The following is a 115,343-nucleotide window of genomic DNA, read 5'->3' on the forward strand; positions in this document are numbered from 1 at the left end:
GTCGTAGGCTCTTCAGTCGTAGTTGTGGTTGAAGTAGTCGTAGGCTCTTCAGTCGTAGTTGTGGTTGAAGTAGTCGTAGGCTCTTCAGTTGTAGTTGTGGTTGAAGTAGTCGTAGGCTCTTCAGTCGTAGTTGTGGTTGAAGTAGTCGTAGGCTCTTCAGTCGTAGTTGTGGTTGAAGTAGTCGTAGGCTCTTCAGTTGTAGTTGTGGTTGAAGTAGTCGTAGGCTCTTCAGTCGTTGTTGTAGTTGAAGTAGTCGTAGGCTCTTCAGTTGTAGTTGTGGTTGAAGTAGTCGTAGGCTCTTCAGTCGTTGTTGTAGTTGAAGTAGTCGTAGGCTCTTCAGTCGTTGTTGTAGTTGAAGTAGTTGTAGGCTCTTCAGTTGTTGTAGTAGTTGTAGTAGTTTCTTCCGTGGAAATTGGCTGCCATACGCGTACATAATCTACAAGCATATCTGAACGAGAACCATCACGGTAACTGTCGATATGTTGAGTAGCATCAGTGTAGTCACGGCCACCAGGCGTTCCGTCTTTTAGGAATGAACCACCAACCATATGACTTAGACGTAAAGTCATACCATTTTCAGGATCAGCTAATGGATTTGGGTCCTTAATGTCCTTCATTAGAACAGTTCCCTTAAGCTCTCCATCATAATAGAAGTTGACACTATCCTTAGTCTTTAAGACTCCGTATGTGTGGAAGTCAGACTGTGTATCTCCATTATTAGAAATTTGCCTTTGGGTTTGTTTGCTATTTCTAGCTCCCTCTGATTTAGGTGTATGGGTATTGGCTTGTAGAACGCTTGGATCATATCCTTTTGATTCAAAGACGTCGATTTCACCATTACCAGGCCATTCCTTGCGATTCGTACCAGTTAACCAGAAAGAGGACCATGATGATTCACTCATTGGTAATTTGATACGAGCTTCAGCATAGAAATCACCTTTAAAAGATGCTTTTACTTTACCTTTGTCATTAAAAGTATTAATGGCTCCAGATGTAAACGGTGCAGGGTATACTTCTACATTCCCGTCTTTGTCTTTTCTGGTATTTGTTCTTGGAATAGTTTCCATTTGTTTAGTAGCTGAGTTCCACCTTTGTCGTGTTGGTGAGTAAAGCGCTGTTAGATGCAGAACTCCATCGGACACTGAAACGTTTTCCGGATTATCAGTATTGTGCATTTGAGTTCTTGCAGCAGTGTCAAAACTTGAATAGGCATAGGCCCATTTTGATTGGTCAAGTGTTGTACCATTGAATTCATCGAACCATGTCAAGCTATAACTGTTAGGATCGATGTTGGGAGGAGTGATTGGTAGAGGTTTGTTTGTTGATTCATTACTTACGCTAGAATCAGCATTTACTGTACCAGATGAAGCTAAAAAACTAGTGCACAGAATTGTAGCTACTCCTAAAAAATTCAATCCTACACGAAACGATTTGTGTTTAGTAGGCATATTTGCCATGCGTAGTACTCCTATTTTATATTGTAGTTTTGAAGGATCTTTCAGATAAAAATCTGCAAAACAATTTTCAAAAATTGTTTTCTATATTACGTTACCGTTGTGTATATTTTTATGAAAAATATCTTATTTATATTATTGTAAAAATATATCACTACGTATTATCGAATACCCTCTCATTCTACCATAAAGAAATGTAATTTTCAATTATTTGTTTTTAAAATTTTAGGATAAGAATATGAATAATGCACTGAAACTTTCTTATCAATGCAACCATTCAAAGTTACGAATAGCCTCATCGCTTTGGACAACAAAAGAGGAGAGAAGCATTTTTGTCCTCTCCAGCTTGTCATTTTTCATCAACTCAATACAGTTGATAAAGAGCTGTATTTGATTGTCGTTATATTTTTTGTATTCATCTATTCTGTCTCCTGATGAAATTGTTGGTAAAAATCAACCTTGATCTGGATGAAATTTTCTAAGTCTCTTAACAACTGGAGCAAGGTGGCGCGTGTTTCAAATTCTTCACGGGCCTTGGGAAGAGGGCGTTCGCGAAAGATCGCCAAATACTGACTAATATCATCTAGAAGATCTTGGGCAGGATTTTCCTGACTTAACTGTTGGGCCGTCTTCTTAAAAAGTTGAGCAAGGATTATGCTTTCACTCATGACTAACAGACAACGGTTGACGTTCTCAGCCATATCCTGCAGGATATCATTTTGCCGCTTGCGCATTTCAAAGTAGTGAATATGGTAGTTGGTTTGGTGAAAGAGGTGGTTGGAATGGTCCAGATAAACTAGCTTCAAAGCGTCCTTTAGGATACTGTCCAATTCCTTGATCAAGCGAGCATCATTGCGACCATCCCCTTTACCAAGTAATTCCGCAAAACGACCAAGGATCTTTTTCAGTTGGTCTTCGACAACATCGTGGTAGTGATCGATTGCTCCCTGGTTAGAAGGCATATAGAGATTGGCCAGCAAGGCAAAGCTGGTCCCAATTAAAAAGAGAGCAAGTTCATTGAGCAAGAGTCCCCAGGAAGTAGACTGCTCAATTAAAAGATGGGTGACCAGCACCGTACTTGGCGTGATGCCGATCTGCCAGCCCAATAGAAAGGCACCAGGAACATAGAGAGCGATAAAGACTCCCAATGCCCAGAGGTTGAACCCTAAAAAGGAAAAGGCGAGACTTCCGATAGCAAGGGCCAGCAAGGTTGACATAAAGCGCTGGTAGGCCTGCTTGATGGTACTGCGACGCGTATCAGAGATACTCAAGATGGCAATAATGCCAGCTGAGATGGCATAGGTCAAGCCCAGAGCATAAGCAAGGGCAGCTGCTAAACAGGTGGCCAAGGTGAGCTTGATGGTTCGTTGAAAAAGAGGCATGGCTTCCTTTCTAGTTCGGTCTGTTCATTGAGATTGATTTGATTTCATTATATCATGAATTGGCCTCTTCCTCCTTTCTTGTGGTATACTAGTTCTATGGAAAATAACGATATCGTATACGGTGTCCACGCAGTCACCGAGGCTTTACAAGCCAATACAGGCAATAAATTATATATTCAAGAAGACCTCCGAGGAAAAAATGTCGACAAGATCAAGGCCTTAGCAGCTGAGAAAAAAGTGTCGATTTCTTGGACGCCAAAGAAAACCCTGCAGGAAATGACGGAAGGAGCTGTTCACCAAGGCTTTGTTCTCCGTGTGGCAGCCTTTGCTTACACAGACTTGGCAGCGATTCTGAAACAGACAGCCAAAGAAGAGAACCCTCTTTTATTGATTCTCGATGGCTTAACAGATCCGCACAATCTTGGATCTATCTTACGGACAGCTGATGCGACCAATGTCTCAGGAGTCATCATTCCTAAGCACCGGGCGGTTGGGGTAACCCCAGTGGTTTCTAAAACTTCTACCGGAGCAGTGGAACACATTCCCATTGCGCGTGTGACCAATCTTAGCCAAACCTTAGACAAGCTAAAAGAAGAAGGCTTCTGGATCTTTGGGACCGACATGAACGGCACGCCATCGCATCAGTGGAATACGGCTGGCAAGTTAGCCTTGATCATTGGCAATGAAGGAAAAGGGATCTCAGCCAATATCAAAAAACAAGTTGATGAGATGATCACCATTCCCATGAATGGCCATGTTCAAAGCCTCAATGCCAGTGTGGCAGCAGCCATTCTCATGTATGAGGTCTTTCGCAACCGACTATAACTATACTATAATAGTAGAAAGGCAATGATATGAAACGAAAAATCTTATTGGTTGACGGCTACAATATGATTGCCTTTTGGCAGGAGACCCGCCAACTCTTTCAAAAAAGTGAGCTCGATGCAGCCCGCAATATCCTCCTGCAAAAGCTGAGCCACTATGCTAGCTTTGAAGGGATTGAAGTCATCTGTGTCTTTGATGCCCAGTATATGCCAGGAGTGCGGCAGACCTATGAGGAGTTCAATGTTCAGGTGGTCTTTACCGGTGAAGATGAGACGGCAGATGACTACATCGAGCGCTTGGCGGCAGAGCTCAATACGCCTCTCCACCAAGTATCGGTAGCGACCAGTGACTTAAATGAGCAATGGACTGTCTTTGCTCAAGGAGCCCTTCGGGTATCTGCCAGAGAGTTAGAAAAACGGGTCGCAGTTGTCAAAGGGAATCTCAATCAGGCGCAGCGAGTGGTGAACGATCAAAAACCACCCATGCGACCGCTCGATCACGAAGTATTGCGACAATTACAAGAAATGATGGGAGACAAGTAATGACATTTGCTATTTTAACCGATTCGACCGCAGATTTAGATCAGAACTGGGCCAAGGAACACCAGGTGACCATTCTTGGATTGACCATTGAGTTAGATGGGACGGTTTACCAGACAGTAGGCCAAGGTCAATTGACCAGTCCTGAGCTTTTAGAAGCCATGAAAAATGGGGCCAAACCGACAACCAGTCAGGTCAATGTGGGCCAATTTCAGGAAACCTTTGAACAATTTGCCAAAGAAGGAAAAGCTCTGCTTTATGTGGCTTTTTCATCGGTCTTATCTGGGACCTACCAGAGTGCAGTCATGGCACGGGATCTGGTTTTAGAAGACTATCCAGAAGCCGTGATTGAGATTGTCGATCCGAAGGCGGCTGGGATTGGAGAGGGCTACCTGGTTATGCGATCAGTAGCTGCGCGTGATGCAGGCCGTTCATTAGCAGAAGCCAAGGAAGAAATCATGGACTTAGCGCCAAAACTGCGGACTTATTTCCTCGTCGATGACCTCTACCACCTCATGCGTGGAGGCCGTCTCTCAAAAAGTGCCGCGATCATGGGAAGTTTGGCCAGCATCAAACCCATTCTCTGGATTGATGCGGAAGGGAAATTGGTCCCAATTAGCAAGGTTCGGGGACGCAAAAAAGCTGTCCGGGAATTACTGGAGCTGATCAAAGCAGATATCGGTGAAGGTACAGCCTTGGTATCTTATACCAACGATCTAGAAGGAGCCGAAGTACTGAAGCAAGAAATGCTTGCGCTTGAAGGGATTGATGAAGTCCTTGTGATGCCCCTTGGACCGGTTATTTCAGCCCACGTCGGCCCTAATGCCTTGATCGGATTTGTCATTGGAAAAGAAAATCGTAAATAATTTTCTAAATCGGTTGACTTTTATCTTAGAATTTTGATACAATAGTAGGCGGTATTGTTTACCCCATTTGTAAGGCCCCGGAACCTTTCAAATAACTCGCGGACCGGAACATCCGCCCTGTAAACAAAAACGACATTCATATAGGAGAAATCATGAACAAAACTACATTCATGGCTAAACCAGGCCAAGTAGAACGCAAATGGTACGTTGTTGACGCAACTGATGTACCTCTTGGACGCCTTTCAGCAGTTGTTGCTAGCGTGCTTCGCGGAAAAAACAAACCAACATTCACACCTCACACTGATACAGGTGACTTCGTAATCGTTATCAATGCTGAAAAAGTTAAATTGACTGGTAAAAAAGCAACTGATAAGATCTACTACACTCACTCAAACCACCCAGGTGGATTGAAATCAATCTCTGCTGGTGAACTTCGTTCTAAAAATGCAGTACGTTTGATCGAAAAATCAGTTAAAGGTATGCTTCCACACAATACTCTTGGCCGCGCTCAAGGTATGAAATTGAAAGTATTCGTTGGAGCTGAGCACACTCACGCTGCACAACAACCAGAAGTTCTTGATATTTCAGGACTTATCTAAGGAAAGGAACAATAAAGTATGTCACAAGCACAATATGCAGGTACTGGACGTCGTAAAAACGCTGTTGCACGCGTTCGCCTTGTTCCAGGAACTGGTAAAATCACTGTTAACAAAAAAGATGTTGAAGAGTACATCCCACACGCTGACCTTCGTTTGGTCATCAACCAACCATTCGCAGTTACTTCAACTGCAGGTTCATACGACGTTTTCGTTAACGTTGTAGGTGGTGGTTACGCTGGTCAAGCAGGAGCAATCCGTCACGGTATCGCTCGTGCTCTTCTTCAAGTAGACCCAGACTTCCGCGATTCATTGAAACGCGCAGGACTTCTTACACGTGACTCACGTAAAGTTGAGCGTAAGAAACCAGGTCTTAAGAAAGCTCGTAAAGCATCACAATTCTCAAAACGTTAATCAACACGATTATATCAACGTTTACAGACATTCAAGAATTATTTCTTGGATGTCTTTTTTTGTTCAAAAAACTAAAGTTCACCCCAAAATTCACCCCATATTCACCCCATCAATTTTTTAAACTACGAAAAGCAATATCACCTACAGTCCGATTGACTTTATCTTTGATATTAACGTAAGTTTTTGTAATCTCTTTATCACTATGAGTAAGAGCTTCTGAGATGGCTTCAAGAGAAACACCTGCTTGTTTAGCAAGAGTAGCACCAGTATGTCTTAGTTTGTGTGGTGATGCTGGTGCTAATTCGGGATGTCTTCGTCTGACTGATTTCATCTTGATAAAACTTAAAATTTTTCTAATTATAACGAAGCATAGTCAAAAAGCTATGACCTCTATATTCACAAAAAAATCCAGACCAATACTAGTCCAGATTTCTTGTCTATTAAACATTCTTTTCAAAGAATGGAAGAACGGCTGTAACGGCTTTGTCAACGCAATTATTTAACTGTGAGAATCCGACGCACATAAATTTTAAATGGCGTCTCAGTCACATTTAAATTTATGAGACGCTTAGACGTTAGGCTTTCAATTTATCAAATTTTGATTTGATGTTTGCCTTGAACTCTTCAATTTTGGCCTTGCGCTCTGCTTTACGTTCAGCCTTCATTTGCGCACGCGCTTGGTTGTAGAGGTCTTCTTGGACTTGCAGAGCTGCTTCGATTTCGGCTACGACGGTTGCTACATCCCAACGCACGATTTGGGTGTCGTACTTGATGAAGTAAGCATCGATGACTGCTTCGTTGTTTTCTTGCACCAAGGCGACAACGGCTGTTTCGCCGTCGATCAATTTTTGAGACACAACGTCAATCAAGCCAGCTTCTGCCGTATCAACGGTATCACCAGCAGCCAAACCATAGAGGCTACCAATACCATAACCAAACAAGACGCCGATAGGACCACCCAAAAGCCCGATAACTGCACCGAGCAAGCCACCTTCTAGGGTTGCATCCGTCGTTGAATCTTCAAAGTCATAGCGTTCTTTTTCAACGATGTGACCGTTTTCATTTTTGACCAAGGCGATTTGAGCAACCTTGGTCGTCTGAGTTTGGCGGAAAGCCTTCAAATCCGCAAAGGACTGATAAGCTTCGCTTTCAGTGTTAAAGACTGAAACTACTAGGTTTTCCATAGTTAGTACCTCTTTTCTAAAAATTACATGTGCATTATAACACAGTTTCAATCACTTTTCAATCATTTTAGTGCGACATTTTAATTGATATGTCGCGTTTATCAGCGTCAAAGAACAGTTTCAGGCGCGGTATATCTTTGCCATATCCCAGCCCAGACACTCTGGCGACTCTGAGTGATTATCAAGAAAGGCGTCCAGCAACATCTTAAAGCCTCCCGTGCAAAAAGTAAATAAATAGTGTTTTTCCTGTATGCCTGTCACACGGCTAAAAGACCGCTTGACCAAATCTTCCAGAAAATTATAGCAGATATTATGTACCAGCTCTGTGTAGCGAGTCTGATGAGCGTGCCGAATCACATCGACACTTTTATAGAATCTGCCAACTGTTTCCTTATGGTCGAATCCTTGAAAGAAGTCGCTTTATTCGTCGGTCAAGACAATTAATTTGGCTGGTGCAACTGATTCGCCAAGCTATGAACAAGCAATTATTACCTTTTGAAAGCGAAAATGGCAATTATGAAGGTGAAGCTACTCAGGTCTTAGTTCTTCTATCCAATTACTATGCAGACAAATAACTATTTGATGAAAATACAGATGAATATGGAAATATCTTGATTTTAAAGGATTCATCCATCATTTCTAAATTATCGGCTATCCCAGATTTATTAAAAAGGGGATCTAGTAGGTAACAATAATATCGAATATATCAAAGTACGCAATATTAGGATTTCTTCAGAGGTTGAGTTAGAGTCAGATGTTGATGGGGATAAGTCGGATAATCTGCCAGTAGATATAAAAATACTAGAAAACAGGCTTGAAAAAGGCTCGTAAAGCTAGCCAGTTCTCTAAACGTTAATTCGTTGCTGGACAGCAGAATACAAACGAAAACACTTTGCATCTTGCAAGGTGTTTTTTTCTATGAGAACTGGCGGTGCGCAATTAGGATAGCTCTAGCGACTTTAGTCGCATAGAGATATGCTATGCACAGTTGCCCCAAGAAAACAAGCGAAGCGATGTTTGATTGGATGGCAACCACTGCACTCAAAGCGTTAATCAACACGATTATATCAACGTTTACAGACATTCAAGAATTATTTCTTGGATGTCTTTTTTTGTTCAAAAAACTAAAGTTCACCCCAAAATTCACCCCAAGTTCACACTATTACTTTTTGAGACTTCTAAAGGCTATTTCTCCTGCTGTTTGATTTACTGTTTCAGTAGTATTGACATAAGTCTTCGTTATTTGGATGTCACTATGAGTAAGTGCTTCTGAAATAGCATTTAATGATGTTCCAGCCTGTCTTGCCAGAGTTGCTCCGGTGTGTCTTAATTTGTGAGGAGATGCTGGAGGAAGTTCCGGATGTCTTCTTCGAATAGAATTCATTCGATGATTAAGATAATCAATATGAAGTGGAACGTTAATACCGTTTTTTCTATTGTTGTATGTGAAAACGAATTGCTTTTCATTCTGTCTGATTCCAAACAGCTTTAGTTGCTTTTTTTGTTCTATTTTCCAATCGGTCAGGATATTCATTAGTTCTTTAGGAGCTTTAAATAGAGTTTTTTTATTTCCTTTGGTTGATTTCAGATTCCCGAATTTGTCTAATGCTTGTTCAATGAGAATTTCATTTTTTTCAAAATTGATATGTTTCCATTGGAGAGCATAGGTTTCTGATTTTCTATCTGATAAAAAGAATGTCGTATAGAACAAAGCATAATCTTTTAATTCCATTCGATCATTTTTTAGATCTTCATCAAATGCTTGTAGCCATTGTTTAAGTTCCTCCTCATTTAATGCTAAGTCTTCAAACTTTTTACTTTCTTTGAGAGCTAGTTTTTTATTAGCTTTAATTCTACTGATTGTCTTTTTTACCTTATTGACTTGAATATATTCAAGCTCCTCTGCCCAGTCCAAGACAGAATTGACGTACCCTCTAATAGATTTAAAGTTGGCATAAGAATTTGATAATGGGGTAAGAAGTGACAAAACTAGTTGTTTGTTTTCATTGAGATGATCAATAGAATAATTACCTAGAACGGGAAGAATCTGCAAACGAAAGAGATTTTCTGTTTGAAAGATGGTTACTGCTGTAGGTGGTTTAATGGTAGCAGTGGCTTGCCCTGCTTTATAAGGTTCTAGCCAAATATCTTTATAAAAATCTTTGAATAGAATATCTCCTTTCCTTTGAGATAAAGTAGAAGACCTTCCTAAACGTGCATTTTCAATGTCAACAGCTAACTTTATTTCTGCTTCCTTTGCTTCTCTGCGAGTTTTGAATCTTTTTTCAAATCGTTTTCCAATCCCTAGCTTTCCTTGGACGTCGTCGGGTATATATACCCTAAGCCTATAGGATCCATTTTTTGTTTTTGAAATGCCCATTTTTGCCTCCTTATGCACTTATCTCTAGGCGAGTCATCCACTGATTGATACTTTCTTTGCTGAAACGAATGGACTTTCCGACTCGAATATACGGTAGGCCCATTGCAATCCAGATATCAAGAGTATTATGTGAAACTCCTAGATAATGGCACGTTTGTTTTTTGTTCAGAAATGGAGTGTCTAACCCCATATCTTCTTTGAAATGATGAATCTCATCTTTGATAAGAGTTGCAATCATTTTTTGAATTTCTTGTGTCTGTTCTTCTGGTAGTTGTACTAACATATATTGTTCTCCTTTCTAATGTCCAATAACATATGTAAATTGTTTGGCAGTTTCTGCGTCAAAAGTACGGTAACTAATAATTCCTAATCCCTTAACATTACATTCTGATACAAGAATTGAACCGTCTGATTTGACTTGCTCCACAAATGAAATGTGCCCGTATATTGGATCAGCTCCAGCTTGTCCAGGACTAAATGATAGAGCAGAGTGTTCTGTTGGTGTATGGGTTGTTGTGAAACCTGGCTTATTCATCCATTGTCCACCATTTCCCATAAATGGATCAAAGTTGACTCCGACTTGTTTTCCACGGTTGAAGACATACCAGGTACATTGTCCCCAAGGATAGGTGCTAGTGATATATCCTGTGGTATCAATAGCTGTTGTCAAACTATAGCCTACAGGTATATCATTTGAAGTGATGCCACCACCATCTCTAGTTTTTCCTGTAGTTTGTTCAGGAGCTTTTGGTGTTCCTCCATGTTCATCAATGAAGGCATCCAGTTTTTGCATGGTTTCTGCACGTCTTTTTCCTGATCCGGTGGTATCTGTGAAATAGACTCCACCATCAGTTGCTGGATTGAGTGTTCCATTCGCAAACTTCTTAGCCTTGTCATCTTGAATTTTAAAGGTTTGGTTTTTATTTCCAATGATGGTTTGTTGGGTTAGTCCGACAACAGCAACTTCATCATTAAAATTATTGGCATATTCTGGATTGGAGTCATAGGCCCCAAAACCAAACATATTGGCTCCAGGATTAGTGGCTACCCCAGCAGTTCCAAGGGAACTTTCATTCAGTGCGATCGCAACGATTCCACGGACATCAAGATTAGATTTAGCTTCCCATTCGAGGAGCTTCTTCCCATTAATTCGGTTCTTATCATAGGAGATTCCTAACGTATCTAAAAAGCCATCTAATTGCTCTGCTGTAATACCGAAGCGATGAACCAGTAGGTTGTGAGTATATGGATCTCCATCTGACCAGTGATCCGCATAAGTCACTCCATTTTTGGATTGGGAGGAGCCATTCGTTCCACCACCTCCGACAGCCCCCATAAGGATAATGATAATGAGGACTGGTAGAAAGAGAGGAATGAGACCAGCTAATAGAAACCATTTTAGTTTTTTCATCGAATCTCCTTTCTAATCAATGTCTTATATAAGCAGTGAACAAAACAGTCCCAAAACGCCATTTCGCATCTAAAACGACTGAATAGGACTTAGTCTGTAGGATGATTTGGTCTCTTTCTTGTTCTGAGACTGGAAATAAAAGAAGGAAATCGACTGAGCGTTTTCCTTCTTGGTAGGCTTGATAAAGAGTTTCTTCAAGAACTCTTAGAAAAGCAGTTCTTGAGCGTATCTTGGTATTCATATTATTCTCCTCTAAGTTGTCTTAAGCGTTCTGTTAATCGGTCTCTTCGTTCAATATTGGCTCTCAATTTATCATCTCGTGTCATGGTTTTTCTATAAGCACGAGTGAAGGCATTGGATCCTTGGGCTTTGTACATGGCTTGAGGATCTTTATATTCCTCTAATTTGTGCTCAATACTATTAATGCGGAGTTGTTTAAATGGAGAAATCCACTCTTCTTTAAGAGTTTGAAATTCCTCGTTTGAACTTGGTGTTGGTTCTACTGTGTTTGGGGATTCCATTGAAGGAGTTGGTGGTGTTTTTTCTTCAACTGGTTTAACCCCTTCTAGCGTTGGCTTTGTTTTCGGAATGTTTGGTTCTGGAGCATCTGGACTTATTGGAGTCTCAAGCGTTTCTGTTGGGAGCACTTCATCAGGTTGGTGCTCTGATTCTTTATTGGTAAAGAAAGAACCAACATTTTGGAAGTGACTCTTGGCATTCATCACCATTCCAGCTCCGAAACCAGCACCTGCTAAGGCAAAGTTCCCAAGGTGTTGAGCAGATGAAAAACTTCTCGATGGCACTTGTGAAGCCACCTCTCTGGTCTTTGTAACCCCTTTTTCAACTTTGTTTCCAATATCATTCGCAACCATTCGTGCTTTAGATCCAAGAATGAATTGAATCAATTCAGCTTTGTATTTCCATAGAAGGAAGTATACAAGTCCTTTTGATACAACTGAAATGAGTAGTTTAAAAACAAGGCCGAAGATAATCAAAGATGGAAGTGTTTTAAGGATGCCATCAAAACCTGTAATGACAATGTTTTCGATCATTTTTTCAATGTAGAAGACTAAAAGCGTTAATAGACTCGTGATAGCTGGGAAAAGCGACCCTCCAAACATGACTTTTAGAACTCCAAAAATCAAATCTTGCATTCTTGGTACAAAGGACATCAATAGCACAATTGGAAAGAGCAGGATCATCATCAGGACGAGTGTCTGAGCAATAACGTTTAACATCTGAATCAAGATAACGGGTATCGCTAATACAAAGGCTTCACAGATTTTGAAGATCACATAAAACATACGAGTAAAGATGAAATCTGGCATAGCGGAAACCCAACGGTTCTTTTCACCATCATCATTGGCTCCATTTCCTAGTTCATCTAGATATTTATTGCGATCTTTAGATTTAACTGCTTTAAAGTTTCCATTCTTATCGCCTGTTCCTAGTATCTTACTATCGTCAAAAGTTTCTTGTTTCCCATCTTGGCTATTCTTATATTTCCCATTTTCTTGTCCAGTATTGACGAAGACGTAGGCTTTATAAGAGGTTTCTGCAATATAGCTATCTGCCATGGAATCACCAATTTTAATGGATTTATTATTGCCATACTCTACCTTGATATTCGTGATGTTTTTAGTGACATCTTGAGAGACATGGTTAATGGTATCTAGTAGATACAGACCACCTGATGTTCCAGCGATTGTTCCAAAATAACCAAAGCCAAGGATGAGTACCAGAAAAACATGAAGTAGAGTTCTTGAAAAAGCTCCTTTCGAAAAGAAAAACTGGTAAAAGAGATAGAAAGCTAGGATTAGAAGCAACATTGAAACGAGTGATTGTTTTGCGACTCCGCCAGAACTTGAACCGATAAATCCTTTCCAGATATTCATCGCTCCATTAAATACATAGTTCTTATAATTGGAGTAAAGATCAATCTTTTCAAGAATTCGTATTAACAAAGAAAAGAAGCCCACCACTGCGTTTAGAATGAAAAAGAAGAAGTTGACGAAAAGCTCATTAATCAGAACCCAAGCCCCGTTAAAGAAAGCGAACCCAGTCGGCTCCATATAGGACTTGAGAGAGAAGATATCGACTCCCCTTAGTTTGTCAAAAGCTTCTTGCATGGATTCACCTCCTAACTAGCGTATTTGTTTTCAAGGCTTGATGATACCGTAGCTTTCATTGGTTTTAGAAGCATATCAATATCTTCAAAGATGTTGTGTACGGAAATCATATTGAGATTGCCATAGACGTCATAGTATAGGCATTGACCAGAGATCATATTATCAATCCATTCGAGATTGCTTTCAGTGACTTCGAGATTGACGTGTTTTAAGATATCTTCTCGTTCAGACTTTTCATAAAAAGCAAAGATGGTCCCGAATCCCGTTGTATCATCGTCATTTTCTGCATCATGTACAGATTGCGTAATCAGTGCCAAGGTATTGTTTTTGGAGCGTCCAATCCGACGCATATTTTTGATAACGGCTTTTCCTTCTGCAGACTTCATAAGGATCCATGCTTCGTCAAAGAACTCAATGGTATCTTCATGTTCGTTGCGTTCTCCAAAGTGAGTACAGAAAGCACCCAGCGCAAACATGAGGGTAATAGAGTTACGTTCATGATCCGAAATCTTTGTAGAATCATCCTTTGGTAGCTTGAGGTTATTGACCTCTAAGATAGTCACCCGTGATTCATAGTTAAGTCCTTGAGTGGTTCCATCTGAAAAGGCTAGTTCCAAGATAGAGTTTGTGACAATTGAAGTCAGATAACGACCAACCGAAGCAACTTCAGAGGAAGTAGAGCCTCTCAGCACTTTTAGTACGTGTTTAAAGCCGACTTTCTCACCAGCGCCTCGTTTTTCTACAATCGCATTAATAGCTTCTGTAATAGCTGTTTTCTGGTCCATTGTGACATCATCCACAGCTTGTAGTAGAAACTCGAGCATGTTTTTGGCGACCTCTACAGCTTGTTCTTTATCTAGAACAACAATAGGATCTAAGACTCCGTGGTTTGATGGAAGTGAGCTGTCCAGTGTTACAAAGTTAAAGTTCTCGATCTGTTTCTTGCGTTCAGGATAGAGACGTGCAAATTCAGGTGAATTAATCACTTCTTGATAGTGATTTCTAAGTTCACGTTTCGGGTCAATGTAGAGGGTTTTGACATCTTGTAAAGCTACACTAAAAAGGATGATCTGAGCAAGAAAGGATTTCCCTTGTCCCGTTTCCCCCGTCATGAGGATATGCGGGTTCTTGGTAATCTTTCCGGCAATATCTTCTTTATTTCCAACTGTCGCATTATAGAGGACAATGTTCTTTGAGGAATCAATAGCTTTATCGATATCGTCCCAACGGCCAGTCCAGTTATCTACTCGGCCGATATACCAACCGATACGGTTTCCAGAAGAAGTATTGGTGAAGGGCATGAGCTCTGAAAATCCACGAGCTGTGACCATATGTGTCCAGGTGCGAGTTTTCTTTTGGAGGTTTTCTCCATAGAGCAGAGCTTGAAAGAGATAAGGTCCGTCTTGAGAGGCTTCACTAATTTCCACTCCCATATCATCAAAGTAGTTCAAAACCACTTGTCGTCTTTGACGGAGTTGGTTCACACTAGAAGCAGAGACAATCAGATAGGCTCCATATTCGATGATATCTTCCTTGTTTCCGACTTTCTTCATTAAGTCCTTTAGAGAGATGGAGCCCATGATGATCTCGTCTTGTTGGACAGTATCAGTATTTTCTGCCTCTTCCATGATATTCCGATAACGGGTATTCGAACGTCCCATTCGTCCCTTGATCTTGTTGGTATCAATGAACTCTGCCTTGATTCTTAGTTCTACAGGAAAATTAAATCGTTGGATAAATTCGCCCAAATGAAAACCATTGAATTGAACAGGAAATTTACCAACTGGAAGAATAGTCACAAAAGAAGATCCATAAGGGCTTTCTAGCTTGAGGAAACCACCTTTTAGGACTTTGATCAAGGTGTCTGTGATATTGAATTGAGCACGATTAGCGAGCACCTCTTTCTTGTAGTGAGGAATATAGCGAAGGTACTGCATCCGCTGGTAGTAAAAGAGTTCTTCATTTGATAAACGTTTTGCCCGAAGGACAGAGAAGGCTTGAAAAATAGTGAATTCATCACTTTTATAGTCTTCATACCAAGTGGGACTTAACTCATATTCATAGCCAAGACCCTTTGCGATTTTTTCTGAAAACTCATTGAAGCTCTCATAGGCCAAGTCTTTGACGGTAGCTCCATGATTTTGTTTTCGTAAGGTCACTCCAACGACCCAATCAAACTGATAAGGGATTTCCATTTCATCTGTTAGACGATCCACTGTGTAAAGAAGCAATTCTTCTCCTAGTTCACGACTATCATCTGCTAGAGCATCTGAAAAGTCTCGCATTTTCTCTTCTAAAAGATAGTCTTTAGGGATCAGAGATATTTCAAAGAACTTGTTTTTCTGGAGCTTCTTCATCATTTGAGCAACAATGATTTTGTGTTTGCCCTTTTTTTCATCATCCGTAATTGTGATAGGAGTGTTGGGAATACGATAATAAGCAACGACTGTTTGATCTTTTTTGAGAGCTAGATTTTCATGTGTTTCCCTAATAGGATAGGTTAAAGTAATACTCATAGGTCCTCCTTTTCTATAGATTTGTTTTTTCAAAGACAATTTCTTCTACAGGCTCTATCCGATCTTCATGATAGATAGCTTTTTTGTTTAGCTTAAAATCCCAGAAGTAAATCAGGTAATCTCCGATAAAGACGTGCATCTTTTTACCGTGAGGCTCGTATTCAGTATAGAACTTGGCCAATTTGTAAGGGAGATACCAATAGAGCAAGAGAGAAATTGAGTGAGTAATTTTTGCGAGTGGCACAAAGATAAACCCTCCAAAGAGTAACATGGCCACAAAGACGATGATAAAGACAATGAAAAAGGACAACTGCATCGGTGTCGCAAAGTACCATAGTCGAGTGCCCTTTTTTGTCTTGATTTCTTGGATCCAATAAGGAGCATTTAGGCCCTTACTGTAATCATAAAGTCTTTCTTCATTCATGCTTAAAGTCCTGATTCAATACCGAAGAGTCGTAGGAACCAGCCGACTGCTTTGAGGATATCTTGTCCTTTGGCAATGGAAACAATAACGGCATAGAAACCAACGACAGAGAAAAGTTGAAGCCAGGAGCTGTTCCGCCAAGCCTTGATCGCTAAGAGCACGGCAATAGCTGTCAGGATCCAAATTCCATCGCCCTGGAGGAAGGTTCGTAGATTGTCTGTATTCATAAAGTTCTCCTATTCTTTATCATTTGCATAATTCAGTGGAATGGTGTGTTCTAGTTTTGTGACATAGTAGGTCTTTTCTTTTTCTGAGAGGGTAAAGGTGAAGTTTTCTGAATGAGTGGTCCCTCCGACCTCAAAGGTTGCTTGAACATAAGCGATTAGATTCTGACCATCTTTTTTTAGATAGGTATAATCAATTGTTTTGAAGGTGGTATTAGCTATAATATCCACATCCTTAGCAATCAAATTAAGGTTGTCTTGATTGGTAGTATAGTTGGTAAAGAAGACCTTGAGAAACTTTTCAACTTTCTTACGCTGACTATCTGAAAAGTGATCGTTAGCGGTTAATTGAAGCTGATCGTCTTCGCTAAAGTGTCCAGCTTGTGAGGATTCAATAGCAGAAAACCAAGGAAGGCCGGAGATATAGTATTTCCCATCTTTTTCATCAAATGGAATATTGAAACCTGTCACAATTTCTCTTTCTTCCGTGTTATTGTCCCGACGGATAGTTTCCTTGTATTTGATCTTATAGGTCGCAACCTTCCCTTCTACAGTCACTAACTGAGAATAGAGGAGTTCACTAGGATTTCGAACTTGACCTTGGGCTTTCACATCAGGAATGAAGTTGTAAAAGCTATTTAAGTATTCCACTTGAGCTTGTTGTTTATCCCCTTCTTGCGGAAGGGTGAAGTAAGCATAGACATAATCATTCAGGTAATATTGGAGTTTGTAGTCGTATTTTCTACTAGACTCCATTGGCTGTGCTTTTTGTTTTTTTGTTGCCTCAACTTGAGCTTGTAGTGCTCCTACCTTATTTGAGAGTGTGATAGCACGGACAGATCCCAAGAGGCCAACAAAAAGGAGGAAAGAAATTCCTCCTATGACTGCAATATTAACGGTCTTTTTATTGGTGACCTTTAGTTTTGGTGGGCCTCCTTTTTTCTCCACCTTTTTAAAGTGTGAGAGATATTCTTTTGCTTGAAGCAAGTAGCGTTTGGCTTTATCCATAGATCCTCCTTTAGAGACTAGCAAGTTCAATGAGCTTTGAGCCTTTTGCATAAAGGCGCTTATTGGCTTTTTCGATCTCGCCATTAATGTAATAGTAGCCTCGTAGCTCAGTTTGGAGTTGTTCGATCAAGTCAGGTTTTAGATCCTTGGCTTCTTCTTTTTTAAGGAGACTATTTAATTCTCCAGCCTTGGTCCAAGCCTCTCTATGATCTTTCTTTTTAAGTAATTCTCCCAGTTCATTCGTGACTTGAGAGACTTTTTTCTCAAAAATAGTTTTAGTAGCCATTTCAATTTCCTTTCTAAATTTTTCTTGATTGTCTTTGATGGTCTTTTGGATATAAGTAATGAGTGAGGGGCGCATTTTTTTATTTACGCTCAACACTTGACCATCTAGTGTGAAACAAGCATGTTCATAGTTGTAGAAACCTCTATTGTCTGGAAGCTCTTCTGTACATCTACCAGCACATTCGTAGTAGAAGTCCTTTCCTTTTCGTAAGAGAACGTACATATGCCAGAATTCTTGTTCTGGAAGAAGCAGAAAGTCTGCTTGATAAATCTTCTTCAGCATCTCAAGAAGCCTCAAGCAGATCATCGTAGCCTAGAGCTTGGTAGATAAAATCTGAATCAAACCAGAGCCAGTCATTGATTTGCCCTTCAGTTGGTGTATCACCAGAGAAGATATCCTCACAAATGACGGTTAGAGTATCCACTCCACCACGTTCACGGACAGTGTTCAAGGTGGTCAGTCCACCAGACCAAGCTTTAAAGTTTTCTAGTGAATTGATTTGAACTTTGTATTCCATATAGTTTTTCCTTTCTAGTGTTCATAGTGTTTATTAGCTTTGAGAAGTCGTAACATGGCTTTTCCACGATCAGTGATCTCTCCGCTATTCTGAATCATTTTCATGTATTCTGTTTGGAGGATCTTGTCTGCTTCAGTGACTAGGGCAAGGGAGTTCGCAACTTGATAGGTCAGCCAGCGAATCGTTCGCTCAATACTGTATGGTTGTGGGTTAGTTGAGAGCTTTAAGGGTTCGACACCCCCAAAGAGCCGTTGCCATTTTTCATCGGGTTTATAGGCTCCAAATCGAGTGAGACCATCATAGACTTGGATTTCTTTATTGATGATGCCTCTTGCGATTTCTCCGAGATCTACACCATTGATGTATTCCTCCACAATGCCTTGAGCTTTCTGATCTGAAAATCGCAATTCATAGCGATTCCAGATACCAAAAATCTCCAAGGATTCGTCCAAGGAGATGTTTTCCATTCGAGCTATTTCATAGCGCTTTTCATAAAAGTTGAAGTAGAGTTGACTTTGACGACTTCCAAAGTAAATGGATAAGCCGTGATTCGCTTCCATGTCTTCATTATCTGTGAACGATCCACCACCCGTGATATTCCATTTCTTGATCGTGTCTAGGACAATCTCTTTGGAATAGAGTTTATCAATCAATTTGGGAATTTGAATTTGTTCGTCCTCGTGACCGTAGCCCTTATAGAGTTCATCTAGAGCGATATCGAGTCGCTTCACCCGAACATCTTCATAGGAATAAAGGATATTTTGAAGAAAGATCTGCCAAGTGATTCCCTTGTCTTCTAGAAGTAATTCCAACTCACGGCATCCTTGACCGGATAGTTGAAGACAAGTTTGGTAGTCATTGGTCACAGACTTATCAAAGAAATCAAAAATCCAGATGTTTCCTCGTTGCCATAAGTGGGTATAGTTCATAAGGCGAGTTTCTTGGTCTGTAAATTCGCTTAGGTGACAGTGAAGAAAATTTTCACAGAAAGCATCTAAATCCTTTAATCTAGGAAAGGTCAATCGTAGATAGTCAATTTGAGCCCGAAGACTGTTTTTATCGCAATCTTGATAGTAACCAAGTTTTTCTTTAAGTTCTCTAAACTTATCAATCGTCAGTCCTCTTTCACCTGTTTCATAAGAGCGGTAGGTTCTTGTAGGTAGATCAACAGCTTGTGCAAATGCTTTTTGACTAAGTCCTGTTTGTTTTCTGAAATTCTTAATATGAAAAGGACTAATTTTGTCCATTCATCGCAACACCTCTTTCTAACGAAGTGACACACTTTTTGACGAAAGTGACACACTTCATAAAAATTGAAAACCCAACTCCCATAAGGAATGAGGAGGGGTGGACTTGGCGTTTTTGCCAAATGTAACCCCTATTAGAAAACGGGGTTTCTTGTCATCACGAGCCAGGAACGGCGGGCTTCGGTCTTCGCCTGACCTGCGGTCAGGCTTGCCCTTGCCCTTGTCCTAGCCCATGATGACTGACAATCGCTTCAATAGCTTTTGGATAAGACTTGCGTCCATCTTCCTCAAAGCGAGTGATTGTTTCAAGAAGTAACTTTTCTTGGAAAGGTTCAATGAGAATAGCGGAATCACTCCGTTCAAATGAGATCCCGTGCTCTTCCATATAAGGGATGATTTTTCGAAGAGTTTGCATCTTTAGATCGTGCTCATCCGCAAATTCCTTTAGTGTTCGCCTATCTAGTTCGTTTCCCAAAGTCTCCTCTTCCTCGATCGTTTGCATTGTTTCAATCGGTGGTTTATATTCTTCAAATACTGAGAACTCTTCTCCTTCAAATTCCATGATTGGGATTTTAGCGTATTCATCATAGAAGGAAAAGCCCTGGTCAAGTGGAATATAAGGCGAATAAAACTCACCAGCTAGATTCCCGCTTGAAGCAATATAACCACGACCGACTACTTTCACTCCATTAATTTCGTCCAGTTTTTTAAACTCTTTGGTTTTATTGGCATCCCCAAACATCATGTCATAGCCTGTTGATTCTAAATGACCGACGGAAAGACGCATCATGAAGTTGTCCCGAAGAGAAGTCTTGATATATTCCCCATCAGGCCGTTGCATGGCAAAGATTACATAGACTCCAGCTTGACGGCCCTCTAGAACGATTTGAGTTAGATATTCCATGAGTTCCGACTGTTGGCTATAGTTTCGATCAATCTTGGCCATGAGAGCGACCCATTCATCTACTAGAAGAAATTTAGGTTTTAAGTTGTAATGGGTGTAATAGGTCCCTGGTCTATAGTCTGGAAAAGATGTTAAGACTTCGTAGCGCTTTTTCATAAACTCTACATTTTCTCTAAAACAATTGATGATATCCTCTTTACTAGAATAGACTCGACCGTGGAAGACTGGAAGCTTCTTTAAAGAAGCCAAGTCTGAGTTTTTAGGATCGCAAATATCGATATAGCCGACTTTTAATAAGGCATAGATAATGGACATGAGAGTGACAGTTTTTCCTCCACCAGTTCCCCCACCAACAAGTAAGTGGGAGTCTTTGACATAGTCCCAGTAGACATCTTTCATAAGGCGGATCTTTGACCCTCTCACTTCAACTTGATCAATTGAAATGCGACTCTCAATCCGATTGATGGCGATTTTGTATTTTACAAATCGTTTATCAAAACTCTTGTCACGAAAATCTCCGTTAAACATGACTTCAAGAGTAGAACCAAGATTTAAAAATCGATCTTGAAATTTATTTCCTTCTAAGATGAAACTGACTTGAAGCTCATAGTGACTTTGTTTGAGGTAAACTTTTGGAAGAGCGATTTTCTCAACAATTCCTTTCTCTCGTTTGACTTTCTTGACCAGATATAAGTTATTCTCTAATAAGAAACGAGAGAGGATACGAAGACTATTGAGCTTTTGAAAGAAGAGGATCTTCTCATAACAGAGGTAATTGACCCCCAAAGAAAGAAGAACTGACAATAGAATTCCGGATCCAATGAAATATCCTTGAGGTAAGGGATGAACTTTCAATTCCTCTAGATGAAGGTAAGTATAATAACTAGTAGCTAACAAAAAAGGAAACCACCAGATAAACCATGTGATTCCCTTAATGTTTCGATGAAAGATTTGAACTCTTTTTCCTCGATAGGTAAAGAGTTTCATGAGTGATCACCTCCTAATTATCTTTCTTATTTTCTGTTTGTTTCACTTCCTTAGTTTCCTTAGCTGGAGTAGCTCCCGCTTTCTTTTTGATTTTTGAGGCGAAGAGTTTAAAGATATCCCGATTATTCACGTGAATATGGGCGACAACAATATCTTCTAATTCTACTTCTTCTCGGTATTTAATTCCCAGGTCTTCAATTTCAGACTCTGACATGTCTGCGATAGTGAAAAAGAGTGTTTCGTGCTGGACAGAAGAATGAATCCCTACAACGATGCCACGGATCTCGCCTGTATTGACTTGGACAAATGATCCGTCAGGATTTCGTTGCGATTGATCTACTTCAAAGATGACTTCAGGACCTTCAATGCCTCGGAAAGTCAGTTTTCCAAGGATTGCCGGGACATCCAGTCCCTCTGTGATGACACGATACGTCTTGTCAGCAATTTGTAGTTTTTCTCCGTAGTTTAATCCAATTTTAGCCATGTGATTTTCTCCTTTTATTTCTTATTTTTTAAGTACCAATTTTTCCGCAAAAACATTGCGGTAAGGTGCAACATTCTTACCATTTAAAATAGTGTCTGAGAAAAAGATTGGGTTAACCGCTTCTACTAGAGCATCTTCTGGAAAGACCGTTGTAGAGGCTGGTGTGATGACATGAAAGGCGCCGTGCTCTGCACTGTTTAGAATGTGACGTTGGTATTTTCCTTTTTTACCAAATACAGACTGAGGAGCTTTCCCCAATTTTTCATAATAAGCTTGACCAATAAATTCTGGTTTCATTTTTAGTGTTTCTGGAATCATAGGATTCTCCTTTCAAATTTTGAGTAAAAGAAAAAGAGTTAAGCTAGTTTCTTAACTCTTGAGTAATAGTGATTAAAAATTTTGCGTTTATACATGCGACTATAAAGATCGATATCTCCATAAGCAAATCCTGTTTCTTTTGCCTTAGAGACTAGATGATCTATATCTACCAGAGCTTGACTATATAGTTTAGCTAGTAGACTTTCTGAGCTATCAAACATAGCATAGGTAAATAAATAGTTTTCATAGAGTCGCTTACATTGTAGTGCGAAAAAAGTTTGTCATAGAGTTCTCCTTTATTGTAAAAGTAAAAAAGCTACTAAGTGAAAAAAGGAAAGAACTTAGTAGCTTGAGAGTAGGTCTACCTTATTAGATAGACAGCAGTAAAGAAAAGTTATTTGGTTGAAGGATCCCTCCTTCACGGTGGCAACGTTTAGCAAGGTGCTTTGCATCAATTACCATCGCTTTCCCAGCCAATCTCTTTAGGTAGTCATCATCATACCCAAGGGATTCTCTTACGCCCTTTGGCGAAGCCAGTTCACTTTACTATTCGGAAAAGTGCGAAAGTCCGAAATGCGTGGAAGCCCACAAGAATGGAGTCTTGTTTTCTATCTTCACTTCAACCATAATACGGACTTGACTTTTCTTATCAAAACATTTACAATAAAGGTACGAAGTTTATGTGTTGTTCTGATGATCAGTCCTCTGGTTGTCAGACGCACTTTTTATTTAATTGTCAATGATCGTGATTTAGCCTTGAAGATAAGGTTATTATTTTCAATTGCTATACAACTATTAGTTGTTGATTATATTATACAACCAATAGTTGTAAATGTCAACGGTTTTCTGCAGAAATTTAAAATTTTTTTTGAGGTCACATATGGAATTCGCAGAACGCTTGAAAACACTAAGAAAACAAGTAAAACTAACACAGGCTCAAATAGCTGAAAAACTAGATATTTCCCAACAAGCATATGCTTCATGGGAACGTGGAGTAAAAAAACCAACACAAGAAAATCTAGTTAAAATTGCACAGGTATTGAATGTCACAGTTGATTATTTAGTAGGGAACTCAGAAGAAAAATCAAATGATTTAGACAATATTGAATTGCTATTCCGTATGAACTCAAAGGGATTGACTGATGAAGAAAAGAAAACTTTCAAAAAAGAGTTGATTGAGTTTATGGAAGAACGCAAGAAAGCTTTTAGAAATTGAAATAATTGTTTAATAAGTGTTTAGAATAGTAAATTAATTGCACTTAAAAAATGATAAAAAATTTGTATTAGTATTTTGGCTTGTGTAACAAATAATATGTATAAAGGAAGTTGGCATCTGACATATTTTATATGTGGTGATTTGTAGGAGATTAGAGGATTATGAAGTCAGGGTGGATAAATATTGACTCATTTATTTCAGTTTTTGAAAATGAGGAGTTGTTGAAATCGTATTTAAAGGTTAATAGATTATCCAGTATTTCTGAGGAAGAACTTAAATGTTGTAACTCATTTTTTATGCAATTAAAACCGCTTCTAAGTTCAAAACAACTGTTTGCTTATTTATTGGATCAAACAGTTGAAGATGGCTTTAGAGAACAGTTTGATATTTTGCGATTTTCAAAGGATTCGATACTTAATGTTGAGCTAAAATCTCAATATCCTCAGGATGGTTTAAATGGAATTTATGATCAATTAGATAGACATACGTATTTGTTAAATACTTTAGGGAAAAATGTATTTGCATATTCATTTGTATTAAATACAAATGAACTGTTTAAAATAGATCAAGGAAAACTTGTCAAGGTAGATTTTAGAGAAGTAGCAAAGAATATAGAAGAGGAGTATATTGAAGAAAATAGTTTGAAGCTTATAGATGCATCTACTATTCTGATATCTCCCTACTCTGAGCCTGATAAATTCATAAAGTCAAGATATTTTTTAAATCACAGTCAGAAAGAAATTAGAAATTTAATATTAAGAAATAATAGAGGAAAGTTCAGTATTTCAGGTGGAGCTGGAACTGGAAAGTCTTTAGTTCTATTTGATTTAGCAAAAGAATTTAATAAAAACCAATCCATACTTTATATTTTTGTAGCTAGTATTAGAAACTCTTCTGAATTATCCGCTAAATATGGCTTCTTGTTTAAATCAATATCTGAGGTAAAAGAATGGAGTATTGATGATTATAATGAGTTTGATGTTATTTTAATTGATGAAGCACAGAGATTAACTAAAGATCAATATGATGTTTTTATTGATTCTACTGCAACTATCATTTTCTCTGTTGATAAAGAGCAAGTATTAAAAGATACTGAAAAGAGTGAGGATATTCAAGCCTTATTAGAAGCCGATCCAAATGTTGAAAACCATACACTAACAGACCGAGTACGAAGCGATAAGGCACTTTCAACTTTCATAAAAAAACTATTTGATTTGAAAGCAAGACGTCTTGAACCAATGGAATTCCCGAAAGTAAACGTAGTATACTTTACGGAATTAGAGGAGGCTCGTAAATTTATTAAAAATTGTGAAGAAGTAGAGAATTATTGCTGTATTGAGATTGCAGAGTATACTACTGTTGTTAGCAGAGTTAAGAAAAGAAAACAGATTTTATCAGATTCTGAAAATGGGTTCACTGTAATTGGTAGGGAATATGATAATGTTTTGATTCCGATAGATGAGCGAGTCTACTATAATGAAGATGCAAAATTAATAGCGGTGACCAATGAATATTATCCATATCTACAAATAAATAATTTATTTGAGGGAATTACGAGAGTAAAACAAAATCTACTATTTGTTGTAATTAATAATACAGGTATGTTTAAAACGATACAGGAAATTATTACATGGTATGATGATACAAAAAAATAATTGATCTTTGTGTGGGCAATTATCCACCTTTTTGTATTATAAATTCAATTTATTTGCTTTAGTTTTATACATTGTGACTTAAAGAAGCTACTGTTCGTTGGATAAATTGTATCCAAGAGTAAGTGAAATTACAAAACAGGTTCTTGATCTCTTCTTAAGTTGTATATTGTTTGTTGACAGATTCATAGAAAAATATACTAATAAGCAAGCTAGGTGAGCTAGTGTCAGTCAGATAATGATTGATAGTAGCTTGCAGTATTTTGTCACTCTTTTGGTCTTTCTATGTTAATCTCAATTTTTATTTCGATGATGAGTTTAGCTTTATCATGGATTAAATTAAAGGAGAAAAAACTATGAAAGAAACAATATTGTCAATGGTAGTTTCATGCGGCGCTGAGGTAGCTGACTGACTTTCTAGAGATAACAAAATAATGTATGAGTAGCCGCTTTGGGTTCGAATCCCAACAGCCTCATAATATTTCGTGGACAATCGTCCACTTTTTTTATATAATAAACTCAACCTAAATGGTTTAGTTTTTTTCAGACTATACTTAAGGAGGTATCATTCTTTGGATGAATTGTATTCAAGAGTAAGCGAAATCACAAAGCAAGTCCTTTATCCGTATATAAAAGAAGAAGAAATTTCAACCCTGAACTATCACTTTCGCTACTATTTTGACCATTGTATTGATATGAATCAGATTAAAGTCATCTCTCACCACTTTTCAAATCATAAAATTGAAGGGTTGACGGTTATTGATGAACTAGGAACGAGTTTCTCCTACGAACAAGATAATCCTGTAAGCAAGCGTCACTTTACCTTGTGTCATGAATTAGGACACTTTATCTTGAAACACGATGGTTCTTATTTTACAGAGTCAGTGGATAATCAGGAATCTATTCTAGAGCGAGAAGCTAATATATTTTCAGCTATCGTTCTCATGCCTGATATTGTTCTACTATCCAAGATTTACTACTCTTGTGATTCATTTCAAAAAGTCAAAGAAGATTTAGAGGTTTCAAAGCAAGCGCTTTATTTTCGATTGATTGATTTGTTGAGAGTTTACCAAGTGGATACTGAATCAGCCATCAAGCAGGCAGTAGATGAATACTTAGACGGTCAAAACGCTTCCCTTCACCATTACTTTCATCAACTGAAAGAAATATTGATTGAAGAATTCAATCAATATCAACCCTCGCTTATAGAACGGCTAAAAAAGAGATTGAAACGAACCAATTTTGTGACGAGTCAAGAACTACCAGAATTACTTGACCAGACTAGGTGGGACGAAATTAGAGCGGTAAAGAAATTCAAGGTGTGGCTTGTTTACAATAAGGGAAAATCTTTAGCCTACGTGTGGGATAGTGAAAAGTTATCTGAAACAGAAGCAAGGAGAAAGGCGAATTTAGAATTATTAGTCATGTGAGGTAAGTGATGTATCAACCAGAAAAACTAAAAACTCGTAGGAAAGAATTGAAATTAACACAAAAGGATATTGCGGATCGATTAGGTATTAGTTATCAAGCTTATTCCGCATGGGAGCGTGGAGTAAAACAACCATCTAAAGAAAAAGTAAAGCAGTTAGAGCAGATTCTAGATGTCCCAATAGGTTATTTTACAGAGTTTGAAATCGTCCGGCTATATAATACTCTATCAGATGAAGGGAAGGATCAAGCACTTAGTTATGTTAGAAACCTAGTTCAAAAAGAACAATGTAAGAATGTTATTTCAATATCAGAAAAACTATATGAATACCATGTTTACGAAAAAATGTCTGCAGGTATCGGTTCATCGGTTTATAACGATCAGAACTATGATACTGTTTATTTTGATGAAGAACTAGCTCATGACTTTGCTTCATGGGTATCTGGAGACTCGATGGAGCCCAAATATAAAAATGGCTCTGTGGCTCTCATTCGTGAGACAGGATTTGATTATGATGGAGAGATTTACGCTGTAGTCTGTAATAGCCAAACCTACATTAAACGAGTTTATCGTGAAGAACACGGTTTAAAGTTAGTTTCTATCAATCCAAAGTATAGAGATATTTTTCTTTCATATGATGAAGATCCGCGAATTGTGGGGATTGTCGTTGGAAACTTTATGCCAATTAAATAAATGATGTCATAACTCTACTTGAGTGTTTACACATAATTATTGACAGTATCATTTTGTGACGATGTGATATAATAAAGAGTACAAATAAGAAAGAAATACTATGACTTTAATACAAAAAATTATTGATAATACACAGCTATTTTTGGGTACAAAAACCAAAAAAGAGAGAAAAAGATTGGACAATTTTTTACAGATAGTCAAACAGCTCAATTTATGGCTAGCATGTTTTCATTTTCTAAAAATAGAATAAGGGTATTAGACCCCGGAGCTGGAACAGGAATTTTATCGGCTTTCCTTGAAGTCGCGAAGAAGAATGATGTTGAGTATATAGAACTAATTTTAGTGGAAAATAATAAAGATGTTTTGCCTATTTTAGAACAAAATATCAGAGTTTTTCAGGATTACTGTAAAGATATAGAGTTGAATGTTGAAATATTGGATGAGAATTTTATTACAGAACAATCTTTAGAATTTTCAATGAATACAATTACCAGATATGGACAGTTTGATTATATAATAAGCAATCCGCCGTATTTGAAAATTCCAAGACATTCCCCAGAAACTTTGGGCATGGAATCGATTATTTCAGGCGCACCCAATCTTTATTTCCTTTTTATGGCTCTAAGTGCTCATTGTCTTAAAAATAGCCTAGGTGAGATGGTGTTTATTGTTCCACGTTCTTGGACTTCAGGTGCTTATTTTAAAAAATTTAGAGAATTTATTTTTAATAATGTAATTCTAACTGATATTCATATATTTAATAGCAGAGACGAAGCTTTTTCCATTGAGAAAGTTTTGCAAGAAACAGTTATTGTGAAATTTGTTAAAATGCCTAAAAATAAGCAAATTGATATAAAAATTTCAACTTCTGAAAATAATAGTTTTCAAAATATCCAAAAATTATACGTGAATCATGAAATTATTATCAGAGGGGCAAATAAATATATCTTTATTCCAACAAGTAAAGAAGAAATTCATCTTCTAAAAAAACTGGATAGCTTCCAAGATACACTACCAACGCTGGGAATGAAATTGAAAACAGGATTAACAGTAGATTTTAAAAATAGAGAAAGACTAAGTGAAGAATCTACCGAGGAAACAATACCACTGATTTATTCCTCAAATATAGTTAATGGACGTGTAAAATTTCCAAACTTAAAGGAAACATTTCAATATCTTTTACCAACAAAGGGTATGATGCAGGAGAATAAGGACTATTTAATGTTAAAACGGTTTACTTCAAAAGAAGAATCCAAGCGATTACAACCGGCGATATACTTAAAGGATGATATTCATACAAATTATATTTCTACAGATAATAAATTGAATTTTATTGAGAATATTGATAAAACACATTTAGATAGGGATGTTGTATTTGGTTTATTTGTTATTTTTAATTCTAGTTATTATGACAATTATTATAGAATTTTAAATGGTTCTACGCAGGTTAATGCAACAGAAATTAATGATATGCCGATTCCGAATAAAAAACTGTTAAAGAAATTAGGAAGAAAATTGATGGATAGTGAAGATTTTTCTTCACAAAATAGCGATGAATTGCTAGAAAAAGAGGTTTTAGATTATGCCTAGTATTAAAAGCGCTCAAAAGATTTTAGAACTTATTGGGATGCCTGACAAACAATGTGCGGAGCTACCGGCTTTAACTTTGCTTGCTATGGCTGATATAGACGAACAAGCTACTTGGGATAGAAGTACAAATAATTGGATTCGGATTCATGATATTATTCAATTTGTAAATACTAATTATCGTAAAAATTATGCTGAAAATAGTAGAGAGACTTTTAGAAAACAAGCTATACAGCATTTTATGCAAGCGGGTATTATAGAGAACAATGATAAAGCCACTAATTCTCCAAATTTTAGATATAGAATAACCTCGGAATTTAAAGAATTAATCCAAAAATTTGATAGTGTTGAGTGGGAGTTTAAATTAAATGAATTTTCAAATTCTCACGAGACTTTGAAAAATAAATATGAATCTAAAAGAAATTTGACTAAAATTCCTATTACAATAAATTCAGAGGGGTTCGAATTTTCAACAGGTAAACACAATGAATTACAAAAAGCGATTATAGAGGAATTTGCACCTAGATTTGCTCAAAATACAGAGGTTATTTATGTAGGAGATACCACTAATAAATTTTTAGTATTAAATCAAGATAGATTCAAAGAATTAAAAATGGAGGTATTCGCTCATGATAAATTACCAGACGTTGTACTTTATGATAAAGATAAGAACTGGTTGTACTTTATAGAAGCTGTAACATCTGTTGGTGAAATTACTCCAAAGAGGATAATTGAAATAGAGGAAATAACTAAAGATTGTGATGCTGGAAATATTTACATAACAGCATTTCAAGATTTTAAAACTTATAAAAAGTTTGCGAATAGTATTGCTTGGGAAACAGAGGTTTGGTTAGCTGAGTCTCCGGAGCATATGATACATTTAAATGGTGACCGATTTATGGGACCAAGAGACTGAAAATAATTGAGGGTTAAGTTGTATAGTTATTTTGTTTCAAATTATGATAGAAATTTTTTATTGAAAATTAATGAGAATGAATTTCAAAATTTTAAGAAATACAATATCTTTTTAAATAAATATACTAATGTTTTTGATTGTTATCGAAATTATAAGAGGTCAGAAGAATTCATAAAAGAATACATTGAGAATATTGATGATTATGACACTAAATTAAATGATATATATCGAGATTGCAAGTTTTTATTTATGCAAAATATTATGTTTGGAAGGATATTTATTGACAATATTAAATCGTATTGTAAGCAAGAAAATCGCTTTGATTTGAAGAAAGAAGTTTTAAATTTTGAAAAATTAGATGAAATAAAAATGTTAAAATTATTGAGGGATTACGGTCAACATTTCTCCTTACCCTTTAGTAATTTATCAAGAAGCTATGATGTATTGCAAGAAAAAACAACAGCTATCAAACCCCTTATTTCAGTTTCAGAATTAAGAAAAAATGAGACTAGTAATAGGCAAAATAAAATATACCTCAAGAGCCTAAATGAGGGAGAAATTTCAATCGTGGATTATTTTGAAAAATGGTCTAAATCAGTAGATGAACTATTGTTGAAAGTGAAAGCTGATTTTTTACTTCTAACGGATTTAAATATTAAACAGTTTGTTTTATCTAAAATACTTTGTTTTATCGATATGGAGGATTATATACCAGTCGGATTAGCTAAAGCGGAGGGAGTTAATAATTTGACAGGAATGTATCAACAAATAGAATTTATTCCATTTGATGAATTGGTACTAGTTCATCTGTTCAAATTAGAATAATAAAAACGCAGGATTGGAAGTCCTGCGTTTTGGATTTCACAAATACTAGAAAAGAACGTTTTTAAAAAATTATGCTCAAAATACTTCTTCCCTATCCATAGGTGGATAGGTTTTTTCATTGTTCATTACACGTTCTAAACATTCAACACTAGATCTTAGATGGAACATTTCATGTTTTCTATATTTTTCATCTTGTGAATTCAATAGTTCGTTCAGGTGACGTCTAATATGCCAAATAGCTTTTCTGATGTTTGTTTCTTTTATATTATTCATGAATCCATTGTATAATAAAATACAATCCAATCTCTTTGATTAAACTAATTTGCATGAAATATAGACTATTCGGTTAAGAATAAGTTTAAAAGTTTTTTGAAGTAATCTATTCAGCACAAAAAAACACCTATTCGGTAAAATAGGTGTGAATGATGTTATTTATATCCATATTGTTTTAGAGCCTTTTTATACGCTTCGCTACCTTTAAGATAGTAGTCATGCTTAACTCCACTAATATCAACAGAAAAGACCCCATCTTTAAATGAATATTCTTCTGTCCGACTTGCAATATTTTGTCCAGTTAATTCGACCGTATTTTTTTGTTTGTTAATGGTAAAGCTATCGGCTTCTCCATGCTCAATGGAAGCATTATTTCCTTTAATAGTAAACGCTAACTCGTTTCTTTCACTTGAGATCCAATAATACTCACCATCAAAAGATTGGTAGTTGTTTTTAGAGCAAGCAATTAACGTAATTATTGATAATGAAAGTAGTAGTATACCTATTAATTTTCTCATAATCTGTGCCTCCTTCTATAATTTTAATTATACCAAAATAATATTACAAGAGTATGTCAGTGTCTGTTATAACGGAAAAATGAAGAAATGTCTATTATAACAGCAAATAATAAACTTTCGGGAAAATAAGTCTTTTTCGGAAACTTATTAAATGTTGGTGACTATACAAATAGATAAACGTATCCATAATTGCCTCTAAATACATGAAAAAAGCACTTTAGTTGATAGTAACAGAATATGTGTTATCAGCTAAAGTGCTTTGTTAAATTGCTATATGCTCAAAAATTTTTCTCTTGATTCATTTGAATCTTCCATTTTGAAAAGCTTTATAAAATCAAGATAGTCCGAATATCGTTCTTCTGGGATAAATGTTAACAATTCTTCTGTATCAGATTCAGATTGGTTTAGGCCCCATTCGTTCAGTATTCTAACGAATTTATCAGAAATACGAATATCACGTTCTCTAATTTCATCAAGTCCCCAATTGTTATTACTTTGACTTAACTCAAGTAAGATGCCAACTTTGGACTTCTTGTAGCTTTCTTTTTCTTAGCAAAGTATCCGTTACTTGCGATAATATTGACCTTCTTTTCAATGGGAATTTTATTACCAATATGTTCAACTAATTCTTTGACTTCAGAATCTGAATTTGTTGGGAAATAACTTGATTGCCATTTTTGGGGAAGGATATGCTCAATTTCCCATTTTTCTGGTAATAATTCCGATTGATGTTGATAAGCTATGATCTTTAAAATCATCCTAACTGTATTACGATGCGCAGTTTTAATTTTATCTGACAATTCTTTCTCATCGATTTGGCCAAAATTGAATTTGGGTTGTGCTGAGTTAATTATTTCTGCATTTAAATTCAAGATTCCAGTTTTAACGGCATTAATTGTAGGTGTTATGATGTATTTTGCCGATAGGACTGCTAATAATCTTTTTAAAAAATAAGAAAGTCATCTTCAAATGTATCTTTGTAATGATAGTGTAAGTAATAGATGACAACAGGATATTTCCAAAACTCATTAGGATAAGAGGTCAAAGTATCCAAAGTTTGTTTTATTTCAATATTTTCGGACCATTTTTCATTTTCTAGTGAGACTCTATTATTTATCACAATCCACAAATTTAAAATAGCATTTAAATTTTGCATTAAATCTTGTGAGTACAGTTTTTCGAAATTATTTTTTGCATAATATTTTCTAATACCAGGAGTGGTTGTCTTGCGATCGTTTTCATTTGCTCTCAAGTAAAACATATAGTAGTAAAACAACTTTTGAATACTTTCCCCAGCATTTGTAGCTTGTTCATCTAGTTCTTGCCAGAGTTCTATAAATTCCTTTTTTCATCTGAATTCAAGTGATTATAAATTTTTGCTTTAAAAATATCGGCATCTGATAATGCTAGTCCTCTATCGTTTAGAGTTGAAAAAATAGTTAGTGCTGTTTCTTGACTATCGGCTGTAATAGGAAGAAGAATAGCTTGATTTAATATATTACTGATGAAGTTATAAAAGGACAATGGATTATCTATGATATTCATTAACAAGTTGCTGGAGCAATCTATAATTTTTAGCATAGTTACTATTTGATTTTTCATCTGCTTTTCCAGAGACTAGTATATTAGCAAATTCTTGATTTCCTTCCTCTCCCATAACTCGGGAACTAATAAGGATTTCATTAAAGTTAACTACCCCTGTAGTTGGATTCTGTTTCCAAATTGTTGGTTCGATTTGACTTTTCAAGAAATTAGTCTCAGGACCGCCACTTTCTAATTTAGTATAAATAGCTCTCAACAGTAAAAACAGGCTTGTAATACGCTGTTGCCCATCGATTATTTCCTGCTCTTTATTATCATTTTCATATGAAACTATTGTGCCAAGAAAGTAAGTATTATTTTCATCTTCTGTTGTATTGAGTGTGTATTCAGTTAGATCATCGAATAAAACTTGGATTTGTTCGTCTGACCAAGCATATGGTCGTTGGTATTCAGGGATAATAAATCTTTTATTCTTTCCAGTCTCTAATAGTTGTTTGACGCTTCTTTTGTCAACATTTATTGATGTAGTCATAGAAGAAATTCCTTTGATTTGTTTATAATATAGCTAATTATATCAATTTTTTAGTTTTCTTTCTAAGAAATATCTATTTTTCGAAAATTAAAATACGGGTGATAATTCTGCCTGACGTATTATAAAGATGAATTTTGTATTTAAAGGAATCAATAACAGTTGACAACTCTAAGAAAAACGCTTACAATACTACTATGTTGCGACTTCTATTTTTGGCAACCTAAAGTTGCCCAGAAGGAGGAGATACCATGAAAATGGATAACAAAACAACCCTTGCTCTTATTGAGCTAGCAACAGTTGCCATCTTAGCTGTAAAAGATATTGTACTCAAGAAAATTGAGTGCAATAATCAAAGGCTGGAAGGCTAGCATACAGTTTTACTGTATGCTTTTTATTTAAAATTTATAGATAAGAATTGAGTAAAAATGGTTTTAGATAGATACCAAGATATTATAAAAGGGCATGCTGAAAATTTTAAAGAAATATTTGGGAGTAAATTTATTTACGGGAATTACAAAAGAAATGTAAAAGATAAATCTAGATATAGATCGGACTTTCCTCTATTTAATATTGCCTCTGATAATTTTTATATTTATCAGATATATGTAGAAGATCTTCAATCAAATATCCGAAACTATTTAATAAATCCTATTTTAGAGGAGTTGCTGAAAGAGTATGGTTATGATATAGAGCAATACAATCTTTCTCCTTTTCAATTTATTTTTAAAGGGAATGATACTAGAATTGGGGTTCGATATACAAAATTTTTATATGCTACTGAAGATGAAAAGGAATTGATAAAAAAATCGATAAAAGATTTTCAAGTAGATAAAGTAATTAATCTACATTTTTCAGATGATAAGGAATTTGGATTAAATAGGTATTGTGAGGCAGTAAATATTTGTGACTATTCTATAAAAATGTTTTTAGATGAGTTCATTAATGAAAATTTATATCAATACTTTTTTACTACTTTAACAACAGTAATAGATGAGATGCAAGAATTAATCGCTTTTGAGGTCATTCCTAGGTTGAATATGTCTAATCTAGCTAAAGCTAGACTCGAATTAAGAGAAAATTTGAGAGTGATGGATTTTCACGAATTAAGTTATGACCTCCAAAATAAATGTAACAATCTAGAAAAAAGTGATTTAGATATCATTTGCTCGAATATAGAGAAAGGTAAAGTTCAAGTATTATTAGGAAAAACAGATTTTGCTAAATCCTACCTAACTTCTGAATATTTGTATAAAGCAATAGTTGATAATAGTAACTTTGATTATACTTCTGTTGTAGCTGGGTATTTAAAAACAATTGAACAATTTCTTTACCGGCTTTTAGAATACCATATGGACATTGATGGAAGTGAAAAATGGATTAAAGTAACTAAATATATGGCTAAAGGAAAAGAAAGGAGACCAAATCCTAAATATCCAAATGATAGGAACAAGCAACAAATTTTGGTTAAATGGCATAATCTTGAATATATGGATACTAGTTTAGGTCCTCTAATTAATTACATAGATGAAAATGAAGATTGTTGCGAAATAAGCAAGGACGGAAAAACGATATTGACGGATCTCTTGAACGATTATAGAAAATCAGTTCGCAATGGGTATTTTCATAAACATAACCTAGAAGATATCGAAGAAGTGAGGCGTATTAGAAATAACACTTTATACCTACTTTGCTTTTTAATTGGAAGTTTAAAAGATTTTGACATCACCAAATTTGGTTATTTAGATTTTTCATTTAACGATTTCTATCATGCAGTTCCTAGATTCTCGATAAATATACCATTCTATATTCAAGAAACAAAAAATAGCCAACCGAAGCTAATGAAACAAGTTTTTGAACAAGAAGCTGAAAGGTATGATTTAGATGGTCTATTGGAGAATAATCTATATTTTGCTGAAGTGGTTGATCCTAAAAAGAAGTATAAATATATTGCTGATGTTCCTAAGAATGATTTGGTTATTTTCAATACTAATAATGTCCCTTATCGGGCAGAGTATATTAGAGGAAGTATAGACGATGGCCTTGACATTAAAGTTGAATTTTATAAACAAGAATAATTAGATAAGAAATAGATCATCTCATCATTCTTGATAAATAGTGCATTAACTTTATAGTGGTTGAATAATTTAATTAGATTTTTCTTATTTTTAAGAATACATACTTCAACACTTCCGTTCTATTTCGGAAAACACAATAAAAAGCTACTCTTTGTTAACTGCTATAGTTTCTCAAGAGTAGCTTTTCTGATTTGATGATATTTAGAATATAAAGTTTCTATTATTTAATTTTTTTATTAAATCCATTGACAACAAAAGGGATCAATGCACCAATTATAGTACCTGCAATAGAGACTTAGAGGATACAATTAATTTAGAAGCCTGAGAGATTTCATCAAAATCTAGATTTTTAGCTTCAGCTTTAGACAATACTTCTAATAACATTTCAGCACGCGTAGCTCTATCAGAGTCGGTTGACTTTAGTTTTTCAATTTCAAAATCAACTACTGTTCGTATTGCAATGTAATGTAGTTTGGTTAGTTTGCTATTTTTTGTTTCTAGATTACTAATAGTTTGTTTAGTGACACCAATAAGATTGCCTAAATCCTCACTTGTCCAATTTAAGATTTCTCTGATAGACTTTAAATTGTCTTGCAGTATTTGTCTTGTTTTCTCATTTGAGGGATATTTTTCTTTTTTCATTTTACGACACCTACAATTCTGTATTTACATTATAACAAAAATTTTCTCCATAAAAAAGTATTGTTTTAGTCAAAAATATAATTTTAATAAAAAATAATTGACAAAAGAAAAATAATGGACTATAATATCGGTATTCTTAAGAAAGTGAGGAATAAAGTTATGATTAGCTTATTAAAAATAAAGTGAGTCATATGTTTGTTCTAAATTCTGTGTCAGAAGCATGACCAGAAGTTTTTTAAGGTAGTGTATACCCTGCCGTTCTATTATAGGAGGAAAGTCAGAATGGATTTACAAGTAATGCTTAATATTGTGTTGATTTTTGGAATAATTTATTTCGTTGTTAGAAGATATATTATTGCCTCAAAATTTGCAGACTATATGATTAAGAATGGCGGGGAAGAAATTGAATTTATAAAAGAGAACAACTTGAGTTTCTCTGAATGTGTAAAATTGCTTAATAAAAAACATAAAATTGGGATAGTCAATGCATTTTCCGTTGTAAACTGTTTAAGAGAAAAGTAAGCTGATTCTTTAATTTCGTTAATAAAAATAGCCGAAGTAACAGTATTTACTATGGATCAGGCTGAGTCTGATAAATGTAGAAGCTTCATATACTTGTTTATTAAAAATAGGAGTTAATATTATGTCAAAATTATACGAATGTAGTGAGTGTGGTGAGTTGTTTACAAAGCATGAAATTGATTGGGAAGGTAGCGATGAAAGCTACGAGTCTTATTATTGTCATGACTGTTCCAGGTTTTTAGAACAATGTGGTATTGATGCAATGGATCCTGATGGTTTTGGCTATAATGAGTACGGAAACTGGGATTCGGAACGGTTAGGGTTGTAGATGAATAGTTCTTTAATATGTTCATGAAATAAAGTTCAAAGATACATTTGATGTAATTGATTTGTAGTTTATAGAAGTCTTCTGAAAAGTATTTTGCAGAGAATTAAATTCAGTTACTACTAATTAAGAGGAGGCTTATGATCGTACTGAAATTCCCTCATTCAATAAAGCTTATACAATTTTTTTGAAATACAAAGACAGTTGAAAACTATAAAATATTGATATTACGCTATTTTTAGTCTAACTGAAACCTATGCTTTCCAAACCAGGCTTGAAAAAAGCTCGTAAAGCATCACAATTTAGTAAACGTTAAAACTTATTTAAACTTATTGAAAGCATTTCGTATCAAAAATACGGGATGCTTTTTCTGTTCACCCCAAATTTTTGTAACTAGGTGATACTTGAAATTAATACAAATTTGGTTGTTTTTGATAAATCTAAGCAACACTAAATGATGAAGTGAAAGGGGATGAATCTTTGATAGTATTCATTTATTGTGAAATATGATATATTTATTAATTAGATGGATGAATACTTCTAGAGTTAAATATAGCATAATAGGGACAGACTTTTTGGTTTATTTTTGTTTGTAGTCGGATTATGAAAGAATATCCAATATTATGCGATAAGATAGAATGTTACAAAAAAGAAAGGGGATGCAATCCGATGAAGAAAGACAGATTAATTGTATTGACAGATGCTGTTCTAGCAATTATTATGACCATCTTGATTTTAGAGTTAGAAAAACCAACAACACCAAGTCTTGAAGCTTTTTGGGATTTACGGCAAAATTTCTTTGCTTGTTTTCTTTCCTTTTTCTGGTTGGGATCGTTATGGATGGCACTAAACACATTATGGGAAAAGGTTGAGAAAATTTCCTCAGAAATTATTTGGTGGAATTTGTTTCTACTCTTGGAGCGGCAGGAGTTCTCTTTGGAGAATTTCATGCCATCCAAGATACCAGTCTGAATGATGTGGTGGACCGGATCTATATAAATGTCAAGGATTTACCGTTTCAGTCCTTGGGAGCTTTAGCTAATATCCTGTCTGATGTTAAGAAGGGACTGATTCAAGACAGTCATATCTGGTCTTTCTTCCAGTCATTTTTCAAACAATATCAGTTGATAATCAGCTTAAATCAGATCTATCAGTTTGTCTATCTTTCTCTGATGGAGATCATGTCCTATCTTCACTTTGATTATTGGAAAAAACGGCTCGGTCAGGAGCTAGTATGAATAAGGAGAACAAATGAGACGTTTAAAAATGTTATGGCATATTATACAGGTTACGGGTTTTACTCGGTTTGCTCTGAGTTTTGTGACCTTTGTTTTTGGGTCAGGAGGCGTGCTTTTCCTAGTTGAACCTGCTATCACAAATTACGGAGACGGTCTTTGGTATGCTTTTGTGACTTCGACGACTGTCGGCTACGGGGATCTCCTAGCTGTGACCTTGATTGGAAGGATTACCAGTGTCTTCTTGACGATTTATGGGCTCATATTTTTTGGCTGTTTATCAGCTGTTATTATTAATTATTATACCGATTTAAATAAGGAAAGAGGAGAGGACAAATGACTGCCAATTATTCAACACGGGAATACCGTGAGAAATTATACGATGACCTTCATGTTCGATTGAGAGATACAGCGATTTTGATGTGTGCAATTTTTATTGCCTCTATCGGTCTAAATATGAATTAAACAGCTGTTATTATTGGAGCCATGTTAATTTCACCTCTCATGACACCGATTGTTGGACTGGGATTCGGTTTAGCTATTTTTGATACGCGTTTAATCAAGCAATCTCTAGAGGTTTTATTGACTCAAGTGTTGGTCAGTTTGCTTGTCTCGACTCTGTATTTCTGGATTTCTCCCTTGTCTTATGCAAGTAGCGAGTTGATCGCACGAACCTCTCCAACCATTTGGGATGTTCTCATTGCTATTGCTGGTGGGATTGCTGGTGTGATCGGTTCAAGGAAAAAGAAGCAAACAATATCGTGCCAGGAGTAGCCATTGCTACAGCTTTGATGCCGCCTATCTGTACTGCTGGCTATGGTTTAGCTAATGGGAATGTACGATTTTTATTGGGGGCTCTCTATCTTTTCTTGATCAACTGTGTCTTTATCATGCTAGCCAACATTGTTGGAACAAGAATTTTGATGAGAAAATCTCCTTTAACTTCATTTAAAGAGCTGAGCATTAAAATGAGAATTGGCTTGATTTCTTTGATTGTATTGTTGATTCTTCCAGCTAGCTATTCGGCAGTTACTCTGACAATAGAACAAGCGCGCAAAGAAGGGATCAAACAGTTTGTAGGAAAAGAGTTCGCCAATTATACGGTTATTAATCAAGTCTACAAGTCAAGTAACAATGAATTGGTCTTGACGGTTGTTGGAGATCCGATTTCAGAAGAAGAATTAGAAACACTCCACCAAAAACAAGCCTCTTACGGTATTCAATCTGTTCAATTGAAAGTGAATCAAGTTCAGAACTCGCCAACATTAGATAGTGAAGCGACCAAGGAATTTTATGAAAACATTGACAAGTATATTGATCAAAAACTCTCTGAAAAAGATTCACAAAACGATCTCGTAAAAGAAAATGAAGCAGACAAGGATTGAGGACAATGAACTGAATCGGTTTTTACGCCGTATTTTTCTTGTATCTTCCTCTTTCTTACTTATAGCAGGTTGTTTTTGCTTGAATAAGAAATAAATTAGAAGTTCTATCATCTAAGAAAAATGATGAAAAAAATCATTTAACTAATGGTGTGAACGTTTAGTGTTTATCAGCTCCATTCTCTGTAATTTTGGGGGTAAAATCCACACCATTTAGATAAAATTAGTTGAATTTGATTGGAAAAACGCTTTTATAAAAGCGGAGAAAAGTCTTGATATTACGCTGTTTTTAGTCCAACTGAAATTCATACTTTCCAAACCAGGTCTTAAGAAAGCTCGTAAAGCTTCACAATTTAGTAAACGTTAATCAACACGATTATATCAACGTTTACAGACATTCAAGAATTATTTCTTGGATGTCTTTTTTTGTTCAAAAAACTAAAGTTCACCCCAAAATTCACCCCATATTCACCCCATCAATTTTTTAAACTACGAAAAGCAATATCACCTACAGTCCGATTGACTTTATCTTTGATATTAACGTAAGTTTTTGTAATCTCTTTATCACTATGAGTAAGAGCTTCTGAGATGGCTTCAAGAGAAACACCTGCTTGTTTAGCAAGAGTAGCACCAGTATGTCTTAGTTTGTGTGGTGATGCTGGTGCTAATTCGGGATGTCTTCGTCTGACTGATTTCATCTTGATAAAACTTAAAATTTTTCTAATTATAACGAAGCATAGTCAAAAAGCTATGACCTCTATATTCACAAAAAAATCCAGACCAATACTAGTCCAGATTTCTTGTCTATTAAACATTCTTTTCAAAGAATGGAAGAACGGCTGTAACGGCTTTGTCAACGCAATTATTTAACTGTGAGAATCCGACGCACATAAATTTTAAATGGCGTCTCAGTCACATTTAAATTTATGAGACGCTTAGACGTTAGGCTTTCAATTTATCAAATTTTGATTTGATGTTTGCCTTGAACTCTTCAATTTTGGCCTTGCGCTCTGCTTTACGTTCAGCCTTCATTTGCGCACGCGCTTGGTTGTAGAGGTCTTCTTGGACTTGCAGAGTCGCTTCGATTTCGGCTACGACGGTTGCTACATCCCAACGCACGATTTGGGTGTCGTACTTGATGAAGTACAGCATCGATGACTGCTTCGTTGTTTTCTTGCACCAAGGCGACAACGGCTGTTTCGCCGTCGATCAATTTTTGAGACACAACGTCAATTGCCAGCTTCTGCCGTATCAACGGTATCACCAGCGCCCAAACCATAGAGGCTACCAATACCATAACCAAACAAGACGCCGATAGGACCACCCAAAGCCCGATAACTGCACCGAGCAAGCCACCTTCTAGGGTTGCATCCGTCGTTGAATCTTCAAAGTCATAGCGTTCTTTTTCAACGATGTGACCGTTTTCATTTTTGACCAAGGCGATTTGAGCAACCTTGGTCGTCTGAGTTTGGCGGAAAGCCTTCAAATCCGCAAAGGACTGATAAGCTTCGCTTTCAGTGTTAAAGACTGAAACTACTAGGTTTTCCATAGTTAGTACCTCTTTTCTAAAATTACATGTGCATTATAACACAGTTTCAATCACTTTTCAATCATTTTAGTGCGACATTTTAATTGATATGTCGCGTTTATCAGCGTCAAAGAACAGTTTCAGGCGGTATATCTTTGCCATATCCCAGCCCAGACACTCTGGCGACTCTGAGTGATTATCAAGAAAGGCGTCCAGCAACATCTTAAAGCCTCCCGTGCAAAAAGTAAATAAATAGTGTTTTTCCTGTATGCCTGTCACACGGCTAAAAGACCGCTTGACCAAATCTTCCAGAAAATTATAGCAGATATTATGTACCAGCTCTGTGTAGCGAGTCTGATGAGCGTGCCGAATCACATCGACACTTTTATAGAATCTGCCAACTGTTTCCTTATGGTCGAATCCTTGAAAGAAGTCGCTTTATTCGTCGGTCAAGACAATTAATTTGGCTGGTGCAACTGATTCGCCAAGCTATGAACAAGCAATTATTACCTTTTGAAAGCGAAAATGGCAATTATGAAGGTGAAGCTACTCAGGTCTTAGTTCTTCTATCCAATTACTATGCAGACAAATAACTATTTGATGAAAATACAGATGAATATGGAAATATCTTGATTTTAAAGGATTCATCCATCATTTCTAAATTATCGGCTATCCCAGATTTATTAAAAAGGGGATCTAGTAGGTAACAATAATATCGAATATATCAAAGTACGCAATATTAGGATTTCTTCAGAGGTTGAGTTAGAGTCAGATGTTGATGGGGATAAGTCGGATAATCTGCCAGTAGATATAAAAATACTAGAAAACAGGCTTGAAAAAGGCTCGTAAAGCTAGCCAGTTCTCTAAACGTTAATTCGTTGCTGGACAGCAGAATACAAACGAAAACACTTTGCATCTTGCAAGGTGTTTTTTTCTATGAGAACTGGCGGTGCGCAATTAGGATAGCTCTAGCGACTTTAGTCGCATAGAGATATGCTATGCACAGTTGCCCCAAGAAAACAAGCGAAGCGATGTTTGATTGGATGGCAACCACTGCACTCAAAGCGTTAATCAACACGATTATATCAACGTTTACAGACATTCAAGAATTATTTCTTGGATGTCTTTTTTTGTTCAAAAACTAAAGTTCACCCCAAAATTCACCCCAAGTTCACACTATTACTTTTTGAGACTTCTAAAGGCTATTTCTCCTGCTGTTTGATTTACTGTTTCAGTAGTATTGACATAAGTCTTCGTTATTTGGATGTCACTATGAGTAAGTGCTTCTGAAATAGCATTTAATGATGTTCCAGCCTGTCTTGCCAGAGTTGCTCCGGTGTGTCTTAATTTGTGAGGAGATGCTGGAGGAAGTTCCGGATGTCTTCTTCGAATAGAATTCATTCGATGATTAAGATAATCAATATGAAGTGGAACGTTAATACCGTTTTTTCTATTGTTGTATGTGAAAACGAATTGCTTTTCATTCTGTCTGATTCCAAACAGCTTTAGTTGCTTTTTTGTTCTATTTTCCAATCGGTCAGGATATTCATTAGTTCTTTAGGAGCTTTAAATAGAGTTTTTTTATTTCCTTTGGTTGATTTCAGATTCCCGAATTTGTCTAATGCTTGTTCAATGAGAATTTCATTTTTTTCAAAATTGATATGTTTCCATTGGAGAGCATAGGTTTCTGATTTTCTATCTGATAAAAAGAATGTCGTATAGAACAAAGCATAATCTTTTAATTCCATTCGATCATTTTTTAGATCTTCATCAAATGCTTGTAGCCATTGTTTAAGTTCCTCCTCATTTAATGCTAAGTCTTCAAACTTTTTACTTTCTTTGAGAGCTAGTTTTTTATTAGCTTTAATTCTACTGATTGTCTTTTTTACCTTATTGACTTGAATATATTCAAGCTCCTCTGCCCAGTCCAAGACAGAATTGACGTACCCTCTAATAGATTTAAAGTTGGCATAAGAATTTGATAATGGGGTAAGAAGTGACAAAACTAGTTGTTTGTTTTCATTGAGATGATCAATAGAATAATTACCTAGAACGGGAAGAATCTGCAAACGAAAGAGATTTTCTGTTTGAAAGATGGTTACTGCTGTAGGTGGTTTAATGGTAGCAGTGGCTTGCCCTGCTTTATAAGGTTCTAGCCAAATATCTTTATAAAAATCTTTGAATAGAATATCTCCTTTCCTTTGAGATAAAGTAGAAGACCTTCCTAAACGTGCATTTTCAATGTCAACAGCTAACTTTATTTCTGCTTCCTTTGCTTCTCTGCGAGTTTTGAATCTTTTTTCAAATCGTTTTCCAATCCCTAGCTTTCCTTGGACGTCGTCGGGTATATATACCCTAAGCCTATAGGATCCATTTTTTGTTTTTGAAATGCCCATTTTTGCCTCCTTATGCACTTATCTCTAGGCGAGTCATCCACTGATTGATACTTTCTTTGCTGAAACGAATGGACTTTCCGACTCGAATATACGGTAGGCCCATTGCAATCCAGATATCAAGAGTATTATGTGAAACTCCTAGATAATGGCACGTTTGTTTTTTGTTCAGAAATGGAGTGTCTAACCCCATATCTTCTTTGAAATGATGAATCTCATCTTTGATAAGAGTTGCAATCATTTTTTGAATTTCTTGTGTCTGTTCTTCTGGTAGTTGTACTAACATATATTGTTCTCCTTTCTAATGTCCAATAACATATGTAAATTGTTTGGCAGTTTCTGCGTCAAAAGTACGGTAACTAATAATTCCTAATCCCTTAACATTACATTCTGATACAAGAATTGAACCGTCTGATTTGACTTGCTCCACAAATGAAATGTGCCCGTATATTGGATCAGCTCCAGCTTGTCCAGGACTAAATGATAGAGCAGAGTGTTCTGTTGGTGTATGGGTTGTTGTGAAACCTGGCTTATTCATCCATTGTCCACCATTTCCCATAAATGGATCAAAGTTGACTCCGACTTGTTTTCCACGGTTGAAGACATACCAGGTACATTGTCCCCAAGGATAGGTGCTAGTGATATATCCTGTGGTATCAATAGCTGTTGTCAAACTATAGCCTACAGGTATATCATTTGAAGTGATGCCACCACCATCTCTAGTTTTTCCTGTAGTTTGTTCAGGAGCTTTTGGTGTTCCTCCATGTTCATCAATGAAGGCATCCAGTTTTTGCATGGTTTCTGCACGTCTTTTTCCTGATCCGGTGGTATCTGTGAAATAGACTCCACCATCAGTTGCTGGATTGAGTGTTCCATTCGCAAACTTCTTAGCCTTGTCATCTTGAATTTTAAAGGTTTGGTTTTTATTTCCAATGATGGTTTGTTGGGTTAGTCCGACAACAGCAACTTCATCATTAAAATTATTGGCATATTCTGGATTGGAGTCATAGGCCCCAAAACCAAACATATTGGCTCCAGGATTAGTGGCTACCCCAGCAGTTCCAAGGGAACTTTCATTCAGTGCGATCGCAACGATTCCACGGACATCAAGATTAGATTTAGCTTCCCATTCGAGGAGCTTCTTCCCATTAATTCGGTTCTTATCATAGGAGATTCCTAACGTATCTAAAAAGCCATCTAATTGCTCTGCTGTAATACCGAAGCGATGAACCAGTAGGTTGTGAGTATATGGATCTCCATCTGACCAGTGATCCGCATAAGTCACTCCATTTTTGGATTGGGAGGAGCCATTCGTTCCACCACCTCCGACAGCCCCCATAAGGATAATGATAATGAGGACTGGTAGAAAGAGAGGAATGAGACCAGCTAATAGAAACCATTTTAGTTTTTTCATCGAATCTCCTTTCTAATCAATGTCTTATATAAGCAGTGAACAAAACAGTCCCAAAACGCCATTTCGCATCTAAAACGACTGAATAGGACTTAGTCTGTAGGATGATTTGGTCTCTTTCTTGTTCTGAGACTGGAAATAAAAGAAGGAAATCGACTGAGCGTTTTCCTTCTTGGTAGGCTTGATAAAGAGTTTCTTCAAGAACTCTTAGAAAAGCAGTTCTTGAGCGTATCTTGGTATTCATATTATTCTCCTCTAAGTTGTCTTAAGCGTTCTGTTAATCGGTCTCTTCGTTCAATATTGGCTCTCAATTTATCATCTCGTGTCATGGTTTTTCTATAAGCACGAGTGAAGGCATTGGATCCTTGGGCTTTGTACATGGCTTGAGGATCTTTATATTCCTCTAATTTGTGCTCAATACTATTAATGCGGAGTTGTTTAAATGGAGAAATCCACTCTTCTTTAAGAGTTTGAAATTCCTCGTTTGAACTTGGTGTTGGTTCTACTGTGTTTGGGGATTCCATTGAAGGAGTTGGTGGTGTTTTTTCTTCAACTGGTTTAACCCCTTCTAGCGTTGGCTTTGTTTTCGGAATGTTTGGTTCTGGAGCATCTGGACTTATTGGAGTCTCAAGCGTTTCTGTTGGGAGCACTTCATCAGGTTGGTGCTCTGATTCTTTATTGGTAAAGAAAGAACCAACATTTTGGAAGTGACTCTTGGCATTCATCACCATTCCAGCTCCGAAACCAGCACCTGCTAAGGCAAAGTTCCCAAGGTGTTGAGCAGATGAAAAACTTCTCGATGGCACTTGTGAAGCCACCTCTCTGGTCTTTGTAACCCCTTTTTCAACTTTGTTTCCAATATCATTCGCAACCATTCGTGCTTTAGATCCAAGAATGAATTGAATCAATTCAGCTTTGTATTTCCATAGAAGGAAGTATACAAGTCCTTTTGATACAACTGAAATGAGTAGTTTAAAAACAAGGCCGAAGATAATCAAAGATGGAAGTGTTTTAAGGATGCCATCAAAACCTGTAATGACAATGTTTTCGATCATTTTTTCAATGTAGAAGACTAAAAGCGTTAATAGACTCGTGATAGCTGGGAAAAGCGACCCTCCAAACATGACTTTTAGAACTCCAAAAATCAAATCTTGCATTCTTGGTACAAAGGACATCAATAGCACAATTGGAAAGAGCAGGATCATCATCAGGACGAGTGTCTGAGCAATAACGTTTAACATCTGAATCAAGATAACGGGTATCGCTAATACAAAGGCTTCACAGATTTTGAAGATCACATAAAACATACGAGTAAAGATGAAATCTGGCATAGCGGAAACCCAACGGTTCTTTTCACCATCATCATTGGCTCCATTTCCTAGTTCATCTAGATATTTATTGCGATCTTTAGATTTAACTGCTTTAAAGTTTCCATTCTTATCGCCTGTTCCTAGTATCTTACTATCGTCAAAAGTTTCTTGTTTCCCATCTTGGCTATTCTTATATTTCCCATTTTCTTGTCCAGTATTGACGAAGACGTAGGCTTTATAAGAGGTTTCTGCAATATAGCTATCTGCCATGGAATCACCAATTTTAATGGATTTATTATTGCCATACTCTACCTTGATATTCGTGATGTTTTTAGTGACATCTTGAGAGACATGGTTAATGGTATCTAGTAGATACAGACCACCTGATGTTCCAGCGATTGTTCCAAAATAACCAAAGCCAAGGATGAGTACCAGAAAAACATGAAGTAGAGTTCTTGAAAAAGCTCCTTTCGAAAAGAAAAACTGGTAAAAGAGATAGAAAGCTAGGATTAGAAGCAACATTGAAACGAGTGATTGTTTTGCGACTCCGCCAGAACTTGAACCGATAAATCCTTTCCAGATATTCATCGCTCCATTAAATACATAGTTCTTATAATTGGAGTAAAGATCAATCTTTTCAAGAATTCGTATTAACAAAGAAAAGAAGCCCACCACTGCGTTTAGAATGAAAAAGAAGAAGTTGACGAAAAGCTCATTAATCAGAACCCAAGCCCCGTTAAAGAAAGCGAACCCAGTCGGCTCCATATAGGACTTGAGAGAGAAGATATCGACTCCCCTTAGTTTGTCAAAAGCTTCTTGCATGGATTCACCTCCTAACTAGCGTATTTGTTTTCAAGGCTTGATGATACCGTAGCTTTCATTGGTTTTAGAAGCATATCAATATCTTCAAAGATGTTGTGTACGGAAATCATATTGAGATTGCCATAGACGTCATAGTATAGGCATTGACCAGAGATCATATTATCAATCCATTCGAGATTGCTTTCAGTGACTTCGAGATTGACGTGTTTTAAGATATCTTCTCGTTCAGACTTTTCATAAAAAGCAAAGATGGTCCCGAATCCCGTTGTATCATCGTCATTTTCTGCATCATGTACAGATTGCGTAATCAGTGCCAAGGTATTGTTTTTGGAGCGTCCAATCCGACGCATATTTTTGATAACGGCTTTTCCTTCTGCAGACTTCATAAGGATCCATGCTTCGTCAAAGAACTCAATGGTATCTTCATGTTCGTTGCGTTCTCCAAAGTGAGTACAGAAAGCACCCAGCGCAAACATGAGGGTAATAGAGTTACGTTCATGATCCGAAATCTTTGTAGAATCATCCTTTGGTAGCTTGAGGTTATTGACCTCTAAGATAGTCACCCGTGATTCATAGTTAAGTCCTTGAGTGGTTCCATCTGAAAAGGCTAGTTCCAAGATAGAGTTTGTGACAATTGAAGTCAGATAACGACCAACCGAAGCAACTTCAGAGGAAGTAGAGCCTCTCAGCACTTTTAGTACGTGTTTAAAGCCGACTTTCTCACCAGCGCCTCGTTTTTCTACAATCGCATTAATAGCTTCTGTAATAGCTGTTTTCTGGTCCATTGTGACATCATCCACAGCTTGTAGTAGAAACTCGAGCATGTTTTTGGCGACCTCTACAGCTTGTTCTTTATCTAGAACAACAATAGGATCTAAGACTCCGTGGTTTGATGGAAGTGAGCTGTCCAGTGTTACAAAGTTAAAGTTCTCGATCTGTTTCTTGCGTTCAGGATAGAGACGTGCAAATTCAGGTGAATTAATCACTTCTTGATAGTGATTTCTAAGTTCACGTTTCGGGTCAATGTAGAGGGTTTTGACATCTTGTAAAGCTACACTAAAAAGGATGATCTGAGCAAGAAAGGATTTCCCTTGTCCCGTTTCCCCCGTCATGAGGATATGCGGGTTCTTGGTAATCTTTCCGGCAATATCTTCTTTATTTCCAACTGTCGCATTATAGAGGACAATGTTCTTTGAGGAATCAATAGCTTTATCGATATCGTCCCAACGGCCAGTCCAGTTATCTACTCGGCCGATATACCAACCGATACGGTTTCCAGAAGAAGTATTGGTGAAGGGCATGAGCTCTGAAAATCCACGAGCTGTGACCATATGTGTCCAGGTGCGAGTTTTCTTTTGGAGGTTTTCTCCATAGAGCAGAGCTTGAAAGAGATAAGGTCCGTCTTGAGAGGCTTCACTAATTTCCACTCCCATATCATCAAAGTAGTTCAAAACCACTTGTCGTCTTTGACGGAGTTGGTTCACACTAGAAGCAGAGACAATCAGATAGGCTCCATATTCGATGATATCTTCCTTGTTTCCGACTTTCTTCATTAAGTCCTTTAGAGAGATGGAGCCCATGATGATCTCGTCTTGTTGGACAGTATCAGTATTTTCTGCCTCTTCCATGATATTCCGATAACGGGTATTCGAACGTCCCATTCGTCCCTTGATCTTGTTGGTATCAATGAACTCTGCCTTGATTCTTAGTTCTACAGGAAAATTAAATCGTTGGATAAATTCGCCCAAATGAAAACCATTGAATTGAACAGGAAATTTACCAACTGGAAGAATAGTCACAAAAGAAGATCCATAAGGGCTTTCTAGCTTGAGGAAACCACCTTTTAGGACTTTGATCAAGGTGTCTGTGATATTGAATTGAGCACGATTAGCGAGCACCTCTTTCTTGTAGTGAGGAATATAGCGAAGGTACTGCATCCGCTGGTAGTAAAAGAGTTCTTCATTTGATAAACGTTTTGCCCGAAGGACAGAGAAGGCTTGAAAAATAGTGAATTCATCACTTTTATAGTCTTCATACCAAGTGGGACTTAACTCATATTCATAGCCAAGACCCTTTGCGATTTTTTCTGAAAACTCATTGAAGCTCTCATAGGCCAAGTCTTTGACGGTAGCTCCATGATTTTGTTTTCGTAAGGTCACTCCAACGACCCAATCAAACTGATAAGGGATTTCCATTTCATCTGTTAGACGATCCACTGTGTAAAGAAGCAATTCTTCTCCTAGTTCACGACTATCATCTGCTAGAGCATCTGAAAAGTCTCGCATTTTCTCTTCTAAAAGATAGTCTTTAGGGATCAGAGATATTTCAAAGAACTTGTTTTTCTGGAGCTTCTTCATCATTTGAGCAACAATGATTTTGTGTTTGCCCTTTTTTTCATCATCCGTAATTGTGATAGGAGTGTTGGGAATACGATAATAAGCAACGACTGTTTGATCTTTTTTGAGAGCTAGATTTTCATGTGTTTCCCTAATAGGATAGGTTAAAGTAATACTCATAGGTCCTCCTTTTCTATAGATTTGTTTTTTCAAAGACAATTTCTTCTACAGGCTCTATCCGATCTTCATGATAGATAGCTTTTTTGTTTAGCTTAAAATCCCAGAAGTAAATCAGGTAATCTCCGATAAAGACGTGCATCTTTTTACCGTGAGGCTCGTATTCAGTATAGAACTTGGCCAATTTGTAAGGGAGATACCAATAGAGCAAGAGAGAAATTGAGTGAGTAATTTTTGCGAGTGGCACAAAGATAAACCCTCCAAAGAGTAACATGGCCACAAAGACGATGATAAAGACAATGAAAAAGGACAACTGCATCGGTGTCGCAAAGTACCATAGTCGAGTGCCCTTTTTTGTCTTGATTTCTTGGATCCAATAAGGAGCATTTAGGCCCTTACTGTAATCATAAAGTCTTTCTTCATTCATGCTTAAAGTCCTGATTCAATACCGAAGAGTCGTAGGAACCAGCCGACTGCTTTGAGGATATCTTGTCCTTTGGCAATGGAAACAATAACGGCATAGAAACCAACGACAGAGAAAAGTTGAAGCCAGGAGCTGTTCCGCCAAGCCTTGATCGCTAAGAGCACGGCAATAGCTGTCAGGATCCAAATTCCATCGCCCTGGAGGAAGGTTCGTAGATTGTCTGTATTCATAAAGTTCTCCTATTCTTTATCATTTGCATAATTCAGTGGAATGGTGTGTTCTAGTTTTGTGACATAGTAGGTCTTTTCTTTTTCTGAGAGGGTAAAGGTGAAGTTTTCTGAATGAGTGGTCCCTCCGACCTCAAAGGTTGCTTGAACATAAGCGATTAGATTCTGACCATCTTTTTTTAGATAGGTATAATCAATTGTTTTGAAGGTGGTATTAGCTATAATATCCACATCCTTAGCAATCAAATTAAGGTTGTCTTGATTGGTAGTATAGTTGGTAAAGAAGACCTTGAGAAACTTTTCAACTTTCTTACGCTGACTATCTGAAAAGTGATCGTTAGCGGTTAATTGAAGCTGATCGTCTTCGCTAAAGTGTCCAGCTTGTGAGGATTCAATAGCAGAAAACCAAGGAAGGCCGGAGATATAGTATTTCCCATCTTTTTCATCAAATGGAATATTGAAACCTGTCACAATTTCTCTTTCTTCCGTGTTATTGTCCCGACGGATAGTTTCCTTGTATTTGATCTTATAGGTCGCAACCTTCCCTTCTACAGTCACTAACTGAGAATAGAGGAGTTCACTAGGATTTCGAACTTGACCTTGGGCTTTCACATCAGGAATGAAGTTGTAAAAGCTATTTAAGTATTCCACTTGAGCTTGTTGTTTATCCCCTTCTTGCGGAAGGGTGAAGTAAGCATAGACATAATCATTCAGGTAATATTGGAGTTTGTAGTCGTATTTTCTACTAGACTCCATTGGCTGTGCTTTTTGTTTTTTTGTTGCCTCAACTTGAGCTTGTAGTGCTCCTACCTTATTTGAGAGTGTGATAGCACGGACAGATCCCAAGAGGCCAACAAAAAGGAGGAAAGAAATTCCTCCTATGACTGCAATATTAACGGTCTTTTTATTGGTGACCTTTAGTTTTGGTGGGCCTCCTTTTTTCTCCACCTTTTTAAAGTGTGAGAGATATTCTTTTGCTTGAAGCAAGTAGCGTTTGGCTTTATCCATAGATCCTCCTTTAGAGACTAGCAAGTTCAATGAGCTTTGAGCCTTTTGCATAAAGGCGCTTATTGGCTTTTTCGATCTCGCCATTAATGTAATAGTAGCCTCGTAGCTCAGTTTGGAGTTGTTCGATCAAGTCAGGTTTTAGATCCTTGGCTTCTTCTTTTTTAAGGAGACTATTTAATTCTCCAGCCTTGGTCCAAGCCTCTCTATGATCTTTCTTTTTAAGTAATTCTCCCAGTTCATTCGTGACTTGAGAGACTTTTTCTCAAAAATAGTTTTAGTAGCCATTTCAATTTCCTTTCTAAATTTTTCTTGATTGTCTTTGATGGTCTTTTGGATATAAGTAATGAGTGAGGGGCGCATTTTTTTATTTACGCTCAACACTTGACCATCTAGTGTGAAACAAGCATGTTCATAGTTGTAGAAACCTCTATTGTCTGGAAGCTCTTCTGTACATCTACCAGCACATTCGTAGTAGAAGTCCTTTCCTTTTCGTAAGAGAACGTACATATGCCAGAATTCTTGTTCTGGAAGAAGCAGAAAGTCTGCTTGATAAATCTTCTTCAGCATCTCAAGAAGCCTCAAGCAGATCATCGTAGCCTAGAGCTTGGTAGATAAAATCTGAATCAAACCAGAGCCAGTCATTGATTTGCCCTTCAGTTGGTGTATCACCAGAGAAGATATCCTCACAAATGACGGTTAGAGTATCCACTCCACCACGTTCACGGACAGTGTTCAAGGTGGTCAGTCCACCAGACCAAGCTTTAAAGTTTTCTAGTGAATTGATTTGAACTTTGTATTCCATATAGTTTTTCCTTTCTAGTGTTCATAGTGTTTATTAGCTTTGAGAAGTCGTAACATGGCTTTTCCACGATCAGTGATCTCTCCGCTATTCTGAATCATTTTCATGTATTCTGTTTGGAGGATCTTGTCTGCTTCAGTGACTAGGGCAAGGGAGTTCGCAACTTGATAGGTCAGCCAGCGAATCGTTCGCTCAATACTGTATGGTTGTGGGTTAGTTGAGAGCTTTAAGGGTTCGACACCCCCAAAGAGCCGTTGCCATTTTTCATCGGGTTTATAGGCTCCAAATCGAGTGAGACCATCATAGACTTGGATTTCTTTATTGATGATGCCTCTTGCGATTTCTCCGAGATCTACACCATTGATGTATTCCTCCACAATGCCTTGAGCTTTCTGATCTGAAAATCGCAATTCATAGCGATTCCAGATACCAAAAATCTCCAAGGATTCGTCCAAGGAGATGTTTTCCATTCGAGCTATTTCATAGCGCTTTTCATAAAAGTTGAAGTAGAGTTGACTTTGACGACTTCCAAAGTAAATGGATAAGCCGTGATTCGCTTCCATGTCTTCATTATCTGTGAACGATCCACCACCCGTGATATTCCATTTCTTGATCGTGTCTAGGACAATCTCTTTGGAATAGAGTTTATCAATCAATTTGGGAATTTGAATTTGTTCGTCCTCGTGACCGTAGCCCTTATAGAGTTCATCTAGAGCGATATCGAGTCGCTTCACCCGAACATCTTCATAGGAATAAAGGATATTTTGAAGAAAGATCTGCCAAGTGATTCCCTTGTCTTCTAGAAGTAATTCCAACTCACGGCATCCTTGACCGGATAGTTGAAGACAAGTTTGGTAGTCATTGGTCACAGACTTATCAAAGAAATCAAAAATCCAGATGTTTCCTCGTTGCCATAAGTGGGTATAGTTCATAAGGCGAGTTTCTTGGTCTGTAAATTCGCTTAGGTGACAGTGAAGAAAATTTTCACAGAAAGCATCTAAATCCTTTAATCTAGGAAAGGTCAATCGTAGATAGTCAATTTGAGCCCGAAGACTGTTTTTATCGCAATCTTGATAGTAACCAAGTTTTTCTTTAAGTTCTCTAAACTTATCAATCGTCAGTCCTCTTTCACCTGTTTCATAAGAGCGGTAGGTTCTTGTAGGTAGATCAACAGCTTGTGCAAATGCTTTTTGACTAAGTCCTGTTTGTTTTCTGAAATTCTTAATATGAAAAGGACTAATTTTGTCCATTCATCGCAACACCTCTTTCTAACGAAGTGACACACTTTTTTGACGAAAGTGACACACTTCATAAAAATTGAAAACCCAACTCCCATAAGGAATGAGGAGGGGTGGACTTGGCGTTTTTGCCAAATGTAACCCCTATTAGAAAACGGGGTTTCTTGTCATCACGAGCCAGGAACGGCGGGCTTCGGTCTTCGCCTGACCTGCGGTCAGGCTTGCCCTTGCCCTTGTCCTAGCCCATGATGACTGACAATCGCTTCAATAGCTTTTGGATAAGACTTGCGTCCATCTTCCTCAAAGCGAGTGATTGTTTCAAGAAGTAACTTTTCTTGGAAAGGTTCAATGAGAATAGCGGAATCACTCCGTTCAAATGAGATCCCGTGCTCTTCCATATAAGGGATGATTTTTCGAAGAGTTTGCATCTTTAGATCGTGCTCATCCGCAAATTCCTTTAGTGTTCGCCTATCTAGTTCGTTTCCCAAAGTCTCCTCTTCCTCGATCGTTTGCATTGTTTCAATCGGTGGTTTATATTCTTCAAATACTGAGAACTCTTCTCCTTCAAATTCCATGATTGGGATTTTAGCGTATTCATCATAGAAGGAAAAGCCCTGGTCAAGTGGAATATAAGGCGAATAAAACTCACCAGCTAGATTCCCGCTTGAAGCAATATAACCACGACCGACTACTTTCACTCCATTAATTTCGTCCAGTTTTTTAAACTCTTTGGTTTTATTGGCATCCCCAAACATCATGTCATAGCCTGTTGATTCTAAATGACCGACGGAAAGACGCATCATGAAGTTGTCCCGAAGAGAAGTCTTGATATATTCCCCATCAGGCCGTTGCATGGCAAAGATTACATAGACTCCAGCTTGACGGCCCTCTAGAACGATTTGAGTTAGATATTCCATGAGTTCCGACTGTTGGCTATAGTTTCGATCAATCTTGGCCATGAGAGCGACCCATTCATCTACTAGAAGAAATTTAGGTTTTAAGTTGTAATGGGTGTAATAGGTCCCTGGTCTATAGTCTGGAAAAGATGTTAAGACTTCGTAGCGCTTTTTCATAAACTCTACATTTTCTCTAAAACAATTGATGATATCCTCTTTACTAGAATAGACTCGACCGTGGAAGACTGGAAGCTTCTTTAAAGAAGCCAAGTCTGAGTTTTTAGGATCGCAAATATCGATATAGCCGACTTTTAATAAGGCATAGATAATGGACATGAGAGTGACAGTTTTTCCTCCACCAGTTCCCCCACCAACAAGTAAGTGGGAGTCTTTGACATAGTCCCAGTAGACATCTTTCATAAGGCGGATCTTTGACCCTCTCACTTCAACTTGATCAATTGAAATGCGACTCTCAATCCGATTGATGGCGATTTTGTATTTTACAAATCGTTTATCAAAACTCTTGTCACGAAAATCTCCGTTAAACATGACTTCAAGAGTAGAACCAAGATTTAAAAATCGATCTTGAAATTTATTTCCTTCTAAGATGAAACTGACTTGAAGCTCATAGTGACTTTGTTTGAGGTAAACTTTTGGAAGAGCGATTTTCTCAACAATTCCTTTCTCTCGTTTGACTTTCTTGACCAGATATAAGTTATTCTCTAATAAGAAACGAGAGAGGATACGAAGACTATTGAGCTTTTGAAAGAAGAGGATCTTCTCATAACAGAGGTAATTGACCCCCAAAGAAAGAAGAACTGACAATAGAATTCCGGATCCAATGAAATATCCTTGAGGTAAGGGATGAACTTTCAATTCCTCTAGATGAAGGTAAGTATAATAACTAGTAGCTAACAAAAAAGGAAACCACCAGATAAACCATGTGATTCCCTTAATGTTTCGATGAAAGATTTGAACTCTTTTTCCTCGATAGGTAAAGAGTTTCATGAGTGATCACCTCCTAATTATCTTTCTTATTTTCTGTTTGTTTCACTTCCTTAGTTTCCTTAGCTGGAGTAGCTCCCGCTTTCTTTTTGATTTTTGAGGCGAAGAGTTTAAAGATATCCCGATTATTCACGTGAATATGGGCGACAACAATATCTTCTAATTCTACTTCTTCTCGGTATTTAATTCCCAGGTCTTCAATTTCAGACTCTGACATGTCTGCGATAGTGAAAAAGAGTGTTTCGTGCTGGACAGAAGAATGAATCCCTACAACGATGCCACGGATCTCGCCTGTATTGACTTGGACAAATGATCCGTCAGGATTTCGTTGCGATTGATCTACTTCAAAGATGACTTCAGGACCTTCAATGCCTCGGAAAGTCAGTTTTCCAAGGATTGCCGGGACATCCAGTCCCTCTGTGATGACACGATACGTCTTGTCAGCAATTTGTAGTTTTTCTCCGTAGTTTAATCCAATTTTAGCCATGTGATTTTCTCCTTTTATTTCTTATTTTTTAAGTACCAATTTTTCCGCAAAAACATTGCGGTAAGGTGCAACATTCTTACCATTTAAAATAGTGTCTGAGAAAAAGATTGGGTTAACCGCTTCTACTAGAGCATCTTCTGGAAAGACCGTTGTAGAGGCTGGTGTGATGACATGAAAGGCGCCGTGCTCTGCACTGTTTAGAATGTGACGTTGGTATTTTCCTTTTTTACCAAATACAGACTGAGGAGCTTTCCCCAATTTTTCATAATAAGCTTGACCAATAAATTCTGGTTTCATTTTTAGTGTTTCTGGAATCATAGGATTCTCCTTTCAAATTTTGAGTAAAAGAAAAAGAGTTAAGCTAGTTTCTTAACTCTTGAGTAATAGTGATTAAAAATTTTGCGTTTATACATGCGACTATAAAGATCGATATCTCCATAAGCAAATCCTGTTTCTTTTGCCTTAGAGACTAGATGATCTATATCTACCAGAGCTTGACTATATAGTTTAGCTAGTAGACTTTCTGAGCTATCAAACATAGCATAGGTAAATAAATAGTTTTCATAGAGTCGCTTACATTGTAGTGCGAAAAAAGTTTGTCATAGAGTTCTCCTTTATTGTAAAAGTAAAAAAGCTACTAAGTGAAAAAAGGAAAGAACTTAGTAGCTTGAGAGTAGGTCTACCTTATTAGATAGACAGCAGTAAAGAAAAGTTATTTGGTTGAAGGATCCCTCCTTCACGGTGGCAACGTTTAGCAAGGTGCTTTGCATCAATTACCATCGCTTTCCCAGCCAATCTCTTTAGGTAGTCATCATCATACCCAAGGGATTCTCTTACGCCCTTTGGCGAAGCCAGTTCACTTTACTATTCGGAAAAGTGCGAAAGTCCGAAATGCGTGGAAGCCCACAAGAATGGAGTCTTGTTTTCTATCTTCACTTCAACCATAATACGGACTTGACTTTTCTTATCAAAACATTTACAATAAAGGTACGAAGTTTATGTGTTGTTCTGATGATCAGTCCTCTGGTTGTCAGACGCACTTTTTATTTAATTGTCAATGATCGTGATTTAGCCTTGAAGATAAGGTTATTATTTTCAATTGCTATACAACTATTAGTTGTTGATTATATTATACAACCAATAGTTGTAAATGTCAACGGTTTTCTGCAGAAATTTAAAATTTTTTTTGAGGTCACATATGGAATTCGCAGAACGCTTGAAAACACTAAGAAAACAAGTAAAACTAACACAGGCTCAAATAGCTGAAAAACTAGATATTTCCCAACAAGCATATGCTTCATGGGAACGTGGAGTAAAAAAACCAACACAAGAAAATCTAGTTAAAATTGCACAGGTATTGAATGTCACAGTTGATTATTTAGTAGGGAACTCAGAAGAAAAATCAAATGATTTAGACAATATTGAATTGCTATTCCGTATGAACTCAAAGGGATTGACTGATGAAGAAAAGAAAACTTTCAAAAAAGAGTTGATTGAGTTTATGGAAGAACGCAAGAAAGCTTTTAGAAATTGAAATAATTGTTTAATAAGTGTTTAGAATAGTAAATTAATTGCACTTAAAAAATGATAAAAAATTTGTATTAGTATTTTGGCTTGTGTAACAAATAATATGTATAAAGGAAGTTGGCATCTGACATATTTTATATGTGGTGATTTGTAGGAGATTAGAGGATTATGAAGTCAGGGTGGATAAATATTGACTCATTTATTTCAGTTTTTGAAAATGAGGAGTTGTTGAAATCGTATTTAAAGGTTAATAGATTATCCAGTATTTCTGAGGAAGAACTTAAATGTTGTAACTCATTTTTTATGCAATTAAAACCGCTTCTAAGTTCAAAACAACTGTTTGCTTATTTATTGGATCAAACAGTTGAAGATGGCTTTAGAGAACAGTTTGATATTTTGCGATTTTCAAAGGATTCGATACTTAATGTTGAGCTAAAATCTCAATATCCTCAGGATGGTTTAAATGGAATTTATGATCAATTAGATAGACATACGTATTTGTTAAATACTTTAGGGAAAAATGTATTTGCATATTCATTTGTATTAAATACAAATGAACTGTTTAAAATAGATCAAGGAAAACTTGTCAAGGTAGATTTTAGAGAAGTAGCAAAGAATATAGAAGAGGAGTATATTGAAGAAAATAGTTTGAAGCTTATAGATGCATCTACTATTCTGATATCTCCCTACTCTGAGCCTGATAAATTCATAAAGTCAAGATATTTTTTAAATCACAGTCAGAAAGAAATTAGAAATTTAATATTAAGAAATAATAGAGGAAAGTTCAGTATTTCAGGTGGAGCTGGAACTGGAAAGTCTTTAGTTCTATTTGATTTAGCAAAAGAATTTAATAAAAACCAATCCATACTTTATATTTTTGTAGCTAGTATTAGAAACTCTTCTGAATTATCCGCTAAATATGGCTTCTTGTTTAAATCAATATCTGAGGTAAAAGAATGGAGTATTGATGATTATAATGAGTTTGATGTTATTTTAATTGATGAAGCACAGAGATTAACTAAAGATCAATATGATGTTTTTATTGATTCTACTGCAACTATCATTTTCTCTGTTGATAAAGAGCAAGTATTAAAAGATACTGAAAAGAGTGAGGATATTCAAGCCTTATTAGAAGCCGATCCAAATGTTGAAAACCATACACTAACAGACCGAGTACGAAGCGATAAGGCACTTTCAACTTTCATAAAAAAACTATTTGATTTGAAAGCAAGACGTCTTGAACCAATGGAATTCCCGAAAGTAAACGTAGTATACTTTACGGAATTAGAGGAGGCTCGTAAATTTATTAAAAATTGTGAAGAAGTAGAGAATTATTGCTGTATTGAGATTGCAGAGTATACTACTGTTGTTAGCAGAGTTAAGAAAAGAAAACAGATTTTATCAGATTCTGAAAATGGGTTCACTGTAATTGGTAGGGAATATGATAATGTTTTGATTCCGATAGATGAGCGAGTCTACTATAATGAAGATGCAAAATTAATAGCGGTGACCAATGAATATTATCCATATCTACAAATAAATAATTTATTTGAGGGAATTACGAGAGTAAAACAAAATCTACTATTTGTTGTAATTAATAATACAGGTATGTTTAAAACGATACAGGAAATTATTACATGGTATGATGATACAAAAAAATAATTGATCTTTGTGTGGGCAATTATCCACCTTTTTGTATTATAAATTCAATTTATTTGCTTTAGTTTTATACATTGTGACTTAAAGAAGCTACTGTTCGTTGGATAAATTGTATCCAAGAGTAAGTGAAATTACAAAACAGGTTCTTGATCTCTTCTTAAGTTGTATATTGTTTGTTGACAGATTCATAGAAAAATATACTAATAAGCAAGCTAGGTGAGCTAGTGTCAGTCAGATAATGATTGATAGTAGCTTGCAGTATTTTGTCACTCTTTTGGTCTTTCTATGTTAATCTCAATTTTTATTTCGATGATGAGTTTAGCTTTATCATGGATTAAATTAAAGGAGAAAAAACTATGAAAGAAACAATATTGTCAATGGTAGTTTCATGCGGCGCTGAGGTAGCTGACTGACTTTCTAGAGATAACAAAATAATGTATGAGTAGCCGCTTTGGGTTCGAATCCCAACAGCCTCATAATATTTCGTGGACAATCGTCCACTTTTTTTATATAATAAACTCAACCTAAATGGTTTAGTTTTTTTCAGACTATACTTAAGGAGGTATCATTCTTTGGATGAATTGTATTCAAGAGTAAGCGAAATCACAAAGCAAGTCCTTTATCCGTATATAAAAGAAGAAGAAATTTCAACCCTGAACTATCACTTTCGCTACTATTTTGACCATTGTATTGATATGAATCAGATTAAAGTCATCTCTCACCACTTTTCAAATCATAAAATTGAAGGGTTGACGGTTATTGATGAACTAGGAACGAGTTTCTCCTACGAACAAGATAATCCTGTAAGCAAGCGTCACTTTACCTTGTGTCATGAATTAGGACACTTTATCTTGAAACACGATGGTTCTTATTTTACAGAGTCAGTGGATAATCAGGAATCTATTCTAGAGCGAGAAGCTAATATATTTTCAGCTATCGTTCTCATGCCTGATATTGTTCTACTATCCAAGATTTACTACTCTTGTGATTCATTTCAAAAAGTCAAAGAAGATTTAGAGGTTTCAAAGCAAGCGCTTTATTTTCGATTGATTGATTTGTTGAGAGTTTACCAAGTGGATACTGAATCAGCCATCAAGCAGGCAGTAGATGAATACTTAGACGGTCAAAACGCTTCCCTTCACCATTACTTTCATCAACTGAAAGAAATATTGATTGAAGAATTCAATCAATATCAACCCTCGCTTATAGAACGGCTAAAAAAGAGATTGAAACGAACCAATTTTGTGACGAGTCAAGAACTACCAGAATTACTTGACCAGACTAGGTGGGACGAAATTAGAGCGGTAAAGAAATTCAAGGTGTGGCTTGTTTACAATAAGGGAAAATCTTTAGCCTACGTGTGGGATAGTGAAAAGTTATCTGAAACAGAAGCAAGGAGAAAGGCGAATTTAGAATTATTAGTCATGTGAGGTAAGTGATGTATCAACCAGAAAAACTAAAAACTCGTAGGAAAGAATTGAAATTAACACAAAAGGATATTGCGGATCGATTAGGTATTAGTTATCAAGCTTATTCCGCATGGGAGCGTGGAGTAAAACAACCATCTAAAGAAAAAGTAAAGCAGTTAGAGCAGATTCTAGATGTCCCAATAGGTTATTTTACAGAGTTTGAAATCGTCCGGCTATATAATACTCTATCAGATGAAGGGAAGGATCAAGCACTTAGTTATGTTAGAAACCTAGTTCAAAAAGAACAATGTAAGAATGTTATTTCAATATCAGAAAAACTATATGAATACCATGTTTACGAAAAAATGTCTGCAGGTATCGGTTCATCGGTTTATAACGATCAGAACTATGATACTGTTTATTTTGATGAAGAACTAGCTCATGACTTTGCTTCATGGGTATCTGGAGACTCGATGGAGCCCAAATATAAAAATGGCTCTGTGGCTCTCATTCGTGAGACAGGATTTGATTATGATGGAGAGATTTACGCTGTAGTCTGTAATAGCCAAACCTACATTAAACGAGTTTATCGTGAAGAACACGGTTTAAAGTTAGTTTCTATCAATCCAAAGTATAGAGATATTTTTCTTTCATATGATGAAGATCCGCGAATTGTGGGGATTGTCGTTGGAAACTTTATGCCAATTAAATAAATGATGTCATAACTCTACTTGAGTGTTTACACATAATTATTGACAGTATCATTTTGTGACGATGTGATATAATAAAGAGTACAAATAAGAAAGAAATACTATGACTTTAATACAAAAAATTATTGATAATACACAGCTATTTTTGGGTACAAAAACCAAAAAAGAGAGAAAAAGATTGGACAATTTTTTACAGATAGTCAAACAGCTCAATTTATGGCTAGCATGTTTTCATTTTCTAAAAATAGAATAAGGGTATTAGACCCCGGAGCTGGAACAGGAATTTTATCGGGCTTTCCTTGAAGCGAAGAAGAATGATGTTGAGTATATAGAACTAATTTTAGTGGAAAATAATAAAGATGTTTTGCCTATTTTAGAACAAAATATCAGAGTTTTTCAGGATTACTGTAAAGATATAGAGTTGAATGTTGAAATATTGGATGAGAATTTTATTACAGAACAATCTTTAGAATTTTCAATGAATACAATTACCAGATATGGACAGTTTGATTATATAATAAGCAATCCGCCGTATTTGAAAATTCCAAGACATTCCCCAGAAACTTTGGGCATGGAATCGATTATTTCAGGCGCACCCAATCTTTATTTCCTTTTTATGGCTCTAAGTGCTCATTGTCTTAAAAATAGCCTAGGTGAGATGGTGTTTATTGTTCCACGTTCTTGGACTTCAGGTGCTTATTTTAAAAAATTTAGAGAATTTATTTTTAATAATGTAATTCTAACTGATATTCATATATTTAATAGCAGAGACGAAGCTTTTTCCATTGAGAAAGTTTTGCAAGAAACAGTTATTGTGAAATTTGTTAAAATGCCTAAAAATAAGCAAATTGATATAAAAATTTCAACTTCTGAAAATAATAGTTTTCAAAATATCCAAAAATTATACGTGAATCATGAAATTATTATCAGAGGGGCAAATAAATATATCTTTATTCCAACAAGTAAAGAAGAAATTCATCTTCTAAAAAAACTGGATAGCTTCCAAGATACACTACCAACGCTGGGAATGAAATTGAAAACAGGATTAACAGTAGATTTTAAAAATAGAGAAAGACTAAGTGAAGAATCTACCGAGGAAACAATACCACTGATTTATTCCTCAAATATAGTTAATGGACGTGTAAAATTTCCAAACTTAAAGGAAACATTTCAATATCTTTTACCAACAAAGGGTATGATGCAGGAGAATAAGGACTATTTAATGTTAAAACGGTTTACTTCAAAAGAAGAATCCAAGCGATTACAACCGGCGATATACTTAAAGGATGATATTCATACAAATTATATTTCTACAGATAATAAATTGAATTTTATTGAGAATATTGATAAAACACATTTAGATAGGGATGTTGTATTTGGTTTATTTGTTATTTTTAATTCTAGTTATTATGACAATTATTATAGAATTTTAAATGGTTCTACGCAGGTTAATGCAACAGAAATTAATGATATGCCGATTCCGAATAAAAAACTGTTAAAGAAATTAGGAAGAAAATTGATGGATAGTGAAGATTTTTCTTCACAAAATAGCGATGAATTGCTAGAAAAAGAGGTTTTAGATTATGCCTAGTATTAAAAGCGCTCAAAAGATTTTAGAACTTATTGGGATGCCTGACAAACAATGTGCGGAGCTACCGGCTTTAACTTTGCTTGCTATGGCTGATATAGACGAACAAGCTACTTGGGATAGAAGTACAAATAATTGGATTCGGATTCATGATATTATTCAATTTGTAAATACTAATTATCGTAAAAATTATGCTGAAAATAGTAGAGAGACTTTTAGAAAACAAGCTATACAGCATTTTATGCAAGCGGGTATTATAGAGAACAATGATAAAGCCACTAATTCTCCAAATTTTAGATATAGAATAACCTCGGAATTTAAAGAATTAATCCAAAAATTTGATAGTGTTGAGTGGGAGTTTAAATTAAATGAATTTTCAAATTCTCACGAGACTTTGAAAAATAAATATGAATCTAAAAGAAATTTGACTAAAATTCCTATTACAATAAATTCAGAGGGGTTCGAATTTTCAACAGGTAAACACAATGAATTACAAAAAGCGATTATAGAGGAATTTGCACCTAGATTTGCTCAAAATACAGAGGTTATTTATGTAGGAGATACCACTAATAAATTTTTAGTATTAAATCAAGATAGATTCAAAGAATTAAAAATGGAGGTATTCGCTCATGATAAATTACCAGACGTTGTACTTTATGATAAAGATAAGAACTGGTTGTACTTTATAGAAGCTGTAACATCTGTTGGTGAAATTACTCCAAAGAGGATAATTGAAATAGAGGAAATAACTAAAGATTGTGATGCTGGAAATATTTACATAACAGCATTTCAAGATTTTAAAACTTATAAAAAGTTTGCGAATAGTATTGCTTGGGAAACAGAGGTTTGGTTAGCTGAGTCTCCGGAGCATATGATACATTTAAATGGTGACCGATTTATGGGACCAAGAGACTGAAAATAATTGAGGGTTAAGTTGTATAGTTATTTTGTTTCAAATTATGATAGAAATTTTTTATTGAAAATTAATGAGAATGAATTTCAAAATTTTAAGAAATACAATATCTTTTTAAATAAATATACTAATGTTTTTGATTGTTATCGAAATTATAAGAGGTCAGAAGAATTCATAAAAGAATACATTGAGAATATTGATGATTATGACACTAAATTAAATGATATATATCGAGATTGCAAGTTTTTATTTATGCAAAATATTATGTTTGGAAGGATATTTATTGACAATATTAAATCGTATTGTAAGCAAGAAAATCGCTTTGATTTGAAGAAAGAAGTTTTAAATTTTGAAAAATTAGATGAAATAAAAATGTTAAAATTATTGAGGGATTACGGTCAACATTTCTCCTTACCCTTTAGTAATTTATCAAGAAGCTATGATGTATTGCAAGAAAAAACAACAGCTATCAAACCCCTTATTTCAGTTTCAGAATTAAGAAAAAATGAGACTAGTAATAGGCAAAATAAAATATACCTCAAGAGCCTAAATGAGGGAGAAATTTCAATCGTGGATTATTTTGAAAAATGGTCTAAATCAGTAGATGAACTATTGTTGAAAGTGAAAGCTGATTTTTTACTTCTAACGGATTTAAATATTAAACAGTTTGTTTTATCTAAAATACTTTGTTTTATCGATATGGAGGATTATATACCAGTCGGATTAGCTAAAGCGGAGGGAGTTAATAATTTGACAGGAATGTATCAACAAATAGAATTTATTCCATTTGATGAATTGGTACTAGTTCATCTGTTCAAATTAGAATAATAAAAACGCAGGATTGGAAGTCCTGCGTTTTGGATTTCACAAATACTAGAAAAGAACGTTTTTAAAAAATTATGCTCAAAATACTTCTTCCCTATCCATAGGTGGATAGGTTTTTTCATTGTTCATTACACGTTCTAAACATTCAACACTAGATCTTAGATGGAACATTTCATGTTTTCTATATTTTTCATCTTGTGAATTCAATAGTTCGTTCAGGTGACGTCTAATATGCCAAATAGCTTTTCTGATGTTTGTTTCTTTTATATTATTCATGAATCCATTGTATAATAAAATACAATCCAATCTCTTTGATTAAACTAATTTGCATGAAATATAGACTATTCGGTTAAGAATAAGTTTAAAAGTTTTTTGAAGTAATCTATTCAGCACAAAAAAACACCTATTCGGTAAAATAGGTGTGAATGATGTTATTTATATCCATATTGTTTTAGAGCCTTTTTATACGCTTCGCTACCTTTAAGATAGTAGTCATGCTTAACTCCACTAATATCAACAGAAAAGACCCCATCTTTAAATGAATATTCTTCTGTCCGACTTGCAATATTTTGTCCAGTTAATTCGACCGTATTTTTTTGTTTGTTAATGGTAAAGCTATCGGCTTCTCCATGCTCAATGGAAGCATTATTTCCTTTAATAGTAAACGCTAACTCGTTTCTTTCACTTGAGATCCAATAATACTCACCATCAAAAGATTGGTAGTTGTTTTTAGAGCAAGCAATTAACGTAATTATTGATAATGAAAGTAGTAGTATACCTATTAATTTTCTCATAATCTGTGCCTCCTTCTATAATTTTAATTATACCAAAATAATATTACAAGAGTATGTCAGTGTCTGTTATAACGGAAAAATGAAGAAATGTCTATTATAACAGCAAATAATAAACTTTCGGGAAAATAAGTCTTTTTCGGAAACTTATTAAATGTTGGTGACTATACAAATAGATAAACGTATCCATAATTGCCTCTAAATACATGAAAAAAGCACTTTAGTTGATAGTAACAGAATATGTGTTATCAGCTAAAGTGCTTTGTTAAATTGCTATATGCTCAAAAATTTTTCTCTTGATTCATTTGAATCTTCCATTTTGAAAAGCTTTATAAAATCAAGATAGTCCGAATATCGTTCTTCTGGGATAAATGTTAACAATTCTTCTGTATCAGATTCAGATTGGTTTAGGCCCCATTCGTTCAGTATTCTAACGAATTTATCAGAAATACGAATATCACGTTCTCTAATTTCATCAAGTCCCCAATTGTTATTACTTTGACTTAACTCAAGTAAGATGCCAACTTTGGACTTCTTGTAGCTTTCTTTTTCTTAGCAAAGTATCCGTTACTTGCGATAATATTGACCTTCTTTTCAATGGGAATTTTATTACCAATATGTTCAACTAATTCTTTGACTTCAGAATCTGAATTTGTTGGGAAATAACTTGATTGCCATTTTTGGGGAAGGATATGCTCAATTTCCCATTTTTCTGGTAATAATTCCGATTGATGTTGATAAGCTATGATCTTTAAAATCATCCTAACTGTATTACGATGCGCAGTTTTAATTTTATCTGACAATTCTTTCTCATCGATTTGGCCAAAATTGAATTTGGGTTGTGCTGAGTTAATTATTTCTGCATTTAAATTCAAGATTCCAGTTTTAACGGCATTAATTGTAGGTGTTATGATGTATTTTGCCGATAGGACTGCTAATAATCTTTTTAAAAAATAAGAAAGTCATCTTCAAATGTATCTTTGTAATGATAGTGTAAGTAATAGATGACAACAGGATATTTCCAAAACTCATTAGGATAAGAGGTCAAAGTATCCAAAGTTTGTTTTATTTCAATATTTTCGGACCATTTTTCATTTTCTAGTGAGACTCTATTATTTATCACAATCCACAAATTTAAAATAGCATTTAAATTTTGCATTAAATCTTGTGAGTACAGTTTTTCGAAATTATTTTTTGCATAATATTTTCTAATACCAGGAGTGGTTGTCTTGCGATCGTTTTCATTTGCTCTCAAGTAAAACATATAGTAGTAAAACAACTTTTGAATACTTTCCCCAGCATTTGTAGCTTGTTCATCTAGTTCTTGCCAGAGTTCTATAAATTCCTTTTTTTCATCTGAATTCAAGTGATTATAAATTTTTGCTTTAAAAATATCGGCATCTGATAATGCTAGTCCTCTATCGTTTAGAGTTGAAAAAATAGTTAGTGCTGTTTCTTGACTATCGGCTGTAATAGGAAGAAGAATAGCTTGATTTAATATATTACTGATGAAGTTATAAAAGGACAATGGATTATCTGCAGCATATTCATTAACAAGTTGCTGGAGCAATCTATAATTTTTAGCATAGTTACTATTTGATTTTTCATCTGCTTTTCCAGAGACTAGTATATTAGCAAATTCTTGATTTCCTTCCTCTCCCATAACTCGGGAACTAATAAGGATTTCATTAAAGTTAACTACCCCTGTAGTTGGATTCTGTTTCCAAATTGTTGGTTCGATTTGACTTTTCAAGAAATTAGTCTCAGGACCGCCACTTTCTAATTTAGTATAAATAGCTCTCAACAGTAAAAACAGGCTTGTAATACGCTGTTGCCCATCGATTATTTCCTGCTCTTTATTATCATTTTCATATGAAACTATTGTGCCAAGAAAGTAAGTATTATTTTCATCTTCTGTTGTATTGAGTGTGTATTCAGTTAGATCATCGAATAAAACTTGGATTTGTTCGTCTGACCAAGCATATGGTCGTTGGTATTCAGGGATAATAAATCTTTTATTCTTTCCAGTCTCTAATAGTTGTTTGACGCTTCTTTTGTCAACATTTATTGATGTAGTCATAGAAGAAATTCCTTTGATTTGTTTATAATATAGCTAATTATATCAATTTTTTAGTTTTCTTTCTAAGAAATATCTATTTTTCGAAAATTAAAATACGGGTGATAATTCTGCCTGACGTATTATAAAGATGAATTTTGTATTTAAAGGAATCAATAACAGTTGACAACTCTAAGAAAAACGCTTACAATACTACTATGTTGCGACTTCTATTTTTGGCAACCTAAAGTTGCCCAGAAGGAGGAGATACCATGAAAATGGATAACAAAACAACCCTTGCTCTTATTGAGCTAGCAACAGTTGCCATCTTAGCTGTAAAAGATATTGTACTCAAGAAAATTGAGTGCAATAATCAAAGGCTGGAAGGCTAGCATACAGTTTTACTGTATGCTTTTTATTTAAAATTTATAGATAAGAATTGAGTAAAAATGGTTTTAGATAGATACCAAGATATTATAAAAGGGCATGCTGAAAATTTTAAAGAAATATTTGGGAGTAAATTTATTTACGGGAATTACAAAAGAAATGTAAAAGATAAATCTAGATATAGATCGGACTTTCCTCTATTTAATATTGCCTCTGATAATTTTTATATTTATCAGATATATGTAGAAGATCTTCAATCAAATATCCGAAACTATTTAATAAATCCTATTTTAGAGGAGTTGCTGAAAGAGTATGGTTATGATATAGAGCAATACAATCTTTCTCCTTTTCAATTTATTTTTAAAGGGAATGATACTAGAATTGGGGTTCGATATACAAAATTTTTATATGCTACTGAAGATGAAAAGGAATTGATAAAAAAATCGATAAAAGATTTTCAAGTAGATAAAGTAATTAATCTACATTTTTCAGATGATAAGGAATTTGGATTAAATAGGTATTGTGAGGCAGTAAATATTTGTGACTATTCTATAAAAATGTTTTTAGATGAGTTCATTAATGAAAATTTATATCAATACTTTTTTACTACTTTAACAACAGTAATAGATGAGATGCAAGAATTAATCGCTTTTGAGGTCATTCCTAGGTTGAATATGTCTAATCTAGCTAAAGCTAGACTCGAATTAAGAGAAAATTTGAGAGTGATGGATTTTCACGAATTAAGTTATGACCTCCAAAATAAATGTAACAATCTAGAAAAAAGTGATTTAGATATCATTTGCTCGAATATAGAGAAAGGTAAAGTTCAAGTATTATTAGGAAAAACAGATTTTGCTAAATCCTACCTAACTTCTGAATATTTGTATAAAGCAATAGTTGATAATAGTAACTTTGATTATACTTCTGTTGTAGCTGGGTATTTAAAAACAATTGAACAATTTCTTTACCGGCTTTTAGAATACCATATGGACATTGATGGAAGTGAAAAATGGATTAAAGTAACTAAATATATGGCTAAAGGAAAAGAAAGGAGACCAAATCCTAAATATCCAAATGATAGGAACAAGCAACAAATTTTGGTTAAATGGCATAATCTTGAATATATGGATACTAGTTTAGGTCCTCTAATTAATTACATAGATGAAAATGAAGATTGTTGCGAAATAAGCAAGGACGGAAAAACGATATTGACGGATCTCTTGAACGATTATAGAAAATCAGTTCGCAATGGGTATTTTCATAAACATAACCTAGAAGATATCGAAGAAGTGAGGCGTATTAGAAATAACACTTTATACCTACTTTGCTTTTTAATTGGAAGTTTAAAAGATTTTGACATCACCAAATTTGGTTATTTAGATTTTTCATTTAACGATTTCTATCATGCAGTTCCTAGATTCTCGATAAATATACCATTCTATATTCAAGAAACAAAAAATAGCCAACCGAAGCTAATGAAACAAGTTTTTGAACAAGAAGCTGAAAGGTATGATTTAGATGGTCTATTGGAGAATAATCTATATTTTGCTGAAGTGGTTGATCCTAAAAAGAAGTATAAATATATTGCTGATGTTCCTAAGAATGATTTGGTTATTTTCAATACTAATAATGTCCCTTATCGGGCAGAGTATATTAGAGGAAGTATAGACGATGGCCTTGACATTAAAGTTGAATTTTATAAACAAGAATAATTAGATAAGAAATAGATCATCTCATCATTCTTGATAAATAGTGCATTAACTTTATAGTGGTTGAATAATTTAATTAGATTTTTCTTATTTTTAAGAATACATACTTCAACACTTCCGTTCTATTTCGGAAAACACAATAAAAAGCTACTCTTTGTTAACTGCTATAGTTTCTCAAGAGTAGCTTTTCTGATTTGATGATATTTAGAATATAAAGTTTCTATTATTTAATTTTTTTATTAAATCCATTGACAACAAAAGGGATCAATGCACCAATTATAGTACCTGCAATAGCGAGACTTAGAGGATACAATTAATTTAGAAGCCTGAGAGATTTCATCAAAATCTAGATTTTTAGCTTCAGCTTTAGACAATACTTCTAATAACATTTCAGCACGCGTAGCTCTATCAGAGTCGGTTGACTTTAGTTTTTCAATTTCAAAATCAACTACTGTTCGTATTGCAATGTAATGTAGTTTGGTTAGTTTGCTATTTTTTGTTTCTAGATTACTAATAGTTTGTTTAGTGACACCAATAAGATTGCCTAAATCCTCACTTGTCCAATTTAAGATTTCTCTGATAGACTTTAAATTGTCTTGCAGTATTTGTCTTGTTTTCTCATTTGAGGGATATTTTTCTTTTTTCATTTTACGACACCTACAATTCTGTATTTACATTATAACAAAAATTTTCTCCATAAAAAAGTATTGTTTTAGTCAAAAATATAATTTTAATAAAAAATAATTGACAAAAGAAAAATAATGGACTATAATATCGGTATTCTTAAGAAAGTGAGGAATAAAGTTATGATTAGCTTATTAAAAATAAAGTGAGTCATATGTTTGTTCTAAATTCTGTGTCAGAAGCATGACCAGAAGTTTTTTAAGGTAGTGTATACCCTGCCGTTCTATTATAGGAGGAAAGTCAGAATGGATTTACAAGTAATGCTTAATATTGTGTTGATTTTTGGAATAATTTATTTCGTTGTTAGAAGATATATTATTGCCTCAAAATTTGCAGACTATATGATTAAGAATGGCGGGGAAGAAATTGAATTTATAAAAGAGAACAACTTGAGTTTCTCTGAATGTGTAAAATTGCTTAATAAAAAACATAAAATTGGGATAGTCAATGCATTTTCCGTTGTAAACTGTTTAAGAGAAAAGTAAGCTGATTCTTTAATTTCGTTAATAAAAATAGCCGAAGTAACAGTATTTACTATGGATCAGGCTGAGTCTGATAAATGTAGAAGCTTCATATACTTGTTTATTAAAAATAGGAGTTAATATTATGTCAAAATTATACGAATGTAGTGAGTGTGGTGAGTTGTTTACAAAGCATGAAATTGATTGGGAAGGTAGCGATGAAAGCTACGAGTCTTATTATTGTCATGACTGTTCCAGGTTTTTAGAACAATGTGGTATTGATGCAATGGATCCTGATGGTTTTGGCTATAATGAGTACGGAAACTGGGATTCGGAACGGTTAGGGTTGTAGATGAATAGTTCTTTAATATGTTCATGAAATAAAGTTCAAAGATACATTTGATGTAATTGATTTGTAGTTTATAGAAGTCTTCTGAAAAGTATTTTGCAGAGAATTAAATTCAGTTACTACTAATTAAGAGGAGGCTTATGATCGTACTGAAATTCCCTCATTCAATAAAGCTTATACAATTTTTTTGAAATACAAAGACAGTTGAAAACTATAAAATATTGATATTACGCTATTTTTAGTCTAACTGAAACCTATGCTTTCCAAACCAGGCTTGAAAAAAGCTCGTAAAGCATCACAATTTAGTAAACGTTAAAACTTATTTAAACTTATTGAAAGCATTTCGTATCAAAAATACGGGATGCTTTTTCTGTTCACCCCAAATTTTTGTAACTAGGTGATACTTGAAATTAATACAAATTTGGTTGTTTTTGATAAATCTAAGCAACACTAAATGATGAAGTGAAAGGGGATGAATCTTTGATAGTATTCATTTATTGTGAAATATGATATATTTATTAATTAGATGGATGAATACTTCTAGAGTTAAATATAGCATAATAGGGACAGACTTTTTGGTTTATTTTTGTTTGTAGTCGGATTATGAAAGAATATCCAATATTATGCGATAAGATAGAATGTTACAAAAAGAAAGGGGATGCAATCCGATGAAGAAAGACAGATTAATTGTATTGACAGATGCTGTTCTAGCAATTATTATGACCATCTTGATTTTAGAGTTAGAAAAACCAACAACACCAAGTCTTGAAGCTTTTTGGGATTTACGGCAAAATTTCTTTGCTTGTTTTCTTTCCTTTTTCTGGTTGGGATCGTTATGGATGGCACTAAACACATTATGGGAAAAGGTTGAGAAAATTTCCTCAGAAATTATTTGGTGGAATTTGTTTCTACTCTTGGAGCGGCAGGAGTTCTCTTTGGAGAATTTCATGCCATCCAAGATACCAGTCTGAATGATGTGGTGGACCGGATCTATATAAATGTCAAGGATTTACCGTTTCAGTCCTTGGGAGCTTTAGCTAATATCCTGTCTGATGTTAAGAAGGGACTGATTCAAGACAGTCATATCTGGTCTTTCTTCCAGTCATTTTTCAAACAATATCAGTTGATAATCAGCTTAAATCAGATCTATCAGTTTGTCTATCTTTCTCTGATGGAGATCATGTCCTATCTTCACTTTGATTATTGGAAAAAACGGCTCGGTCAGGAGCTAGTATGAATAAGGAGAACAAATGAGACGTTTAAAAATGTTATGGCATATTATACAGGTTACGGGTTTTACTCGGTTTGCTCTGAGTTTTGTGACCTTTGTTTTTGGGTCAGGAGGCGTGCTTTTCCTAGTTGAACCTGCTATCACAAATTACGGAGACGGTCTTTGGTATGCTTTTGTGACTTCGACGACTGTCGGCTACGGGGATCTCCTAGCTGTGACCTTGATTGGAAGGATTACCAGTGTCTTCTTGACGATTTATGGGCTCATATTTTTTGGCTGTTTATCAGCTGTTATTATTAATTATTATACCGATTTAAATAAGGAAAGAGGAGAGGACAAATGACTGCCAATTATTCAACACGGGAATACCGTGAGAAATTATACGATGACCTTCATGTTCGATTGAGAGATACAGCGATTTTGATGTGTGCAATTTTTATTGCCTCTATCGGTCTAAATATGAATTAAACAGCTGTTATTATTGGAGCCATGTTAATTTCACCTCTCATGACACCGATTGTTGGACTGGGATTCGGTTTAGCTATTTTTGATACGCGTTTAATCAAGCAATCTCTAGAGGTTTTATTGACTCAAGTGTTGGTCAGTTTGCTTGTCTCGACTCTGTATTTCTGGATTTCTCCCTTGTCTTATGCAAGTAGCGAGTTGATCGCACGAACCTCTCCAACCATTTGGGATGTTCTCATTGCTATTGCTGGTGGGATTGCTGGTGTGATCGGTTCAAGGAAAAAGAAGCAAACAATATCGTGCCAGGAGTAGCCATTGCTACAGCTTTGATGCCGCCTATCTGTACTGCTGGCTATGGTTTAGCTAATGGGAATGTACGATTTTTATTGGGGGCTCTCTATCTTTTCTTGATCAACTGTGTCTTTATCATGCTAGCCAACATTGTTGGAACAAGAATTTTGATGAGAAAATCTCCTTTAACTTCATTTAAAGAGCTGAGCATTAAAATGAGAATTGGCTTGATTTCTTTGATTGTATTGTTGATTCTTCCAGCTAGCTATTCGGCAGTTACTCTGACAATAGAACAAGCGCGCAAAGAAGGGATCAAACAGTTTGTAGGAAAAGAGTTCGCCAATTATACGGTTATTAATCAAGTCTACAAGTCAAGTAACAATGAATTGGTCTTGACGGTTGTTGGAGATCCGATTTCAGAAGAAGAATTAGAAACACTCCACCAAAAACAAGCCTCTTACGGTATTCAATCTGTTCAATTGAAAGTGAATCAAGTTCAGAACTCGCCAACATTAGATAGTGAAGCGACCAAGGAATTTTATGAAAACATTGACAAGTATATTGATCAAAAACTCTCTGAAAAAGATTCACAAAACGATCTCGTAAAAGAAAATGAAGCAGACAAGGATTGAGGACAATGAACTGAATCGGTTTTTACGCCGTATTTTTCTTGTATCTTCCTCTTTCTTACTTATAGCAGGTTGTTTTTGCTTGAATAAGAAATAAATTAGAAGTTCTATCATCTAAGAAAAATGATGAAAAAAATCATTTAACTAATGGTGTGAACGTTTAGTGTTTATCAGCTCCATTCTCTGTAATTTTGGGGGTAAAATCCACACCATTTAGATAAAATTAGTTGAATTTGATTGGAAAAACGCTTTTATAAAAGCGGAGAAAAGTCTTGATATTACGCTGTTTTTAGTCCAACTGAAATTCATACTTTCCAAACCAGGTCTTAAGAAAGCTCGTAAAGCTTCACAATTTAGTAAACGTTAATTCGAAAGAATTACAATACATACAAAGAGCACCTTTCGGGGTGTTCTTTTTTATACTTTCTACTAAATTGGTGCAATTGACACAGTTGTTGTGACTTTAGTCGCGTAGAGACATGCTATGCACAGTTGCCCCAAGAAAACAAGCGAAGCGATGTTTGATTGGATGGCAACCACTGCACTCAAAACGTTAATTCGAAAGAATTACAATACTTACAAATTGTATAACTGAATTTGAAGCAAATAAAAACCCACCCTATCTTCCACAGTCAAATGCGAATGTAGAAAATAGAGTGGGTCTAGGATGTTAAAGACTATTTGTCGTCTTTATGAAAGATATTTTTAACGCCCTTGATCGCTCCTTCAACAGCTTCTTTTGCATCTTCAGCAACTTCTTTTGCTTTTGAAGCAACTTTTTCAGCAGTGCCTTCAGCTTCTGTTTTTGTATCGCCGGTTAATTTACCAAGGCCTTCTTTAACAGAGCCTTTTACTTGGTTCAATTTTTCTTCTAATGACATAGCGTCACCTCCATGAAGTTAGTCGTTTATTTCTCTGAATGCAATACTGTTGATTTAAAAAAATAAAAAATATTTGTCTCAGATTAGCATGAGTATATTCTTTTTAAAATGGAAAGTCAAATTTTTGCTACGGTATTCTGAAAGCAGGATCGACGTTTGATCTGATGGCAAATAGCGAGCGACTAATAAGTCACGACATTTCGTTTTTACAGCAAAGATTTGAAACGAAAGAAGCAAAAACGTTTCTGTCTCCAATGAAATAAATGGTATAATGGTCGTGAATGGAGACATCGTAACGCTGTTTTTTGAAAAAGAGAAGATGAACATGAAAAGAATCCTCACAACCTCCCCTGTTATCAGTACGATAGCTCTAATCTGTTTGTTGCTCGGTCTATTGACTTCCTTTTATGGGGATGTTATGTATGACCTATTGGCTTTTCATTCGAAGCCGGTGTATGGTTGGCAATATGTCAGTGGGACCCTGATGCACGGTAGTAAAGGAGCCCCTATCTGGTTTTTATGGGTCCATTTGTTGTTAAATGGACTTATGATCCTTCCCTTCGGAGGACTGTTAGAAAGAAAAAGAGGCTCCAGACAAGTCTTGATTGTTTTTGTGACGGCGATAGTCTTCTCTTCCATCGTTTTTCACCTCTTAACCCAGGGGCAGGACATTCAGGCAACAGGGATCTCTGCTGTAGGATACGCCTTTGTAACCGGAGGAGTCATGCTCCTGCCAAACGTGTGGAAAGAATTTTCACGCACCGTAAAATGGCTTTATCTATTCTTAATTTTTCTATCTGGCCTCATGCTCTTACCAGCAATCACTGGATGGATCTCAACGCTATTGCATCTTTCAGGGATTGTGAGTTATCTATTGGTCTTTATCGGAAGTAAAGGCTTGAAGAGGAGAAGCTAACTATTAAGACGGTTCCTCAGTAAGGTTTTCATCGTACTTCCTTGACTCTTCCTCTTCCAGGCCGTATAATATTCTATATCAATGAAGAAATCACCTTTTGTCATTGTGCAAAGGGTGATTTTATAACGGTAAAAAGGAGACACAATGGGGTATATCTCTACTATTAAAACAGCTGTTCAGCTCTTTCCTTTTCTGGCATTTTTGCTGACCTTGCCCTACATGATTTTGAATTATCGAAAATATGGTTCGGTCAATAAATTGCGGGTGCTGATTTTCTATTCTTTTATGCTTTACTTGATGACGGTCTATCTGCTGGTGATCTTGCCTCTGCCGGATCCAAGTAAGATTCATACTAGCTACTCAGAAATGGTCAATCTCCATCCCTTTGCTTTTGTGGTGGATTTTTTCAAGGAGAGCCCCTTTGATCTAGCGCAGACTGGTACTTGGATTCAAGCCCTTAAGCATCCAACTTTTTATGTGCCTGCCTTTAATGTTCTGATGTTGATTCCTTTTGGGATGTATCTACGCTATTATTTCAAGTGTGGTTTTAAGAAAACGATTCTTCTGACAGCCCTCTTTAGTCTCTTTTTGGAGCTGACCCAGTTATCAGGTCTCTATTTTCTGTATCCGGGTCCTTACCGCCTAGCAGATGTCGATGATATTATTCAAAATACCACCGGTGGTGGAGTGGGTTATCTGCTCGGTTGGTTCCTGGTATGGTTATTGCCAACACGAGACGAAATTGACGAGCATTCTTTCCGAGTAGGGACCAGAGTATCTGGTTTTCGGATGGGTCTTGCCTTCTTGATCGACTTTGTGATGCTATCCTTGCTTTACGCGGTAATCGAGCGTTTAGAGACGATTCCTTATGTAGCGGTTTTGGCTGTTTATTTTGCCTTGATTCCTTTGTGGCGGGGCAAGACCTTGGGAATGGCTTTACTGAAATTCCGCTTGCGTTTTGACAAGCAAAAATGGCTTCGCACCATCTGGCGGGGAATCCTGGTAGTAGGCTATTTCTATCTGATTCCCCAAGGGTTGTTCTATTTGATCTCGCTTTTGAATCAGGATTTGACGGACAATTCCCTTTTGACTCTATCTATGATTTTATTGCTCTTCTTTGTGCTCTTATTGTACCTGATCCTCACCCTTGCCATCATCTTGCTCAGTCGTCGCTTTCCCTTTGACCGTCTAGCTGGAGCCGAGTATGAGAGTACCGTGCGCGTGAAGGAAGGTATTCTAAAGGATGAAACTGAATCGTCAAAATAGAGAGAGTGGGACAGAAATCGGTAATTCGTTAGAATTCGATTTTGTCGTCTCACCTCCGCACAGTTGAGTAGGGCTGTAAAAGCTGATGAAATCAGCGTAGTAGAGCCCACTCAACCACTGCGTCTTGCTCGACAAACCAAAAACAATAAAGAGGCTAGGACTTTTGTCCCAGCCTCTTTATTGTTTTATACACGCGGAAAATATCCGAACGTTCCCAGTTGAGAAGGGCGATTTTAAGGGGAATATGCTACAATGGAAGCAAATAGATAGAATGGAGCAGTGAAATGAAAGCAATTATTACAGTCGTTGGAAAAGACCAAAAAGGAATCGTAGCGGGTGTCGCAACGAAAATAGCAGAATTGGGACTTAATATTGATGATATCTCTCAAACGGTATTGGATGAGTACTTCACCATGATGGCGGTCGTATCGTCAGATGAGAAAAAAGATTTCACACAGCTTCGTTCAGAGTTAGAAGAATTCGGTCAGTCTCTGCATGTGAAAATCAATATCCAAAGTGCAGCGATTTTTGATGCTATGCACAATTTGTAAGATAGGGGTTGAGAATGATGGACATTAGACAGGTAACAGAAACCATTGCCATGATTGAGGAGCAGAACTTCGATGTTCGGACCATCACCATGGGGATCTCCCTTCTAGATTGTATTGATCCGGATATCAATAAGGCAGCGGAAAAAGTCTACAATAAGATTGTGACAAAGGCTAAAGACTTAGTGGCTGTGGGGGATGAGATTGCGGCAGAACTTGGTATTCCCATTGTGAATAAGCGGGTTTCAGTCACTCCAATTTCCATTATCGGGGCAGCAACCAATGCGACAGACTATGTGCCCTTTGCTAAGGCACTGGATCATGCGGCTAAGGAAGTTGGGGTCAACTTTATCGGTGGCTTCTCAGCCCTGGTTCAAAAAGGCTACCAAAAGGGGGATGAAATCCTCATTAACTCTATTCCTCGTGCCCTTGCAGAGACGGATTTTGTCTGCTCTTCAGTCAATATCGGATCGACCAAGACAGGGATCAATATGACAGCTGTTCGAGATATGGGCCGTATCATTAAAGAAGCATCCCAAGCAGATCCAATGGGGCCAGGTAAGCTCGTGGTCTTTGCCAATGCAGTAGAAGATAATCCCTTCATGGCAGGAGCTTTCCACGGTGTTGGTGAAGCGGATGTCGTCATCAACGTTGGGGTTTCAGGACCTGGTGTCGTCCAACGGGCGATCGAAAAAGTTCCAGGCGCTAGCTTTGATGTATTGGCGGAAACAGTCAAGAGGACAGCTTTCAAGATTACCCGTGTTGGCCAATTAGTGGGTCAAATGGCTAGTGAACGTCTCGGTGTTGAGTTTGGGATTGTAGACTTGTCTCTCGCACCAACGCCAGCTGTTGGGGATTCGGTTGCCCGTGTCCTTGAAGCCATGGGGCTTGAAGTAGTAGGAACCCACGGGACAACAGCAGCACTAGCTTTGCTCAATGACCAAGTGAAAAAAGGCGGGATCATGGCTTGTAACCAAGTCGGTGGGTTGTCAGGTGCTTTCATTCCGGTCTCAGAAGATGAAGGGATGATTGCGGCGGTCCAATCAGGCCATATCAACCTGGAAAAATTGGAAGCCATGACAGCCATCTGCTCGGTTGGTCTGGATATGATTGCTATCCCAGCTGATACTCCAGATACGACCATTGCGGCCATGATCGCCGATGAAGCAGCTATCGGGGTGATCAACCAAAAGACAACAGCGGTTCGGATCATTCCTTATGGCAAGGAAGGCGATATGTTAGAGCTTGGTGGACTTCTTGGATCTGCTCCAGTGATGAAGGTCAACAAAGCTTCGTCAGCTGATTTCATTGCCCGTGGTGGTCAAATTCCAGCTCCGGTTCATAGCTTTAAAAACTAAGAGAAATCTAGTATAATAGTAGAAAATAGAAAAGTCTGTGATGATGAAACTCCAGACTTTTTTCTTGCAAAAGGAGACAAGATGGCTAAAACAAGATTATTTGTGATTCGTCATGGGAGAACCATGTTTAATACCATTGGCCGTGCTCAAGGCTGGTCCGATACACCCTTGACAGCAGAAGGAGAACGAGGGATTCAAGCTCTAGGAATCGGCTTGCGTGAGTCCGGTTTGGAGTTTACTCGAGCTTATTCCAGTGATTCAGGCCGTGCCATTCAGACAATGGGGATCATTCTTGATGAATTGGGCTTGAAAGACCAGATTCCTTATCGCTTTGACAAACGGATCCGCGAGTGGTGTTTTGGTAGCTTTGATGGGGCATACGGTGGAGAACTCTTTCACGGTGTCGTGCCACGCGTGCTAGATGTAGAAGACTATAAGACTTTGACCTTGGAAGACTTGGCCAATGGAATTTGCCAAGTGGACACAGCAAATTGGGCTGAACCATGGGAAGTCTTGAAAAACCGAATCCTAGAAGGTTTTGAAGCCATTGCCAAAGAAGTAGAAGAAAATGGTGGAGGCAATGCCTTGGTGGTCAGCCATAGTTGGACCATTCAGACCCTGGTCTGCTTGATCGAAGGAAAACCAAATCTTAATCTGCCTCTTTCAAACGGTAGTGTTACCCTTGTAGAATACGAAGATGGAGTATTGACGGTTAAGGGGATTGGAGATAGCAGTTACCGTGAGGTCGGTGAAAGCTTGCAAGAATCCTAGTCCGTCCTGAAAGGCTGACCCTTTGGTCATGGCCTTTTCTTTTTCACAAAACTTGTAAGAGCTTTCCTACTTTCTTTTTGCAAAAAATGATATAATGAAAGAGATACATACGGAGGTAATACAATGACAAAAACCAGATTATATATTGCTCGTCATGGAAAAACCATGTTTAATACCATTGGACGGGCACAGGGCTGGTCAGACACTCCGCTGACAGAAGCAGGAGAACGTGGAATTCGAGAATTAGGACTTGGTCTCAAGGAAGCTGGGCTTTCTTTTGAAGAGGCTGTTTCGAGTGATTCTGGACGCACCATTCAAACTATGGGAATTATTCTTCAAGAACTTGGTCTGACAGGAAAAATCCCTTATCGTTATGACAAACGGATCCGCGAGTGGTGTTTTGGTAGCTTCGACGGTGCCTATGATGGCGAGCTCTTTATGGGGGTTTTGCCCCGTGTTTTTAAGGTCGAGGATTTTCATCAGTTGAGCTTGATGGAGTTGGCAGAAGGGATTGTTGAAGTCGACACCACTGGTTGGGCTGAATCCTGGGGAGCCTTGAGTAGTCGGATCAAAGAAGGTTTTGAAGCCATCGCAAAAGAGCTAGAAGCAGCTGGCGGTGGCAATGCTATTGTGGTCAGCCATGGTATGACGATTACGACCTTGATTTATCTCATCGATCCTAAGGCTGTCGAAGAATTGGTCTTGGACAACGGAAGTGTGACGGTTTTGGCCTATGAAGATGGTGCCTTTCATATTGAAAAGATTGGGGATATGTCCTATCGTAAGGTTGGAGCAAAACTTCTAGAGGGTGGCCATGACGAATAAGTATAGACGCGCACGAAAAAAACGTAAGAAGTGGTGGCCTTACCTATTGAGTTTCTTTCTTCTTGTGGTCCTTGGATCGGGAATTGGTGCTTACTTAGCGAAGCCGAGCTTGTTTTCAGGGCTTCAGTTTTGGAAGGCTAAAAAAACAGCTGTAACGACTCCCTCTTCTTCTAAGAAAAAGGAAGAAAAATCAGATTTACCAGCCGTTTCGACAAAAGACTGGCAGTTGATCTTGGTCAATCGTGACAATGTGAAGCCTGAGCTGAACCCACAATTGACAGATGTGGATGCTATCAAAGTGGATAGTCGGATTGTAGAACCAACTCGTCAATTCTTAGAAGCAGCTCGAAAAATTGCCCCAGAAGAAACCTTGATATCAGGCTATCGAAGTGTGGCCGAGCAAACAGAGCTCTATAATGAACGTGTTGCGCAACTAGAGGCTAGCGGCCTTTCGCACGAAGAAGCTGAAAAGCAGGTGCAGACCCAGGTACAGGTCCCTGGTGCGAGTGAACACCAGACAGGGCTTGCGATTGATATGAGTGTCGAAGCTGGTCAAAGTGATGAGTTGGGCTTGACTGGCCATCGCACCGCAATATGGCTTTGTGCTTCGCTACCCAGATGGGAAGAGCAACATCACGGGTGTGAATTTTGAGAATTGGCATTTCCGTTATGTTGGCGTAGAAAACGCTCAGTATATGGCCAACCATCAGCTAGTGTTGGAAGAATATATTCAACTCTTGAAAAAAGCTGGCAAATAAGAGGAGATTCATTTCTCTAGGTCTTAAGAATGATTTTTAGCACTCTTTAAAAAAGAGTGCTAATTTTTTGGTTTTTTCTCTTGACTTTCTTTTGGATGGGTGTATAATAGAATCATGGTTTAGCACTTGAGTGTTTAGAGTGCTAAAAAATGAAAGAGAGGTGAGGTCATGGTTACAGAACGTCAAAATGAGATTCTTAATCTTGTCGTTGATATCTTTACCAAGACCCACGAACCAGTCGGTTCAAAAGCGCTACAAGATGTGATTCAATCCAGTAGTGCGACCATTCGAAACGACATGGCTGCCCTCGAAAAACAAGGCTTACTAGAAAAGGCCCACACTTCGAGTGGCCGCATGCCTAGCCAAGCTGGTTTTCAATATTTTGTTCAGAACTCGCTTGATCTAGAGTTGATTGATGAACAGGATGTCTACCAGGTGGTGAAAGCCTTTGATTTCGAAGCCTTTAAGTTAGACGATATCTTGGATGCTACGGCCAAGTTGCTAGCCCAGATGACGGGTTACACCGCAGTGATTCAGGATGTGGAGCCGACACGTCAGCGCTTGACCGGTTTTGAGATTGTTCCATTGTCCAATCACGATGCCTTAGCGGTGTTGACCTTGGATGAATCAAAGCCTGTCACCGTCCAGTTTGCCATTCCAAAGAATTTCTTAACCAGTGACTTGGAAATCTTCCACCAGCTGGTTCAAGAACGCTTCATTGGAAATACGGTCTTGGATATCCACTACCGCTTGCGAACGGAGATTCCACAGATTGTACAGCGCTATTTCAAGACGACAGACAATGTGCTGGATCTCTTTGATTACGTCTTCTCGCAACTGTTTCAAGAACTGGTCTTTGTAGAAGGAAAGGTTTCATCCTTAACCTACGCCGATCTTCAGACCTATCAGTTCTTAGATAATCCCCAACACGTAGCCTTGGAGTTACGAGGGGGAATGCCAGAAGACCAAATGACCCAGATCCTGGTTGCGGAATCCCAAGAGAAGGCTTTGAAAAATGTGACGGTCATTAGTCACAAGTTCCTGGTTCCTTATCGTGGGATGGCCCTCATGCATGTGATCGGTCCCGTAGAGATGGACTACAGGCGTGTGATTAGCCTGGTCAATGTCATCGGCCGGGTACTGGTTATGAAGTTGACGGATTACTACCGTTACCTCAACAGCAACCATTATGAAGTAAATTAAGACCAAATGAAAGGGGTGTATGCCTTGACAGAAGATATCAAAAAAGAAGACGTGAAAGAAGAGGAAGTTGCCCAAACAACCGAAGAAGTTGTAGAGGAGTCCAACCAACCTTCTGAGTTAGAAGAAGCACAAGCGCGTGCCGAGGAATTTGAAAACAAATACCTTCGTGCTCATGCAGAAATGCAAAACATTCAGCGCCGTGCCAATGAAGAACGTCAACAATTACAAAAATACCGTAGCCAAGATTTGGCAAAAGCGATCTTACCATCACTGGACAACCTCGAACGTGCCCTTGCCGTCGAAGGGTTGACAGATGATGTGAAGAAGGGCTTGGAAATGGTCCAAGAAAGTTTGGTACATGCTCTGAAAGAAGAAGGAATCGAAGAGATTCCAGCGGACGGAGCCTTTGACCATAACTACCACATGGCCATCCAAACCTTACCTGCAGATGACGAACATCCAGCAGACACCATCGCACAAGTCTTCCAAAAAGGCTACAAACTCCATGACCGCATCCTGCGCCCAGCCATGGTAGTAGTATATAACTAGGCTACCTTGTCCGAAACGACACTAAACTATGAAAGAAAGATAAAACGCAAGCCGGAGGCTTGCAAGGAAGATATTTCCCGCCGTGGTGAAAGTTTCAGTAGCTTGTGCTACTGAAATAGGGGATTTTTGAGACAGTAGGCTCAAAAATAAGTGATGAAATCCCGAAGGGAGTTGCTCACGTCGTCACCACTTAAGGGAAATATCAAAAAGAAAAAAAGAAGATAAAACTTAAGGAGAAAAACATATGTCTAAAATTATCGGTATTGACTTAGGTACAACAAACTCAGCAGTAGCAGTTCTTGAAGGAACTGAATCAAAAATTATCGCAAACCCAGAAGGTAACCGCACAACTCCATCTGTTGTGTCATTCAAAAACGGTGAAATCATCGTTGGTGATGCTGCAAAACGTCAAGCAGTCACAAACCCAGATACGATCATCTCTATCAAATCTAAGATGGGTACTTCTGAAAAAGTTTCTGCAAACGGTAAAGAATATACACCACAAGAAATTTCAGCTATGATTCTTCAATACTTGAAAGGTTACGCTGAAGATTACCTTGGTGAAAAAGTAACGAAAGCAGTTATCACAGTTCCAGCTTACTTCAACGATGCGCAACGTCAAGCAACTAAAGACGCTGGTAAAATCGCTGGTCTTGAAGTAGAACGTATCGTCAACGAACCAACAGCAGCAGCCCTTGCTTATGGTTTGGATAAGACTGATAAAGAAGAAAAAATCTTGGTATTCGACCTTGGTGGTGGTACATTCGACGTATCTATCCTTGAATTGGGTGATGGTGTCTTTGATGTATTGGCAACTGCAGGGGATAACAAACTCGGTGGTGACGACTTTGACCAAAAAATCATCGACTACATGGTTGAAGAATTCAAGAAAGAAAATGGTATCGACTTGTCAACAGACAAGATGGCGCTTCAACGTTTGAAAGACGCAGCTGAAAAAGCGAAGAAAGACCTTTCTGGTGTGACTTCAACTCAAATCAGCTTGCCATTCATCACTGCAGGCGCTGCTGGACCTCTTCACTTGGAAATGACCTTGACTCGTGCAAAATTCGACGATTTGACTCGTGACCTTGTAGAACGTACGAAAACTCCAGTTCGCCAAGCCCTTTCAGATGCAGGTTTGAGCTTGTCAGATATCGACGAAGTGATCCTTGTCGGTGGTTCAACTCGTATTCCTGCCGTTGTTGAAGCAGTTAAGGCTGAAACTGGTAAAGAACCAAATAAATCAGTGAACCCTGACGAAGTTGTGGCTATGGGTGCTGCGATCCAAGGTGGTGTGATCACTGGTGATGTGAAAGACGTTGTCCTTCTTGACGTAACACCATTGTCACTTGGTATCGAAACAATGGGTGGAGTCTTCACAAAACTCATCGACCGCAACACAACCATTCCAACATCTAAATCACAAGTCTTCTCAACTGCAGCAGACAACCAACCAGCCGTTGATATCCACGTTCTTCAAGGGGAACGCCCAATGGCAGCAGATAACAAGACTCTTGGACGCTTCCAATTGACTGATATCCCAGCTGCACCTCGTGGTATCCCACAAATTGAAGTAACATTTGACATCGACAAGAACGGTATCGTATCTGTTAAAGCAAAAGATCTTGGAACTCAAAAAGAACAAACAATTGTTATCCAATCAAACTCAGGTTTGACAGACGAAGAAATCGACCGCATGATGAAAGATGCAGAAGCAAACGCTGAAGCAGATAAGAAACGTAAAGAAGAAGTGGATCTTCGTAACGAAGTAGACCAAGCTATCTTTGCGACTGAAAAAACCATCAAAGAAACTGAAGGCAAAGGCTTTGATGCAGAACGTGACGCAGCTCAAGCAGGACTTGATGATCTTAAGAAAGCTCAAGAATCAGGTAACCTTGAAGAAATGAAAGCGAAACTTGAAGCCTTGAACGAAAAAGCACAAGCATTGGCTGTTAAACTCTACGAACAAGGCGCAACAAGCCCAAGCAGGAGCAGAAGGCGCACAAGCATCAGGCAACGCAGGTGATGACGTCGTAGACGGAGAGTTTACGGAAAAGTAAAACAATCCAGTGGATTGTTTTAGCGGAACCTCCTGAAATAAAGAAAGGTTCCGAGATTTGAGGATTCCTTTAAGCCGAAACTCAATTCAGCCTAACTAGTAAATGATAAAAAGAAATCCAGAGGTTGCAACCCAGCCTCTGTTTTTCGGTAAAATAGAGGATGTTGCCTATGAAAAAAGTACTTTGTATCATTTATCCTAATTTTTCTCTTTATGAGATAACCGCTTTAACAAGTACTTTAGCTCTGTCTTTTGATAGTACGATTGATTATGCCGCTTCAGATCATTCGATGGTGGTCTCTGAGGATGGCTTGCCCTGTCAACCGACCAAAACACTAGATCAAATCTGTATAGAAGAGTATTCTTGTGTGATTTTGCCAGGAATGGTCAATATAGGGCCTGCCCTACAAGATGAGAAATTGATTTCGTTCTTGAGGGACCTTGGTGAGCAAGATATCCTCATTGCAGCCATTTCTTCAGCACCTCTTTTATTAGCGAAAGCAGGTCTGTTGAAGGACACGAAATTTACAGGTGGAATTTGGCAAAACTTCTTTGACTATTTTGAATTTCTTCCACGTGAGAATTTCCAACCGAAAGTGCTTGTGCAAGATAAACAGATCATTACGGCTATCGGTTTTGCCCATCAAGAGTTTGCAAGAAGAGTGATTCTAAGTTTAGGCTTGGAAGAGAATACGGACAACTATTTTAAAGAACAAAACGACTACTCAGAAGAGGATTTGATATTTACTCTATCGGACAAAGAGTTTGATCAAGTAAAGCGAAGCATAGAAAATGCCCTCTAAAGATTACATGAAAATTATAGAAAGGAACAAAGAGTGTTCGGGGAATTGAACCCGAGCGGAAAGCTTGGAAATTAGATAAACCGCCTAAGAAATCAGGATTTCTTGTCGGTTTCCTAAATTTCAGTCGCTTTCTGTTCGCTCTTAGTATCTTGTATGAACAATACTGAATTTTATGACCGTTTGGGCGTTTCAAAGAATGCATCTCAAGATGAGATCAAGAAAGCCTATCGGAAATTATCTAAAAAATATCACCCAGATATCAACAAGGAGCCTGGTGCTGAGGAAAAATACAAGGAAGTTCAAGAAGCTTACGAGACTTTGAGTGACGAGCAAAAACGGGTCGCTTATGACCAATATGGTCTTGCGGGTGCCAATGGTGGCTTCGGTGGCGGAGCAGGTGGTTTTGGTGGCTTTGATGGTGCTGGCTTTGGTGGCTTTGAAGACATCTTCTCTAGCTTCTTTGGTGGTGGTGCAAGTCGTAATCCAAATGCTCCTCGTCAAGGGGATGACCTCCAATACCGCGTCAATCTCAAGTTTGAAGAAGCGATTTTTGGTGCAGAAAAAGAAGTCAAGTATCATCGGGAAGCTAGCTGTCATACCTGTCATGGTTCTGGGGCTAAGCCAGGGACTAGTCCGGTGACCTGTGGACGCTGTCATGGTTCTGGAGTCATCAATGTGGATACGCAAACCCCTCTTGGGATGATGCGCCGTCAAGTGACCTGTGATGTCTGTCATGGTCGTGGTCAAGAAATCAAAGATCCATGTAGTACTTGTCGTGGAACAGGTCATGAAAAACAAGCTCATAGCGTGAACGTCAAGATTCCTGCCGGAGTTGAAACGGGTCAACAAATCCGCTTAGCTGGTCAAGGAGAAGCTGGCTTTAACGGTGGACCTTATGGTGACTTGTATGTCGTTGTCAATGTTGAGCTGAGCGATCGCTTTGAACGAGATGGCTCAACCATCTATTACAAGTTAGACTTGAACTTTGTCCAAGCAGCTCTTGGAGATACGGTCCATGTGCCAACTGTTCACGGAGATGTCGATTTGGTCATTCCTGAAGGAACCCAAACCGGTAAGAAATTCCGCCTCCGTGGAAAAGGGGCTCCAAGCTTACGTGGTGGTGCCATGGGGGATCAATATGTATCTGTCAATGTCGTCACCCCAACTGGTTTAAATGACAAGCAAAAAGAAGCCCTTCAAGCCTTTGCGGAAGCAAGTGATTTGAAGGTCAACCCAAAGAAAAAAGGGTTCTTTGATAAGGTCAAAGATGCCTTAGATGATTTATAAGAATGAACGAGTTTCCTTTTGAGTAAGGGGCTCGTTTTATTTTGGATCGAATCCAAGAACTTCCTCTCCTAATTAAAGAATAATGAGAACCCTCATTGAATTTATTAAGATATCGTGGTAAATTTAAGAAAACGATTACAAAGACAATTTAGGAGGTCCTGATGAAATCACATCAACCACGTTATGCGATTCGTAAGTACGCAGTAGGAGCTGCTTCAGTGCTCATAGGATTTTTTGCTGGTGCTCAGGTTGTAGCAGCTGATACGCCAACGGCTACAGACAGCCCTTCAACGACAGTTCCAACTCAGCCAAACGAGGGTGAGTCAACTATTTCCCTTAATGAGGAAGCTTCTCAGCCAACAGTAGAAAAACCAACGGCTCCTGCCCCAATCGTCGATCAAAGTCAACCGACACTGCCTGATCGTGAATTGCGGGAATCAGATCTTGACCGTTTGATTCACGAAGGAGCGAGCTCGGTCGCAGAGTCGGATGTGGCAGCTCAACCAGCGACGGAAACGCCTGCTAAAGATCCTGACCAAGAAGAAAAATTAGCCAAGAAAAAGATAGTTTCGATTGATGCCGGTCGCAAGTACTTCTCACCAGACCAAATCAAGGAAATCATTGATGAAGCAAGTAAGACGGGTTATACAGACTTGCATCTTCTAGTTGGAAATGATGGTTTGCGCTTTGTGCTGGATGACATGTCTTTGAAAGTGGGAGATACTTCTTACTCTAGCCAAGCCGTGACAGATGCGGTTGAAAAAGGGACGAAGGCTTATTACGATGATCCGAACGGGACAGCCTTGACCCAGGCTCAAATGGATGATATTTTGGCCTACGCCAAATCGAAGAAAGTAGGTGTCATCCCAACCATTAATAGTCCAGGTCACATGGATGCGATTCTGACAGCCATGGAACAATTGGGCATCGAAAACCCTCACTTTAATTACTTTGGCACTAAAAAATCAGCACGGACAGTCGATTTGGACAACCAAAAAGCCTTAGACTTTACCAAGGCTTTGGTAGACAAGTATGCGGCTTATTTCAGCGGCAAGGCAGACATTTTTAACATCGGTTTGGATGAATATGCCAACGATGCCACAGATGCCCATGGTTGGCAGGTTCTCCAAGCCAGCAAGCATTGGCCAGGTGAAGGCTATCCAGAAAAAGGCTATGAAAAATTCATCCAATATGCTAATGATCTAGCAGCTATTGTGAAAAAACACAAGATGAAACCAATGGCCTTCAATGATGGAATCTACTACAATGGCGATACTTCCTATGGTACTTTTGACAAGGATATCATTGTCTCCTACTGGACAGGTGGCTGGAACGGCTATGATGTCGCATCTTCAAAACTCTTGTCTGAACTAGGTCATCAGATTCTTAATACCAATGATGCATGGTATTATGTGCTTGGACGGGACAAGGCTGGATCTGGTTGGTACAACCTGGATCAAGGTCTCGAAGGAATTTCCAAGTCAGCGATTGATGTGGTTCAAAAAAATGATGGGGCTAAGGTGCCCTTCATCGGTGGGATGGTAGCTGCCTGGGCAGATACGCCATCTGCAACCTACAAAAAAGACCTTCTCTTTAAGCTCATGCATGCTTTCGCGGACAAGAATGCGGACTACTTTGTAGCAGATCCTGAAGTCGTCGAAAAAGCTCTTTCAGAAGCTCCAACTGATTTGGACCACTATACACCGGAATCTCTAGTAGCCTTTACGGCAGCTAAAAAAGCTTTAGAAGGGGCAGGAGCAAACACCACTCGAGCAGAGGCCAAAACCTTGATCGACAATCTCAAAGCAGCTCAAGATGCTTTGGTGTATACAGAAAGCTACGCGAAAGAAGTTGCAGCAAAAGAAGCGGAAGAAAAACTTGCCATGAAGAAGGTCATCTCGATCGATGCAGGCCGCAAATACTTCTCACTGGAGCAATTGAAACGGATCGTAGATAAGGCCAGTGAGTTGGGTTATTCTGACTTGCACCTCCTGGTCGGAAACGATGGCATGCGCTTCGTCCTCGATGATATGACGGTGGAAGCCAATGGCAAAACCTATGCCAGTGATGATGTGAAAAAGGCCATTTTAGAAGGCACCAAGGCCTATTACGATGATCCAAATGGTCAAGCCTTGACTCAAACAGAAATGGATGAACTCCATGCTTATGCTACTGCGAAAGGAATCGGCTTGATTGCGGCAGTCAATAGTCCTGGACACATGGATGCTTTGTTGGTGGCCATGGAAAAATTGGGCATTGAAAATCCACAAGCCAGCTTTGATACGGTTTCAAAAACAACCATGGATTTGACCAATGAAGCAGCAGTCAACTTTACCAAAGCCTTGATTGGCAAGTACATGGACTACTTCAAAGACAAGTCTAAGATCTTTAACTATGGAACGGATGAATATGCCAATGACGCTACCAGTGCGCAAGGCTGGTACTACCTCAAGTGGTATGACCTCTATGGTAAATTTGCGGAGTATTCCAATAGTCTTGCGACTATGGCGCGTGAAAAAGGCTTGCGACCAATGGCCTTTAACGATGGCTTCTATTATGGAGATGAAGATGATGTTGCCTTTGACAAGGACGTCTTGATTTCATACTGGTCTAAAGGATGGTGGGGCTATAACCTTGCGTCACCACAGTATTTGGCAGATAAGGGGTATAAATTCCTTAATACCAACGGGGACTGGTACTATGTTTTGGGCCACAAAGGTGACCAAAGTTATCCGCTCGAAAAAGCTATTCAAAATACAGAAACTGTTCCGTTTGAACAGTTAGCTTCAACCAAGTACCCTGATGTCAAATTACCGACATCCGGAAGTATGTTGGGAATTTGGGCTGATGAGCCGGCCAATGAATACAAGGAAGAAGAAGTCTTCCAGGTCATGGAAGCTTTTGCTAACCACAACCAGGACTATTTCAAGGCGGACTTCACTGCTCTTAGAAAAGCAGATGCTACGGTACCAACAGATCTAGCCATTTACACACCAGAATCGCGCGCAGCCCTTGCGAAAGTCTTAGATAGCTTGAATTGGAATGTGAGCCGTGCTCATCAAGATCAGGTGGATCAAGAAGTGGCTGCTCTGACTCAAGCCCTTGCGGGGCTCAAGCCAATTACGCAAGTAGGTAGCTTGGCTGAAAATGACGTCAAAGCCCTAGTGGAAGACAAACCAAGTCTTGAAATCGTAGAAAAAGAACTTGATTTTGACCTTGTGGAACGGACCAATCCAGATCTCGCTAAAGGAGAACGCAGAGTGATCCAGGCTGGGGTTAAAGGGCAAGGTCTTGAGTATGTAGAGGTTTCAGCGCTTGATCAAAGTCGAAAAGTGATTGCTACAGAAGTTGCAACAGAGCCTGTTGCAGAAATTGTTGAAGTCGGTACCAAAGAAGTCGTGATCCCAACAAGCCCTTCAGTAGAAGCACCAGTGAAACCAGATGTGCTTGTAAACAAAATGGTTTCAGATCCTTCAACACCTCAAGTGATCTCGAAGAATCAGCCAGTAGCACCAGAAAATACCCCAACGCCAATTCCAGCAGCTGTGGAAGAAACGGTTCGTTCAGAAGCAGTATCTTCTAACAAGCAACTTCCAGAAACAGGAGTGGAATCTGCTCTGGGGCTCTCTTTACTAGGAGCGATCTTAGGAGCAGCAGGAATGGACTTGAAAAATAAAAAAAGAGACTAAGACCTAGTAGATTTGTAACAGGTCGAAGTTAGGAGAGTGGGACAGAAATCGGTAATTCGTTAGAATTCGATTTCGTCGTCCCACCTCCGCACAGTTGAGTAGGGCTGTAAAAGCTGATGAAATCAGCGTAGTAGAGCCCACTCAACCACTGCGTCTTGCTCGACAATCCAAAAATAATTGAGAGGCTAGGACTTTTGTCCCAGTCTCTTTTTGTGCTCGTAAAACTGTACCCGGACAGTTTGATTTTTTCACTCTTGTAACCCCTTCTATATCCTGCTAAAATAAAACCATGACACGATACAAAGCAACCATTTCATATGACGGGACCTTGTTTGCAGGGTTTCAACGCCAACCTCATGCCCGTAGTGTGCAAGAGGAAATCGAGAAGACCTTGACGCGCCTCAATCAAGGAACCCCTGTTACCGTTCATGGAGCGGGGCGAACGGATTCCGGTGTCCATGCTCTTGGCCAGGTGATTCATTTTGATCTCCCCCAAGCGCGGGACGAGGAAAAGCTCCGCTTTGCCCTCGATACCCAAACCCCAGAGGATATTGATTTCATCCGAGTAGAGCAAGTAGCAGATGACTTTCACTCACGCTACAAGAAGCACAGCAAGACCTATGAATTTATTGTGGATTATGGTCGTCCCAAGAACCCCATGATGCGCCACTATGCCACCCACTATCCTTATCCTTTGGATGTGGAAAAGATGCAAGCAGCCATCCAAAAGTTGGAGGGAACCCATGATTTCACCGGTTTTACGGCTTCAGGAACCAGTGTGGAAGATAAGGTTCGTACGATTACAGAGGCTCGCTTGGTCGAGGATGCAGAGCATCATCGCCTGGTCTTTACCTTTTCGGGCAATGGTTTTCTCTACAAGCAAATCCGCAATATGGTGGGAACTTTGTTGAAGATCGGAAATGATCGGATGCCGATCGAGCAGATCGATCTGATTTTGGATAAGAAGGACCGCAATTTAGCAGGTCCTACAGCAGCGCCAAATGGCTTATATTTAAAGGAGATCCGTTATGAGTAATGAATTGATTCTAGCTATTTCAGGAAATGATATTTTTAGTGGAGGAGGTCTTCATGCAGACCTTGCAACTTATACGACTAATAAACAGCATGGCTTTGTAGCGGTGACTTGTTTGACGGCTATGACGGAGCACGGTTTCGAAGTGATTCCGGTGGATCCGACGACCTTTGCTCAACAGCTCAACTCCCTCAAAGATGTTCCTTTCTCTGCTATTAAACTCGGTCTTTTGCCAAATGTTGAAGTGGCGGACTTAGCCTTGGACTATGTCAAAGCCCATGCGGAGATCCCTGTGGTACTAGATCCTGTCTTGGTCTGCAAGGAAAGCCATGATGTAGAAGTTTCAGCTCTTCGAGACGAATTGATCAAGTTCTTCCCTTATGTGACCATCATTACGCCGAACTTGCCAGAAGCTGAGATCTTGACCCAAAGCAAGATTCAATCGCTCGATGATATGAAGGAGGCAGCGCGCAAGCTCCACGAATTAGGAGCAGCGAATGTCGTGGTCAAAGGAGGCAATCGTCTCAATAAAGAAAAGGCCATCGATGTCTTTTATGATGGAACAGACTTCACCGTCATTGAAGAGCCAGTCTTAGAAAAGAACAATACAGGAGCTGGTTGTACCTTTGCGTCTAGCATTTCTAGCCAGTTGGTGCAAGGGAAATCTCCACTTGAAGCTGTTAAAGCCTCTAAAGACTTTGTTTTCCAAGCGATTCAACATTCAGACCAGTATGGAGTAGTACAATATGACATCTAATCGAACTCAACTCATTGCCCGCCTCTCTATTTTGACAGCCTTGACAGTTGTACTTGGCTACTATACCAAACTTCCAACTCCTACAGGGATCGTCACCCTGCTAGATCTTGGTGCCTATTTCACAGCCTTCTATTTTGGACGCAAGGAAGGTGCTATTGTAGGCGGTGTCGGAGCCTTCTTATTGGATCTGATTTCAGGCTATCCTCAGTGGATGTTCTTTAGCCTCCTCTTTCACGGGGGACAAGGCTATTTCGCCGGCTTCAAGGGCAAAGCTCGTTACCTAGGCTTGCTCCTTGCAACAGTCGTCATGGTAGGCGGTTACGCACTAGCTTCTGCTCTCTTTTTAGGCAATGGCTGGGGTGCTGCTATCTCGGACATTCCGAATAACCTCGCTCAGAATTTTGTTGGAATGGCTTTAGGTTATGTGGTCTATTATGCATTTCAAAAGAAAGGAAGCTAATTCATGGATCTGGAGCAACTGAAGAAGGATACAAAAGAAATCTTGGTAGATGTCTTGGAAAAAAGCCGTCTCCGCCAAGGACAGATTCTTGTACTCGGGATGTCTTCAAGTGAAGTTGCAGGAGGGCAAATTGGAAAGGCCTCCAACATCGACATTGCCGAAGCTATTGTCCAGACCTTGCTAGATGAGTTGAATCCAAGAGGGGTTTATCTGGCAGTACAAGGATGTGAGCATCTCAATCGCGCCTTAGTGGTCGAAAGAGAATTGGCAGATAAGAAGGAACTAGAAATCGTCAATGTCCTTCCGAGTCTCCATGCAGGAGGTGCTGGGCAACTCGCAGCTTTCAAGTATTTTAAGGATCCTGTTGAGGTGGAATTTATCACAGCTCAAGCGGGGTTAGACATCGGAGATACCTCCGTGGGGATGCATGTCAAACATGTGCAAGTTCCAATTCGCCCTATCTTGCGTGAACTAGGTGAAGCCCATGTCACAGCCCTCGCCAGTCGGCCAAAATTGATCGGCGGCGCCCGTGCTCTCTACCTCGATGATCCCATCCGAAAATCATAATCAGAACTAGCTTTTAAGGGCTAGTTTTTTTGGATGAAAAGAGAGGCAAAAACGTTTTAAAACTTGCAATTTCAAAGTTTTGTGGTAAAATTATAAGGAATGACTATATTATTTTAAGGAGAGACAGAATGTCTGTATCATTTGAAAACAAAGAAACTAACCACGGTGTATTGACTTTCACAATCAGCCAAGAGCAAATCAAACCTGCTTTGGACCGTGTGTTTGAGTCAGTTAAGAAAACTTTGAACGTACCTGGATTCCGTAAAGGTCATATTCCACGTCCAATCTTCAACCAACGTTTTGGTGAAGAAGCTCTTTACCAAGATGCTTTGAACGATCTTCTTCCAGCAGCGTATGAAGCAGCTGTTAAAGAAGCTGGAATCGAAGTTGTAGCACAACCAACTTTCGATGTTGTATCTATGGAAAAAGGTCAAGACTGGACATTGACAGCAGCTGTTGTAACAAAACCTGAAGTAAAATTGGGTGCTTACAAAGACCTTGAAGTATCAGTAGAAGTTTCTAAAGAAGTAACAGACGCTGATGTGGATGCTCGTATCGAACGCGAACGCAACAACTTGGCTGAATTGGTTGTTAAAGAAGGTCTGAAGAGAAGGTGACACAGTTGTGATCGACTTCGTAGGTTCTATCGACGGTGTTGAATTCGACGGTGGTAAAGGTGACAACTTCTCACTTGGACTTGGTTCAGGTCAATTCATCCCAGGTTTCGAAGACCAATTGGTTGGACACTCTGCTGGTGAAACAGTTGACGTGATCGTAACATTCCCAGAAGACTACCAAGACTGACCTTGCAGGTAAAGAAGCGAAATTCGTGACAACGATCCACGAAGTAAAAGCAAAAGAAGTACCAGCTCTTGACGATGAATTGGCAAAAGACATCGACGAAGAAGTTGAAACTCTTGCTGAATTGAAAGAAAAATACCGCAAAGAATTGGCAGCAGCTAAAGAAGAAGCATACAACGATGCAGTAGAAGCAGCAGCAATCGATCTTGCCGTTGAAAACGCTGAAATCGTTGACCTTCCAGAAGAAATGATCCACGAAGAAGTACACCGTTCAATCAACGAGTTCCTTGGAAACATGCAACGTCAAGGTATCTCACCTGAAATGTACTTCCAAATCACTGGAACAACTCAAGAAGATCTTCACAAACAATACGAAGCAGAAGCTGAAAGCCGTACGAAGACAAACCTTGTGGTTGAAGCAGTAGCGAAAGCAGAAGGCTTCGAAGCAACTGAAGAAGAAATCAACGCTGAAATCGAACAATTGGCAGCAGATTACAACATGCCAGTTGAACAAGTTCGCAACCTTCTTTCACCAGAAATGTTGAAACATGACATCACAGTGAAGAAAGCAGTGAACGTAATCACAAGCACAGCAAAAGTAAAATAATTGAGATAAAAAAGAAGAGCCGTGAGGCTCTTCTTTTTTTTGATTTCATGGAGAATCCTGGAATTTTCCTTTGACGAAAGGGGAAATTTATCGTACAATAGAGTGTAACGATAAAATGCGTGATAGATTTAGTGACGAGAAGTTTTCAATCTATCATTGAGGATAGGATGAGGTTGAAGACCGGATCCTTCTCCATTTAGGAAATGAAACATAAGGAGATTTACCCTTGGAATTAGAAGTATTTGCTGGACAAGAAAAAAGTGAACTTTCTATGATTGAAGTGGCGCGTGCGATTTTGGAATTACGCGGACGTGACCATGAAATGTACTTTAGCGATCTTGTAAATGAAATTCAAAATTACCTTGAAAAATCAAACAGCGAGATCCGTGAAGCTCTTCCATTGTTCTACACAGAATTGAATGTAGATGGAAGCTTTATCCCACTTGGAGATAACAAATGGGGTCTTCGTTCATGGTATGCCATCGATGAAGTTGACGAAGAAATCATCGCTATTGAAGAAACAGACGAAGATGAAACTCCTAAGAAACGGAAGAAAAAACGTGTCAATGCCTTCATGGATGGAGACGAAGATGCGATCGACTACAACGACGATGATCCAGAAGATGAAGAAGTTTACGAAGCAGATCCAGCTCTTTCATACGATGAAGAAAATCCAGATGATGAAAAGAGTGAAGTCGAAGCTTACGATGCTGAAATCAATGAAATCGTACCAGATGATTTGGGTGAGGAAGTTGAATTAAGCGAAGAAGACGACGAAGAAGAGGATTCTGAAGACGAGGAAGAAGAATAAATCATAAGAAGAGGCTGGGACAAAAGTCCTAGCCTCTCAATTGTTTTTGGATTGTCGAGCAAGACGCAGTGGTTGAGTGGGCTCTACTACGCTGATTTCATCAGCTTTTACAGCCCTACTCAACTGTGCGGAGGTGGGACGACGAAATCGAATTCTAACGAATTACCGATTTCTGTCCCACTCTCTTTTTATTTGCATTGAAAAAAGTGGCGAAATGGCGTATGATAAACGTGTAAGGTTTCCCAATAGGAGGTGTTCAGATGGACTTTCGTTTAGATCAAAGTTTAGTAGCTCTTGGTATTGATACGGTTGTGGTCGGAATTGCTAGAAATGTGGACCCTCAAGCAGTTTTGCCCCCTTCTTTTCTTGAAAAGAAGAAAGCGCTTGAACAATGGGCGCTCCAGTGTCAGACAGAAGAAGTAGTGGCATCTCCTGTCATCAAAGGGTATACAGACCTCTTGCAAAAAGTAGGGCGTAGCATCAAGAAAAATCCACCAACAGTCCTAGCTCTTATCCGAAACATCCAGCATCGAGGAGCTCTTCCTCAGATCAATAGCATCATCGATATCTATAATGTCGAATCGCTGAAGTCTTTTCTCGCGATCGGAGGACATGACCTAGATAAGATTGAGGGACCGATTGAATTTACAGTGAGTCAAAGAGACGATCTCTTTCTCCCTATCCTTTCTAGTGAAAAACATGTCGCACCGACAGATCCTGTCTACCGGGATCAAAAAGGAGTTCTGGCTTGGTTGGATGTACGCGATAGTGACCATTACAAATTTGAGAAGACTACGCAAAACGCCCTCTTTGTCATCCAAGGAAATACCGAGACGTCAGTCGAGATGCGTTTAGAAGCGCTAGAACGAATCCACAAGGACCTTGCTTCTTGCATGCCTCGGCTTCAATTTGAGAAATTTCTCGTTACACAAAATGGAGTGGAAAAGGTTGTGTAAACAGCGAACATCATTTTCATGAAATTTTCAATTTGACAAAGTAGACCATTTGCGGTAAGATATTGTTCGGGCACCTCATTTTGAGGTCGGAGCTCCCTAAGGATTAGGGAGCTATTTTTGTTTTTTCTGCAAAGAGGAATGGCCTCTACAACATTAGAAGAAGAGGAAAGCACATGTCAACAAAATATATTTTTGTCACGGGTGGTGTCGTATCATCCATCGGGAAAGGGATTGTCGCAGCAAGTCTTGGTCGCTTGCTCAAAAATCGTGGATTGAAAGTGACGATCCAAAAATTTGACCCTTATATCAATATCGACCCAGGGACGATGAGTCCTTACCAACACGGGGAAGTATTTGTCACAGACGATGGCGCAGAGACAGACTTGGACCTTGGTCACTATGAACGCTTCATTGATATCAATCTGAATAAGTACTCAAATGTGACAACAGGGAAAATTTATAGCGAAGTCCTTCGAAAGGAACGTCGTGGAGAATACTTGGGCGCGACTGTACAGGTGATTCCTCATATTACAAATGCCTTGAAAGAAAAGATCAAACGAGCAGCGACGACGACGGATTCAGATGTCATCATCACAGAAGTCGGAGGAACAGTTGGAGACATTGAATCCCTTCCATTCCTTGAAGCTCTTCGTCAAATGAAGGCAGATGTTGGTGCTGAAAACGTTATGTACATCCACACCACTCTTCTACCTTACTTGAAGGCTGCGGGAGAAATGAAAACCAAGCCGACCCAACACTCTGTGAAAGAATTGCGTGGTCTTGGAATTCAACCAAATATGTTGGTCATCCGTACAGAAAAACCAGCTGGTCAAGGAATTAAGAACAAGTTGGCTCAATTCTGTGATGTGGCACCAGAAGCTGTCATCGAATCACTTGATGTGGAACATTTGTACCAAATCCCATTGAACTTGCAAGCACAAAATATGGACCAAATCGTTTGTGACCATTTGAAATTGGATGTTCCTGCAGCAGATATGACAGAATGGTCTGCGATGGTCGACAAGGTCATGAACCTCAAGAAGCAGGTCAAGATTTCCTTAGTTGGAAAATATGTAGAATTGCAAGATGCCTACATTTCTGTCGTTGAGGCCTTGAAGCACTCAGGTTATGCCAACGATGCAGAAGTCAAGATTAATTGGGTCAATGCCAATGATGTGACAGCTGAAAATGTGGCAGAACTCCTTGGAGATGCGGATGGAATCATCGTCCCAGGTGGTTTTGGTCAACGGGGAACAGAAGGAAAAATTCAAGCCATCAAGTATGCGCGTGAACAAGACGTACCAATGTTGGGTGTCTGCTTGGGTATGCAGTTAACCTGTATCGAATTTGCCCGTCACGTTTTAGGATTGGAAGGGGCCAATTCATCCGAATTGGATCCAGAAACCAAGTATCCGATTATCGATATCATGCGGGACCAAATCGATGTGGAAGACATGGGAGGAACGCTCCGCCTCGGTCTTTACCCATCTAAACTCAAACGAGGATCAAAAGCAGCCGCTGCCTATGACAATCAAGAAGTGGTACAACGTCGCCACCGTCACCGTTATGAGTTTAACAATGCTTTTCGTGAACAATTCGAAGAAGCAGGATTTGTCTTCTCAGGCGTTTCACCAGACAACCGTTTGGTCGAAATCGTTGAAATCCCAGAAAACAAATTCTTTGTCGCTTGCCAATACCACCCAGAATTGTCAAGCCGTCCAAACCGCCCAGAAGGACTTTACACAGCCTTTATCACAGCGGCAGTTGAAAACCACGATAGCAAATAAAAATCAAGGCTGGGCAATAAGTGTCCAGCCTTTGGACTATAATAGTAATAACTACATGACGCAGTGGTTGATTGGCATCTTTGTTCGCTTTTCAAGCTCCAAAGATGACCTAATCAACTGTGCGGGGGTGGGAAGACGAACTCTTTTTAATTAGTCGGAGTTCTTTCCCACTCCCTTTTGTGAAAAAATGACAAACTCTGAAAAAAGTTTGAAAAAAATCTTGACAAAAAAGTCGTTGATTGATATACTAGTAAAGTACTCAATCGCGGGGATGGCGGAATTGGCAGACGCGCAGGACTAAGGATCCTGTGACCGCTTTAGGTCGTGAGGGTTCAAGTCCCTCTCTCCGCATCGGATCAAGATAGCTTCGGCTATCTTTTTTTGTTTTCAAATTTCTTTGTGGTAGAATAGGTGTGAGATGAGGTGAGAACATGAAGAAGAAGTATCTGGTTTTGGCCGATGGCCTCTTTGCACTATTGGGAAGTGCCATTAATTTTTTCGGTCCTATCCTGATTTTAGCTATGGCGATAGGCGCATACAAGGATACTTTTAGATATTTTATCGCCTTAAACATATGGAATGTTTTCATTTTTTTAGTGACGATTGCTTCTAAGTATCTGCTCAGAGATGAAAAAAGGCTGAAAAGATGGATTCCCAATCTCTTTCTGATAGCAGGCTTTATTCTCTTTCTTGCCTCAATCCTTGCTGTGTGTGAGAATATTCCCTTTCTTGAGGGATTGGTGAACGGACTTCTTGGGAAAATGTTTACTGACAGTCAGTTATTTGCTGCTTATTTCTATTCTCAATGGGTTGCAGCGGTATCCTTTGTGATTTGCGGGATTGCTTTTCTCCTTTCGTTAAAAAATTTTAAAGAGAAAGATTGAAAGGGGCTTAAGCTCCTTTTTTGCTTTTTGAATAGGATGGAAGTCTTAGGAGATAGGAGATTCCGTCCTATTTATCGGAAGAAATCGCTTAAAGCTACAGGAAAAGCTAGCAATTTCATCTAAAAAGTGATAAAATAAACAATGTAAGTGGGATTAACCCCACAAAAATTTATAGGAGGCCTATAACAAATGGCAATCGTTTCAGCAGAAAAATTTGTCCAAGCAGCTCGTGACAATGGTTATGCAGTTGGTGGATTTAACACAAACAACCTTGAGTGGACTCAAGCTATCTTGCGTGCAGCAGAAGCTAAGAAAGCTCCAGTACTTATCCAAACTTCTATGGGTGCTGCTAAATACATGGGTGGTTACAAAGTATGTAAAGCCCTTATTGAAAACCTTGTAGAATCAATGGGTATTACTGTACCAGTTGCTATTCACCTTGACCATGGTCACTACGACGATGCTCTTGAATGTATCGAAGCTGGTTACACTTCAATCATGTTTGACGGTTCACACCTTCCAGTTGAAGAAAACCTTAAATTGGCGAAAGATGTCGTTGAAAAAGCTCATGCTAAAGGTATCTCAGTAGAAGCTGAAGTTGGTACTATCGGTGGTGAAGAAGACGGTATCATCGGTGACGGTGAATTGGCACCAATCGAAGACGCTAAAGCAATGGTTGCTACAGGAATCGACTTCTTGGCTGCAGGTATCGGTAACATCCACGGTCCTTACCCAGCAAACTGGAAAGGTCTTCACCTTGACCACTTGCAAAAATTGACTGAAGCTGTTCCAGGATTCCCAATCGTATTGCACGGTGGATCAGGTATCCCTGATGATCAAATCCAAGCAGCTATCAAACTTGGTGTTGCAAAAGTTAACGTTAACACTGAATGCCAAATCGCATTTGCAAATGCTACTCGTCAATTCGTACGTGAATACGATGCAAACGAAGCAGAATACGACAAGAAGAAACTCTTCGACCCACGTAAATTCTTGAAACCAGGTTTCGAAGCAATTACTGCAGCTGTTGAAGAACGTATCGACGTATTCGGTTCAGAAGGCAAAGCTTAATTAAAAACAGGAAAGCAAGGTCCCATGTGGATCTTGTTTTTTTTGTTTGGGAAAGGTTGCTTCCAGGGGTTAATTTTTGTACAATATGCCTATGAAAAAATTCAAACTGTGGAGCTGGATCGTTTGTGGCTTTCTCCTGCTCTTTTTAGGTGCTACATTTGTTTTTCATCAATTCAGTTTACGAAATGAAAGTAAGCTTCTCGCACCCATTGGTAAACAAGTGACAGTCAATGGACATCGAATGAATGTTTCTATTAAAGGAGAAGGGCCTCAAACAATCGTTTTTCTTTCCGGTGCAGGTATCGCCTCTCCGATTTTAGACTTTAAGAATCTATCAGATTCCCTATCTAAAAAATACAAAGTTGTTGTCGTGGAGCGAGCAGGATATGGTTTTAGCGAAGATAGTGATCGTTCAAGAGATGTGATGGAGGTCCTTTCTGAAACCCGTCAAGCTTTGGCGCAAGCTCATGTTTCAGGTCCTTATGTGATTATTTCGCATTCTATGGCTAGTTTAGAGAGTCTTGCTTGGCAAGAGAAATATCCGAATGAAGTAAAGGCTTTGATTGGCCTGGATTGGGCCTTGCCAGCGAGTTATGAAGATTTAAAAGAACACCCAACTCTCATAACCTTAGCCTATTGGACGAGTAAGATTGGCCTGATCCGTTATTTCCCAGAGTCCTTTTATATAAAAAATCCAACTCTGACTGAAACTGAACGACAACAATATAAATTACTAGCATATAAGCAGTTGATGTCACAAGCCATGCTTCATGAATCCCGTTTGGCAAAGGAAAATGCCAAGAAAGTTCCATCTAGCATTAATCCGAAAATTCCAGCCTTACTCCTGGTTTCTAACGGTGAAGGCACGACCTTTAGCCAATCAGAGTGGCAACGTTATGCAGAGAGATTTGCAAGCGACCAGTCTAATGTTCAAGTCGACTATATGGATGCGCCTCACGACCTCTATCATTATCAAAGCGATGCTATTGTTTCTCGTATTAAAGAATTTTTAGAGAATAATTGAGGGCTTAAAAATCCATTGAGACTGATGATAATAATTGAAAGGTAATGACTTATGAATAATTCTTATATTTTACTTAGACATGCTCATTCAAGATTTTCAAGTGATGATTTTAATAGAACTTTGTCAGAAAAAGGATTTTCATCTCTTAATCAGTTAGATTTTTTGAATTCTTTTAATATTGATTATTATTTTTCTAGTCCTTATAAACGAGCATTTGAAACGATTAATAGCTCGCCAATTCAATTTGATAAAATAGTTCTTGATAATCGGTTACGAGAGCGAAAATTATCCTCAAGATTTATTGAAGATACTGAGTTTGAAAAAACAATTCAATATTTATGGCAAAATCCAGATAAATCTCTTATTGGAGGAGAGTCCAATCGAGAAGCATTAAATAGAATTTTAGATTTATTTGAGGACTTGGAAGAAAGGTACTCAGATAAAACCATTTTACTGAGTTCTCATGGAAATTTGCTAGGAATCTTAATCAATCATTTTGATTCAAGTTTTGATTATAAAAAATGGGGACAGATGACTTTTCCAGATTGCTTTCTAGTTGACAAAGATAAGAGTGTGAAAAGAATTATGAAAGTTACATCTAGGTAATCATTTAGTTCAATCTATGTGATTTTATTTTCTGTTATTACAAATAGAATTGAAGGAAAAATAGCCATGATATTCGATCAGTCCTTGCAAGCCTACCTACATGAAGTAGATGATGTTCTTGTAGCTTGGGAAGAAAAACCAAGTGGAAACTTTGAGATGGAAGCTCAGTTGCTTGCAGCCAATTACCATAAAAATCTTTACCGTATTCTTGCATTTATACTGCCTCATTTACAAGAATTTTATGGGTATTTCACAGATGAAGAAGCTACTGAAAAATTGGGTAAACCCATCATCGAGCCAGAAAGACAAACCGTTACTTTCTGCGATCAAACTTTTGATGATATTCATATCTTTTCTTTTGACTATCAGGGGCAGGCATTTGAGAGTCTGGAGAATTTTGCCATTGATGGTTAAGGTCTGTTTTCAGTTTTAAAAAGAAGGAGAGAGACTGATGAGTACTGCTGATTTTGTCTTTATTGAGAGTAAAGACCCCATATTCCTAGATTTACAAGCCTTTTGTACTGCTTTGAGAGAAAAATTTCCAGGTATTTTGATCAGAGAAAGGACGAATCCTGAAAAAGCTTACTCGCTTTCTTGGGATTATCAAAGTCCTCAGCTTACTTTGGAAAGTTCACTGAGTAGCAAGAAAAATGTTTTTGTGATTGATTACTTTGATTCAACGAACAGGTTACAAGATTATGCCTCCTATATCATCTGGCTTCGGAAATGGTTTCCACCTGAAGAGAAAGTTTCCTTTTGTGATGAAGGTTATGAGTATGTGTTTGAACTTCCTAGTGATTTATCCCAAAAGGAGTTGGAAAACTACTTACGAACAAGGTTTGATGAGTGAAGAAGAAGTTCAAAAACGAATAATGATATGGAAAAGTTGAAAAGGAGAATCAGATGCTTACTAAAGATGATATGTTAGTTGCTTTGCATGATGCAATTACTGAAGACCAAGAATTTGAGTTGGCAGACGAGATTGTAGATGCCATGGAGGCTTACCCTCAACCCTTTGATTTGGTTGACCCCGTCTTAGACTTTATTTCCAAGCATCCAGAAGTAGATTTTGGAGCTCCAGGTGAGTTGGTTCACTTTGTGGAGCGATTTTATCATCAAGGCTATGAGGAATTATTGATGGAGTCAGTTCTAAAAAGTCCAACTGTGCATAACATCTGGATGCTTCATCGATGCTATAATGACAATGATCCAAATCTAGTCCGGCAGATTCAGACTTTGGTTGGAGAACTGAAGAAGGATAAGACTCTTGATTCACAAGTAAGAAGCATGATTGAAGACTTAACTTGGTAGAGGGAGGTGATGCAGCATCACCTTTTTATCTTTTCTTAGGGATAAAAATTTTCGATATAAATTAACACTTGTTTTCCGTAGACATTTGCACTATAAAAGGGTGTTATTAGGGCTTTCTTTCCTTATGTTGAAAAAGAAGGCAGTTTTTTTGGTATTTTAAGGAAACGATGAAACCAGAATTTTTGCTTAAAAGTATTATTTTAAGAGAAAAATTTCTCATTTCATAATCAATAAGCAAACGCTTGCATTCCTTTTTTTATTGGATTATAATAGGTTGGTATAAAGCCTTCTGTAATAATATTGAGAAGGTGTAGAAAGTAAGGATTTAGAATTTTTGTAATCAAAAATACAATGTTGCTTCTTACGATAGGGAGATAGATATGGCAATGATAGAAGTGGAACATCTTCAGAAAAATTTTGTAAAGACAGTTAAGGAGCCGGGATTAAAGGGAGCTTTGCGCTCCTTTATTCATCCTGAAAAGCAGACCTTTGAAGCGGTCAAGGATTTAACTTTTGAAGTTCCAAAAGGGCAGATTTTAGGATTTATCGGGGCAAATGGTGCTGGGAAGTCAACCACCATCAAAATGCTGACAGGGATTTTAAAACCGACATCTGGTTTTTGTCGGATTAACGGCAAGATTCCGCAGGACAATCGCCAAGATTATGTCAAGGATATTGGAGTCGTTTTCGGACAACGCACCCAGCTATGGTGGGATTTGGCACTGCAAGAGACCTACACGGTCTTGAAGGAGATTTACGATGTGCCAGACTCGCTTTTCCATAAGCGCATGGACTTTTTGAATGAAGTTTTGGATTTGAAGGAATTTATCAAGGATCCTGTGCGGACTCTTTCACTTGGGCAACGGATGCGGGCGGATATTGCGGCTTCCTTGCTTCACAATCCCAAAGTTCTCTTTTTAGATGAACCGACTATTGGTTTGGATGTGTCGGTCAAGGACAACATTCGCCGTGCTATCACCCAGATCAATCAGGAGGAAGAGACAACTATTCTCTTGACTACTCATGATTTGAGTGATATTGAGCAACTCTGTGATCGGATTTTTATGATTGATAAGGGGCAAGAGATTTTTGATGGAACGGTTAGCCAGCTCAAGGAGACCTTTGGCAAGATGAAGACTCTTTCCTTTGAACTGGTGCCAGGTCAAAGTCATCTCCTTTCTCACTATGAAGGCCTGCCTGATATGTCCATTGATAGACAAGGAAATACTCTCAATATTGAATTCGATAGTTCCCGCTACCAGTCGGCCGATATTATCAAGCAAACCTTATCTGATTTTGAAGTCCGTGATTTGAAGATGGTAGATACAGATATTGAAGATATTATCCGTCGCTTCTATCGAAAGGAGCTCTAAGATGGTCAAATTGTGGAGACGTTATAAACCCTTTATCAATGCAGGAATTCAGGAGTTGATTTCCTATCGAGTCAACTTTATTCTCTATCGGATTGGTGATGTCATGGGGGCTTTTGTGGCCTTTTATCTCTGGAAGGCAGTCTTTGACTCCTCCCAGGAGCCTTTGATTCAGGGCTTCAGTATGGCAGATATCACTTTCTACATCATCATGAGTTTTGTGACCAATCTTTTGACCAGGTCTGATAGCTCCTTTATGATTGGAGATGAGGTTAAGGATGGATCCATTATCATGCGTTTGCTGAGACCAGTACATTTTGCGGCCTCTTACCTTTTCACCGAACTTGGCTCCAAGTGGTTGATTTTTATCTCTGTTGGACTGCCATTTTTAAGTGTCATTGTTTTGATGAAAATCTTATCTGGGCAAGATATTGTAGAAGTGCTGGGATTAACTGTCCTTTATCTCTTTAGCTTAACTCTGGCTTATCTGATTAATTTTTTCTTTAATATCTGCTTTGGATTTTCAGCATTTGTCTTTAAAAATCTTTGGGGTTCCAATCTACTCAAGACTTCCATAGTGGCCTTTATGTCTGGAAGTTTGATTCCCTTGGCTTTCTTTCCAAAGGTCATTTCAGATATTCTGTCCTTCTTACCTTTCTCATCCTTAATTTACACTCCGGTCATGATTATTGTTGGGAAATACGATGCTAGTCAGATTCTTCAAGCACTTTTGCTTCAGCTTTTCTGGCTTATAGTGATGGTGGGCTTGTCTCAGTTGATTTGGAAACGAGTCCAGTCATTTATCACCATTCAGGGAGGTTAGTATGAAAAAATATCAACGCATGCATCTGATTTTTATCAGACAGTACATCAAGCAAATCATGGAATACAAGGTAGATTTTGTGGTTGGTGTGTTGGGAGTCTTTCTGACTCAAGGCCTGAACCTCTTGTTTCTCAATGTCATCTTTCAACACATTCCCTCCCTAGAAGGTTGGACTTTTCAAGAAATTGCCTTTATCTATGGATTTTCCTTAATTCCAAAGGGACTAGATCATCTCTTTTTTGACAATCTCTGGGCTTTAGGTCAACGACTAGTTCGAAAAGGGGAGTTTGACAAGTATCTGACTCGTCCTATCAATCCTCTCTTTCACATCCTCGTTGAGACCTTTCAGATTGATGCCTTGGGTGAACTTTTGGTCGGTGGAATTTTACTAGCGACAACGGCGACTAGCATTGCTTGGACTCTTCCAAAATTCCTGATTTTTCTAGTTTGTATTCCTTTTGCGACCTTGATTTATACTTCCTTGAAAATTGCTACAGCCAGCATCGCTTTTTGGACCAAGCAGTCAGGTGCCATGATTTACATTTTCTATATGTTTAATGATTTTGCCAAGTATCCTATTTCTATTTACAATTCGCTCCTTCGTTGGTTAATTAGCTTTATTGTACCTTTCGCCTTTACGGCCTACTATCCTGCCAGCTATTTCTTGCAGGACAAGGATGGACTCTTTAATATTGGTGGTTTGATTCTGATTTCCCTTGTTTTCTTTGTTATTTCCCTCAAACTTTGGGACAGGGGATTGGATGCCTACGAAAGTGCTGGTTCGTAAGAGGTAAAGTAAGACTAAAATCAAGAAAGGAACTTATGATGTTTGTAATTAAAGAAGTCAAGGGTGAAGATCAAAAAATGGCAGTTGTCGCTGAGATTTTAAGGGATTTGCCAGAATGGTTTGGAATACCAGAAAGCACGCAAGCCTACATTGAAGGAGCTAAGGATTTACGAGTTTGAGCTGCTTATCAAGAAAGTGATGTAGTAGGGTTTATAAGTTTATCATATTCGAGTGAAGATTGTGCTGAAATTGACTGTCTAGGCGTGAAAAAATCATTCCAAGGTCAAGGAATTGGAAGGGAATTAGTTACGACTATAGAAAGAGAAGCAGTCAAACAAGTGGCCTACCTACAGGTCAAAACAGTCGCAGAAGGTTCAAATAAAGATTATGACCGAACAAATGTCTTTTATCGCAGTCTTGGTTTTAAAAAATTAGAGATTTTTCCGCAACTATGGGATCCACAGAATCCATGTCAGATTCTGATTAAAAAGATCAACTAAAAGTGCTTGACATCCGCTATCAGAGTGCTATACTAAGAAGGTAATCGCCGATTTAGCTCAGTTGGTAGAGCAACGCACTCGTAACGCGTAGGTCACAGGTTCGATCCCTGCAATCGGCATAGGAAGAAACGACTTTGAAGGAGCGAGACGACGAATGATGTTCATCACATATTCGTTCGGTCTCGTTTCTTTTTTTGACCGCATAGGCACCATTTTTGACCGCTTAGTCAAAAGTCCTTGTCTCCGTAGGAGCTCTCTGCTATCATAGAATCATCAAAGGAAGAAATACTTCCGAATAATCAAAATGAGGTATATGATGAAAAAATTACTTGGACTTGCATTGATTCTTGCTGCTCTTGCAGTTGTGGTAATGGGAATGGTTGGCTTTCCAAAGATCGATGTGAATATCTGGCCTTTGTTCCCTGTTCTCTTATTTGCTTTCTTTACACTTGAAAATCTCTTGAAAAAAGATTACAAGGCAAGTGTTATCTGCGCCTTGATCGCCTTTATGATCGCAAATGCGATTTACGATGTCCTGCCGGTTTCAAATGGTCTGGTCATCACAGCAGGTGTGCTCGCTTGCCTGGGTCTTAGTTTTCTTTTACCGGACAAGGAAAGCAATAAATAAAGAAAGGCTGGTCACTTGATCAGCTTTTTTACTTCTCAAAAACTACCTCTTGATGGGGAAAATGTGCCACTTACTGAAAAGCCCTTGTTTTGTTTTCAACAGCTGTTATAATGGTACTATCAAAACGTTTGGAAAGGAGTTTTATGAAAGTTAGAATCGAATTGGATCCATCAATGGATGAGCCTGAGATCTTGATTCGAGCTCCGCGCTTGACCCCGGAGTTGACCCAGCTGCAAGAGAGAATCTTAGAACAAAAGGTTGCTCCTTTAGCCTTCTACAAGGATCGAAGTGAGTATTTTCTAGATGTGGCATCGATCCTCTTTTTTGAGACGGACGGGGAGAAGATTTTTGGGCACACCAAGGACGAGGCCTATGAGGTCAAGCAGAAGCTCTATGAGTTGGAGGAGTTGCTTCCCATCGCCTTTTGTCGGATATCCAAATCCACCATTGTCAACGCCAAGCAGATCTACTCTCTGGAAAAGTCTTTTTCAGGGACCAGCACGGTCAATTTCTATCAGACCCATAAGCAGGTTCACGTATCCAGACGCTACTATCAACTCTTAAAAGAACGACTAAATGAAATGAGGTAATATCATGAGAAAAAAATTAATTGGAGTATTCTTAATCCTTTTAGCAGCCTTAATCCTCTTACAAGGCTATTTTGTAAAATGGGACATTAGCATCTGGACCTTAGCTTGGGTCACCTTGCTTGCAGTCCTATCCCTCTCTAGTTTCTTAAAACGCCATTTTGGTTGGGGCTTCATCTATGGACTTTTAGCCCTCTTTTGTCTCAATGGACAATACCATTTCCTTCCGGTGTCCAATTCAGTTGTCATCCTTTCCTCAATTCTCGCTGTGATTGGGCTCAATATTTTGTTTAAACCCTCTAAGAAAACAAAAGCCCGCCTAGCTTCCTATTCTGCTGGATCCATGAATAAGTCGGATGGCAATGACATCGATGTCACTTTTTCAACGGTGACAAAATATCTCAATGACCAACACTTTACCCACGGAAGTGCAGATGTAAGTATGGGCGAAGCATCGGTGTATTTTGACAATTGCCGGATTGAAGGTCCATCTGCTCAGTTTGTTGTCGATGTTTCCCTTGGAAGTTTGAGTCTCTATGTACCAAGTGATTGGCGTGTCCATGTAAATGTGGATAATTCCCTCTCAGCGATCCAACATCAGGAAAATCCAAGTGCTCTGACAAGCAAGGATTTCTACATTACGGGCGATGTTTCCTTAGGAAATCTGGAAATTATCTATGTCGGAGCGAATTCGTTTTCTTAAGTCGGAAATGAAAAACTTTGGCCAAAAGCTTGCCAAGAGAGATTTTTTTTGGTAATATAGTACGGTATGTGGTGCTAGCACATCCGTTATATTAGATCTAATAGGAGGAAACACAGAAATGGCTAAAGTATGTTATTTCACAGGTCGTAAGACTGTATCAGGTAACAACCGTTCACACGCTATGAACCAAACAAAACGTGCCGTAAAACCAAACCTTCAAAAAGTAACTGTCCTTATTGATGGTAAACCTAAAAAAGTTTGGGCTTCAGCTCGTGCATTGAAATCTGGTAAAGTAGAACGCGTTTAATAAAGAATATAGAACCTCATAGAGGTTCTTTTCTTTTTCTCTAGAGACAGCTGTCACAGCGGGAGAAGAATAGTCCCTACCCTTTTACAGCTGATCTCTTTTATGGTAAAATAGAATATAAAATACTTTTGAGGTAGAAATTATGACAGTAAAAATCAATACAAAGGACGGTCAAATTGAATTGACTGATGAGGTTATCGCAACTGTTGTAGGCGGTGCTGCTACTGAGATCTTCGGTGTGGTTGGAATGGCCAGCAAAAATGCGATCAAAGATAATTTCCAAGCTCTCCTAGGGAAAGAGAACTTCTCTAAAGGTGTTGTTGTCAAAACAACGGAAGCAGGAACTATCGCAGTTGATGTTTACACTGTTTTGAGCTATGGAACAAAAATTAGCGAAGTCTCAAAAAATATTCAAGAACGTGTGAAATTTAGTTTGGAAAATCAACTTGGAATCACTACGGATACTGTGAATGTCTATATTCAAAATATCAAGATTGTGGGAGAATAATCGTGGCTAATATTACTACAAGTTTATTTCAAGAAATGGTCCAAGCGGGGGCTACGCGCTTAAATAAACAAGCGGAATATGTAAACTCTTTGAACGTCTTTCCTGTACCAGATGGAGATACAGGGACTAATATGGGAATGACCATCGAAAATGGGGCCAAAGAAGTGTCTGACCGTTCTGCATCAACTGTTGGAGAAGCAGCAGGGATCTTCGCTAAAGGCCTCTTGATGGGTGCGCGTGGGAACTCGGGAGTTATCACTTCTCAATTGTTCCGCGGATTTTCTCAAAGTGTCAAAGACAAAGAAGAATTGGATGGAGCAGCACTTGCAGCAGCCTTCCAATCTGGGGTAGAAGTTGCTTATAAAGCTGTTATGAAGCCGGTTGAAGGAACCATTTTGACGGTTTCTCGTGGGGCAGCCATCGGTGCCAAGAAAAAAGCAGAATCTACCAACGATGCAGTAGAAGTCATGCGTGCCGCTCTTGAAGGAGCTAAAACAGCTCTTGCGAAGACTCCAGATATGTTGCCAGTCTTAAAAGAAGTTGGCGTGGTAGACTCTGGTGGTCAAGGGTTGGTCTTCATCTATGAAGGATTCTTGTCAGCCTTGACAGGTGAATTCATCGCTTCTGAAGAGTTCCAAGCAACACCTGCAACCATGTCAGAAATGATCAATGCAGAGCACCACAAGTCAGTCGCTGGCCATGTGGCAACTGAAGACATCAAGTTTGGTTACTGTACAGAAATCATGGTCGCTTTGAAACAAGGTCCAACCTATGTCAAAGACTTCGATTACGATGAATTCCGTAACTATTTGAACAACCTTGGGGATTCCCTATTGGTGGTGAATGACGATGAGATTGTCAAAGTTCACGTCCATACAGAAGATCCAGGTCTTGTCATGCAAGAAGGTCTTAAGTACGGAAGCTTGGTCAAGGTGAAAGTCGACAACATGCGCAACCAACACGAAGCGCAAGTTGAAAAAGAAGAGCGCCAAGTCAAACCACTTGAAGAAAAAGAATATGCCATCATCGCAGTTGTAGCGGGTGATGGATTGGCTGATATCTTTAAAGCGCAAGGAGTGGATTACATCATCTCTGGTGGTCAAACCATGAACCCATCGACAGAAGACTTTGTCAAAGCAGTTGAAGAGTTGAATGCGCGCAACATTATTATCTTGCCAAACAACAAAAATATCTTGATGGCTGCTCAATCTGCAGCAGAAGTGATTGATCAACCTGCAGCAGTTGTTGAGACCAAGACCATCCCTCAAGGATTGACTAGTCTTCTTGCCTTTGATGAAAGCAAATCGATCGAAGAGAACTACGAACGCATGAGCGCTTCATTGGGCGATGTTGTGTCTGGTAGTGTGACAACAGCGGTTCGCGATACCACTATTGATGGGCTTGAAATCCATGAAAATGATAATCTTGGAATGGTCGATGGCAAAATCGTTGTTTCAAATCCAGATATGATGGAAACCTTGGAAGAAACATTCGCTCATATGTTGGATGAAGACAGTGAAATTGTGACCATCTATGTTGGTGAAGACGGCAGTGAGGAGTTGGCAAATGAATTGGCCCAAGCCCTTGCTGAGAAGTATGAGGATGTAGAAGTGGAAATCCACCAAGGTGGCCAACCGGTCTACCCATACTTGTTTAGTGTAGAATAATTGAACAGAAGGTTCCTTTCGGAACCTTTTTTGTATATAGATAAACGAGGAAATTTCCTATGAAATCGGCGTGATTTGGAGAATTTTAGATGGAAGTGAACTCTCCACGGAGGCTTTATTCGTGAGAAAAAGGAGTTTCTGCAAAAAGTCTCATATTCATCAGATTTTTATTCAAATTGAAGAGCTTGAAAAGAGGAGAAAATGGTTTGAGAAGTGGAGTTTTTAGACAAGAAAGACGCGATATGTTATACTGGTATCAGTATGTGAAAGGAGAGTTATAAAAATGAAGAAATTTTTTGTAACCCTTGGGCTAGCCATTTTGGTATTGACTGGTTGTTCGCAATCCCAAACAAAGAAAACTACAACCGCTAGCTCATCTAGCAGTTCCTCTGTTAAAAAAGAAGTAAAAAATGAAGAAAAAACCACAACCTTAGTAGGAGATATCAATGGAACAAAACACCGGGATATCATCAAATCTAAGGGAGATAAGGTTGAAAACCTTCGCATCGAAGTGACAGCTGATCTGCCCAAACAACTTGGGACCATTGCGGCAGAGAAATCACCTGAAGAACTTACAGCGACCATTCAAGCTTTGTTGGAACAAAACGAAGACTACAAGAAGTTAAAAACCGTTCCTGGTTTTAGTTTGGAGTACACAATCACTCCAGAGAAAAAATTGCTCTCAACTAGTGTGATTGATCTCAACCAAATTGATGGCAAGTCTCTAGAAGAAATTTCTTACTTTAAAGATGCCGGTCTCAATGATTTGAAAAACATGAAGGCAGATGCCTTGGTCAAGGCCTTGAAGCTGCATGGCATGAAAGAAGAAGGTCAGTAAGAAGAATAGAAAAAGTCGAGTGAAGTCACTTGGCTTTTTTTAGTGACTTTTGTCATGTGAGCGAGTGACAAAATCATCTAGTTGCCTCTTCTTCCTTTTCATATAATAAAGTCAGAAAGTAAGAGGGTTGAAAATGAAACAATGGATCTATAAAGTATTTACGTTAACAGTGGTGGGAATGGTCATCTATTTGATCTTTTCAAAGGATGATAGCCTCTATTACCATTTCCCTTGGGAATTATTTGCTGGGCTTGGTATCATGAGCTGGGCGGTTCAAGAAGGATTGAAAATGATCAAGTCTGTTAAAAAGGAAATGGAGCAATGAAACAAACGGGAGTGACCTTGGTTGTTTTTGTCATCATTCTGGCCGTTTAAGGCTGCTTGAAAGGAGAGTATCATGAGCGTCATTAGAGTAGAGAACTTGAACAAAAGTATCAGAGGAAAGGTGATCCTAGAAGATCTTTCTTTCACAGTGGAATGGGGGGATTGACTGGCCTTGATTGGGCCAAACGGAGCTGGGAAAACAAGTTTGATGAACTGTCTTCTGGGAGATATGAAGGCGACTTCTGGAATCATTGAAGTAGAAGGGAAGGCTCCTGGTCATCCTCGATTAAAGGCTAGTGTGTCCTATCTCCCTCAAGAGAATGCTATCGTTCAAAAGTTAACCGTGCAAGAACTGATCAACTTCTTTCGCTCTATTTATCCCAACCCCTTAACAGGGGAAGAAATTGATGATCTATTGCGATTCAGCCTGGAACAAAAGAAGCAATTGGCTAGCAAGTTGTCTGGTGGTCAAAAGCGCCTCTTATCCTTTGTTCTAACCTTGATTGGTTGTCCGAGTCTTTTGTTTTTGGACGAGCCAACTGCTGGAATGGATACATCCACTCGCCAACGCTTTTGGGAAATCGTCGGGAATTTAAAGGACCAAGGTGTGACTATTGTCTATTCTTCCCATTACATCGAGGAAGTAGAGCATACAGCTGATCGGATTCTAGTCTTGCATCAGGGGCATTTGCTTCGGGATACAACGCCTCTCGCTATGAGAAGCGAAGAGGTAGAAAAACATTTCACCTTGCCTTTGCGCTACCAAGCTCTAGCAGCAGAGATGGAAGGTGTTAGTGAAGTAATCATTAAACCCGATGCTCTTCAGATTGTGACACGTGATGCCAATCGTTTGTGGACTCGATTGCAAGAAGAAGGATGTTCGATCCAAGAAATCGAAGTAAGTAATCGAAGTTTATTGGATTCTATTTTTGAAAATACAAAGGAAGTAGGTAGAGAAGATGAAACGCATGAAAGCTCTCGGCGTGGTTGAGTGGCATTTGACCAGTCGCCAAGCTATTTATTACTTGTTATCAATTGGGATGCCCACGGCCTTTTATCTCTTCTTTTCAGGGATGTACCAGGACACGCCAGGGGCCCCCGCTCACTTTATGAGGGATTATCTCCTCTCCATGACGGCTTTTTCCATGATGTCTACGGCTCTATTTTCTTTTCCAACGGTTCTTGAAACCGATCGACTCAATAATTGGCAAAAAATCTTGCGCCATACCCCCGTATCTATGGTAGAATATTATCTAATAAAGGTTGTGGGTCTCTTTGTCGATTTTCTCCTATCGATTGGAGTTGTCTTTACCGTGGGCCATGTGGTGCGGCATGTGAATATGTCCCTACAGGATTGGGTCTTAGCGGCCTTCCTTCTCATCCTAGGAAGTCTAGCTTTTGTAGCTATCGGTCTGGTCTTGACCCTGCTTCCTTCTAGTCAATTGATGTCTGTTGTAGGTAATCTCCTATACATGGGACTGGCTGTCATGGGTGGCCTTTGGATGCCTATTAGCCTCTTTCCAGAATGGATGCAAGCCATCGGCAAATGCCTTCCAACCTATCAATTGATGGAACTGATTAAGACCTTTTTAAACAAGGGACAGGTCAATGTCTTTGCGAGTGTCTATTTAACCTTGTTTAGCCTGGCCTTGTTTGCCCTTGTTATTGTCTATCGTCGTCATTCTGAGGTTCGTTCATGATTGAAAAACTCAAACATATTCACCATATGTTTTACGTAGGCTTAATCTTTATGGCCTTTCCCTTTGCTTCTATTTTCTTAGGGCAGATTCCCTGGTGGCATTTCTTTTTAGCCATCTTCTTTATGATAAGCTATCTAGGAATCCTCATTACTGAAAATAAGAAACTGACCTGGCTTTTTTGGATTTATCTTCTGCTGTATATTGCAGGAAATACCTTTTTTGTTGGAACTAGCTTTTGTTGGTTTTACTATTATCTGAGCAATATTTTGATCTATCGTTTTGGGATTCGCGATTTTCGCTCGCCCTTTCTTTGGACGGCTGTTGGATCACTACTGATCCTTTTTGGAGCGCTATTATTTAATAGGGAGATGAGAGAAAATGATTGGCTTTTTGTCCTGATCGTCTCTTTGTTTATCGCGGTTATGACCTTTAGTATGGTTCGGATGGAGATGATGGAAGAGTTGAAAGCTGACCATGCCAAGCAAAACGCCCAGATCAATCTCTTGCTGGCAGAAAACGAGCGCCATCGGATTGGTCGTGATCTGCATGACAGTCTAGGACACACCTTTGCCATGCTCAGTGTCAAGGCGGACCTAGCTGATCAATTCTTAGCATTGGGTCAGGTTGAGAAGGCCCAGGAACAGGTGCAAGAGATTCAAGCCATCAGTCAAGAGTCCATGCACCAAGTCCGAGAGATTGTCGAGAACTTGAAGCAGCGAACCTTGGCAAGAGAGCTAGAAACCGTCAAGCAAATGCTGGAAGTGGCGCAAGTAAAAGTGGAGATTCAAAACGAGCTTGATACAGCCAGCATCTCGCCGATCCTAGAATCTGCTCTGGCTATGGTATCTCTAGAATTAGCTACCAATATGATCAAACACGCTAAAGCGACGCAAGCTCTCCTCTCTTATCGCTCCACCGAGACAGGAGTGGAAATGGTCGCAGAAGACAATGGCATCGGCTTTGACAAAGTTTCCGACAAGGACCTGCACTCGATTCGCGAACGGATTGCCTTGTTGGGAGGAGAGCTGGAGATCAGTCAACAACACAAGCCGACCCGGATAGAAATACGGATCCCCTATCAAGAAAGGAAATAAGATGCGCTTATTAGTTGCTGAAGACCAAAGTATGTTGCGCGATGCTCTCTGCCAGCTCTTGCTCCTGCAAGAGGATGTGGAAGATGTCTTGCAGGCAGGCGATGGACAAGAGGCCATTCGTTTACTCGAAACACATCCAGTCGATATTGCGATTTTAGATATCGAAATGCCCATTAAAACAGGGTTAGAAGTGTTGGAGTGGGCTAAACGTCAACAACCCCAGATCAAGGTCGTCATCGTTACCACCTTTAAGCGCCCGGGCTATTTCGAGCGGGCTCTCAAGGCTGGAGTCGATGCTTATGTCTTAAAAGAACGCCGCATCACAGATTTGATGGCGACTCTTCATGCAGTATTAGCAGGGCAAAAAGAATATTCACCTGAATTAATGGAAGGGATCTTGACCCATCCCAATCCTCTAAGCCCTCAAGAAAAGGCAGTTTTAAAAGAAGTCGCAAAAGGGGCTTCTAACCAAGAAATTGCTGATCGTTTATTCCTCTCAAACGGGACCATCCGCAATTATATGTCAGCCATTCTGACCAAGTTGGATGCGGAAAACCGGACCGAGGCGGCAAAGATCGCCCAAGAAAAGGGTTGGTTATAAGGAAGAAAAGTTTCTAGGATTTCCTAGAGACTTTTTTTCTGATAGACGTAGCATTTTTAGAAAAACTCTCATTCTTTGGATTTGAATAGAAAATTCAGAAAATTTACTATTTTT

The 115,343-nt window shown here is 38.2% G+C and carries 114 protein-coding genes, 2 tRNA genes and 16 pseudogenes (1 of these 132 running past the window's edge); 85 read left to right on the top strand and 47 right to left on the bottom strand.

The window, feature by feature from the left end:
- Both AB4X21_RS01825 and AB4X21_RS01830 read right to left on the bottom strand, forming a co-directional pair.
- Window positions 1–1,457, bottom strand: the 5' portion of a protein-coding gene (locus tag AB4X21_RS01825) for a family 16 glycosylhydrolase (protein WP_369088092.1). Its footprint begins 505 nt before the window's first position; only the first 1,457 of its 1,962 coding nucleotides appear in the window; the start codon lies at window positions 1,455–1,457; its stop codon lies beyond the left edge, outside the window.
- 416 nt (window positions 1,458–1,873) lie between these two features.
- Window positions 1,874–2,836, bottom strand: coding sequence for an aromatic acid exporter family protein (locus tag AB4X21_RS01830; protein ID WP_369088093.1), 963 nt, complete (start codon window positions 2,834–2,836; stop codon window positions 1,874–1,876).
- 96 nt (window positions 2,837–2,932) lie between these two features.
- Between AB4X21_RS01830 and rlmB the strand changes: the two genes are divergently transcribed.
- The 5 genes from rlmB to rpsI all read left to right on the top strand — a co-directional run bounded on the left by rlmB (window position 2,933) and on the right by rpsI (window position 6,076).
- Window positions 2,933–3,661, top strand: a complete 729-nt coding sequence (gene rlmB, locus AB4X21_RS01835) for a 23S rRNA (guanosine(2251)-2'-O)-methyltransferase RlmB (protein ID WP_369088094.1) — start codon at window positions 2,933–2,935, stop codon at window positions 3,659–3,661.
- A 29-nt stretch (window positions 3,662–3,690) separates the two neighbouring features.
- Window positions 3,691–4,203 (top strand): NYN domain-containing protein, encoded by a 513-nt coding sequence (locus AB4X21_RS01840; RefSeq protein WP_003004212.1) that lies wholly within the window; start codon window positions 3,691–3,693, stop codon window positions 4,201–4,203.
- Complete coding sequence (locus AB4X21_RS01845; RefSeq protein ID WP_369088095.1) at window positions 4,203–5,066, top strand: DegV family protein; 864 nt, start codon at window positions 4,203–4,205, stop codon at window positions 5,064–5,066. The genes AB4X21_RS01840 and AB4X21_RS01845 overlap by 1 nt, the downstream gene beginning before the upstream one ends.
- Before the next feature lie 152 nt (window positions 5,067–5,218).
- Entirely contained in the window at window positions 5,219–5,665 is a 447-nt protein-coding gene (gene rplM, locus AB4X21_RS01850; RefSeq protein WP_002876943.1) for a 50S ribosomal protein L13, read from the top strand.
- An 18-nt stretch (window positions 5,666–5,683) separates the two neighbouring features.
- Window positions 5,684–6,076, top strand: a complete 393-nt coding sequence (rpsI, locus tag AB4X21_RS01855; RefSeq protein WP_002893764.1) for a 30S ribosomal protein S9 — start codon at window positions 5,684–5,686, stop codon at window positions 6,074–6,076.
- A 109-nt stretch (window positions 6,077–6,185) separates the two neighbouring features.
- Here the strand turns inward: rpsI and AB4X21_RS01860 are convergent, their stop codons facing one another.
- Window positions 6,186–6,407, bottom strand: coding sequence for a tyrosine-type recombinase/integrase (locus AB4X21_RS01860; RefSeq protein ID WP_037611047.1), 222 nt, complete (start codon window positions 6,405–6,407; stop codon window positions 6,186–6,188).
- Window positions 6,408–6,651: 244 nt separating this feature from the next.
- On the bottom strand, window positions 6,652–7,260 hold the full coding sequence (locus tag AB4X21_RS01865) for a DUF1269 domain-containing protein (protein WP_369088096.1): 609 nt from the start codon (window positions 7,258–7,260) through the stop codon (window positions 6,652–6,654).
- Between the two features lie 353 nt (window positions 7,261–7,613).
- On the opposite strand from AB4X21_RS01865, the pseudogene AB4X21_RS01870 reads away from it, so the two are divergent.
- Window positions 7,614–7,739 (top strand): annotated as a pseudogene (locus AB4X21_RS01870) (IS982 family transposase); the annotation flags it as partial.
- A gap of 18 nt (window positions 7,740–7,757) precedes the next feature.
- Window positions 7,758–8,091 (top strand): annotated as a pseudogene (locus tag AB4X21_RS01875) (diacylglycerol kinase family lipid kinase); the annotation flags it as partial.
- Between the two features lie 331 nt (window positions 8,092–8,422).
- Here the strand turns inward: AB4X21_RS01875 and AB4X21_RS01880 are convergent.
- From AB4X21_RS01880 to AB4X21_RS01950, 15 genes are all read right to left on the bottom strand, one after another.
- The gene (locus tag AB4X21_RS01880) at window positions 8,423–9,640 is read right to left on the bottom strand and encodes a tyrosine-type recombinase/integrase (RefSeq protein ID WP_369088097.1); all 1,218 of its coding nucleotides are present in this window, start codon (window positions 9,638–9,640) and stop codon (window positions 8,423–8,425) included.
- A gap of 10 nt (window positions 9,641–9,650) precedes the next feature.
- Window positions 9,651–9,923, bottom strand: a complete 273-nt coding sequence (locus tag AB4X21_RS01885) for a helix-turn-helix domain-containing protein (RefSeq protein WP_369088098.1) — start codon at window positions 9,921–9,923, stop codon at window positions 9,651–9,653.
- 15 nt (window positions 9,924–9,938) lie between these two features.
- On the bottom strand, window positions 9,939–11,051 hold the full coding sequence (locus AB4X21_RS01890; protein WP_369088099.1) for a CHAP domain-containing protein: 1,113 nt from the start codon (window positions 11,049–11,051) through the stop codon (window positions 9,939–9,941).
- Between the two features lie 16 nt (window positions 11,052–11,067).
- On the bottom strand, window positions 11,068–11,292 hold the full coding sequence (locus AB4X21_RS01895) for a hypothetical protein (protein WP_369088100.1): 225 nt from the start codon (window positions 11,290–11,292) through the stop codon (window positions 11,068–11,070).
- 1 nt (window position 11,293) lies between these two features.
- A complete protein-coding gene (locus AB4X21_RS01900) occupies window positions 11,294–13,180 on the bottom strand; it encodes a conjugal transfer protein (RefSeq protein WP_369088101.1) in 1,887 nt (628 codons plus the stop codon).
- An 11-nt stretch (window positions 13,181–13,191) separates the two neighbouring features.
- A complete protein-coding gene (locus AB4X21_RS01905) occupies window positions 13,192–15,696 on the bottom strand; it encodes an ATP-binding protein (RefSeq protein ID WP_369088102.1) in 2,505 nt (834 codons plus the stop codon).
- A gap of 13 nt (window positions 15,697–15,709) precedes the next feature.
- Window positions 15,710–16,120 carry a conjugal transfer protein gene (locus AB4X21_RS01910; RefSeq protein WP_006149323.1) on the bottom strand — a complete coding sequence of 137 codons (411 nt, stop codon included), beginning with the start codon at window positions 16,118–16,120 and terminating at the stop codon, window positions 15,710–15,712.
- 2 nt (window positions 16,121–16,122) lie between these two features.
- Complete coding sequence (locus AB4X21_RS01915) at window positions 16,123–16,347, bottom strand: TcpD family membrane protein (protein WP_003005585.1); 225 nt, start codon at window positions 16,345–16,347, stop codon at window positions 16,123–16,125.
- Window positions 16,348–16,356: 9 nt separating this feature from the next.
- Window positions 16,357–17,352, bottom strand: a complete 996-nt coding sequence (locus AB4X21_RS01920) for a conjugal transfer protein (protein WP_369088103.1) — start codon at window positions 17,350–17,352, stop codon at window positions 16,357–16,359.
- 10 nt (window positions 17,353–17,362) lie between these two features.
- Entirely contained in the window at window positions 17,363–17,920 is a 558-nt protein-coding gene (locus AB4X21_RS01925) for a conjugal transfer protein (protein WP_369088104.1), read from the bottom strand.
- 1 nt (window position 17,921) lies between these two features.
- Entirely contained in the window at window positions 17,922–18,155 is a 234-nt protein-coding gene (locus AB4X21_RS01930; RefSeq protein WP_000456042.1) for a hypothetical protein, read from the bottom strand.
- 14 nt (window positions 18,156–18,169) lie between these two features.
- A complete protein-coding gene (locus AB4X21_RS01935; RefSeq protein ID WP_049503708.1) occupies window positions 18,170–19,402 on the bottom strand; it encodes a replication initiation factor domain-containing protein in 1,233 nt (410 codons plus the stop codon).
- Window positions 19,403–19,604: 202 nt separating this feature from the next.
- Window positions 19,605–21,293, bottom strand: a complete 1,689-nt coding sequence (locus AB4X21_RS01940; protein ID WP_369088105.1) for an FtsK/SpoIIIE domain-containing protein — start codon at window positions 21,291–21,293, stop codon at window positions 19,605–19,607.
- A 13-nt stretch (window positions 21,294–21,306) separates the two neighbouring features.
- Window positions 21,307–21,777, bottom strand: coding sequence for a conjugal transfer protein (locus tag AB4X21_RS01945; protein ID WP_369088106.1), 471 nt, complete (start codon window positions 21,775–21,777; stop codon window positions 21,307–21,309).
- Window positions 21,778–21,798: 21 nt separating this feature from the next.
- The gene (locus AB4X21_RS01950) at window positions 21,799–22,095 is read right to left on the bottom strand and encodes a hypothetical protein (protein WP_048789262.1); all 297 of its coding nucleotides are present in this window, start codon (window positions 22,093–22,095) and stop codon (window positions 21,799–21,801) included.
- Window positions 22,096–22,975: 880 nt separating this feature from the next.
- Here AB4X21_RS01950 and AB4X21_RS01955 point away from each other — a divergent pair.
- From AB4X21_RS01955 to AB4X21_RS01985, 7 genes are all read left to right on the top strand, one after another.
- A complete protein-coding gene (locus AB4X21_RS01955) occupies window positions 22,976–23,311 on the top strand; it encodes a helix-turn-helix domain-containing protein (protein WP_369088107.1) in 336 nt (111 codons plus the stop codon).
- Window positions 23,312–23,472: 161 nt separating this feature from the next.
- The gene (locus AB4X21_RS01960) at window positions 23,473–24,966 is read left to right on the top strand and encodes a DNA/RNA helicase domain-containing protein (RefSeq protein ID WP_369088108.1); all 1,494 of its coding nucleotides are present in this window, start codon (window positions 23,473–23,475) and stop codon (window positions 24,964–24,966) included.
- Window positions 24,967–25,535: 569 nt separating this feature from the next.
- A complete protein-coding gene (locus AB4X21_RS01965; RefSeq protein WP_369088109.1) occupies window positions 25,536–26,393 on the top strand; it encodes an ImmA/IrrE family metallo-endopeptidase in 858 nt (285 codons plus the stop codon).
- A gap of 8 nt (window positions 26,394–26,401) precedes the next feature.
- The gene (locus AB4X21_RS01970) at window positions 26,402–27,085 is read left to right on the top strand and encodes a helix-turn-helix domain-containing protein (RefSeq protein WP_369088110.1); all 684 of its coding nucleotides are present in this window, start codon (window positions 26,402–26,404) and stop codon (window positions 27,083–27,085) included.
- 138 nt (window positions 27,086–27,223) lie between these two features.
- Window positions 27,224–28,675, top strand: a complete 1,452-nt coding sequence (locus AB4X21_RS01975; RefSeq protein ID WP_369088357.1) for an Eco57I restriction-modification methylase domain-containing protein — start codon at window positions 27,224–27,226, stop codon at window positions 28,673–28,675.
- Entirely contained in the window at window positions 28,668–29,588 is a 921-nt protein-coding gene (locus AB4X21_RS01980) for a BsuBI/PstI family type II restriction endonuclease (RefSeq protein WP_369088111.1), read from the top strand. Before AB4X21_RS01975 ends, AB4X21_RS01980 begins: the two co-directional genes overlap by 8 nt.
- A 60-nt stretch (window positions 29,589–29,648) precedes the next feature.
- On the top strand, window positions 29,649–30,413 hold the full coding sequence (locus AB4X21_RS01985) for a hypothetical protein (RefSeq protein WP_369088112.1): 765 nt from the start codon (window positions 29,649–29,651) through the stop codon (window positions 30,411–30,413).
- Between the two features lie 428 nt (window positions 30,414–30,841).
- Here the strand turns inward: AB4X21_RS01985 and AB4X21_RS01990 are convergent, their stop codons facing one another.
- The 5 genes from AB4X21_RS01990 to AB4X21_RS02010 all read right to left on the bottom strand — a co-directional run bounded on the left by AB4X21_RS01990 (window position 30,842) and on the right by AB4X21_RS02010 (window position 33,278).
- Entirely contained in the window at window positions 30,842–31,204 is a 363-nt protein-coding gene (locus AB4X21_RS01990; RefSeq protein WP_061597420.1) for a hypothetical protein, read from the bottom strand.
- 500 nt (window positions 31,205–31,704) lie between these two features.
- The gene (locus AB4X21_RS01995) at window positions 31,705–32,076 is read right to left on the bottom strand and encodes a DUF1524 domain-containing protein (protein ID WP_369088113.1); all 372 of its coding nucleotides are present in this window, start codon (window positions 32,074–32,076) and stop codon (window positions 31,705–31,707) included.
- Window positions 32,077–32,147: 71 nt separating this feature from the next.
- Window positions 32,148–32,456, bottom strand: coding sequence for a hypothetical protein (locus AB4X21_RS02000; protein WP_369088114.1), 309 nt, complete (start codon window positions 32,454–32,456; stop codon window positions 32,148–32,150).
- 80 nt (window positions 32,457–32,536) lie between these two features.
- On the bottom strand, window positions 32,537–32,749 hold the full coding sequence (locus tag AB4X21_RS02005; protein WP_369088115.1) for a DUF262 domain-containing protein: 213 nt from the start codon (window positions 32,747–32,749) through the stop codon (window positions 32,537–32,539).
- The gene (locus AB4X21_RS02010; protein WP_369088116.1) at window positions 32,733–33,278 is read right to left on the bottom strand and encodes a DUF262 domain-containing protein; all 546 of its coding nucleotides are present in this window, start codon (window positions 33,276–33,278) and stop codon (window positions 32,733–32,735) included. Before AB4X21_RS02010 ends, AB4X21_RS02005 begins: the two co-directional genes overlap by 17 nt.
- A 425-nt stretch (window positions 33,279–33,703) precedes the next feature.
- Between AB4X21_RS02010 and AB4X21_RS02015 the strand changes: the two genes are divergently transcribed.
- A complete protein-coding gene (locus AB4X21_RS02015; RefSeq protein ID WP_369088117.1) occupies window positions 33,704–35,353 on the top strand; it encodes a hypothetical protein in 1,650 nt (549 codons plus the stop codon).
- Window positions 35,354–35,782: 429 nt separating this feature from the next.
- On the opposite strand, the pseudogene AB4X21_RS02020 reads toward AB4X21_RS02015, so the two are convergent.
- A pseudogene (locus AB4X21_RS02020) lies at window positions 35,783–35,995 on the bottom strand (helix-turn-helix transcriptional regulator); the annotation flags it as partial.
- Window positions 35,996–36,277: 282 nt separating this feature from the next.
- Here AB4X21_RS02020 and AB4X21_RS02025 point away from each other — a divergent pair.
- The 7 genes and pseudogenes from AB4X21_RS02025 to AB4X21_RS02055 all read left to right on the top strand — a co-directional run bounded on the left by AB4X21_RS02025 (window position 36,278) and on the right by AB4X21_RS02055 (window position 39,462).
- Window positions 36,278–36,517 (top strand): hypothetical protein, encoded by a 240-nt coding sequence (locus tag AB4X21_RS02025; protein WP_369088118.1) that lies wholly within the window; start codon window positions 36,278–36,280, stop codon window positions 36,515–36,517.
- A 121-nt stretch (window positions 36,518–36,638) separates the two neighbouring features.
- Entirely contained in the window at window positions 36,639–36,845 is a 207-nt protein-coding gene (locus AB4X21_RS02030) for a hypothetical protein (RefSeq protein WP_369088119.1), read from the top strand.
- Window positions 36,846–37,511: 666 nt separating this feature from the next.
- Window positions 37,512–37,814, top strand: coding sequence for a TMEM175 family protein (locus tag AB4X21_RS02035; protein ID WP_004240734.1), 303 nt, complete (start codon window positions 37,512–37,514; stop codon window positions 37,812–37,814).
- Window positions 37,739–38,080, top strand: coding sequence for a hypothetical protein (locus AB4X21_RS02040; RefSeq protein WP_000397556.1), 342 nt, complete (start codon window positions 37,739–37,741; stop codon window positions 38,078–38,080). Before AB4X21_RS02035 ends, AB4X21_RS02040 begins: the two co-directional genes overlap by 76 nt.
- Window positions 38,081–38,093: 13 nt before the next feature.
- Window positions 38,094–38,417: a potassium channel family protein gene (locus AB4X21_RS02045; protein WP_001253404.1), complete on the top strand. Its 324-nt coding sequence runs from the start codon at window positions 38,094–38,096 to the stop codon at window positions 38,415–38,417.
- Window positions 38,414–38,542, top strand: a complete 129-nt coding sequence (locus AB4X21_RS02050; protein ID WP_369088120.1) for a hypothetical protein — start codon at window positions 38,414–38,416, stop codon at window positions 38,540–38,542. The genes AB4X21_RS02045 and AB4X21_RS02050 overlap by 4 nt, the downstream gene beginning before the upstream one ends.
- A gap of 9 nt (window positions 38,543–38,551) precedes the next feature.
- A pseudogene (locus tag AB4X21_RS02055) lies at window positions 38,552–39,462 on the top strand (DUF389 domain-containing protein).
- A 473-nt stretch (window positions 39,463–39,935) separates the two neighbouring features.
- On the opposite strand, the gene AB4X21_RS02060 reads toward AB4X21_RS02055, so the two are convergent.
- Both AB4X21_RS02060 and AB4X21_RS02065 read right to left on the bottom strand, forming a co-directional pair.
- The gene (locus AB4X21_RS02060; protein ID WP_037611047.1) at window positions 39,936–40,157 is read right to left on the bottom strand and encodes a tyrosine-type recombinase/integrase; all 222 of its coding nucleotides are present in this window, start codon (window positions 40,155–40,157) and stop codon (window positions 39,936–39,938) included.
- Between the two features lie 244 nt (window positions 40,158–40,401).
- Window positions 40,402–41,008 (bottom strand): annotated as a pseudogene (locus AB4X21_RS02065) (DUF1269 domain-containing protein).
- A gap of 350 nt (window positions 41,009–41,358) precedes the next feature.
- On the opposite strand from AB4X21_RS02065, the pseudogene AB4X21_RS02070 reads away from it, so the two are divergent.
- Both AB4X21_RS02070 and AB4X21_RS02075 read left to right on the top strand, forming a co-directional pair.
- Window positions 41,359–41,484 (top strand): annotated as a pseudogene (locus tag AB4X21_RS02070) (IS982 family transposase); the annotation flags it as partial.
- Between the two features lie 18 nt (window positions 41,485–41,502).
- Window positions 41,503–41,836: pseudogene (locus AB4X21_RS02075) on the top strand (diacylglycerol kinase family lipid kinase); the annotation flags it as partial.
- Window positions 41,837–42,166: 330 nt separating this feature from the next.
- Here AB4X21_RS02075 and AB4X21_RS02080 read toward each other — a convergent pair.
- The 15 genes and pseudogenes from AB4X21_RS02080 to AB4X21_RS02150 all read right to left on the bottom strand — a co-directional run bounded on the left by AB4X21_RS02080 (window position 42,167) and on the right by AB4X21_RS02150 (window position 55,838).
- Window positions 42,167–43,383 (bottom strand): annotated as a pseudogene (locus tag AB4X21_RS02080) (tyrosine-type recombinase/integrase).
- Between the two features lie 10 nt (window positions 43,384–43,393).
- Entirely contained in the window at window positions 43,394–43,666 is a 273-nt protein-coding gene (locus AB4X21_RS02085) for a helix-turn-helix domain-containing protein (protein ID WP_369088098.1), read from the bottom strand.
- A 15-nt stretch (window positions 43,667–43,681) separates the two neighbouring features.
- Entirely contained in the window at window positions 43,682–44,794 is a 1,113-nt protein-coding gene (locus AB4X21_RS02090) for a CHAP domain-containing protein (protein ID WP_369088099.1), read from the bottom strand.
- 16 nt (window positions 44,795–44,810) lie between these two features.
- Complete coding sequence (locus AB4X21_RS02095; RefSeq protein ID WP_369088100.1) at window positions 44,811–45,035, bottom strand: hypothetical protein; 225 nt, start codon at window positions 45,033–45,035, stop codon at window positions 44,811–44,813.
- Between the two features lies 1 nt (window position 45,036).
- On the bottom strand, window positions 45,037–46,923 hold the full coding sequence (locus AB4X21_RS02100) for a conjugal transfer protein (protein ID WP_369088101.1): 1,887 nt from the start codon (window positions 46,921–46,923) through the stop codon (window positions 45,037–45,039).
- Between the two features lie 11 nt (window positions 46,924–46,934).
- Window positions 46,935–49,439 carry an ATP-binding protein gene (locus AB4X21_RS02105; protein ID WP_369088102.1) on the bottom strand — a complete coding sequence of 835 codons (2,505 nt, stop codon included), beginning with the start codon at window positions 49,437–49,439 and terminating at the stop codon, window positions 46,935–46,937.
- Between the two features lie 13 nt (window positions 49,440–49,452).
- Entirely contained in the window at window positions 49,453–49,863 is a 411-nt protein-coding gene (locus tag AB4X21_RS02110; RefSeq protein WP_006149323.1) for a conjugal transfer protein, read from the bottom strand.
- A 2-nt stretch (window positions 49,864–49,865) separates the two neighbouring features.
- On the bottom strand, window positions 49,866–50,090 hold the full coding sequence (locus AB4X21_RS02115) for a TcpD family membrane protein (RefSeq protein ID WP_003005585.1): 225 nt from the start codon (window positions 50,088–50,090) through the stop codon (window positions 49,866–49,868).
- 9 nt (window positions 50,091–50,099) lie between these two features.
- Window positions 50,100–51,095 (bottom strand): conjugal transfer protein, encoded by a 996-nt coding sequence (locus tag AB4X21_RS02120; protein WP_369088103.1) that lies wholly within the window; start codon window positions 51,093–51,095, stop codon window positions 50,100–50,102.
- A 10-nt stretch (window positions 51,096–51,105) separates the two neighbouring features.
- Window positions 51,106–51,662, bottom strand: a pseudogene (locus AB4X21_RS02125) (conjugal transfer protein).
- 1 nt (window position 51,663) lies between these two features.
- Window positions 51,664–51,897: a hypothetical protein gene (locus AB4X21_RS02130; protein ID WP_000456042.1), complete on the bottom strand. Its 234-nt coding sequence runs from the start codon at window positions 51,895–51,897 to the stop codon at window positions 51,664–51,666.
- Window positions 51,898–51,911: 14 nt separating this feature from the next.
- Complete coding sequence (locus AB4X21_RS02135; protein ID WP_049503708.1) at window positions 51,912–53,144, bottom strand: replication initiation factor domain-containing protein; 1,233 nt, start codon at window positions 53,142–53,144, stop codon at window positions 51,912–51,914.
- Between the two features lie 203 nt (window positions 53,145–53,347).
- Window positions 53,348–55,036 (bottom strand): FtsK/SpoIIIE domain-containing protein, encoded by a 1,689-nt coding sequence (locus AB4X21_RS02140; RefSeq protein ID WP_369088105.1) that lies wholly within the window; start codon window positions 55,034–55,036, stop codon window positions 53,348–53,350.
- 13 nt (window positions 55,037–55,049) lie between these two features.
- On the bottom strand, window positions 55,050–55,520 hold the full coding sequence (locus AB4X21_RS02145) for a conjugal transfer protein (protein ID WP_369088106.1): 471 nt from the start codon (window positions 55,518–55,520) through the stop codon (window positions 55,050–55,052).
- A gap of 21 nt (window positions 55,521–55,541) precedes the next feature.
- Entirely contained in the window at window positions 55,542–55,838 is a 297-nt protein-coding gene (locus AB4X21_RS02150) for a hypothetical protein (protein ID WP_048789262.1), read from the bottom strand.
- 880 nt (window positions 55,839–56,718) lie between these two features.
- On the opposite strand from AB4X21_RS02150, the gene AB4X21_RS02155 reads away from it, so the two are divergent.
- The 7 genes from AB4X21_RS02155 to AB4X21_RS02185 all read left to right on the top strand — a co-directional run bounded on the left by AB4X21_RS02155 (window position 56,719) and on the right by AB4X21_RS02185 (window position 64,154).
- Window positions 56,719–57,054 carry a helix-turn-helix domain-containing protein gene (locus AB4X21_RS02155; RefSeq protein ID WP_369088107.1) on the top strand — a complete coding sequence of 112 codons (336 nt, stop codon included), beginning with the start codon at window positions 56,719–56,721 and terminating at the stop codon, window positions 57,052–57,054.
- Window positions 57,055–57,215: 161 nt separating this feature from the next.
- Complete coding sequence (locus tag AB4X21_RS02160; RefSeq protein WP_369088108.1) at window positions 57,216–58,709, top strand: DNA/RNA helicase domain-containing protein; 1,494 nt, start codon at window positions 57,216–57,218, stop codon at window positions 58,707–58,709.
- Window positions 58,710–59,278: 569 nt separating this feature from the next.
- Entirely contained in the window at window positions 59,279–60,136 is an 858-nt protein-coding gene (locus AB4X21_RS02165) for an ImmA/IrrE family metallo-endopeptidase (RefSeq protein WP_369088109.1), read from the top strand.
- A gap of 8 nt (window positions 60,137–60,144) precedes the next feature.
- Window positions 60,145–60,828: a helix-turn-helix domain-containing protein gene (locus AB4X21_RS02170; RefSeq protein WP_369088110.1), complete on the top strand. Its 684-nt coding sequence runs from the start codon at window positions 60,145–60,147 to the stop codon at window positions 60,826–60,828.
- Between the two features lie 340 nt (window positions 60,829–61,168).
- Complete coding sequence (locus AB4X21_RS02175; RefSeq protein WP_369088121.1) at window positions 61,169–62,416, top strand: Eco57I restriction-modification methylase domain-containing protein; 1,248 nt, start codon at window positions 61,169–61,171, stop codon at window positions 62,414–62,416.
- Complete coding sequence (locus tag AB4X21_RS02180) at window positions 62,409–63,329, top strand: BsuBI/PstI family type II restriction endonuclease (RefSeq protein ID WP_369088111.1); 921 nt, start codon at window positions 62,409–62,411, stop codon at window positions 63,327–63,329. The genes AB4X21_RS02175 and AB4X21_RS02180 overlap by 8 nt, the downstream gene beginning before the upstream one ends.
- A gap of 60 nt (window positions 63,330–63,389) precedes the next feature.
- Complete coding sequence (locus tag AB4X21_RS02185; RefSeq protein ID WP_369088112.1) at window positions 63,390–64,154, top strand: hypothetical protein; 765 nt, start codon at window positions 63,390–63,392, stop codon at window positions 64,152–64,154.
- A gap of 428 nt (window positions 64,155–64,582) precedes the next feature.
- Here AB4X21_RS02185 and AB4X21_RS02190 read toward each other — a convergent pair whose 3' ends face one another.
- The 3 genes from AB4X21_RS02190 to AB4X21_RS02200 all read right to left on the bottom strand — a co-directional run bounded on the left by AB4X21_RS02190 (window position 64,583) and on the right by AB4X21_RS02200 (window position 67,022).
- Window positions 64,583–64,945, bottom strand: coding sequence for a hypothetical protein (locus tag AB4X21_RS02190; protein WP_061597420.1), 363 nt, complete (start codon window positions 64,943–64,945; stop codon window positions 64,583–64,585).
- A 500-nt stretch (window positions 64,946–65,445) separates the two neighbouring features.
- A complete protein-coding gene (locus tag AB4X21_RS02195; RefSeq protein WP_369088113.1) occupies window positions 65,446–65,817 on the bottom strand; it encodes a DUF1524 domain-containing protein in 372 nt (123 codons plus the stop codon).
- A 71-nt stretch (window positions 65,818–65,888) separates the two neighbouring features.
- Complete coding sequence (locus AB4X21_RS02200; protein WP_369088122.1) at window positions 65,889–67,022, bottom strand: DUF262 domain-containing protein; 1,134 nt, start codon at window positions 67,020–67,022, stop codon at window positions 65,889–65,891.
- Window positions 67,023–67,447: 425 nt separating this feature from the next.
- Here AB4X21_RS02200 and AB4X21_RS02205 point away from each other — a divergent pair, with 425 nt between their 5' ends.
- Window positions 67,448–69,097, top strand: coding sequence for a hypothetical protein (locus AB4X21_RS02205; protein ID WP_369088117.1), 1,650 nt, complete (start codon window positions 67,448–67,450; stop codon window positions 69,095–69,097).
- A gap of 220 nt (window positions 69,098–69,317) precedes the next feature.
- Here AB4X21_RS02205 and AB4X21_RS02210 read toward each other — a convergent pair.
- Window positions 69,318–69,741, bottom strand: a pseudogene (locus AB4X21_RS02210) (helix-turn-helix transcriptional regulator).
- Between the two features lie 282 nt (window positions 69,742–70,023).
- On the opposite strand from AB4X21_RS02210, the gene AB4X21_RS02215 reads away from it, so the two are divergent.
- The 7 genes and pseudogenes from AB4X21_RS02215 to AB4X21_RS02245 all read left to right on the top strand — a co-directional run bounded on the left by AB4X21_RS02215 (window position 70,024) and on the right by AB4X21_RS02245 (window position 73,207).
- A complete protein-coding gene (locus AB4X21_RS02215; RefSeq protein ID WP_369088118.1) occupies window positions 70,024–70,263 on the top strand; it encodes a hypothetical protein in 240 nt (79 codons plus the stop codon).
- Between the two features lie 121 nt (window positions 70,264–70,384).
- Window positions 70,385–70,591 carry a hypothetical protein gene (locus AB4X21_RS02220; protein ID WP_369088119.1) on the top strand — a complete coding sequence of 69 codons (207 nt, stop codon included), beginning with the start codon at window positions 70,385–70,387 and terminating at the stop codon, window positions 70,589–70,591.
- 635 nt (window positions 70,592–71,226) lie between these two features.
- Window positions 71,227–71,559, top strand: a complete 333-nt coding sequence (locus AB4X21_RS02225) for a TMEM175 family protein (RefSeq protein ID WP_369088123.1) — start codon at window positions 71,227–71,229, stop codon at window positions 71,557–71,559.
- Complete coding sequence (locus tag AB4X21_RS02230) at window positions 71,484–71,825, top strand: hypothetical protein (protein ID WP_000397556.1); 342 nt, start codon at window positions 71,484–71,486, stop codon at window positions 71,823–71,825. The genes AB4X21_RS02225 and AB4X21_RS02230 overlap by 76 nt, the downstream gene beginning before the upstream one ends.
- A gap of 13 nt (window positions 71,826–71,838) precedes the next feature.
- Complete coding sequence (locus tag AB4X21_RS02235; RefSeq protein ID WP_001253404.1) at window positions 71,839–72,162, top strand: potassium channel family protein; 324 nt, start codon at window positions 71,839–71,841, stop codon at window positions 72,160–72,162.
- Entirely contained in the window at window positions 72,159–72,287 is a 129-nt protein-coding gene (locus tag AB4X21_RS02240; protein WP_369088120.1) for a hypothetical protein, read from the top strand. Before AB4X21_RS02235 ends, AB4X21_RS02240 begins: the two co-directional genes overlap by 4 nt.
- 9 nt (window positions 72,288–72,296) lie before the next feature.
- Window positions 72,297–73,207: pseudogene (locus tag AB4X21_RS02245) on the top strand (DUF389 domain-containing protein).
- A gap of 674 nt (window positions 73,208–73,881) precedes the next feature.
- Here AB4X21_RS02245 and AB4X21_RS02250 read toward each other — a convergent pair.
- Window positions 73,882–74,085: a CsbD family protein gene (locus AB4X21_RS02250; protein ID WP_049489171.1), complete on the bottom strand. Its 204-nt coding sequence runs from the start codon at window positions 74,083–74,085 to the stop codon at window positions 73,882–73,884.
- A gap of 325 nt (window positions 74,086–74,410) precedes the next feature.
- Between AB4X21_RS02250 and AB4X21_RS02255 the strand changes: the two genes are divergently transcribed.
- The 46 genes and pseudogenes from AB4X21_RS02255 (at window position 74,411) to AB4X21_RS02480 (ending at window position 115,229) form a co-directional block, all read left to right on the top strand.
- Window positions 74,411–75,001 carry a rhomboid family intramembrane serine protease gene (locus AB4X21_RS02255; RefSeq protein WP_369088124.1) on the top strand — a complete coding sequence of 197 codons (591 nt, stop codon included), beginning with the start codon at window positions 74,411–74,413 and terminating at the stop codon, window positions 74,999–75,001.
- 144 nt (window positions 75,002–75,145) lie between these two features.
- The gene (locus AB4X21_RS02260) at window positions 75,146–76,267 is read left to right on the top strand and encodes a VanZ family protein (protein ID WP_369088125.1); all 1,122 of its coding nucleotides are present in this window, start codon (window positions 75,146–75,148) and stop codon (window positions 76,265–76,267) included.
- 284 nt (window positions 76,268–76,551) lie between these two features.
- Window positions 76,552–76,818 carry an ACT domain-containing protein gene (locus AB4X21_RS02265; protein ID WP_129822470.1) on the top strand — a complete coding sequence of 89 codons (267 nt, stop codon included), beginning with the start codon at window positions 76,552–76,554 and terminating at the stop codon, window positions 76,816–76,818.
- 17 nt (window positions 76,819–76,835) lie between these two features.
- Entirely contained in the window at window positions 76,836–78,173 is a 1,338-nt protein-coding gene (locus AB4X21_RS02270; RefSeq protein WP_369088358.1) for a PFL family protein, read from the top strand.
- A gap of 81 nt (window positions 78,174–78,254) precedes the next feature.
- Window positions 78,255–78,944: a histidine phosphatase family protein gene (locus tag AB4X21_RS02275; RefSeq protein ID WP_151191362.1), complete on the top strand. Its 690-nt coding sequence runs from the start codon at window positions 78,255–78,257 to the stop codon at window positions 78,942–78,944.
- Between the two features lie 123 nt (window positions 78,945–79,067).
- The gene (locus AB4X21_RS02280; protein WP_369088126.1) at window positions 79,068–79,769 is read left to right on the top strand and encodes a histidine phosphatase family protein; all 702 of its coding nucleotides are present in this window, start codon (window positions 79,068–79,070) and stop codon (window positions 79,767–79,769) included.
- Window positions 79,759–80,527 (top strand): annotated as a pseudogene (locus AB4X21_RS02285) (M15 family metallopeptidase). The gene AB4X21_RS02280 and the pseudogene AB4X21_RS02285 overlap by 11 nt, the downstream one beginning before the upstream one ends.
- 168 nt (window positions 80,528–80,695) lie before the next feature.
- Complete coding sequence (hrcA, locus tag AB4X21_RS02290; RefSeq protein ID WP_369088127.1) at window positions 80,696–81,730, top strand: heat-inducible transcriptional repressor HrcA; 1,035 nt, start codon at window positions 80,696–80,698, stop codon at window positions 81,728–81,730.
- A gap of 24 nt (window positions 81,731–81,754) precedes the next feature.
- Window positions 81,755–82,279 (top strand): nucleotide exchange factor GrpE, encoded by a 525-nt coding sequence (gene grpE / locus AB4X21_RS02295; RefSeq protein WP_301355021.1) that lies wholly within the window; start codon window positions 81,755–81,757, stop codon window positions 82,277–82,279.
- Window positions 82,280–82,523: 244 nt separating this feature from the next.
- Window positions 82,524–84,339, top strand: a pseudogene (gene dnaK, locus AB4X21_RS02300) (molecular chaperone DnaK).
- A gap of 169 nt (window positions 84,340–84,508) precedes the next feature.
- Window positions 84,509–85,141, top strand: coding sequence for a DJ-1/PfpI family protein (locus tag AB4X21_RS02305; protein WP_303470137.1), 633 nt, complete (start codon window positions 84,509–84,511; stop codon window positions 85,139–85,141).
- 153 nt (window positions 85,142–85,294) lie between these two features.
- Window positions 85,295–86,428 carry a molecular chaperone DnaJ gene (gene dnaJ, locus AB4X21_RS02310; RefSeq protein WP_369088128.1) on the top strand — a complete coding sequence of 378 codons (1,134 nt, stop codon included), beginning with the start codon at window positions 85,295–85,297 and terminating at the stop codon, window positions 86,426–86,428.
- 161 nt (window positions 86,429–86,589) lie between these two features.
- Window positions 86,590–90,117, top strand: a complete 3,528-nt coding sequence (locus AB4X21_RS02315) for a family 20 glycosylhydrolase (RefSeq protein ID WP_369088129.1) — start codon at window positions 86,590–86,592, stop codon at window positions 90,115–90,117.
- A gap of 289 nt (window positions 90,118–90,406) precedes the next feature.
- Window positions 90,407–91,153: a tRNA pseudouridine(38-40) synthase TruA gene (gene truA / locus AB4X21_RS02320; protein ID WP_320910929.1), complete on the top strand. Its 747-nt coding sequence runs from the start codon at window positions 90,407–90,409 to the stop codon at window positions 91,151–91,153.
- A complete protein-coding gene (locus AB4X21_RS02325) occupies window positions 91,146–91,907 on the top strand; it encodes a bifunctional hydroxymethylpyrimidine kinase/phosphomethylpyrimidine kinase (protein WP_049507303.1) in 762 nt (253 codons plus the stop codon). The genes truA and AB4X21_RS02325 overlap by 8 nt, the downstream gene beginning before the upstream one ends.
- A complete protein-coding gene (locus AB4X21_RS02330) occupies window positions 91,897–92,367 on the top strand; it encodes an ECF transporter S component (protein ID WP_003017988.1) in 471 nt (156 codons plus the stop codon). Before AB4X21_RS02325 ends, AB4X21_RS02330 begins: the two co-directional genes overlap by 11 nt.
- A 3-nt stretch (window positions 92,368–92,370) precedes the next feature.
- The gene (locus AB4X21_RS02335; protein WP_320910927.1) at window positions 92,371–92,934 is read left to right on the top strand and encodes a TIGR01440 family protein; all 564 of its coding nucleotides are present in this window, start codon (window positions 92,371–92,373) and stop codon (window positions 92,932–92,934) included.
- 128 nt (window positions 92,935–93,062) lie between these two features.
- A pseudogene (tig, locus tag AB4X21_RS02340) lies at window positions 93,063–94,342 on the top strand (trigger factor).
- 226 nt (window positions 94,343–94,568) lie between these two features.
- A complete protein-coding gene (gene rpoE, locus AB4X21_RS02345; protein ID WP_320910926.1) occupies window positions 94,569–95,153 on the top strand; it encodes a DNA-directed RNA polymerase subunit delta in 585 nt (194 codons plus the stop codon).
- Between the two features lie 260 nt (window positions 95,154–95,413).
- A complete protein-coding gene (locus AB4X21_RS02350) occupies window positions 95,414–96,109 on the top strand; it encodes a B3/4 domain-containing protein (protein ID WP_369088130.1) in 696 nt (231 codons plus the stop codon).
- 173 nt (window positions 96,110–96,282) lie between these two features.
- On the top strand, window positions 96,283–97,896 hold the full coding sequence (locus AB4X21_RS02355; protein WP_369088131.1) for a CTP synthase: 1,614 nt from the start codon (window positions 96,283–96,285) through the stop codon (window positions 97,894–97,896).
- Between the two features lie 265 nt (window positions 97,897–98,161).
- A tRNA-Leu gene (locus AB4X21_RS02360) sits at window positions 98,162–98,247 on the top strand.
- An 80-nt stretch (window positions 98,248–98,327) separates the two neighbouring features.
- Entirely contained in the window at window positions 98,328–98,780 is a 453-nt protein-coding gene (locus tag AB4X21_RS02365) for a hypothetical protein (protein ID WP_155127027.1), read from the top strand.
- Between the two features lie 189 nt (window positions 98,781–98,969).
- On the top strand, window positions 98,970–99,851 hold the full coding sequence (locus tag AB4X21_RS02370) for a class II fructose-bisphosphate aldolase (protein ID WP_003004573.1): 882 nt from the start codon (window positions 98,970–98,972) through the stop codon (window positions 99,849–99,851).
- Between the two features lie 85 nt (window positions 99,852–99,936).
- Window positions 99,937–100,875: an alpha/beta fold hydrolase gene (locus tag AB4X21_RS02375; protein WP_369088359.1), complete on the top strand. Its 939-nt coding sequence runs from the start codon at window positions 99,937–99,939 to the stop codon at window positions 100,873–100,875.
- A gap of 51 nt (window positions 100,876–100,926) precedes the next feature.
- Window positions 100,927–101,481, top strand: a complete 555-nt coding sequence (locus AB4X21_RS02380; protein WP_024055415.1) for a histidine phosphatase family protein — start codon at window positions 100,927–100,929, stop codon at window positions 101,479–101,481.
- Between the two features lie 66 nt (window positions 101,482–101,547).
- A complete protein-coding gene (locus tag AB4X21_RS02385) occupies window positions 101,548–101,895 on the top strand; it encodes a hypothetical protein (protein ID WP_024055414.1) in 348 nt (115 codons plus the stop codon).
- 37 nt (window positions 101,896–101,932) lie between these two features.
- Window positions 101,933–102,331: a hypothetical protein gene (locus AB4X21_RS02390; protein WP_021154464.1), complete on the top strand. Its 399-nt coding sequence runs from the start codon at window positions 101,933–101,935 to the stop codon at window positions 102,329–102,331.
- Window positions 102,332–102,384: 53 nt separating this feature from the next.
- Entirely contained in the window at window positions 102,385–102,792 is a 408-nt protein-coding gene (locus tag AB4X21_RS02395; RefSeq protein ID WP_014712923.1) for a hypothetical protein, read from the top strand.
- Window positions 102,793–103,172: 380 nt separating this feature from the next.
- A complete protein-coding gene (locus tag AB4X21_RS02400; RefSeq protein ID WP_155127030.1) occupies window positions 103,173–104,165 on the top strand; it encodes an ATP-binding cassette domain-containing protein in 993 nt (330 codons plus the stop codon).
- Between the two features lies 1 nt (window position 104,166).
- The gene (locus AB4X21_RS02405) at window positions 104,167–104,985 is read left to right on the top strand and encodes an ABC-2 family transporter protein (RefSeq protein ID WP_070587478.1); all 819 of its coding nucleotides are present in this window, start codon (window positions 104,167–104,169) and stop codon (window positions 104,983–104,985) included.
- A gap of 1 nt (window position 104,986) precedes the next feature.
- Window positions 104,987–105,772 (top strand): ABC transporter permease, encoded by a 786-nt coding sequence (locus AB4X21_RS02410; RefSeq protein ID WP_003017328.1) that lies wholly within the window; start codon window positions 104,987–104,989, stop codon window positions 105,770–105,772.
- Window positions 105,773–105,810: 38 nt separating this feature from the next.
- A pseudogene (locus AB4X21_RS02415) lies at window positions 105,811–106,272 on the top strand (GNAT family N-acetyltransferase).
- 46 nt (window positions 106,273–106,318) lie between these two features.
- Window positions 106,319–106,391, top strand: a tRNA-Thr gene (locus AB4X21_RS02420).
- Window positions 106,392–106,588: 197 nt separating this feature from the next.
- On the top strand, window positions 106,589–106,900 hold the full coding sequence (locus tag AB4X21_RS02425) for a hypothetical protein (protein WP_155127034.1): 312 nt from the start codon (window positions 106,589–106,591) through the stop codon (window positions 106,898–106,900).
- Between the two features lie 143 nt (window positions 106,901–107,043).
- The gene (locus tag AB4X21_RS02430) at window positions 107,044–107,490 is read left to right on the top strand and encodes a LytTR family DNA-binding domain-containing protein (protein ID WP_003004160.1); all 447 of its coding nucleotides are present in this window, start codon (window positions 107,044–107,046) and stop codon (window positions 107,488–107,490) included.
- Window positions 107,491–107,494: 4 nt separating this feature from the next.
- Window positions 107,495–108,190, top strand: a complete 696-nt coding sequence (locus AB4X21_RS02435) for a hypothetical protein (protein ID WP_070449818.1) — start codon at window positions 107,495–107,497, stop codon at window positions 108,188–108,190.
- A 118-nt stretch (window positions 108,191–108,308) separates the two neighbouring features.
- Window positions 108,309–108,497, top strand: coding sequence for a 50S ribosomal protein L28 (rpmB, locus tag AB4X21_RS02440; protein WP_001140948.1), 189 nt, complete (start codon window positions 108,309–108,311; stop codon window positions 108,495–108,497).
- Between the two features lie 142 nt (window positions 108,498–108,639).
- Window positions 108,640–109,005, top strand: a complete 366-nt coding sequence (locus AB4X21_RS02445; protein WP_003004393.1) for an Asp23/Gls24 family envelope stress response protein — start codon at window positions 108,640–108,642, stop codon at window positions 109,003–109,005.
- Window positions 109,006–109,007: 2 nt separating this feature from the next.
- Complete coding sequence (locus AB4X21_RS02450; RefSeq protein WP_369088132.1) at window positions 109,008–110,672, top strand: DAK2 domain-containing protein; 1,665 nt, start codon at window positions 109,008–109,010, stop codon at window positions 110,670–110,672.
- Between the two features lie 283 nt (window positions 110,673–110,955).
- Complete coding sequence (locus tag AB4X21_RS02455; RefSeq protein ID WP_369088133.1) at window positions 110,956–111,510, top strand: SP0191 family lipoprotein; 555 nt, start codon at window positions 110,956–110,958, stop codon at window positions 111,508–111,510.
- A 133-nt stretch (window positions 111,511–111,643) separates the two neighbouring features.
- The gene (locus AB4X21_RS02460; RefSeq protein WP_223141338.1) at window positions 111,644–111,835 is read left to right on the top strand and encodes a hypothetical protein; all 192 of its coding nucleotides are present in this window, start codon (window positions 111,644–111,646) and stop codon (window positions 111,833–111,835) included.
- Between the two features lie 72 nt (window positions 111,836–111,907).
- A pseudogene (locus AB4X21_RS02465) lies at window positions 111,908–112,825 on the top strand (ABC transporter ATP-binding protein).
- Window positions 112,794–113,534 carry an ABC transporter permease gene (locus AB4X21_RS02470; RefSeq protein ID WP_320910920.1) on the top strand — a complete coding sequence of 247 codons (741 nt, stop codon included), beginning with the start codon at window positions 112,794–112,796 and terminating at the stop codon, window positions 113,532–113,534. Before AB4X21_RS02465 ends, AB4X21_RS02470 begins: the two are co-directional and overlap by 32 nt.
- Complete coding sequence (locus tag AB4X21_RS02475) at window positions 113,531–114,628, top strand: sensor histidine kinase (RefSeq protein WP_155127043.1); 1,098 nt, start codon at window positions 113,531–113,533, stop codon at window positions 114,626–114,628. The genes AB4X21_RS02470 and AB4X21_RS02475 overlap by 4 nt, the downstream gene beginning before the upstream one ends.
- 1 nt (window position 114,629) lies before the next feature.
- The gene (locus AB4X21_RS02480) at window positions 114,630–115,229 is read left to right on the top strand and encodes a response regulator transcription factor (protein ID WP_003013932.1); all 600 of its coding nucleotides are present in this window, start codon (window positions 114,630–114,632) and stop codon (window positions 115,227–115,229) included.
- Window positions 115,230–115,343 lie beyond the last annotated feature (114 nt).

Source organism: Streptococcus sp. CP1998, from assembly GCF_041026655.1.
In the GTDB taxonomy this organism is placed as follows: domain Bacteria; phylum Bacillota; class Bacilli; order Lactobacillales; family Streptococcaceae; genus Streptococcus; species Streptococcus dentalis.

Excerpts from the sequence above, each read along its gene's own strand:
- AB4X21_RS02400 (WP_155127030.1), top strand. The coding sequence starts at position 103,173 with ATGGCAATGATAGAAGTGGAACATCTTCAGAAAAATTTTGTAAAGACA.
- AB4X21_RS01840 (WP_003004212.1), top strand. The coding sequence starts at position 3,691 with ATGAAACGAAAAATCTTATTGGTTGACGGCTACAATATGATTGCCTTT.
- AB4X21_RS02145 (WP_369088106.1), bottom strand. The coding sequence starts at position 55,520 with ATGGCTAAAATTGGATTAAACTACGGAGAAAAACTACAAATTGCTGAC.
- AB4X21_RS01955 (WP_369088107.1), top strand. The coding sequence starts at position 22,976 with ATGGAATTCGCAGAACGCTTGAAAACACTAAGAAAACAAGTAAAACTA.
- truA (WP_320910929.1), top strand. The coding sequence starts at position 90,407 with ATGACACGATACAAAGCAACCATTTCATATGACGGGACCTTGTTTGCA.
- AB4X21_RS02030 (WP_369088119.1), top strand. The coding sequence starts at position 36,639 with ATGTCAAAATTATACGAATGTAGTGAGTGTGGTGAGTTGTTTACAAAG.
- AB4X21_RS02425 (WP_155127034.1), top strand. The coding sequence starts at position 106,589 with ATGAAAAAATTACTTGGACTTGCATTGATTCTTGCTGCTCTTGCAGTT.
- AB4X21_RS01930 (WP_000456042.1), bottom strand. The coding sequence starts at position 18,155 with ATGGAATACAAAGTTCAAATCAATTCACTAGAAAACTTTAAAGCTTGG.
- AB4X21_RS02135 (WP_049503708.1), bottom strand. The coding sequence starts at position 53,144 with ATGGACAAAATTAGTCCTTTTCATATTAAGAATTTCAGAAAACAAACA.
- AB4X21_RS01865 (WP_369088096.1), bottom strand. The coding sequence starts at position 7,260 with ATGGAAAACCTAGTAGTTTCAGTCTTTAACACTGAAAGCGAAGCTTAT.
- AB4X21_RS02215 (WP_369088118.1), top strand. The coding sequence starts at position 70,024 with ATGGATTTACAAGTAATGCTTAATATTGTGTTGATTTTTGGAATAATT.
- AB4X21_RS01925 (WP_369088104.1), bottom strand. The coding sequence starts at position 17,920 with ATGCTGAAGAAGATTTATCAAGCAGACTTTCTGCTTCTTCCAGAACAA.
- AB4X21_RS01895 (WP_369088100.1), bottom strand. The coding sequence starts at position 11,292 with ATGAATACCAAGATACGCTCAAGAACTGCTTTTCTAAGAGTTCTTGAA.
- AB4X21_RS02460 (WP_223141338.1), top strand. The coding sequence starts at position 111,644 with ATGAAACAATGGATCTATAAAGTATTTACGTTAACAGTGGTGGGAATG.
- AB4X21_RS02160 (WP_369088108.1), top strand. The coding sequence starts at position 57,216 with ATGAAGTCAGGGTGGATAAATATTGACTCATTTATTTCAGTTTTTGAA.
- AB4X21_RS02190 (WP_061597420.1), bottom strand. The coding sequence starts at position 64,945 with ATGAGAAAATTAATAGGTATACTACTACTTTCATTATCAATAATTACG.
- AB4X21_RS02155 (WP_369088107.1), top strand. The coding sequence starts at position 56,719 with ATGGAATTCGCAGAACGCTTGAAAACACTAAGAAAACAAGTAAAACTA.
- AB4X21_RS02250 (WP_049489171.1), bottom strand. The coding sequence starts at position 74,085 with ATGTCATTAGAAGAAAAATTGAACCAAGTAAAAGGCTCTGTTAAAGAA.
- AB4X21_RS02015 (WP_369088117.1), top strand. The coding sequence starts at position 33,704 with ATGGTTTTAGATAGATACCAAGATATTATAAAAGGGCATGCTGAAAAT.
- AB4X21_RS02370 (WP_003004573.1), top strand. The coding sequence starts at position 98,970 with ATGGCAATCGTTTCAGCAGAAAAATTTGTCCAAGCAGCTCGTGACAAT.
- AB4X21_RS02335 (WP_320910927.1), top strand. The coding sequence starts at position 92,371 with ATGGATCTGGAGCAACTGAAGAAGGATACAAAAGAAATCTTGGTAGAT.
- AB4X21_RS01920 (WP_369088103.1), bottom strand. The coding sequence starts at position 17,352 with ATGGATAAAGCCAAACGCTACTTGCTTCAAGCAAAAGAATATCTCTCA.
- AB4X21_RS02355 (WP_369088131.1), top strand. The coding sequence starts at position 96,283 with ATGTCAACAAAATATATTTTTGTCACGGGTGGTGTCGTATCATCCATC.
- AB4X21_RS02205 (WP_369088117.1), top strand. The coding sequence starts at position 67,448 with ATGGTTTTAGATAGATACCAAGATATTATAAAAGGGCATGCTGAAAAT.
- AB4X21_RS02025 (WP_369088118.1), top strand. The coding sequence starts at position 36,278 with ATGGATTTACAAGTAATGCTTAATATTGTGTTGATTTTTGGAATAATT.
- AB4X21_RS02240 (WP_369088120.1), top strand. The coding sequence starts at position 72,159 with ATGACTGCCAATTATTCAACACGGGAATACCGTGAGAAATTATACGAT.
- AB4X21_RS01990 (WP_061597420.1), bottom strand. The coding sequence starts at position 31,204 with ATGAGAAAATTAATAGGTATACTACTACTTTCATTATCAATAATTACG.
- AB4X21_RS02050 (WP_369088120.1), top strand. The coding sequence starts at position 38,414 with ATGACTGCCAATTATTCAACACGGGAATACCGTGAGAAATTATACGAT.
- AB4X21_RS02275 (WP_151191362.1), top strand. The coding sequence starts at position 78,255 with ATGGCTAAAACAAGATTATTTGTGATTCGTCATGGGAGAACCATGTTT.
- AB4X21_RS02375 (WP_369088359.1), top strand. The coding sequence starts at position 99,937 with ATGCCTATGAAAAAATTCAAACTGTGGAGCTGGATCGTTTGTGGCTTT.
- AB4X21_RS02405 (WP_070587478.1), top strand. The coding sequence starts at position 104,167 with ATGGTCAAATTGTGGAGACGTTATAAACCCTTTATCAATGCAGGAATT.
- AB4X21_RS01885 (WP_369088098.1), bottom strand. The coding sequence starts at position 9,923 with ATGTTAGTACAACTACCAGAAGAACAGACACAAGAAATTCAAAAAATG.
- AB4X21_RS02260 (WP_369088125.1), top strand. The coding sequence starts at position 75,146 with ATGGGGTATATCTCTACTATTAAAACAGCTGTTCAGCTCTTTCCTTTT.
- AB4X21_RS02430 (WP_003004160.1), top strand. The coding sequence starts at position 107,044 with ATGAAAGTTAGAATCGAATTGGATCCATCAATGGATGAGCCTGAGATC.
- AB4X21_RS02265 (WP_129822470.1), top strand. The coding sequence starts at position 76,552 with ATGAAAGCAATTATTACAGTCGTTGGAAAAGACCAAAAAGGAATCGTA.
- AB4X21_RS01950 (WP_048789262.1), bottom strand. The coding sequence starts at position 22,095 with ATGATTCCAGAAACACTAAAAATGAAACCAGAATTTATTGGTCAAGCT.
- hrcA (WP_369088127.1), top strand. The coding sequence starts at position 80,696 with ATGGTTACAGAACGTCAAAATGAGATTCTTAATCTTGTCGTTGATATC.
- AB4X21_RS01860 (WP_037611047.1), bottom strand. The coding sequence starts at position 6,407 with ATGAAATCAGTCAGACGAAGACATCCCGAATTAGCACCAGCATCACCA.
- AB4X21_RS01890 (WP_369088099.1), bottom strand. The coding sequence starts at position 11,051 with ATGAAAAAACTAAAATGGTTTCTATTAGCTGGTCTCATTCCTCTCTTT.
- AB4X21_RS02315 (WP_369088129.1), top strand. The coding sequence starts at position 86,590 with ATGAAATCACATCAACCACGTTATGCGATTCGTAAGTACGCAGTAGGA.
- AB4X21_RS02255 (WP_369088124.1), top strand. The coding sequence starts at position 74,411 with ATGAAAAGAATCCTCACAACCTCCCCTGTTATCAGTACGATAGCTCTA.
- AB4X21_RS02110 (WP_006149323.1), bottom strand. The coding sequence starts at position 49,863 with ATGAATGAAGAAAGACTTTATGATTACAGTAAGGGCCTAAATGCTCCT.
- AB4X21_RS01880 (WP_369088097.1), bottom strand. The coding sequence starts at position 9,640 with ATGGGCATTTCAAAAACAAAAAATGGATCCTATAGGCTTAGGGTATAT.
- AB4X21_RS02305 (WP_303470137.1), top strand. The coding sequence starts at position 84,509 with ATGAAAAAAGTACTTTGTATCATTTATCCTAATTTTTCTCTTTATGAG.
- AB4X21_RS01830 (WP_369088093.1), bottom strand. The coding sequence starts at position 2,836 with ATGCCTCTTTTTCAACGAACCATCAAGCTCACCTTGGCCACCTGTTTA.
- AB4X21_RS02270 (WP_369088358.1), top strand. The coding sequence starts at position 76,836 with ATGGACATTAGACAGGTAACAGAAACCATTGCCATGATTGAGGAGCAG.
- AB4X21_RS02130 (WP_000456042.1), bottom strand. The coding sequence starts at position 51,897 with ATGGAATACAAAGTTCAAATCAATTCACTAGAAAACTTTAAAGCTTGG.
- AB4X21_RS01960 (WP_369088108.1), top strand. The coding sequence starts at position 23,473 with ATGAAGTCAGGGTGGATAAATATTGACTCATTTATTTCAGTTTTTGAA.
- AB4X21_RS01935 (WP_049503708.1), bottom strand. The coding sequence starts at position 19,402 with ATGGACAAAATTAGTCCTTTTCATATTAAGAATTTCAGAAAACAAACA.
- AB4X21_RS02350 (WP_369088130.1), top strand. The coding sequence starts at position 95,414 with ATGGACTTTCGTTTAGATCAAAGTTTAGTAGCTCTTGGTATTGATACG.
- AB4X21_RS02150 (WP_048789262.1), bottom strand. The coding sequence starts at position 55,838 with ATGATTCCAGAAACACTAAAAATGAAACCAGAATTTATTGGTCAAGCT.
- AB4X21_RS02380 (WP_024055415.1), top strand. The coding sequence starts at position 100,927 with ATGAATAATTCTTATATTTTACTTAGACATGCTCATTCAAGATTTTCA.
- AB4X21_RS02095 (WP_369088100.1), bottom strand. The coding sequence starts at position 45,035 with ATGAATACCAAGATACGCTCAAGAACTGCTTTTCTAAGAGTTCTTGAA.
- AB4X21_RS02410 (WP_003017328.1), top strand. The coding sequence starts at position 104,987 with ATGAAAAAATATCAACGCATGCATCTGATTTTTATCAGACAGTACATC.
- AB4X21_RS02120 (WP_369088103.1), bottom strand. The coding sequence starts at position 51,095 with ATGGATAAAGCCAAACGCTACTTGCTTCAAGCAAAAGAATATCTCTCA.
- rpsI (WP_002893764.1), top strand. The coding sequence starts at position 5,684 with ATGTCACAAGCACAATATGCAGGTACTGGACGTCGTAAAAACGCTGTT.
- AB4X21_RS02395 (WP_014712923.1), top strand. The coding sequence starts at position 102,385 with ATGCTTACTAAAGATGATATGTTAGTTGCTTTGCATGATGCAATTACT.
- AB4X21_RS01940 (WP_369088105.1), bottom strand. The coding sequence starts at position 21,293 with ATGAAACTCTTTACCTATCGAGGAAAAAGAGTTCAAATCTTTCATCGA.
- AB4X21_RS02325 (WP_049507303.1), top strand. The coding sequence starts at position 91,146 with ATGAGTAATGAATTGATTCTAGCTATTTCAGGAAATGATATTTTTAGT.
- AB4X21_RS02330 (WP_003017988.1), top strand. The coding sequence starts at position 91,897 with ATGACATCTAATCGAACTCAACTCATTGCCCGCCTCTCTATTTTGACA.
- AB4X21_RS01845 (WP_369088095.1), top strand. The coding sequence starts at position 4,203 with ATGACATTTGCTATTTTAACCGATTCGACCGCAGATTTAGATCAGAAC.
- AB4X21_RS02365 (WP_155127027.1), top strand. The coding sequence starts at position 98,328 with ATGAAGAAGAAGTATCTGGTTTTGGCCGATGGCCTCTTTGCACTATTG.
- AB4X21_RS02105 (WP_369088102.1), bottom strand. The coding sequence starts at position 49,439 with ATGAGTATTACTTTAACCTATCCTATTAGGGAAACACATGAAAATCTA.
- AB4X21_RS02140 (WP_369088105.1), bottom strand. The coding sequence starts at position 55,036 with ATGAAACTCTTTACCTATCGAGGAAAAAGAGTTCAAATCTTTCATCGA.
- AB4X21_RS02035 (WP_004240734.1), top strand. The coding sequence starts at position 37,512 with ATGAAGAAAGACAGATTAATTGTATTGACAGATGCTGTTCTAGCAATT.
- AB4X21_RS02475 (WP_155127043.1), top strand. The coding sequence starts at position 113,531 with ATGATTGAAAAACTCAAACATATTCACCATATGTTTTACGTAGGCTTA.
- AB4X21_RS02060 (WP_037611047.1), bottom strand. The coding sequence starts at position 40,157 with ATGAAATCAGTCAGACGAAGACATCCCGAATTAGCACCAGCATCACCA.
- AB4X21_RS02045 (WP_001253404.1), top strand. The coding sequence starts at position 38,094 with ATGAGACGTTTAAAAATGTTATGGCATATTATACAGGTTACGGGTTTT.
- AB4X21_RS02100 (WP_369088101.1), bottom strand. The coding sequence starts at position 46,923 with ATGCAAGAAGCTTTTGACAAACTAAGGGGAGTCGATATCTTCTCTCTC.
- AB4X21_RS02455 (WP_369088133.1), top strand. The coding sequence starts at position 110,956 with ATGAAGAAATTTTTTGTAACCCTTGGGCTAGCCATTTTGGTATTGACT.
- AB4X21_RS02085 (WP_369088098.1), bottom strand. The coding sequence starts at position 43,666 with ATGTTAGTACAACTACCAGAAGAACAGACACAAGAAATTCAAAAAATG.
- AB4X21_RS02470 (WP_320910920.1), top strand. The coding sequence starts at position 112,794 with ATGAAACGCATGAAAGCTCTCGGCGTGGTTGAGTGGCATTTGACCAGT.
- AB4X21_RS01980 (WP_369088111.1), top strand. The coding sequence starts at position 28,668 with ATGCCTAGTATTAAAAGCGCTCAAAAGATTTTAGAACTTATTGGGATG.
- AB4X21_RS01970 (WP_369088110.1), top strand. The coding sequence starts at position 26,402 with ATGTATCAACCAGAAAAACTAAAAACTCGTAGGAAAGAATTGAAATTA.
- AB4X21_RS02390 (WP_021154464.1), top strand. The coding sequence starts at position 101,933 with ATGAGTACTGCTGATTTTGTCTTTATTGAGAGTAAAGACCCCATATTC.
- AB4X21_RS02005 (WP_369088115.1), bottom strand. The coding sequence starts at position 32,749 with ATGAATATCATAGATAATCCATTGTCCTTTTATAACTTCATCAGTAAT.
- AB4X21_RS01915 (WP_003005585.1), bottom strand. The coding sequence starts at position 16,347 with ATGAATACAGACAATCTACGAACCTTCCTCCAGGGCGATGGAATTTGG.
- AB4X21_RS02225 (WP_369088123.1), top strand. The coding sequence starts at position 71,227 with ATGTTACAAAAAGAAAGGGGATGCAATCCGATGAAGAAAGACAGATTA.
- AB4X21_RS02115 (WP_003005585.1), bottom strand. The coding sequence starts at position 50,090 with ATGAATACAGACAATCTACGAACCTTCCTCCAGGGCGATGGAATTTGG.
- AB4X21_RS02480 (WP_003013932.1), top strand. The coding sequence starts at position 114,630 with ATGCGCTTATTAGTTGCTGAAGACCAAAGTATGTTGCGCGATGCTCTC.
- AB4X21_RS01905 (WP_369088102.1), bottom strand. The coding sequence starts at position 15,696 with ATGAGTATTACTTTAACCTATCCTATTAGGGAAACACATGAAAATCTA.
- AB4X21_RS01910 (WP_006149323.1), bottom strand. The coding sequence starts at position 16,120 with ATGAATGAAGAAAGACTTTATGATTACAGTAAGGGCCTAAATGCTCCT.
- AB4X21_RS01945 (WP_369088106.1), bottom strand. The coding sequence starts at position 21,777 with ATGGCTAAAATTGGATTAAACTACGGAGAAAAACTACAAATTGCTGAC.
- rlmB (WP_369088094.1), top strand. The coding sequence starts at position 2,933 with ATGGAAAATAACGATATCGTATACGGTGTCCACGCAGTCACCGAGGCT.
- AB4X21_RS02220 (WP_369088119.1), top strand. The coding sequence starts at position 70,385 with ATGTCAAAATTATACGAATGTAGTGAGTGTGGTGAGTTGTTTACAAAG.
- AB4X21_RS02385 (WP_024055414.1), top strand. The coding sequence starts at position 101,548 with ATGATATTCGATCAGTCCTTGCAAGCCTACCTACATGAAGTAGATGAT.
- AB4X21_RS02200 (WP_369088122.1), bottom strand. The coding sequence starts at position 67,022 with ATGACTACATCAATAAATGTTGACAAAAGAAGCGTCAAACAACTATTA.
- AB4X21_RS02180 (WP_369088111.1), top strand. The coding sequence starts at position 62,409 with ATGCCTAGTATTAAAAGCGCTCAAAAGATTTTAGAACTTATTGGGATG.
- AB4X21_RS02090 (WP_369088099.1), bottom strand. The coding sequence starts at position 44,794 with ATGAAAAAACTAAAATGGTTTCTATTAGCTGGTCTCATTCCTCTCTTT.
- rpmB (WP_001140948.1), top strand. The coding sequence starts at position 108,309 with ATGGCTAAAGTATGTTATTTCACAGGTCGTAAGACTGTATCAGGTAAC.
- dnaJ (WP_369088128.1), top strand. The coding sequence starts at position 85,295 with ATGAACAATACTGAATTTTATGACCGTTTGGGCGTTTCAAAGAATGCA.
- rplM (WP_002876943.1), top strand. The coding sequence starts at position 5,219 with ATGAACAAAACTACATTCATGGCTAAACCAGGCCAAGTAGAACGCAAA.
- AB4X21_RS02235 (WP_001253404.1), top strand. The coding sequence starts at position 71,839 with ATGAGACGTTTAAAAATGTTATGGCATATTATACAGGTTACGGGTTTT.
- AB4X21_RS01900 (WP_369088101.1), bottom strand. The coding sequence starts at position 13,180 with ATGCAAGAAGCTTTTGACAAACTAAGGGGAGTCGATATCTTCTCTCTC.
- AB4X21_RS02435 (WP_070449818.1), top strand. The coding sequence starts at position 107,495 with ATGAGAAAAAAATTAATTGGAGTATTCTTAATCCTTTTAGCAGCCTTA.
- AB4X21_RS02170 (WP_369088110.1), top strand. The coding sequence starts at position 60,145 with ATGTATCAACCAGAAAAACTAAAAACTCGTAGGAAAGAATTGAAATTA.
- AB4X21_RS02445 (WP_003004393.1), top strand. The coding sequence starts at position 108,640 with ATGACAGTAAAAATCAATACAAAGGACGGTCAAATTGAATTGACTGAT.
- AB4X21_RS02280 (WP_369088126.1), top strand. The coding sequence starts at position 79,068 with ATGACAAAAACCAGATTATATATTGCTCGTCATGGAAAAACCATGTTT.
- AB4X21_RS02010 (WP_369088116.1), bottom strand. The coding sequence starts at position 33,278 with ATGACTACATCAATAAATGTTGACAAAAGAAGCGTCAAACAACTATTA.